Raw genomic sequence first — 112,864 nt, 5'->3', positions numbered from 1 at the left:
CCTGACCGGCAATCAGAGGTGGAAGTCGCCGGCTGCTTCGGGCTGGTATTCCACTTCCAGCAGGGTCAGCTTCAGGGTCTTGCCACCCGGTGCCGGCCAGTCGATGTACTGGCCGACCTGCAAGCCCAGCAAGGCGCTGCCCACCGGAGCCAGGATCGAGATCTTACCCTCGTCGGCATTGGCGTCCTGTGGGTAGACCAGGGTCAGGTGATAGTCCTTGCCGCTGCTTTCCTCACGGCAATGCACCCGCGAGTTCATGGTTACGACACCGGCCGGCACTTCCTCGTGGCTCACCAGCGTTTCGGCACGATCCAACTCGGTTTGCAGTGCAATGACGCCTGGCAGCGAGTCGTCCAGGCTGTCGATCAGGCGCTCCAGACGTTGCACGTCAAGGCGGGTAAGGATGATGGATGGTGCAGTACTCATGATCCTGGCTGACTCCTATTTTTTCTGCACAAAAAAGCAAAACCCCGCCAAATAAGACGGGGTTCTCACCGGCCTCGATCACTACGAGGCGAATCCGGACACTATCACAGCAAACTGAATAAACAAACCGTACGGGTACGAACCTAAAGCTCCCTCGGCGACACGGCCAGTTTGCGTTGCAGCGCCTGGTCGCAGATCACCCGGCGGCGCTGATCATCGGCCGAACGCCACTCGCGAATGTCCTCCACATGGCGGAAACAGCCGCGACAGACCTTGTCTTCATCGAGACGGCAGAGGCTGATGCACGGCGAACTCACCGCCGGGCTGACGTTGCTGTAGAGCGGCTTGGGCGGGCGCGGCGCGGCGGGCTGGGTCACGACCTCAGAGCCCTTCGAACTCAAGCTTGATGTCGGCCTGCTCGAACACGATGCGCTCGAGCATCTCGCCCAGCTGCTCTTCGCTCTTGTCGCACATCCAGCGCTCGCTTTCCTCGTCGTAGTCGAAGTGGAAGCCTCCGGAACGCGCCGCCAGCCACAGTTGGCGCAAAGGTTCCTGGCGACTGAAGATCACCTGGCTGCCATTGTCGAACTTGACGGTCAGCACCCCGGCCGAGCTTTCCAGATCGATGTCCAGGTCGCTCTCATCGAAAATATCCTCCAGTGCCTGCTGGGTGGCGTCCACCAGGTCGTGGAAACGGGCTTCGGTCAAACTCATTGCGGGAACCTCGAAAAGTGTCTAGTCACGCTCAAGCGCCGCAAGATACGGGCGCATCCCGGCGAATGCAAAGGATACCGAACCGCCGCGCAAATGCGACGCGCAATCCGTCGGCAGCGGCGCAAGACCCCGTCTCGGGCCCGGGGCAAAGGCCCGTCGGGCGGGAGTTACGCTGCATAGGCAAGCTGCCGGGTGGCCGGTATACTCGGGCGCAATTTACGCATTCTCAAGGATTTCGCCATGAAGCGCCTGATCTCCGCCCTTGCTGCGCTCGTCGCGGTTGCCTGCCTTGTTACCGCCTGCGGCCAGAAGGGCCCGCTGTATCTGCCTGATGACAGCAAATCCCCCGAAGAGCAGGCCAAGTCGCAGTCGCACAAGCACGACACCTACTGACTAAGGGCCCGCCATGGACGCTTTCAACTACCGCGACGGTGAGCTGTTCGCGGAAGGCGTAGCCCTGTCCGCCATTGCCGAGCGTTTCGGCACGCCGACCTACGTCTATTCCCGCGCCCACATCGAGGCCCAGTATCTGGCTTATGCCGAGGCCCTGGCCGGCATGCCGCACCTGGTCTGCTTTGCGGTGAAGGCCAACTCCAACCTGGCCGTGCTGAATGTCCTGGCGCGCCTGGGCGCCGGTTTCGACATCGTCTCCCGGGGTGAGCTGGAGCGAGTCCTGGCCGCCGGAGGCCAAGCCGAGAAGATCGTCTTCTCCGGCGTCGGCAAGAGCCGCGACGACATGCGCCGCGCCCTGGAAGTGGGCGTGCACTGCTTCAACGTCGAGTCCGCCGAGGAGTTGGAGCGCCTGCAACAAGTGGCCGCCGAGCTGGGCGTTCGCGCACCGGTGTCGCTGCGGGTCAACCCCGATGTCGACGCTGGCACCCACCCGTACATCTCCACCGGGCTCAAGGAAAACAAGTTCGGCATCGACATCGCCACCGCCGAGGATGTGTACATCCGCGCCGCGCAGCTGCCGAACCTGGAAATCGTCGGGGTCGATTGCCATATCGGCTCACAGCTCACCTCGCTGGAACCCTTTATCGACGCCCTCGAGCGCCTGCTGGATCTGGTGGACCGCCTCGCCGAGTGCGGCATCTACCTGCGCCATATCGATCTGGGTGGTGGCCTGGGTGTGCGTTATCGCGATGAAGAGCCGCCGCTGGCCGCCGACTACGTCAAGGCGGTGCGCAAGCGCCTGGAGGGCCGCGACCTGGCCCTGGTGTTCGAGCCGGGCCGCTTCATCGTCGCCAATGCCGGCGTGCTGCTGACTCGGGTCGAGTACCTCAAGCACACCGAACACAAGGATTTCGCTATCGTCGACGGCGCCATGAACGACCTGATCCGCCCGGCGCTGTACCAGGCCTGGATGGATGTCAGCGCCGTGCGCCCACGCGCTGCCGAACCCCGCACCTACGACATCGTCGGGCCGATCTGCGAAACCGGCGACTTCCTCGCCAAGGAACGCACCCTGGCCCTGGCCGAGGGCGACCTGCTGGCGGTGCATTCTGCTGGCGCCTATGGTTTCGTCATGAGTTCCAACTACAACACCCGCGGCCGCGCCGCTGAAGTGCTGGTCGATGCCGACCAGGCCGTGGAAGTGCGTCGTCGCGAGACGGTCGCCGAGTTATTCGCTGGCGAAAGCCTGCTGCCGGAGTAAGACCATGCTGCTGCGTTTTACCAAGATGCACGGCCTGGGCAATGACTTCATGGTTCTCGACCTGGTCAGCCAGCACGCGCACATACAACCCAAGCACGCCAAACAATGGGGTGATCGCAATACCGGGATCGGCTTCGATCAATTGCTGATCGTCGAGGCCCCGAGCAACCCGGACGTGGACTTCCGCTATCGGATCTTCAATTCCGACGGTTCCGAAGTGGAACAGTGCGGCAACGGCGCCCGTTGCTTCGCTCGCTTCGTGCTGGACAAGCGCCTGACCACCAAGCGCCAGATCCGCGTGGAAACCAAGAGCGGCATCATCGAACTGGATGTGCGCAACGACGGTCAGATCAGCGTCAACATGGGTGCTCCGCGCCTGGTGCCGGCAGAGATTCCGTTCCAGGCAGAGGCCCGAGCCGACAGCTACGCGCTGGAGGTCGAAGGCCGCCAGGTGGAGCTGGCCGCAGTGTCCATGGGCAACCCCCACGCCGTGATACGGGTGGATGACATCAACAACGCGCCGGTGCATGAACTGGGGCCGAAGATCGAGCATCACCCGCGCTTTCCGGCGCGGGTAAATGTCGGCTTCCTCCAGGTGCTGGACCGTCAGCGCGCGCAGTTGCGGGTCTGGGAACGTGGCGCCGGGGAAACCCAGGCCTGCGGCACCGGGGCCTGCGCCGCCGCAGTGGCCGCGATCAGCCAGGGGTGGATGGATTCGCCGCTATTGATCGACCTGCCGGGCGGGCGCCTGTCCATCGAATGGGCGGGCCCTGGCCAACCGGTGCTGATGACCGGCCCGGCAGTGCGCGTATACGAAGGACAGGTGCGTCTATAAGTGAGCGAAATCCATGACTGATCAGCCCCAGGCTCCCGACGAAAAGCCCGACCCAGCACCTTCTGCCAACCTGGACGCAGCGGCAGTCGCCGCCTACCTGGAAGCCCATCCGGACTTCTTCGTCGACCGCGACGAGCTGCTCCCGGCCTTGCGCATCCCCCACCAGCGCGGCGACACCGTGTCGCTGGTGGAACGACAGATGAAGATCCTGCGCGAGCGCAACATTGAAATGCGCCATCGGCTGTCCCATCTGATGGACGTGGCCCGAGACAACGACCGGCTGTTCGACAAGACCCGCCGCCTGACGCTCGCGCTGATGGACGCCACCAGCCTGGAAGAGGTGGTGATGAGCGTCGAAGACAGCCTGCGCGAGGATTTCCAGGTGCCCTTCGTCAGCCTGATCCTGTTCAGCGACAACGCCATGCCGGTCGGCCGCTGGGTCTCCGCCGCCGAAGCCCAGGGCGCCATCGGTGGCCTGCTGGCGGAAGGCAAAAGCGTCAGCGGCAGCCTGCGCGAACACGAGCTGGACTTCTTATTCGGCGTGGAACAGCGCAAGCAGATCGGCTCCACCGCGGTGGTGGCCTTGGCACACCAGGGCATGCATGGAGTCCTGGCCATCGCCAGCCGCGATCCGCAGCACTACAAGAGCTCGGTGGGCACCCTGTTCCTCAACTACATCGCCGAAGTCACCGGCCGCGTACTGCCGCGCTTCACCCACTCGCTGCGCTCGGTACGCTGAGCATGCAGGCACAACTGGACGCCTACTGCGTGCACCTGCGCAGTGAGCGCCAGGTGTCGCCCCATACCCTGCAAGCCTATCGGCGCGACCTTGAGAAGGTTGTGGGCTTCTGCGAGAAACAGCAGGTACACAGCTGGAACGACCTGGACATCCAGGCCCTGCGCAGCCTGATCGCCCGCCTGCACCAGCAAGGCCAGTCGTCCCGCAGCCTGGCGCGCCTGCTCTCGGCGGTACGCGGGCTCTATCACTATCTGAACCGTGAAGGGCTGTGCGACCACGACCCGGCCAACGGCCTGGCGCCGCCCAAGGGCGAACGACGCCTGCCCAAGACCCTGGACACCGACCGCACCCTGCAACTGCTGGACGGCGCGGTGGAAGATGACTTCCTGGCCCACCGCGACCAGGCGATTCTCGAACTGTTCTATTCCTGCGGGCTGCGTCTTTCCGAGTTGACCGGCCTCAACCTCGAACAACTGGACCTGGCCGACGGCCTGGTGCAGGTGCTGGGCAAGGGCAGCAAGACCCGGGTGCTGCCGGTGGGCAGGAAGGCCCGGGAAGCCCTGACACTGTGGCTGCCACTACGGGCCCTGAGCAACCCGCCGGACGGTGCCCTATTCGTCAGCCAGAAAGGCCGGCGCCTGGGGCCACGGGCCATCCAGCTGCGGGTCAAGGCCGCCGGCGAACGCGAATTGGGGCAAAACCTGCACCCGCACATGCTGCGCCATTCCTTTGCCAGCCATTTGCTGGAATCCTCCCAGGACCTGCGCGCGGTACAGGAACTGCTGGGACACTCGGACATCAAGACCACGCAGATCTACACCCACCTGGACTTCCAGCACCTGGCGGCGGTCTACGACAGCGCCCATCCACGGGCCAAACGCAATAAAGGCGGTGAGTAATGACCATCAAGCTGATCACCTTCGACCTCGATGACACCCTGTGGGACACCGCGCCGGTGATCGTCAGTGCCGAGGCCACCCTGCGCCAGTGGCTGACGGAACATGCGCCGAACCTGGGCAGCGTACCGGTGGAGCACCTGTGGGCCATCCGCGAGCGGGTGCTGCTCGCACAGCCCAACCTCAAGTACCGGATCAGCGCCCTGCGCCGCCAGGTACTGTTTCATGCCCTGGAAGAAGCCGGCTACCCACATGCCCAGGCCAACCAGCTGGCCGACCAGAGCTTTGAAGTGTTCCTGCATGCCCGTCATCAACTGGATATCTTTCCCGAAGTCCAACCGACCCTGGAGGCCCTGGCCAACCATTTCGACCTGGGGGTGGTGACCAACGGCAACGCTGACGTGCGCCGCCTGGGCCTGGCGGACTACTTCAAGTTCGCCCTGTGCGCCGAAGACATCGGCATCGCCAAGCCTGATGCACGACTCTTCCACGAAGCCCTGCAGCGCGGCGAAGCAACCGCCGATACCGCGGTGCATATTGGCGACCACCCGGGTGACGACATCGCCGGTGCGCAACAGGCAGGGCTGCGCGCCATCTGGTTCAACCCCAGCGGCAAGGCCTGGGAAGCAGAGCGCGCGCCCGATGCGGAAATCCGCAGCCTGCTCGAACTGCCGCGGCTGCTGGCCAGCTGGAAGTAAGCAGCAGGCGGCAGGCTGCCGCAGCTGCAAGCCTCAAGCCTCAAGCCTCAAGCCTCAAGCCTCAAGCCTCAAGCCTCAAGCCTGAAAAGCTTCGAGCTTTTCGCTTGCAGCTTGCAGCTTGCCACTCGCAGCTGCTTTTCTTCTCCCCATGAAAAAGCCCGCAGCGACGGCGGGCTTTTTCAGCAAGCAAGTAGCAAGGCTCAGATAGGCCGGCTGCCGTACTTGTTATCAGGCTTCTTGGGCGGGTCGGCGACCACATTGGCCTCGACTTCCTGCACTTTGCCGCCACGGGCCAGGAATTCCTCCATGGCACGGGCCAGTGCATCACGCTCCTTGTTCTTGGCTTCGACACTCGGCAGCTCGTCTACCGAAACGGCAGCCTTGGCCTTGCCTTTGGCGGTCGGCGCAGGAGCATCACCACCATCGTCCTCGGCCACATCGTCGGCGGCCGCTTCAAGACCTTCTTCGGTTTCTTCTTCGTCACCTACTTCGAGGTCGTCGTTTTCCAGATCATCGTCGCTCATGTTCTACCCCATGACTTGCGAAAAGCAGATTAGTTATAGCCCAGCTGCGCCGACTGTCGAAGGCCGCCGGGGAAAAATCAACGTCCACTGATACTCAGCGGCTTATGCCTTATCACCCTGCAGGGTGGCAAGGACTTTGCGAGCACCGCCATGATCGCGATGCTCGCCCAGATAAACACCTTGCCAGGTGCCTAGGGCCAGGCGCCCTGCCGCTACCGGCAAAGTCAGCTGACAGCCTAGCAAACTGGCCTTGAAGTGCGCCGGCAGGTCATCCGCGCCCTCGTCGTTGTGTTCGTACCCGGGCATGCCTTGAGGCACCAGGGTGTTGAAGAAACGCTCGAAGTCACGCCGGACCGCCGGGTCGGCATTCTCGTTGATGGTCAACGAAGCCGAGGTATGTTGCAGCCACAAATGCAGCAGACCAACCCGACATGCCCTCAACTCGGGCAGGCCGGCAAGCAACTCGTCCGTCACCAGATGAAAGCCCCGGGGCCTGGCCCGCAGGGTAATCAGAGTCTGTTGCCACATACCTATCTCCACGCTTCGGCGCGCATTCTAGCGCGCTCAGGAAAAAAACAAAGCGCCGAATAATCCTGCTTTAGTGTAAGCATTTGCCCTGTGGGAAATCGTTACGGCAAACCCGCCAATGCCTATCAGAAAATCCTTTCAGCCCTCCTCGTTGACAAACGCCGGGCAAAAAAATGCCCGGCCGGAGCCGGGCTTTTCTGTCTGCCGCGATTACAGGTTGTAACCACGCTCGTTGTGTTGCGCCAGGTCGAGGCCCACTGCTTCCTCTTCCTCGGTAGCCCGCAGCCCCATGACCACATCCAGTACCTTGAGGATGATAAAGGTGGCGATCGCGGTGTAGATCACCGTGAAACCCACACCCTTGGCCTGGATCCACACTTGGGCAGCGACGTCGGTCACGGTGCCGAAACCGCCCAGGGAGGGAGCGGCGAAAACACCGGTGAGGATCGCACCGAGAATACCGCCAATACCGTGCACGCCGAAGGCATCCAGGGAGTCGTCATAACCCAGCTTGCGCTTGAGGCTGGTGGCGCAGAAGAAGCACACCACGCCCGCGGCCAGGCCGATGATCAGCGCCCCCATCGGGCCGACGGTGCCGGCGGCCGGAGTGATGGCGACCAGGCCAGCCACCACGCCCGAGGCGATACCCAATGCGCTGGGTTTGCCATGGGTGAGCCACTCGGCAAACATCCAGCCCAGGGCCGCAGCGGCGGTGGCGATCTGAGTCACCAGCATGGCCATGCCGGCAGTGCCGTTGGCGGCTGCGGCGGAGCCGGCGTTGAAGCCGAACCAGCCGACCCACAGCATGGCCGCGCCCATCAGGGTGTAGCCCAGGTTGTGCGGCGCCATTGGCGTGGTGGGGAATCCTTTGCGCTTGCCCAGCACCAGGCAGGCCACCAGGCCGGCGATACCGGCGTTGATGTGGACCACGGTGCCGCCGGCAAAATCCAGCACACCCCAGTCGCCCAGCAGGGAGCCCGGGCCGCTCCAGACCATGTGCGCGATCGGTGCGTAGACCAGGGTGAACCACACGCCCATGAACACCAGCATCGCCGAGAACTTCATCCGCTCGGCAAAGGCACCGACGATCAGCGCCGGAGTGATGATGGCGAAGGTCATCTGGAAGGTGACGAACACCGCCTCAGGGAACAGCGCCGTCGGGCCGGTCAGGCTGGCCGGGGTAATGCCCGCCAGGAAGGCCTTGGAGAAACCGCCCACGAAAGAATTGAGATTGACCACGCCCGCTTCCATACCCGTGGTATCGAACGCCATGCTGTAGCCATAGATGAACCACAAGACAGTGACCAGGCCAGTAATGGCGAAGCACTGCATCATCACCGAAAGAATGTTTTTCGAGCGCACCATGCCGCCGTAGAACAACGCCAGCCCGGGAATGGTCATGAACAGCACCAGGGCGGTGGAGGTCAGCATCCAGGCGGTGTCGCCGGAATTGAGCACGGGCGGGGGCACTGGATCTGCCGCCAAGGCCAGGCCAGGCATTATTAGGGACAGCAGGGCGCCAAGCCCTGCGAATTTACGCAGAGTCATAGTTGTTTTCTCCTGGGGCGTTGGGTTTGGCGGCTTAGATTGCGTCGGTATCGGTTTCGCCGGTACGGATGCGAATAGCCTGTTCCAGATTGACCACGAAGATCTTGCCGTCACCGATCTTGCCGGTGTTGGCGGCCTTGGTTATCGCCTCGATAACCCGGTCAAGATCCTTGTCGTCAATGGCGACATCGATCTTCACCTTGGGCAGGAAGTCGACTACGTACTCCGCACCGCGATACAGCTCGGTGTGGCCCTTCTGCCGGCCGAAGCCTTTGACCTCAGTAACGGTAATGCCCTGCACGCCGATCTCGGACAGCGACTCGCGCACGTCGTCCAACTTGAACGGCTTGATGATGGCAGTGACTAGCTTCATGAAACTCTCTCCCGAATTGGTGGACTTGCCCCAGGAAAACAAACCCGGCTCAAGTCTAAGCGCAGTGCCTGGCTTTGTAACGCATCGTCGACCGTCCTCAACCGGGGCCGACGCCAGCTAACCGCTCCTGACGAAATACTTCCCGCTCCGCCTGCCGCACTGCGTTCGTTACAGCGACTGCATCAGTGCATGGGTCACCAGGGTCTAAGCAGAAAGCTTGCCAGCTCGAGAAAAATCCGTGTTTTCAAGCCCTTGCCCAGGGTCGCCTGGGCAAGCCACAAACCAGCACCGTGGATACGCACAATAACGGTGCGCCACCGCCCGGGCCGATGCGCAAAAAACGTGCACCCCGGGCAGCGCCAAGCCCCTTGGAACATGCGTGATACACTGCCGCCCAATTGCCATTCAGGACACTTCCATGCTCGCGCCCAAAGACCTTCTCGATGCCCTGAGCGGCCACGCCTCGCGTTTGCTCAGCGGCGACTCGCCCCTGCCCCGCAGTGAAATCGAAAGCCAGTTCAAGGCCCTGCTGCAAAGCGGCTTCAGCAAGCTGGACCTGGTCAGCCGGGAAGAATTCGACAGCCAGATGGTGGTCCTGGCCCGCACTCGGGCACGCCTGGAAAGCCTGGAAGCCAAGGTGGCGGAACTGGAAGCCCGACTCAACCCAGCGGCAGAGTGATCTGAATCGCTGATTCGCCGGCCAGCCTGCCCCGCAGGAGCCGGCGAAGGCTAAAGCACCGCGACATATCCTGTGGGTATTCCCCCCCGCCTCCAGCAACAGCCTCACCTATCCTTGCAGCACCGCCGGATGCGGTTCCCGCTGTCTCAAGGAAGAACGCTCCATGTCCCTGGCAATCATCCACAGCCGTGCCCAAGTGGGCGTGCAAGCTCCGGCTGTCAGCGTTGAAGTGCACCTGGCCAACGGCCTGCCGAGCCTGACCCTGGTGGGGCTGCCGGAAGCTGCGGTCAAGGAAAGCAAGGAGCGGGTGCGCAGTGCCATTCTCAATTCGGGGTTCGATTTCCCTGCGCGACGCATCACCCTCAACCTGGCGCCGGCCGACCTGCCCAAGGACGGCGGACGCTTCGACCTGGCGATTGCCCTGGGCATTCTCGCCGCCAGCACGCAGGTGCCAACCCTGGCCCTGGACAACATCGAATGCCTGGGTGAGCTGGCCCTGTCCGGCGCGGTGCGGGCAGTGCGCGGCGTACTGCCGGCGGCCCTGGCCGCTCGGAGTGCCGGGCGCACCCTGCTGGTGCCCCGGGCCAACGCCGAGGAAGCCTGCCTGGCCTCGGGCCTGGTGGTGATCGCCGTGGACCACCTGCTGCAGGCCGTTGCCCACTTCAACGGCCATACCCCGATCGCACCCTTTGTCAGCCAGGGCCTGCAGCATAGCCATCCGCCCTATCCCGACCTGGGTGAAGTGCAGGGCCAGCTGGCCGCCAAGCGAGCCTTGCTGATTGCCGCCGCCGGCGCCCACAACCTGCTGTTTTGCGGCCCGCCAGGCACCGGCAAGACCCTGTTGGCCAGCCGCCTGCCCGGTCTGCTGCCGCCCTTGCAGGAAGACGAAGCCCTGGAGGTGGCAGCCATCCAGTCAGTCAGCAGCCACACCCCCCTGCGGCACTGGCCGCAACGGCCGTTCCGCCAGCCCCATCACTCGGCGTCGGGGGCCGCACTGGTGGGCGGTTGTAAGCTCCATCGATATTTGCGAAATCCATTGATAGCGTGGAATACTCCATCGTTAAATGGGAACAGGCGCCGCTCGAATGGATCACTATCAGGCCAAACCGCTGTTCAACTATCAACACTTCTGGCGGGTAGATGGAACATCGGATCTCGAATGGGATGAAAAAAGTCTAAAAATAGGTTTTGTGTTATCTCGATTGAGAGACGATTACACTGATCCATTTATTGCTAACGCCCGACAGGACATACCCCCAAAGCTTCTCACTCTAAGCCCCTCTTGGATCAATATCCTCACCGTCGGCTCCGTCTGGGACGGAGGTAAACGCATCAGTAAACCTGCGTGGCTCGGTAGATCGCTCGAGATTGATACCAGTCAGGCAGTTAATCAATCGGCAAACCTGAAGGATAAGTGGGCCACAACTGATATTACCGCGACTGATTTATCCTCCCCAAAAGATCGAAAAGGTCATTCCGCAACCTTATATACGATTGTCCCGATCATTGGAGACAAGCAGTTCAAATGGATGGTAATACCTCACTCTGAAATTTTCCGGTATTACTTTGCTATTTCGAAACGAATTACGAAAACAGTTCTAAATGGCGAAACAAGCTCCCTCATAGACTTCTCAAAAACAACAAGCAACGACCCAGTCACAATATTTGAACGCGTAAGCCTGAAAGAGGCAGAGGCTAAGTTTTTTGGCCGAGCCCAAGTCAACAAATTATTCAAAGAAGAAATATTTCAGATCAATAAAAGAATCTCTGTCATCAATGCTTCAAACAGTCTCACTGGCAGTGACTCCGCTTTAGCACTTGAAGCAAATTTCCCATTCAGCGGAAGGACCAATCTGAGCGTCGCAGGTACGCCAATGAAACTGGCGAACGAGCCAGCCATATACGCAATGGAAATCCATCATTGCACCTACCCACTCGGATTTTCCTCTCTGATCGTAGAAAGTTCGGCAAACCAAACGGCTGGGGGAAAACTTGACGAGAAAGGCAAGGGGTATAGATCGTTCAACGTTCCTAGCCATGATCCAGATGATGAGGATGAGGAGCTTGATGATTCACCAGCGGATGCAACATTGCAACGCAGGGAGATCCCTTTAGCCAACGCTACACTCCCTCTGGATACTGAAATCCGGATCGAATACCGTCGTACTTTAGAACATAAAGATAAAATTGCGACCTATGTCTCAGAGGAAATAGATACCAGGGGATTGACGTTAGGAGAAGGAAACTTCCGAGCCTCGTCCAAAAATACAGTTGGAGCAGATGACTTCAAAGAGGAAGCTCCCTCAGCCGCTCGAGAACTAAATGATTTCTTCGAGATGCTCCAAGGCTTCGAGAAAATCGCAAAAGGAAAGCAATGGTCTGTTGCGTCAAGAACAATAAACGGCGCTATCCCGCTAAAACTAAATGACTCGAAAAGAAACACACACGTTATTACTTCGCTCCCTATGCTTGGAAGCAAGAAAAGAACGTGGCACCTAATCACTACCGAAGATAGCGTCAGAACGCGCCAACTAGCTTGCATAGAGGTCAAGGCGACTAGAACACAGCGTTTTTTCTACATACTAGAGATTGAGCTAAAAGATAACGATCCAGGCCAATGCACACTTTTGATTCGCCGCCGTGACTTTAAACAAATTAGCGACGACGACTTCAATAGTCTATTGAAGCTTACGTGCTATAAAAATCGCTGGCCGGACTTCGATTCTGACACTTGGATAAAGTCAAAGCAGCGCGCTCTTGCCAAAACCTTTAAAAAAGATCATGTGTCAAAAAAACTACATCATCCTAAAAACCGAGATTTCTGGTGCGCCAACCTTACAAGTAGTATTTTCAAATGGTTAAAAGTACCGCTGCCAGATAAAGCTAATGAAGCTTAGGACGTTCAGGTCGAGCAACCCGCTAGCATCAGAACAAAAATCTTCATCTGACCACATAGGGTTCTCTCGGATCACGGCAAGCCGGGCTTTGGCCACGGAGCTTCTCAACCACGAGTAACTTCAAGAAGGAACGGTAGATGCCAGCCAGCAAGCCATCGTTATGATTGAACTCAATAGCTGGCGAGTGGCCTGCCAAGCCCCCGGAGATGGCAGTAGTGACGCCATCGTCGAGCTGCCTCCATTGGTGATATCTGGGCGTAACGCGTTAGCGCGGCGAGTACAAAGGCTAGGGAAACAGGCTGGCCTTTTTTGTATCCGCTAGACCTTGGCCTACGCCTAGCCTAAAGCGCGACCTCAGTGATAGCCTGGCCTAGTCATCCCGCTCATCGTCAGTGACCTTGAACGAACACCTGAAGATGGCCCCAGAAAAAATTACGAGAGGCAGAGGCATCACATGTCGATGTTAGAAATGGATAGCGAAGGCGCGACAAAGGAAGACCTGTCCCAAATCGAAGGCTTGCTCCGTAAAATCAGCTGCAAAGAGCTAAAGAGGCGTATTGAGTCATTCAACAAAAACTATAAAACCTTTGGCTCTGATGACATCTACGAGAAAATCAAAGATGTGTTCATGATTCAGGTGGGCTCATTGCGCGCAGGCGCATTTCCAGCCCAAGAAAAAGAATATGACCCGGCGGGTATATTTTACCGGGCAAGAATCTGGCGCAAAGAATTTGAAGACTTGCCGGGATCGGAATTCTGGGCAGCACCTGGCGAAAAGATCGAAGGCTATGGCCGTATCAATCGCCCCGCCCAGGGCCTGCTCTATACATCGGAAGGCCAAATACATACTACATTTGAGGAAATAAGAGCCACTCCGCAGTCTAAAGTTCTTCTGATGGCTTACCAAGCAAAAGAAACATTGAGGGTTGCCACCATGGGTAGCCGGTTTGGTGTCGACCTGTCATCAGATGCAAAAAAGAAGCTCGACCTCATTCGCAAGTTTATCAACCAAAACCTATTGGCTGCCGGTGAGGGTGCATACCTGTTCAGCAGCGAATTCACCAATTCGATCATGAACTCCAGCCCCGACGGCTGGGCCTATCCTTCGACCCTGGTTTCAGGTGGCGAGAATGTGTGCTTCCGTCCAGAGTCTCAGCACAAGCTTGAACTGCTCGAGGTTTTTGCATTCAGTGGAACGGAAAACGGGAAGCTTGCGCCAGTGGGCTTTTTCCTACCCAAGCACGATGGGCACTATGAGTATCAAGCAGATTCCGAAGCCGCGGACGCACGCTTGTGTAATTTTATACTCAAGCACCGGCGCATGACTTCGTCAAATGATCGATCGACCTTGGAGCAGCGGAAGACGGTGAGCACGACAACTAGGTTGATTCCCTAAAAGTCATGGCGTTTTTATTTTGTTCCGGCTCCCATGAGGAGATGGGGGACAATCCGCTGTATTTCACATTTATGCAGATGGGCGCCAGGACTCGATTTTCATAAATTTTGTTAGTTGGTGGGGGCTCGCAATATAGTTTGATACAGAGTCCCCTGTAATTCGTGACCTCTAACAATGAGACCTACCGCTGCAAACGAATCATAGTTTGACACAACCAGCGACGGCTCACTTTAAGCGACCTCATCAATCCTGCAGATCCTCCGCCCCACTTCCAAGTGCCCAGGGCTGATAAGCAGATGGGCCAACACCATCTCGCTGAGACCGTTTGCCACACGCCAGGTTCGCCCCCCGCCGCCGTCCGGTAGCATGATGGTCATTGAAGAGGCTTGTGGGAGTGCCATAGCACTGGCGAACTAGCCGAGGCCCCATCATGACCCGATCAACGCGCACGACGGTCAAATGTCAGGAGACTGGTGATAACTCGGGGATGTGATCGTGGAGTTACCCCCAGACATCAGCCGTGCCGTAGACGACAGGCTCAGCATCGAATTGGTCGAAAGCATGATCGTGCTGAACCCAATCCGTGAGCCTAATTTAGGATAGCCGCTGACTGTGCCTGATCGGATTCAGACAAAGTAGTTTGTGCACGGGCCTCAATCATCTCGATCAACTCAGAGTGTTTGGAAAACTCGCGCTTCAGCCAGTCACTCGGTACGAAATGGTGATCAAGGTGCACAGCAGTGCTCTGTCCATCACTAGATGCGCAGAGCATGACGTTCATCTCAGTCTCATCACCTGCCATCGCCGCCGGCACGAACACTACCCCGCCGTCACTCACGCCGAAGGACCGTCTCCACTCGGGAAAACGCTTTCCATCTGGGTTGGAAACGCAGAACCAGTGAATATTGTTCATTTAGTCACTCTCGAGTTGCAGTAAAGTGGAGTACAGCAGTTCGTCGCCTTCAACCGCATCAAGCACTGCGGCCGGTGCATCCAAGGCTCCTAATATCACATAAAGCCTGGCGTTCAATACCAGCGTCTCCAGCGACCGTTTCGGCCGAATCGAAGGCTTTGTTCATATATGCCTCACCGATGAGGTAACGGGCACCGCAGTCACAGAGAAACGGATGATTGCCGTTGTCGAAACGGTCTTTTACCTCCCAGCCGCGCAGCTGTGGATCGATGGACTTGCCTCACTTGGGACAGAAAGCGGGCTGTCTGTCGGTAAGGTATCCGCAGACTCGGGCCTACATGAAGCTGCTGTCCAAACGAAAGGGCCGGCTGCCAGCGATCTGGCCGCGGCAGCATGTAATAATGCATGCCGGCGCAGTGAGATTCTAGATCACCACTTCCTACGAGCCTCCTGACGACAGCGCCAGTTTGAAAAGGCCCCGCATTGCGGGGCCTTTGCATTTTGGCGTCTAAACCCGCTGGCGCTGGGCTCAAGCGCCTGCCGTCTCGTTTCTCAAAGGCTAGCTATAGTCATCAGGCTGGCACTTGGCCGGCTTGAAGCCCTGGGCTGGGCAAGGAGCAGTTCATGGAAACGATCACGCTGTTGATTTCCTACGTACTGGGGATCGCTGTCGCTTCTGAGCGCATCGTCGAGATGATCAAAGGCGTCTTTCCCATTCTCTGGCAGGCAAAGGATGACTCAAAGCAGGAAGCCTTCAGACGGTCACTGCTGCAGGCGCTGTCCATTGTCATCTCTGTCGGCGTTGCATTCACGGCCACCGCGACACTGCCCAACGAGCTCAAAACACTCGGATGGGTTGAGCGGGCACCAGGGGTAATAGCGCTGGGGCTCATGGCTGCCGGCGGTAGCGGTTTCTGGAATGTGCTTCTCACGCTGATGCAGAACATCAAGGACCTGAAGAAGGGTGAGGTTGAGTCTAAGCGCAAGAACCCTGCTCCAGCACTGGTTTCTGGTGCACCTGCAGGTGCAGTGAAACCCAATTAACTGCCGGCTAACTGGCCGGGAAATAGTGGAGTACGGCCTGCTAACAACACACAGGAAAGTACGGAGACAAGAAAATGGGACTGGGAAGAAACCAGCTTTTTGCACTCCAAGATGGCCTTACCGAACGTTTTGTCTATTCAGCCCTTCGGCTGGATCTTGCCGAGGTAGTCGCCAAGAACAAGGCAACATATGTGGTTGCAGACGTGGTGGTAGTTCGCGGGCGAGTCATTACCGATGGGCACAATATAGATATCAGTTGTCGGGTGCTTCATTTCGAAGATGGTGGAGTGATTTCGACAAATGGGCTTGATGGCGTACCGTCCTTCCAGCCTGGCGTTCGAAAAGAATCAGCTCATGCCGATGGGCAAGACGGTTTGGACGGCGATGCCGGCGGCGTAGGCGCGCGCGCCGGATCTGTGAAGATCGCGGCTGACAGGGTCACAGGGTTCCTGAGAATTACAGCCGTCGGTGGTCAAGGAGGTAGACCTCAGGACGGTGGCCATGGGCGTAAGGGCGCAAAAGGCCCCAGTGGTCGTAAGGCTTTCATTAAAAATGCTGATGAGGCGAATGGCGGAACAGGTTTGACTGGGGGACGAAGCGGCCTACCTGGCCTGCGAGGTGAAGGTGGGGGTGGTGGGCACGTGCTCATCACTACCAGTTTGAAACTTGACTCTTTGCAGTATCAGGTTAGAAACGATGCCGGCGCACCAGGTGATGCGGCTGAAGTCGGAACTCCTGGTGCAGGTGGTGATGGGGGCGATCCCGGCCCTGTATACAAGATCATCCGGGTGCCGGACTTTCCGAGGGTGCAATCAGTTTCTGAGATTCAGCTCCAGGGACAGCAGCCTGTTGATGGGGCCGCCGAGGCTGAACTGGATAACCTCTTGATCGTAGCTGGCGACGTCTTGGCCGCTTCCCCCCTTCGTTTTTCTTATGAAGAAGTTTACTCGCACGATGGCAATCCTGGAACGTTAGGAGCGACGGGGAGTACACGAGACGCGGAAGTCAGTGCACGGCAAGTTGTGGCTCTTGGTGCTGCTGGAAATCTTGAGGTCGATGATCATACGCCAGAAGTATTTGCAACGGCATTCAGCGGAACGGCGTTGGAGCTGATCTCGTGCGCTTTGGAAGACGATTACCGTCAGGCTGGCAATGACCTTACATCTGATTTGAGAGAGCGAATCGCATTCCTTCTCCAAATCTGCGAACGCGACACCAGTCGTGATCCTGTGAAAATGAACATCCTTGCCCGAGCATATTCGATGGCTCGGAAGATTAACCTGGGCCTCGATTTCTATGGTTACAGCCAGGAACGCGCACCACTGATCAGCTTCGACTCGTACGCGAACATGATCACTAAGGATGTGTTGCCCTGCGTTGAAACCATAGAGAAATCATTCCAAGCATATTGGGATGCAGCCTCTGACAAACAGTTGCAGCGGCAGCAGTTAGCAGGAACCCTCGCTAGTGCGGAAGGGAAAGTCCTCGCTTTGCAAATGGCAAACGAGGCTCTGCTGAAGGACACTAGGGACCTTCTCGCAACCATACCTGGGTTGGATTACAAGGTTGCAGCAGCTGAGCACGTTCTGATGGATGCTAGAGATGTTCTGACAGCCGCTATCAACAAGAAGAGTAATGGATGCGACCTCGCTGGCACCCTGACAGCTGTTGGGACGATCGTTGCGGGCGTTTCGTCCGGCGGAGCAGGTTTCATCGCTGCTGCTTCGGCTGGTGCCAAGCTCTACAAAGACTTTACTGACAACAATGATTCGTTGGCGACTCTATGGGACGCCAGGCAACTAATTCAGGATGATCTTACCGAGCTGGCAGGTGCGGCTGGCGATGTTGCTTCGAGTGTCGAGGCTATTCAAAAGGGTATTTCCCAGCTGCAGTCTCCACCGACACGAATTCCCCAGTTCAAGATGGAGCGAGAAGAGTTCGACAAGGTCGCTCGGGACTTTGCTGATATGCCTGAGGCTGCTGCTTACCGAGAGGCAGGATATGACTTCCTAAAGAGTGTGGAGGCCAGGAACCAAGCAATTCTCGACTACAACGGCATGCTGGCCCAACTCGTAGAGCTCCAGGCCCAGGCTGCTACAGGTAAGCGTGCGGCCGCCAGCATTCAGTCGGCGATTTCGGCCAGCGTTGATCCTGCTGAACCACACATTATGAGCGTGATGTCCAGGATCTACCTGGACTCTTTGGCCGTGGCTGCGCACATGGTGCATGCCGAACGCAAAGCATTGGCCTACCTCTTCGGAAAGCCGAGCGCTGCGCCATTATCTGCCCTAAACCTGGCCACAATTAAAGCTGCTCACTTGTTCGCCCACCAAGACTGGCTCAACACCAAGGAGAGCTTCCAGGCTAGGCGGAATCTGACGCGTGAAGTGGAGGTGGATCTGCAGTCGCTGGTCGTGCCTAGTTACTGGGCTGCATTCAAGCGAACCAAGGTCTTGTCCTTCTGCATCAGGCCAGATCAAGGGAAGCTCAAGCACTACTGGAAGGGGCTGCCAGCTTTCAGGATCACCGGTGTAGAGTTGGTGCTGGATGGGGCGCAGTCTGCTGATCCGTCAATCCAGATTCACTGGGTCTTGACCCATGCTGGAACAGAGTTGCTCTACCGGGCCAAGGCGAAGTCGGTTGTGTTCAGCCACCGTGCAGTGCCGATTGGCGGTTTTGTCAGCGTTCGCGGCGACGCTCCACTTGTGGTTCCTGCGTTCACCGACAACGAGTTGTATGCCGGCGTCAGCCCCTTCGCATCCTGGATGCTGGTGCTGGAGGATGATCAGGAGCTGAAGCTTGACCTCAACCAACTCAGCGCCGCAAGACTGAAGCTTTCTGGCTACTTCATCGACGGCTGAGAAAAGCTGGCACTGCCCTCGGTTATCGTATCCTGATCGATCTATCCGAAGGTGAGCTCTTCCAGTGCTGAAACCAGGCTTTCGATTGCGCGTTCGCTGCTTTGAGAGGACGTAATCAGTCTTTCGATGCGGGAGAACAGCGACTGCATTTGTTCGACATCATTTTTGTTTGGGGGAATATCTATGTGCAGAAATGTGCAAATTAACTTGAGATTTTTGCTCACGCGCACCATTTTTCCCTGCTCAAAGCGGGAAAGCTGAGAATGATGAACTCCGCATTTTGACCCAAGAATTTCAAGGGTTAAGCCGTGAGAAATACGCGTTTCACGGATAATTTTTGCGAGTTTGGCGGCGGATGCTGCATTGAGTTTTTCAGTCATATGTGCATAATATTTGCACATTATGCACAGAGAAACTAGCCATGGCGGTCTACGTCGATTCTGAAGATATCCGCTGGAAAGGCCGTGTGTGGTGCCATCTGGTAGCAGATTCACTTGACGAGCTCCACAGCTTTGCGGCTCGATTAGGCCTCCAGCGTAAGTGGTTCCAGAGCAAGAGTTTTTATCCTCATTACGATGTCACGCTCTCGGTTAAGGCGCGGGCTATGCAACTGGGAGCCTTACACGCAGATCGCAGGAAAATCATTGGGTGCTGCAAGCAGATGCGGGCTCAGTTGCAAGCGCAGAGGATGCAACAGCAGTCGCTGTTCGATTCAGGAGGAATAGATGGCACCTATTGCCAGACAGCAGGAGCGACCACTATCGCTGCCGGAATACGCCCTCAAGGCCAGCAACAGCTCCCGCTTCAAGAATGACCCTAAAGCGTTACAGGTTTTACGTTTCGGCTTTTTCGGCGAGGTGGGAGGACTGCTTTCATCGGTGAAGAAGGCCGAGCGAGACCGGCTTGAAGAAACTCAAAGTGAGGTCGCGGCTGAAGAGCTTGGCGATGCACTGTGGTATCTGATCAGGGCCAATTCCATTCTGCAGTTCACTCCGGATGAAATCGGAGAAAGCTGCCTGAAGGTTTTGAGGCAGCGATTCAAAGAGAGCGCGTCTCCAGTTATCGCAACCGTGAACTTCAGGCATATCGATGCTCTGATCAATTCGCGTCGGCAGGAGGAAGGTTCAGCGCTTAGAGGTGGCCAACTCGGTGCTCTGGCTCATGCGGCCGGTATTTTCTGTAATATGCCTGACGCTCAATTACGGGCGGGGCCGACCCCAACACTAAGGGATCACCTTGGTGGTCTGTTGGCGGAATTGGCACTCAGTTGCGCGAGTTTCGATCTACATCTTGAAGATGTCGCGCGATACAACCTTGAAAAGACCAAGAGCCGGTGGCCTGGCGACGAGCGTGAGTTCACTTCTTTCTTCGATCCTGAGTCTGAGTTTCCTCGCTATGAGCGCTTGCCCAGGACACTCAAAATGGACTTCATCGAGCTACCAGGTCGCAACGGGTCATCTGTCGTGCAGCAGCTGAACGGTGTCTTCATCGGTGACCGTTTGACAGATAATAGCAACGAGCCCGACGACTATCGTTTCCACGATGTCTTTCATCTTGCCTATATGGCGTACCTCGGATGGTCGCCGGTCCTGCGTGGTTTGCTCAAGCTCAAGCGAAAATCGAACCCGATCATTGATGAGAATGAGGATGGTGCTCGGGCGATGATTATCGAGGAAGGGATTGCCACCTGGATTTTCAACCATGCCAAGCGCCGAAAATTCTACAAAGGGATCAAAGAGGGGGAGCTTGAGTACGGCCTGCTCAAGCAGATCCATTCCATGGTGGAAGGGTATGAGGTTCACAAATGCCCGTTGTGGCAGTGGGAGCTGGCCATTCTGAAGGGATTCGAGGTGTTTCGAGAGCTTCGTTCCGTGCGGTCAGGATCTGTTGTCGTCGACATGACTAATCACCAGCTGACCTTCCACTCTCTTACCGATAAGAACTGTGTGTAAATGACCCCCACCTCTTTCGTGAAAGCCCTCGCCAGTTTGAGCCTGGAAGATGTATTCAACCCATATGCCGACACGTGCCCAGTGCATGATCGGACAGATGCGGCTTCATACAGGCGTACGAACCTGCGCACATACCTCAGCGCTGCTGAAGATATCGGTGTCGACACCATCTGGATGGGACGAGATCTTGGTTACCGAGGTGGGCGAAGAACCGGCTTGGCGCTGACGGATGAGTTTCACTTAGCGGAGATGGCTAAGGTTTATCCGGGTTGTTCTTCACGACAAGCCACTAGAGGGCCTGTAATCGCTGAGCGTACGGCCGCCGAGATTTGGGGGGTCTTGAAGGTGATCGAGAAGCCGCCTCTACTTTGGAACGTGTTTCCTTTCCATCCGCACGAAACGGGCAACCCCCTGACGAATCGACGCTTCAAAGCCAAGGAACTCGCGCTGGTTAACGATCTCAATAATGCGCTGATTAAATGGCTCAAGGTTCGCAGGATTGTTGCAATCGGCCAGGATGCCGCAAGCTATGCAACCGCTTTTGGAGTCGAGGTCCTAACGGTCCGGCATCCAAGCTACGGTGGCGTGAAAGACTTCCGCAGCGGAATGAAGCAGATCTATAGCATTCCGGAAGACCTTTTGGGAGCTAGATCACTGCAGCCGTCTCTTTTATAAGCGTCTCATCGATCGGGAACGTTTCAAGCAGATTACTTGCCGCACGGATGCCACCCAATCCATCATCGAGCTTGGCGTAGGTGGAAATGCACGTCAGCGTCCCTGTCTCGTATCCCGCCTCCGTTGCGACATATTGCTGCAACTGGGCAAGCCCTATCAGGTTGCCCAATGCCCTCTCAGCGTAGTGGTGCGACCTGTAGATCGCAGTCAGATCAATCTTTCCGTGCATCAGTTTAAAGGTCACATGGCTGAGGCAGGCGGAACCGTAGTACTTGTGCCGATCGATGCTCGGATCATAGGTCGGGAGATCAAATCCGAGGCCGTTTAAGTCATCTGCAAGATCTACGGCCAGATCACAAACGCCTAGCTCATAAGCGGCCACGTACTTATTCAAATATTTGGTACGAATAGCAATCAGTTTTTCGATGATTTTGTCGAGCGGATTAAACGTCGCACCGCTTTCATCCTTGCGTTCGATCATACGCAATGCATAGGTGCCCCAGGTGTTCGGTGCCATGCCGCGCGCCATGATCGACTTGTAGTGCGCATACCAATCTGGACGCCCATAACGCTTATAGATCGTCTGGGGGAAGATTGTCCCAGCAGCCGTCATCACAGTCCGTTTTGCCTTCCGCTGTTGGAGGGCATGACTGACGGCGTTGACTACCTGACGGTCCTCAGTGGTTGCAGCTTGGGGTGAGGTAATTTCCAGGATGATATTGGTGGCATCATGCTTCTTTTGGCTTTCCAGGTAGCGGATGCCAGCCAGCCATGCTTGTACTACTCGCGACCTCTGGAATACTTCCGTCATTTATCAGCTCCGTAGATACATGATGCGTGGGCGGTTAAGTAAGAGTTCGGCACCCATGCGTGTCCATTCACTCCCCATGCAACTCCCCAACTATTGCAGATCAGATAATGCTCCATCCCCGATTGATCGTGACCGTAGCCCACGATCACTACTGCATGTCGGCCAGGGAAGACGTTCGTTTCGAAGACCACCACACCATCGATAGGGCACATGAAAGATTGGGTTGTCGAAACCAGCACCCCTACAGGTCTGCCAAGACCCAGCCATTGCTTGATTTTGTTCAGGTCGAGTGCTGCAAGTGCCAGATCAGGGCCGTGGAGAGGGACGCCGGTGGGAAGTACCGGTAATGGCAGCCCCGGTTCGCTCTGCTGGTATGGGAAGTGGTGATCTTCTGGCAATCCCATTCTGGTAGCCGCAATAGCGATTCGGACATCCAATCCAGCGTTGGGCGTCCATGTAGGACTTTGATGCACGGCAGCCAAATAAGCGTATTCGGGACTGAGCAAGTGGTTTGAGAGGTTACCCTTGATCCCTGCGAGCGAAAAAGCGACGCATGCCCCCCTGTTTCCCTGGTCCCTGGAATTCATCGGTATCGTTACGCGCGGTTGGATCACGATTGACCGGTTCCTTGAAGCAAAGCCTGCTTGGCTACGGAAGAAAGTCCGCTTGCCAAATCCTCGTATTGGGTCTGGATTTCGAAGCTGTTAAGCGGATCCAATGACCGGTCCCATGGTTTGTGCTCGTCGAGCTGAAGCTCTGAACGACCAGTTGGCAGACTCTGAGGCGGTGAGATCAGGTAATCCAAATAGTGCACACCACCTGCAATGAGCGCGTCGGCATCTGCGGCGTTGCCTGGAGGCAGTAATACCGGTTCGATGGTGAAACCTTCCGAGGCTGCCTCTTTCGTGTCCCAGACGTAGCCAGCACCCGAGTGGTCTTTTAGTCGTACCAACATCTGGTCATCAACACGGGGTTCGAGAACAAGATCTCGATCAGCTTCATCGAGTAGCCAGACGTCTCGCTGCGAATTGATCAGTGGTTTGGGGAGCAGTGCTTTCTTGATTGCCGCTGGTTGAATTCGCAGCACCTCTTCAACAAACGAACGGTCACACAGCTTCAGCCTCTGAAGTGACCATGCGGTTGCGGCATAGCTGATTCCTAGCCTCAGGGAAAGCTGATAGAGGTTGAAGGGGTGCGCAAGATCGGCCACCGCCCAACCTTTTCGTTTCATGATTTTCGCGACGGCCCAGCGCGGTGCCACCAAACTGTAGGCGAACCAATCAGCTTCCAGTTCTTTCTGAGCGGCAGTGTTGTTGTAGTCCAGCTGTTCATCTGTTGTGGTGCCGTGATCCAGAACAAAGTGCCCAAGCTCATGTGCGCAAGTCATTTGGATAACGCCTGCTGGACGCTCAGCATTTACCAGAATTCCTGGTTGGCCTTCGCTGATAAATGCACCCCAAAGCTTTTCCAGTGGTCGTAGCATCACGACCACTCCGGCCGTTTGAGCAATCCGAAATGGATCGACGCGCGTGTACCCATCCTCATCGATTCGGCGCTTCGCGCCGGAGTCTCTGACGACTTCAGCGGCGCGTGTAACAACAGATTTGATTTGAGTTGTGGAGAGCATCCCTATCCCCTAATTAGCTTTCGAAGCCCTCAAGAAGTCAGCAAACCGAGCGACTTCATCCACATCCTTCTGAGTCAGGCCTTTGACTGCCCTGGCCAGGAAAGCGAATTGTTCGGGACCGGAGTACGCGGGTTCGCACCCGGTCAGCAAATACTCCACGGACCGATGGTAGATGCTCGACAGGCGTTTCAGCTCTGTCACTTCAACCTTGCGAGTACCGGACTCGATTCCGGTAATGGCTGTGCGGGTAAGTCCAACGAGCTGAGCAATTTCAGCTTGGGAAAGCCCTAGATATTCGCGAGCAGATCGCAGCCGCTCCGCAATTTGGAGACGTTCTTCATCGCTGTCAGTTTCACTCATCTTCCTTCGTTAGGTACGTGAGTACCCCCTCAGTGACTTGCTGAATGAATTGATCGCGCGACTCATAGCCCCCATTGCGAATGACCACCTCTACAGGGATTTTCTTGCCTACGAGCACGTCGATATCGATCATCGCTTCACAAGCGGTTAATGAGTCCATCGGTGCTCCCATGTCATCGATAGACGTAGGATCACTGGTAATGACGATCTCTCGTTCATCCCAGAACGCACCTAACAGATCTTCAATTTTGCTTTGAAGTAAGGTCATTATAGTGTCTGAAAATCGAACAATGGCTGTACATAAATACAACCACAAGGTGTGACTGATAGCAATAGGCCTGCACCAGAACCTAGGCTAGGCCGGCTTTACTGAAGTAAAGGTGAGGATCACAGGCCAGTCGGAATCAGTTGGCTAGCGCGTGGGAAAGGACCCTAACGCGATTCCTGACAACGGACTGATGAGCGCCCCACTCGCCTTGGCCAGGACCATCAATCACTAGTATGGCCTTGTTTGGATCACGGGTCGTACTCATGCCCCCCTTGTTCTGGTACACAGCCGTTGTGCCGGGATCGGATTTCAGTGTCGTGGAAAAAGAGCCTTGCCTAGCTTAGCTGCGGCCCCGACCCCCTCTTGAGCTTCATTCAAAATGTCACGAGAGAAGTAATCCGCGAGCCGTGCGCGGCTCTCGATTTCCTGCCGGATACAAGCTGAATCGATGTTTGGATAATTTGCACGATAGGCAGCGTGGTGAACCAACGCGGCAGCCTGGAAGAGTGCGTCAGAGAGCCTGTGGCCATCCAGCCCCATTGATGCACACGCCTCAAGGATCGCGGCTGCATCACTTTCAACCTGATCTACAAGCCGTTGATCCGGCAATAAAGAATGCGCTCGAAGATGCTCTACATAACGGCGCAGGTTTGGAATCGAGAGGCTGACCGTGTAGTGCCTGCTGTACCAAGGCCCGACGATGTCAATTTCTTCCTGCGTGATGGCCATTTCCTGAAAGTAACCTGCCCAAGCTTCTTGAATCTCCTCATCGATTCGCTCGTCACCGAGGTTGGTTAGGTACTCATTGAGGCGTTTAACTAAACGGAAATAATCGAGTCGAACAGGTGCTTCACGATACTCATCCATAATCAGCTCCGAGATGAAGGATGGGTGAGTTTTGGCCTGCATATAGAGATTGGTCAAGGCAGCCATCAACGACGACATGCAGGCATCGATCTAGGCTGCCAAGCTCAAAAGTCAAGTAGCCGCGAGCCCATTCTACAGCCCTCAGGTTGTGGTGATCACACGCCTCTCCACGCTGCCGTACCACTGAATGCATCGGAGATATGCTATGGATAAATAAGGTATTGTGACATTTTCATCAAAAAACGGAGCGAAGCGCTCTGAAAGGCCCATTTTAACTATGTTCAATAACAGGCGCCGAAAGGAAGCGTTGCTCCTTGTTTACAAGGAGTATAAATAGCGCTGTGTGACATCCTTCGAGAACGAACATGGCTGACAACGCGCTCATCGACCTATTGAAGCAAACTGGCCCCTTGCTGAGCAGTGATTTGTCCAAGCTCCTTGAGACCAAGTACGGCATTAATCCCGAAGCGGCGAGAAAGCGGGTGGAGCGTGGGTGCACTGGTATGACCCGTCTCAACCACATCATCTTTCCCCATCGGGCACGTTTCTGCTATCTCCAAGAGGACTATGGATCTCCGTTTTTTTTCGATAATTTGATGGAGGCCCTGAAGAAAACACGGAGCGCCTATTTTGCGGCACTACAGGCTCTCTCGCTTCGAGACAACGTAATGCCCCGCCGGCATTTTCTTATTGCCTGCGGTGCACCTGTTGCTCAAAAGAAGCACATTTCAGCAGAAACTCTGCTGGAGCGACTGGTGAAAGCGACTCTTGTAAAGGAGGTGATGCTTCCAGGGGGCGAATCCTGTGTGGTGCGATGCGATCACCAGCAGATGCTCGAAGTGACCTCCACGTGGGCAAAGATGAAGGGGCGTCTCATCGCAGAAGAGGTAACCCTGTTGGCGGTGAAGGATTGGGCACGCAACTTAGGAATGGTGAGCTACGACTCCGTTGAAACCCGCGAGGATGAGGGCTCAGAGGCATTACCCAAGGTCGGGACGTTCAATTGGGACCTAGCCGGCCCCTCCTACTTATTTCCCATGCGAGAGTATGTCAACACAACTCTCAAACCAGGCTTCTTTGTTTGCGACCTTGCCCTAAACGGGTGGGTGACCGCTGCCCATCTGGCAGGGTTCATCAACAAATGCGTCACGCTGCGCAGTCTCAGGAAAGTGAGCAAATGCCTTCAGATTTTTGTCGCCGAAAGCTACCACACCGAGGCTTTCGCCCTTCTCAAGGAGCAGGGCATCATTCCGGCGACAACCGAGAGCCTTTTTGGCCGCGATGTGGCATTAGCATTGAAGAATCTTTGTGCGGTCCTGACCGACACAGCGAAGCTCACACAAAACCCTGACGCGCTGGACAAAATTTTCAACGATTTGTCCCGAATCGAAGGCGCAGCTTCGACGCTACGCGGCAGCCTTTTCGAATTCGCGGTAGCCCAGATCGCGCGATCCACCTTTTTGGGATATCCCCAGGAGATGAACCGGATCGTCAAGGACAGTATCGGAGCGGAAGCGGAGATCGACGTGCTGGCCCACCGTCCGAGCCATGAAGTCGTTTTTATCGAATGCAAAGGGATACACCCCATCAGCACTTTGGATGATGCCGAAGTGGAGAAATGGCTTGATAAACGTATCCCCGTGATCAGGGGATTTGTTAAAACGCACTCCGAGTGGGCTAGCATCCGCCAAAGGTTCGAACTGTGGACGAGCGGCAAGCTTTCCGATAACGCGATTGCGATGGTGAACGCTGCACAGGCGAAACACCCAAGATTGGACATCCAGCTGCGTGATGCCGACTACGTGCTTGGCCAGGCTATGAGTAGCAATGATCAAGGACTGCTCAAAACATACCGCCAGCATTTCGTGACGCATCCGATGCAGGAATTTGAAGAAGCCCGTAAACGCGAGCAGCGTAAGGCCGACAAAGCCAAGGCAAGGTTGAAAGCGCCTTCTGTAGAGGCATCGGCCCCAGATTTCTGCGCGATGACAGAGCAACGAGGATGTTGAGCATCATGGAAAGCTTCAAAAAGGACAATCACTACGTACCTCAGACTTACCTGAAGCAGTGGATGAATGATGGTAAGGTCCTCACCTACAGGCTCGTGGTGCCGCATGTAAAATGCGAAATCTGGAAAGCCCTTTCACCTAAGAGCATTGCCAAGCTTGAGCACCTGTACTCTTATTTCTCAGGTTCAAAAGACAGTGATGAGATCGAACGCTGGCTTGATCGTGATTTCGAAGTGCCCGCGTCCGTATCAATTGCGAAAGTGGTTACCGAGTCGCGACTGACCAGCGAGGACTGGAACAATTTGTTCCGCTTTGCCGTAGCGCAGTCGGTCAGGACGCCGGCTGGCCTGCACAGCTTTATGAAGCGTCAAAGTGAAACTCTTGAGGAAGTGTTGTCCGAATCCATGGAGGGATCTGTTGCAAAGATTGATGCAGCTCTGACCTCCGGTGTAGAGCTTGAACCCATCCCGATAGTGGCTCCTTTTGACAAGCTTCCGCTGAAGATCGAGTCTGTAAAAAATGAGGATGGAGAGGAAGGTATCCAAGCTCGAGTACTGAATGGACGGAAGCTCTGGATTTGGCATTTGGAACACGTCCTAAAAAGCACTATCCATCGGATGCCAACTCATCGATGGACTATCCTGCGAGCTCCTGCTGGGGTGACTTGGCCAACCACAGATAATCCGTTCACAAGGCTGGGCATTGGAGAGAACGGCAAATGGAGTCTAGAGGGTGGCTGGGGCGTACGAGGTACACGACTTTTCATGCCGTTAAGCCCTAAGCATCTTCTGTTTGCTTGTGTAGGCTATCGCCCCCCTCAACGCGGCACCACTCTCAGCCTCGAAGAGGCGGCATTTTTCCGGATGATGATTCTGAATGGTGCCAGCCGCTATGTTTATGCAGCCGATACACGTGATATTGAGGCGTACCTGCCCCGCACTGTCTCTCGGGAGCTGTATGAAGAGGAGCAGAAACTCTGGGCGGATTGGCATGAGAGCCAGTCGAGGGAAGAGGCCGAGTATCCCGATCTTGAACGGGTCTGACGGATACCGAAATGGAGTAAATACGAAAAAGCCCGCCATGGGGGCGGGCTGTTAAGCGTCTCCAAGGGGAAGCTGTGTGCCAACTAAGTCTCGGAGCCAGATATCTCAGGATATCAGGGGTTTTCCGTGGCACTAGTGAATGAGCAGGCCTCAACATGCTATAGACCTACCAGTTCCACGGTTCCTCGGTCTGACCGATGAAGGTGGTGCCATGCAGGAAAGTGTTCCTTTCTTGAGTCGTGGTGAGCGGAAACCTGGCGTAGTGCGTGTGTGCTATTTGCTTCAACTGCTCTTTCAACTGTTCCTTCATGCTGTCGTCCTCGAGATTGCGCCCGTCTAGAACCTCATTTGGCATCTTCTCGGTCAGGTCGATGGGCGCCGCGTGAACTGTACCGATCCGCGATCGTAAGTTGACCGAGCAAAGCTCCACCACGAGGCCAGCAATCCCCTTCTTTAACAATTGCTTCAAGACCTTGAGCTTGTCTTTCGACGAGAAATTGTTCGTCTTGATCAGAGTGTTGTAGTACGGCTTGAAGTAGTTGATCAACCCTGCCTCAGCCAAAGACACTACCTCCTTTCTATTCAACCGAACGTTTTGCAAACGATCCATATGGGCCGAATCCTGCTCATCAGAGGCCTGGGCCGCCACATTGAAGTCGCCTCCATTACTGATGATCGTTTTGCCGTGCTCGAATCTATACAGCAACAGCAGAACTTCGCGCTCGGGGAAATGCGTTGAGGTTTCAGCAAGGATCTGTTGCAGCTTATTGTGCGATAGCAGGCGATCCAAAGCATTGCGAGATGTGGTGCGGCCAATTGCCTGACCTACATACAGCACCTCAAGATCGGTGTCGTACGGCGTCAGCAAGCTTTTTGCCGCGGCGACAATCGCGTTCACTGCAATGAACTGCTTACCCGCGGGCGTCATGATGATAAGTGACGTACCGTTAAGAGCCACCGCGACATCTTCGATCGGTATATCTTCAGGGATCGACGCATCGCAGATCTCGTAAACGAAAGGGAGTGCGGTCATACCGTGTTCGCGCAACACCAAAAAATCCCCGGTAATCGTCCGACCGTTCAAGACAAATCCCTCCGGCTTCAAATAAATCCGTGGACGACGAGCGATAAGATAAATGTTGCATGCTGAGAGTGCGTCCTTATGCGTCGGATTGTCCTTGACGCGATAAAGGTCCGCTGGAGTGAGCATGGCCGGAAAGCTGGAGTAGAGGTGGGTAGCTCCCTCCATGGAAAACTGCCGGGTGATGTCGCCAAGGTTGGTCATGCAGTACTCCTTTCATTATGTGATGCTGTCAGTGTTAAAAAATGACTGTTGCCATCCCCTCCAAATGCATCATTTCGATTCGATATTACCCTGGGCAAGCACCATCACTAGCGGTGGGGAAATAAGCAGTACGATCGAAACGGTGGCGGCACTGGTCGGTGACGCGAAGCGAATTGTGGTGTTCACTGGCGCTGGCATCTCCGAAGAAAGCGGTATTCCTACATTCCGCGATCCGCTGACGGGCATCTGGGCTCGCCATGATCCAGCGAAGCTTGAAACTGCGAGCGGATTCCAAGAGGACGCAGCACTGGTCTGGGGATGGTACCTGTGGTGGCGGACTCAGGTCGCGCAAGCTACGCCGAATGCTACGCATCAGGCTTTTGCACAACTGGCCAAGACCCGAGAGGTGACGGTGGTCACCCAAAACATCAATGACCTTCATGAGCGGTCAGGATCAGCGGATGTGATTCATCTGCACGGGAGCCTTGTGTCGCCAAAATGCTTTGCCTGGCATCGAACACCCGCAGCCTTTTCCTTCGAACAGCCAGTCGCTAGTGAGGGTTTGAGGATCGAACCACCGCGTTGTCCCCGTTGTAACGGCAAACTACGTCCGGGTGTGGTTCGGGGAGAATCTGCCGGCCGGTGCCTGGAAACGCGCTGTCCGGGCAGCGAGAGACTGCGATGTTCTGCTGTCGATAGGCACCTCGGGGGTAGTCTTCCCTGCCGCAGAGATTCCAATCATGGCGCTTCACGCCGGCGCGCCCGTCGTGCACATAAACCCAGCACAAGTTGCCCAGCCAAGTACCCGGGAGATGTATCCTGCTGCACGAGAGTACGTGCAAGAGAATAACGCTGAGTTATTTTTTGAGTCTGAATTGAATGAGCCACACCCAGCGCCACTAAACTATCTTGCGATGACGGGTCTGACCACGCGGCCGAATCTCTGCACATACCTACAAGCGAGTGGACCACTTATCGCAATTCAATGCCGAGTATCATGCGAAGGCTATTTTATTCCATGACAGATGCCGCTGCACGCGCGAGCATATGGGACCCTCTCTCGCTGACGGCATATCGGATGGATGATATGGAGAACGACAGGCACTGGTTTGTTCAAGCTCAGACCACCAATGATGGCAGCGGCGATGTCATCGTCGATTTACCCGCTGTCCTGTTGCAGGAGTTGGGCTTGAGAATCGGGGATGATTTGGAAATCACCGTCGCCGGCGATACGATCATCCTGACACCGATGCGCGCTCTTAAGCGTGAATATCCCAAAGGCACCGACGTCTTGCGCGCTCAAGCCGATGAAAGCTATCGAAGCCGCATGAATGTTTTGCTCAATATCCCCATCGACGCAACTGCTCTGCAAATTCACGAAATTATCGATGCCGGATTTGAGGTAAACACTCTTACGGCAATGGGCCATTTAGGGCTCATCGGCCTTGGTACTAAGGACGCAATCGTTCCCCAATCGCTCAGAATGAAGCTGACCAGTGGCGAGCGACTAACCGCCAGTCAAAGTGATCATTTGTTTCGACTGGCACACGCCGTTGCTTTAGCTGAGTCTTTTTTTGGCGACACTGATAAAGCTATGCGCTGGCTGTCCAAACCGAAGTCTCTTTTCGCGGGGAAAAGCCCCATTGAGATGCTCTCGACAACTGTCGGATCCCGTCAGGTAGAGGAGCTTCTTGTCCAAGCAACCGAAGGGATGTCATTCTGATCCTGATTGCCTAATGATTGACAAACACACCATTAACTTAGTTCAGCGCAATGCCCCCCCACATCCCCCAAACAAAAGTCCAAACGTTCCCTCCTTGATTTCGGTTACATCCGTATCCCAAACAGCAACTCGAGACCATTGATGTGCTTCGCCAAACAGGGTTTCACTGATCTTAGATTTTTGAAGATCTATGAAATACGTCAGGACTGACTTTATTTACACAAATCTAGATGAACAAGATGTACTACCGCTGCCACGAAGTGACATTCCCACTAATAACGACACCATCGACTATATCAGCGATGTTTTGAGTGAACCTTGCCATCAATCAGCGTGACCATCATGTAGATGTATAGCTCATTGCCCCAGGTGTAAACGATGACGTTGTCGTTACTGGACACCTCACGCCCTGGAATTTTCACAATGTCCAAAACCTGTTGATACGACATTCCTTTCTTGATTGCGTCGTATTGCTCGTCACTGATGTTCGGGCGCTGCGCTTGAATGGTTTTAAGATCCGGAAAACCTGACACGTAATTTACGCTGTTCCCGTTACCAGAGATCGCAGGGCTATTATTGCCAGTAGTACTCTGTGACGACGCACTCGTCGGCAACAGCCATGCTCCAACTGATGCCAGTGCGCCAACAGCCCCCACGTACAACGCTACTTTTTTCATATTAACCATATGTCACTCTGAATTTGTGCGAAATATCACGCATGATTGGTCTTAAAGCGTTCGACGCGGAACAACGTTTTGCGAGCGAACCGCCCCATTGGGTATCCAATATCAGCAGAACTCGACTGCTCTGTCGCTATAGTCGTTCCCACTCAGCAGGATCATCCGGAAGACCCAGCACAGATGTGTCCACCAGCTCAAATGTGATGGGGTGAAGCACGGAATCGGTCGCGTCATTTACCAAGTCGTCGATGGCATGAGCGATTAACCGTTCCCAGGCAGCCCGATGACTACTCCACTGGATGCTGTGTAAAGGGTCAATGCGACATTACGACGTGAACCTTTTTTCCAACGGTCAAGCCGCATTGGTTCTCCGCTCACATGGGCCTGCTCAACACTGTGTTTATAGCGCGCCTGAACGATTGCTTCAGGATCTTGCTTAATGGCCGCACGAACCAAGTCCCCACGTAACCCCAGAAAGAAAACTCGCCCAGATTCGCCTAGATATAGCTGACCGACGACATCACGTTCTGCCATCCAGATTTTGCTTTTCGCCAAATAGGCGTCCACATAGTTTTCCCCCGTGTAGGGATGTCCTTCAAGTGACTCGATCTCTTTCGAAACTGCTCCCTCCCGCCACAAAGCCGCACGATCGCGTAGCGCTCGAGGAAGCTTCGCATTTGGCGCAAGCATAGCCACGATCGAGGCGACATACTCTAGCCGAATCGCGACTTTGATATCGCTAGGGTTACCCTCCAACTGCTCAGTTGGTGGATCTAGCAACCAGCATTTAGCTTCATTCGTTGGGTCAATAGATACAATCATCCCGTACATCACCGTCGCAGGATGTTTGTAGGCAGCACCTATGTTTGTAATCTTGTCTTTTTTCTTTGAAATATTTCTTGCATGCGCCTTCACGGCGCTTTGATCAACCGTGTTGTCGCGAACAAAACTTCCCTTTGCTTCGATCTGTACGACCGCATTTTGGGCCGTAATACCGACCAATGTCCGTTCAAAATCAAAGGTCGGATGTGCTCGCCTCCCTTTTTGCTCGGGAATCGTTTCCCAGTCTGCAGCCGTCAGTCCAAACAAAGAGCTCGCGACAGAAAGGCTAACAGCCTCCCCCACATTTTCTTGGAGACCGTTGCTACCCGGCCGCCAATTGATCGAGCCGCTCAAATCTAGAACACCGTTCAACCAAGTGCTTGCTGTGTCTAGGTAATTGAGCCGCTCTATGTACGAGGCATAATCTGGACTTACTGAACGGTGGATAAGGAAATAGTTGAGGAAGTCTGACAGAGGAATTGTCCCCTGCTTCTGAAAAGACTCCACTTTGGAGGCGGTACCCAAAGTCTCGTATGCCCCCTTCGCAAGCAGTGATTGGTGGCCGTGGTAATAATCCAGGTTTACCACCAGCGATTGAGATAGCGAGGGAACAGGCATTGCTGTCTTCCATGACATGAATGATGTGAGAATACCACCACTAATAGCATTTTGCCCAAGGTAGAAAAATCAATAACTTAATACTCTGAATGCAGCCCATGCGAAAGTGTTTAACGCGGATCTTTTCTATGGGCGCCGCCATCCGTTCTGAAGTTCAGGGTCGCGGGTAGTACTGTCGCCGTTATCACACTAGCGCGTCATCTTCACCAACCTCTTCGCCCAATCTCGCCGCACACCAAATACCTCGCTCAAGGTTTCCCAGTTCACCTGATAGCCCTGCCTGGTCAGGTAAGCAGCGGCCGCGAGGACTTCCTGCTGATTAGGGGAATAAACTCGTTGATCGAGTCTAGAAACCGCGTCCTCAAGCCAGAACGGAAGCAGATCGGGATACTCACTGATTCGACTACGTGACAAATGCGCAACGTGACAAGCCTCGATAAATCGGTCTGGCCACTCTTGGAGCAGCCAAGCCGCGCGCAGCATTAGGATGAGCCTACGCTCGCTGCGCAGGTACTCAAAATCCTGTCTGGATAGAGATAATGCAGGCGTTCTGAGTTCCCCGCAGAAAAGAGGCTCAAACCTAGGTCCATACTTGCAGTTCAGTAGCCTCAGTATTTCTCTGAGACCGGTGAAAAATGGAATGCTGCATGGTGCATTGATTGGTAGATTTTTCCAGGGAGAGAGCTTTGGATGACCGATCAATGCGGTGAGAAAATTCAGTGAATGGTTGTCCGGCCACTCAGGTTGCCTTGGCTTCACGCCACCCAAATCAAGCGAGCATTGATAGCAGTGCCGAAGATCCTCCACATACGGGAGTTTATGTCTGCCAATACCATGACGATGGAACATCACCAGCGCATGGCACCGAGGACAGTCATCCTCCATCATGCAGTAATGGACGGGGCAAAGAACCGTGGAAGCAATACGCCACAACATGCGGTAGTAGGGAGTTGAATCGTTCTGCAGGCACAAGGGACAGTACTGCATCCCTGCACGTTTGTGGTCTCGATGGTAGACGCCCAACGCCAGTAACCAATTCACGTCACCATGCAGAGGTAGTTCCGAGAAAAAAGTCCCTTCGTAGGAGCTCAGCGTCATGCTCTGAAGCATCGAAAACGGCTGCTGTGTTTGGTGACTGAGCAGTTGGAGCAGTTGATCCGATGGATGTCGGTCAATATCCCGTGTCCAAATGGCCCCCTTGTAGCCAAGCAGACTGTTGAAGAACGTGTGCAAGGGAAAGCCATTTGAGAAGGCCAGCCGCACCAACCAGGACGAAAGGATTTCGTCCTCCGCAGGCTGCGGATGGATAGGCAGCATCTATATCTCCACGGTCAACAACTTCCGCTCAGACGGCGGTACATACCCACACTTATTCAAAACCTCGGCCGTAATTTGCTCCTGACCACAGCGGATCGCATAGGTGCTAGCTGCGTTCAACAGCAGCGACAGTTCGCCAATCGTTCCCTCACACATGGCAGCCAACTTCATCGCCAGCATCGGCTCAACCAGACCGGAGGGATGTTTCAAGGGTAGGACTTTTTCAAACGACGCAAGCAGACGGCTAAATTCCGGCCCAACTTTCCACTTAGGAAGAATTTCAGCCGGGAATCGATTCTGGATCTGAGAATCTATACTGACCGCACTGATAAGCGTGTCGTCACCGACACCAACTATCGATATCTGTAGCTCGTTGGAAAGGTACTTAATAGCGTTCAGAAACTCACGCTGCGCAGGAGCTGTGGCAGCAAGCATGTTGTGCATTTCATCGAGAATAAGAACCTTGAGCTGCACCTTCCTTAATATCTCAGTCGTCCTTGCGCGTTTGTCAGCAACGGTTCCGTGAGGAAGCCGCTTCAGCAATGGATGGAGAATCTCAGTGTACAAACCCGCTTCGGTAGGCTTCGGTGGCGTTTGGATCATAAGCACCGGAGCAATAATGCTTTCACCCCCTGGATTGTCAGAAGGAAGGTGCCGAGCAGCGAAGCGGTTAACCAACCCTGTTTTTCCATTGTTGGTCCGCCCGATCAGCAACATGCTCGGCATTCGGGTAACCCTAGGATGACTGAACAGCCATTCAAGCTTCGTTTCAATTTCCTTAGCGCGAGGATAACCCAACCATCTAGGGGTCCTGAGTTGCTCAATACGCTCCTGGTCGCTCATCTGCCAACATTTTTCGGCAAGAGGCTCTACAAGATGTTCAAAGTCGCTCATGGCATTAACCTATTTCGATCTCATCATAGGGCTCGACGACATCCGAACTAACCGCCACTGGCTCAGATGTCGATGACGGTTCAAGAACGGTGTGCACGCCATCCCATCCTTTCCGTCTTTCGGCCATACGCCGTTTTCGCTTCTCAGAGGCACGAGCCTTCCGCGCCAATCGGGTTTTCTCAATGGCGTTCTTTTCGACTGCACGCATTCGGCGTACACCTTCGAATATCGCGGCTTCGTTTATTTTGGTGCCTGGTGTCTCGAGAATGCGTCGTGTCACCTCTCGCAGCTCCCAGACGCTTATCGGAGGGTGACTTGAGTTGAAGTAGGGGACTGGGTGGTAGATTTGTTCATCAGGGTCAAGAAAGTAAACGACACTGATATCTCGAGGATCCTGAACGAAAATGAATTTTCGTGCCTTTCCATCGTCTCCCTGTTGAACAATTCGGGTGCGTAGGACAGGTGCGTAATAGTGGATCCCATCAATCTTTGCGCCGTGACGCTGAACGGTTCTCAAGAAATATGGCGTAAAATCTAGCCTGAACTTTTCTTCGTTCTCAATCGGCTCAGGTAGCCCCACACCAGGTTGATCCTTCGTACCATGCACGCACTGACTGTAATAGTTAATTGGTGAAATACCACCAAGCCCTTGGTGGGGTTCATTGTGGTAAATGTAAACAACAAAAATTGTAAACCACAGCTCCAGCTCCTTGAGCGTCATACAAGCCCTGCCCTCGGAGTCGTAGTCGAGTTTTTCGAGGGTGTTGGAGAATGTTGTTCCCGGTATCTGGTGGCCTTTGGCCATGAAGGTGCGAAACGCACGTTCGATGTGCGGACCATAGTTCGGCTGCTTTCTCGGCCTGTGCTCCAAGATGATCCCGTATTCATCACATCCACGGGTCAAGGCTCGTCCTTTAAACTCTTTCGCGTTATCAACGTGAATTTTCTGCATCAGACCGTAGATTGGCCATTCCGCTGGAATATCTCGAGCCGCCAGCCAGTAGCTTTTTTGAGCTACCGCATGGGCGATGCAGAGCGCTGCAGAATTCGCTCCAACCGGATCCAAAGAGAAGAAGAATCCGCCGATCATGCGCGTGTGCACGTCAATACTCATGGTGAGGTTTGGACGACCAATAGGAAGACGGTCGATCTCATCGACGATGATCACGTCAACTGGCGTGTGGTCGATTTGCACTACAGAGTTAGGTGCGTCCGTCGCTGGAAAGGAGCCTCTCAAAGGGCGATATTTATTTTTCGCGGACCTGGGTCCCAGCCGTCTTTTATGCCGCTCCTGCTCATCAATGTCCCGAACCCGCTGGTGAATCGTGTTGACATGTGGGGGCACTAACCCGAGCTCTTCACACTCAGTTTTAATGTCCTGATGTAGTTTCTTAACCGTGGGCCGCTCCTCAATCAGGTAAGAATTTTCGATCCATTTATTGATTATGTCTTCAAGCTCCTGATCCAAACGGAGCTGACCTTTGTCCTGCCTCGCCGAACGCAGTAGCGAAGAAACCAGTCCGGTCTCTTCGAATCGCTTAATCCAGCGGTAGATTGTGGATACGCTTCTTCCTGACGATTTGGCAGCCTCTTTAATGTGTTCCAAGCTTTGTCGGCCATTCATCAGAAGCGGTTGAATGAGCTTGTGGCGTTCAACAGCTTCAGTCCAATCACGGTCTTCAGCGAAAATGTGCTTAGCGGTAAGCGTGGAATCACTCACCGGAGAGGCTCTCAGTTCAGCGGCACGGACAATGTGTGTTGACTGATCCCCGGTCATTCGGATCACCGCTTCAAGCAAGCCTTTGAGCTCCAGAACGATGCAGGCTTCGTTTCGACAGTAGGCCAAGCTACCGGGACGGATCGTTTTCATGGCTGGGCCTCTTTCATCGGCCAAATTCGTGAGTTCATGGTCAATTTCAGATCCAGATCACAACCAATCCCGCCGGTGGCAACCATGTGCCAAAGAGCAGGTATCAAAAGGGCTCGGCCCTTGGGATCTGAAGAAAGTGCATGTAAGAGGAAGTCGGGGTCAGCCTCACCCAAATCCCAGAGCACATTGAGGATGTGATCCCTCATCACGGGATCAACCTTTCGAACGATGTAGGGCCATAGGAACTTCACATTCGCAAGGTAAACCGTCCGAATTTCCACCTCGGTGTAAACCCGAAAAACCCAGCCCCTCTCTTTACAGTACGCTTTTGCCGCTCGAAATTTTGGGAGGTAGGTTCTCCATTCTGCACGGAAGTCCTCTCTGAACTTTACTTCATAGAGAATTGACGGCTCAGGGAGATCAGCATGCTGGAACTGGATCAGACCGTCAGGGGTGTACGAGCGAGGTTTACCTTCACCATCACGGTACTGAAGAGTCAAAGGCTGCGGGCTGAACTGCCGTACCCGCCGATCGAAGCGGATGAGCTCCATCATGTCCCGCTCCAAGGACGACTCGTACTTCCCCATCTTGGGAACCGACCCGGTAACACCGCGTGACGTACCGCTGATTTTACGGACTGGCGTTCCGAAGGAGTTCATACTTCTCAAATTCCGATGTATTTTTGGTGTTTTTAGCATTTTCTGATAGATCTTACAGCGGTGGTTCGAAACCCCAGCCTGGGGAAATTACCCTGGCCCATCACGGCGTGCTGTTTCTCGATGAGTTGCCGGAGTTCGACCGCAAGGTTCTGGAGGTACTGCGCGAGCCCATGGAGTCTGGTCAGATCGTCATTTCCCGCGCCCGGGAGCGGGTGCAGTTCCCGGCGCGCTTCCAGCTGGTGGCAGCGATGAACCCCTGCCCCTGCGGTTACCTGGATGAAACCAGCAGTCGTTGCCGCTGCACCCCGGAACAGATCCAGCGCTATCGCAACAAGCTGTCCGGCCCCTTGCTGGACCGCATCGACCTGCACCTGAGCGTGACCCGCGAGGCCACCGCGCTGAATCCCGAACCACAGCCCGGGGCCGACAGCGCCAGCGTTGCCGCCCAGGTGGCACTGGCCCGGGAGCGACAACTGCAACGCCAGGGCTGTGCCAATGCGCTACTGGATCTGCCCGGCCTGCGCCGCCATTGCCAGCTGTCCAGCGCCGACGAGCACTGGCTGGAAGCCGCCTGCGAACGCCTGGACCTGTCGCTTCGTGCCGCCCACCGCCTGCTCAAGGTGGCCCGCACCCTGGCCGACCTGCAAGCGCTGGACACCATCAACCGCGAGCACCTGGCCGAAGCACTGCACTATCGGCCCGGTAGCGGTTGACGCCTCACTCCTTGCTCAAATCCACCAACGGAGTCGGCCGCACTTCGGTCTGACGCCCAGCTTGAATCTGTCCGACGCGGTTCAAGGCTTTATCCACAGCGGCCTTGTCTGCCAGCAGGCTGTAGCGGATCTGGAACTGCCGCTGCTCCTTGGCGCCTATGCTCGGCACCAGACTCAGCGGGCGCTGATAACGCCGGTTGTAGGAAAAACTGGTGCCCGGTTCCAGACCGGTCACATAACCCTGGCCCTGGGTGTCGGTGTTCTTCCACAGCGAGAACACCGGCAGCTGCCGGGTATTGAAGCCCAGTGACACACCGAGGCTGCCAGCCTGGTTGTGCAGCACCGCCAGGGTCTCGCCCTGAGCGTCGGCATAGGGCACCAGGTTGTAGACGGTTTCGTCATAGTCACGGGTTGGCCCGCGGTAGGTTTGCCAGTCAGCCAAATCGGCCTTGGCCTTGTCATTGAATGGCGACACCTGCTGCACCGGCGCGGCGAACTTCGCCCCCTGCTCGAGGAACGGCGTGCTGAAGTTGCTGTGGTACAGCGCCTGGTATTCCTTTGCATAGTCGCCGTTGTTGGTCAGGCGATCGTCGAGGGTGAAGCTGCTGCTGCCGGGCTCGGTGACCAGTTCAGTGGCGACGCTGAAATCGACCTTCTTGAAGGCCTGCTCCTTGAGCTCGCCACGCAGGCGAATGGCGTAGGGCGGGGTTTCGTCGATATGCAGGGTGACCTTGCTGGCGGGAATGTTCGCCGCACGGCCGTGCAGGGTCAGCAGTTCGCCGTTGTCCATGCCCGGGTGCCCGACCCATTCGTAGCCGCAGCGGGTCACCAGCTCATTGAAACCTTCCAGCCAGCCCAGGCCACCCCGGCCGTTGAGCTCGATAAAGGCCGGGTTGACCACTTCCTTGACCGGCGAATCCCAGCCCAGGCGCACATCGCCCACCGAGGCCTGCAACACATTCATGCCACGGGTCGGCACCACCGAGAGCTTCATCAGGCCATTGTCGATATCGACGATGGTCACCCCTTCCTGACGCCCGCCATGCAAGGTGCGCAGGGTCACGGAGAAGGGTCGCTCGCTCTTCACCCCCAACTGTTCGCTGGTCAGGTGCAGGGGCTGGACGGCTCGGTCGGTGTCGAGCAAGACATAGTCCCAGGCCATGGCGTGAGAAGTGGCGGTCAACGCGCCTAGGGTCAGCAGCAGTTTGAGCGGGGTCATGGCGGGGTACCTTTTTGGAATTGTGGGATTTTTATAGCGCTGATGAAACGTTTCAGCAAGCAAGAAGAAGCTGATCCCAGGACAAACTCCGCAAAGCACCGGGCCTGCTCTCAGTCCGCAAAGCCCAGCAGCAGGCCCGCCACTTCCATCACTTCCTGCAACGCTGCCTGGGCCGACTCGGGAGAAGCCCGCAGCAGCAGGTCGTCGGCGTAACCCATGGTCTGGGCGAACAACTGCCGGGCCGCGCGCTCGGGACTGGCGCAGCGGAACACCCCCGCCCGGACCCCATCGGCAATGATCGCCGCCAGCATCCCCCGCCACTCGCCATTGATCCGCAGGTAAGCCTCGGCCAGCTCAGGGTCGTGCATGGCTTCGTCCCAGGCATCGAGCCACAGCGCCCAGCCGGCTTCGGCGGAATCGGGCAGGCAGTCACGGAGAAAGCCTTGCAAGGCGTCCATTGGCGCCGTACCGCGCAGGGGCTCGCCCACCTCCTCCAGTTGTTGATTGGCGAAACGCACGAAGGCTTCGCGGCGCAGCTCCTTCCAGTCGCTGAAGTAGTGATAGACGTGACTGCGGGACAGGCCCGCGTGCTCGGCCAGGTCACGGGTGGAAACCTCGGCGAAACCCTTGCTGCGGAATAATTCCAGGGCGGCCTGGATGATCTGGTCTTTGCGGTCGCTACGGGACATGGGCAATCGAACCTCTTGGCGCCTGGATGGACGGCGCTTGCATTTTGAGCGGTCGCTCAAAGATAATTGAGCAGTCGCTCAATATTAACCTTATCCCCCCTTGTGGTGCACTTATGTCCGCCGTCACCCCACGCATCGCCGTGGACCCAACCCAGAAAATCGGCCAGCAAAGCGCCGGCCAGACCCTCAAGGCCATCGCCCGGGCCTACCCGGGCAAGCTATTTTTCACCCTGTCCCTGGTAGCCCTGGAAAACGCCCTGTTGTTGGCCTATCCATTGTTCGCCGGGTTCGCCGTGGACTCGATCCTGCGCGGCGACACTGCCCATGCGCTGGTCTACGCACTGGTGGTGCTGGGTTTCTGGGTGGTGGGTGCGGCGCGGCGTGCGGTGGACACCCGCACCTTCACCCGTATCTACGCCGACCTTGCGGTGCCGGTGATCCTCAATCAGCGCCTGCAACAGCAGGACACCTCCACCGCCGCGGCGCGGGTGGTGTTGGCCCGGGAGTTCGTCGACTTCTTCGAAAAGCACGTGCCCACCATCGCCACGGCCCTGGTGTCGATCGTTGGCGCGGCGGTGATGTTGCTGGTGATCGAACCCTGGATCGGCCTCGCCTGCCTGGGCGCACTGCTGCTATGCGTGACCCTGCTGCCACGCTTTGCCCGGCGCAACCAGCAACTGCACGAGCGCCTGAATGATCGACTGGAAAGGGAGATCGGCCTGGTGGCCAAGGTCGGCGCTGTCTCGCTGCAGCGTCACTATCGCCTGCTGTCGCGGTTGCGCATCTGGCTTTCGGACCGGGAAGCGGCGGCCTATCTGTTTCTGGGGGCCATTGCCGCGCTGCTGTTCGTCATCACCATCAGCCAACTGGCGCTGTCGCCCGAGGTCAAGGCCGGCCATGTGTATGCGGTGATGACCTACCTGTGGACCTTCGTCAGCAGCGTCGACGAAGCGCCGACCATGGTCGACCAGCTCGCGCGCCTGCGGGATATCGGCAAGCGCGTGGACCCGGGGCTGGGTGAGCCAACCGAGCCCCGCTGAGCCTTAGATCGGCAGGATGCGAAAGCCGCCGTCACTTTGAGCCGCAGGGCAATAGCGCCAGCGTCAGCGGAAGCGGTCGACCTCCTGGCGCAGGTCGGCGGCCAGGGCTTCCAGTTCGCGGGCAGTGAGGGCCAGGTTGGACACCACTTCACGCTGCTCGCTGTTGGCCTGGGCGATGCTTTGCAGGTTGCTGCTGAGCACCGTGGCGGTGCTGCTCTGCTCCTGGGTCGCGGTAGTGATGGCGGCGAATTGCTCGCCAGCGCTGCGACTCTGCTCGTCGATCAGGGCCAGGGCCGAGGCCACATTGGCGTTGCGCGACAGGCCTTCCTGCATCAAGCGGTTGCCCTGCTCCATGGTCTCGATGGCGTTGCCGGTTTCCTGCTGGATGCTGTTGATCATCTGCGAGATCTCGTCGGTGGCCTCACGGGTGCGCGACGCCAGGTTGCGCACCTCGTCGGCCACCACGGCAAAGCCGCGCCCCTGCTCACCGGCCCGGGCTGCCTCGATGGCGGCGTTGAGGGCCAGCAGGTTGGTCTGGTCGGCGATCGCGGTGATCACCCCGACAATCCCGCCGATTTCCTGGGAGCGCTGGCCCAGGGTATTGATCACCGTGGCCGTGCTGCCCAGTGCCCCGGCAATCTGCTCCAGGGACGACGACGCCTGCTCCATGGACTCGCGACCGATATGGGTCTGCTGGGCATTTTCCTGGGCCAGGCGCTGGGTGCTGCCCATGTTGTCGGCGATGTTCAGCGAGGTGGCACTGAACTCTTCCACCGCCCCGGCCATGCTGGTGATCTCGCCGGACTGTTGCTCCATGCCCTCATAAGCACCGCTGGACAAGCCCGACAGAGCCTGGGCCCGGCTGTTGACCTCGGCAGCGGAACGGCGGATGTGCTCGACCATGGTCGACAGGGCTTCGCCCATCTGGTTGAAACTGCGGGCCAGCTGGCCAATCTCATCGTGGCTGGCCACATTCAGCCGCGCGCTCAGGTCGCCGCCGCCCAGGGCCTGGGCCTGGCGCACCAGGTCACCCAACGGCGCCAGCTTGCTGCGCAGCAGCCAGACCGTAGCGCCCACCGCCAGCAGCATCGCCAGCAGGCTGCCGATCACCAGGCGGATGCCGACGCTCCAGGTCACGGCGCGAATCTCGGCCTTGGGCATGCTCGCCACCACCGACCAGGGGCCGCCCTCGAAGGGCACCGCCAGACTGTAGAAGTCTTCACCGCGATCACTCCAGAAGCGGCCCTTGCCAGGCTCCCGGACTGCAGCGGCCAAGCGTTCCTTGGCCTGATCCAGGTCCTGCACCCCGGCCGGCGGCACCAGCCACTTGCCCTGCTCATCCAGCAAGGCCAGGGAACCGCTGTGGCCGATGCGGAAACGCTTGAGATTGTCGAACTGGGCGTTCTGCGCATCGGTGTAGTCGAAACCGACGAACAGCACCGCAATCACCTTGCCGCTGCGATCCAGCACCGGGGTGTACTGGGTCATGTACAGCCGTTCGAACAGCAGCGCGCGGCCGACATAACCCTGCCCGGCCATGAGTTTCTGGTAAGCCGGATGGGCATGATCGAGCAAAGTGCCGATGGCCCGGCTGCCATCCTGCTTGCTCAGGGAGGTGCTGACCCGAATGAAATCATCGCCACTGCGCACGAACAGGGTCGCGACCCCGGCCGTCATCTGCTTGAACTCGTCCACTTCCTCGAAGTTGTTGTTGAGCACCACCGTGCCCAGGTGCAGGCCTGGGGTCTGCACCCCGGCCACGCTCACCGGCTGTTCCGGATGCAGGCTCAGGCCACTGCTGAAACGGTTTTCGAACAGGCCGCTGAGGCGCTGGGTGCTCTCGCGCAGGCTGCCGTGAAAGGTGCTGAGCTGGTCGGCGAGCAAGCGTGCTTCGCTGGCCAGGTGCTCTTCGCGGGTATCGAGGTTCGCCGAGTCCAGTGAACGCAGGGCGAACAGGGTGCTGCCACTGATCACCAGGGCGAGTACCAGGGCAAGGGCAAGCCCTAGCTGGGAGGCTATCCGGGCACGGGGTTGGGACATGATGGCTCCTGGCCGAGAAGGCGGATCATCCTGATCAAGCTGCACGCTCGGCGACAATTTTTCTGTGTATTTTTAGAGAGTTAGGACCTTCCTGAACGCTGGTTCCATACCACAGGATTCGGCGGCATCCAGGAATACTTGAGCGATCTACAAGGATATCTTCCCGGCCTTGTTCCCCCGAGCGCTGCAACGTTTCAGCCGAGGCGCTCTACCTCGGGCAATTGCATGGCGCGGACCTCGCCCTGGAGAAAATCGCTGAGGCGTCGCAACCGCTCGCCGCCGGGCCGGGTCCTGGGCCAGACCAGGTAGTAGTCCAGGCCGCTGGCCACCGCCGTCGGCCAGGGCAGGCTCAAGCGACCCTGGGCCACATCTTCGGCCACCATCAGCAGATCGCCCATGGACACCCCATAACCCCGGGCTGCCGCGATCATCCCCAGCTCCAGGGTGTCGAACACCTGGCCGCCCTTGAGCGAAACCTGCTCCGCCAGCCCCATATGTTCCAGCCAACTGCGCCAGTCGCGACGGTCCGGGGTTGGGTGCAACAGCTCGGTGGCGGCCAGCCGCGCCACATCCCAGGGCTGGTCATTGAGCAGGTTCGGCGCCCCCACCGGTATCAGCAGCTCGGGAAACAGCAGGCTGGCTTCCCAGTCCGGCGGGAAATGACCGTTGCTCAGCAGCACCGCGCAATCGAAGGGTTCCTGGTTGAAGTCCACCGAGTCCACATCCATCCAGGCACTGGTGAGCTGCACCTCGTTGCCCGGCTGCAAATGGCGAAAGCGGCTCAGGCGCGCCAGCAGCCAGCGCATGGTCAGAGTCGAGGGCGCTTTCATGCGCAGAATGCCGTCTTCGGCCAGCAAGGTGTTGCAGGCCCGCTCCAGGGCGCCGAAGCCTTCGCGAATGCCCGGCAACAGCAAGCGCGCGGCCTCGGTCAGTTGCAGGTTGCGCCCGCTGCGCTGGAACAGGCGGCAGGAGAAATGTTCTTCCAGGGTGCGGATATGCCGGCTGACCGCGCTCTGGGTAATGGACAGCTCTTCACCGGCACGGGTGAACGAACTGTGTCGGGCGGCGGCTTCAAAGGCGCGCAAGGCATACAGGGGAGGCAAACGGCGAGACATGGAGGTGCTCCGACAACGGCATCGCGCCACGCTACCAGAAAGCGCTTCACATGAGTTTTTATCATGCCAGCAAGTATTTTTATCTCTTTGTGCTATGCAGCAGAAGCGCCGAGAATCAGCACTTTCCCCCCCTTCGCCATAACCGAGCCTGATGACCATGCAGCATCCAGCACGTACCGAACTCTGGGCCATCCTGCGGCTGGCAGGGCCGCTGATCGCCTCGCAGCTGGCCCATATGCTGATGGTCCTGACCGACACCCTGATGATGGCCCGCCTCAGCCCCGAGGCCCTGGCCGGCGGTGGCCTGGGGGCCGCCAGCTATACCTTCGTGTCGATCTTCTGCATCGGCGTGATTGCCGCGGTGGGCACCCTGGTGGCGATCCGCCACGGCGCCGGCGATAGCGAAGGCGCCGCCCGCCTGACCCAGGCCGGCCTGTGGCTGGCCTGGCTGATGGCCCTGGCGGCCGGGCTGCTGCTGTGGAACCTCAAGCCGCTGCTGCTGTTCTTCGGCCAGACCCCGAACAACGTCCAGGCCGCCGGCCAGTTCCTGCTGATCCTGCCATTCGCCCTGCCCGGCTACCTGAGCTTCATGGCCCTGCGCGGTTTCACCAGCGCCATCGGCCGGGCGACCCCGGTGATGGTCATCAGCCTGGCCGGCACAGTGGCCAACTTCCTGCTCAACTACGCCTTGATCACCGGCATGTTCGGCCTGCCCAAGCTTGGGCTGGTGGGCATCGGCCTGGTCACCGCCATAGTCGCCAACTGCATGGCCCTGGCCCTGGCCTGGCATATCAAGCGTCACCCGGCCTACGCCGCCTATCCATTGCGCCAGGGCCTGTCCCGCTTGAACAGCCGCTACCTGCGGGAACTGTGGCGCCTGGGCCTGCCCATTGGCGGTACCTACGCGGTGGAAGTCGGGCTGTTCGCCTTCGCCGCGCTGTGCATGGGCACCATGGGCAGCACCCAGTTGGCGGCGCACCAGATCGCCCTGCAGATCGTTTCGGTGGCCTTCATGATCCCGGCGGGCATCTCCTACGCCATCACCATGCGCATCGGCCAGCATTACGGCGCCGGCCAACTGCTCGATGCCCGCCTGGCCGGGCGCGTGGGCATCGCCTTCGGTGCGGTGGCCATGCTCGGCTTCGCGATGATTTTCTGGCTGTTGCCCCATCAGTTGATCGGGCTGCTCGTCGACCACAACGATCCGGCCTTCGCCGAGGTGATCCGCCTGGCGGTGAGCCTGCTGGCGGTGGCGGCCTGGTTCGAGCTGTTCGACGGCACCCAGACCATCGCCATGGGCGCGATTCGCGGTCTCAAGGACGCCAAGACCACCTTCCTCGTGGGCCTGGGTTGCTATTGGCTGATTGGTGCGCCTGCAGCGTGGCTGATGGCCTTCACCCTGGGCTGGGGGCCGACCGGCGTCTGGTGGGGCTTGGCCCTGGGCCTGGCCTGTGCGGCCATCAGCCTGACCCTGGCGTTCGAATGGCGCATGCAGCGGATGATCCGTCGCGAACCGACGGAATCGGCGCTGAACCTACAGGCCAGCCAGGTGGAATAAGGTGCGGGCTGAGCGCCGCCGTCCATGGCGCTTGCAGCGGTGCGCTGCCTACAGCGCCCCTTCCTGGCGCACCTGCTGGCTGCTGCCAAAGGTCAGGTAATCCATCAGTTCCGCCAGGGGCAGCGGCTTGCTGATCAAGTAACCCTGGACCTGGTCGCAGCCAAAGCCCCGCAGCAATGCCAACTGCTCTGCGGTTTCCACGCCTTCGGCCACCACATCCAAATTGAGGTTGTGCGCCAGGTTGATCATGGCGTGCACCAGCTTGCGGTTTTCCTCGCGCTGCTCCATGCCGCCGACAAAGCTCTTGTCGACCTTGAGCAAGGTGATCGGCAGGCTGTTGAGGTGGACGAAGGAGGAGAAGCCGGTGCCGAAGTCATCCAGGGAAAACCGTACCCCCAGGCGCCCCAGGGCATCCATGGTCTGCTTCACCAGGTCGCTGCGGCGCATCACTGCAGTTTCCGTCAGCTCGAATTCCAGCCACTGGGCCTCGACGCCGCGCTCGGCAATCAGCCGGCTCAGGGTCGAGAGCAGCTGGCTGTCCTGGAACTGGCGGAACGACAAGTTGACCGCCATGTGCAGCGCTGGCAGCCCGCGCTCACGCAGGGCCTGCATATCCCGCAGGGCCCGGGAAATCACCCAGTAGCCCAGGGGCACGATCAGCCCGCTCTGTTCGGCCAGGGGCACGAATTCGCTGGGCGGCAACAGCCCGCGCTCGCCGTGGCGCCAGCGCACCAGGGCCTCGAGGCCGACGATCTTGCCATCGTGTAGGTTCAGCCGGGGCTGGTAATGCAGCTCCAGTTCGTCGCGGCGCAGGGCCCGGCGCAGTTCGCTTTCCAGGTCGGCCAGGCTGCGGGCGTTGCGGTTGATCCGCTCGTTGAAGATATGAAAGGTACAGCCCTGGGTGCTCTTGGCCTGCTGCATGGCGATATGCGCATGCCACATCAGCGGGTCGGCGCCGGCATTGGCCCGGGCGTGGGCGATCCCCAGGCTGCAGCCGATCAGCAGGCTCTCGCCGTCGATCCAGTAGGGCTCGGCCATGACTTCGGTAATGCGCTCGGCCATCCACTCGGCACGCTGCGGGGCGCGGCGGGTATCGATCAGCAGGGCGAACTCGTCGCTGCCCAGGCGCGCCAGCTGATCGCCGGCCTCCAGCTGGCTCTTGAGCCGCGAGACCACCTGCAGGATCAGCCGGTCGCCGGCCTGGTGGCCGAGGGAGTCGTTGGCGTGACGGAAGTTGTCCAGGTCCAGGTGACCGAGGGCCAGGCCGCGCCCGTCGTTTTCCGCCAGGCGCGCGGCCAGCAGGGTCTGGAAGCCCTGGCGGTTGGCGATGCCGGTCAGGGGGTCCTGCTCGGCCAGGCGTTGCAGGGTGTTTTCCAGCACCCCGCGCTCACGCACATGGCGCAGGCAACGGCGCAGGGCATCGGTGTTCAGGCAGGAGGCTACCAACCAGTCACTGACCCCCACCGGCGCCACCGCCGGCTCCTGGTCCAGCAGCAGCACGGTGGGCAGGCTGCAACGCCCGGGGGCGGGTTGCAAAGGAGCAACGGTCAACAGCACCGCATTGCGGTCGTCTTCGAACAAACGGCTGACCGACTCCCAATTGGGCGCACTGATCAATACCACCGAGTCTCCCAATGGAGCGACACACTCGCGCAACAACGCTGTCCATACCGGCTCCTGGGCCAGTAGCAGCACACGCAAGGGTTCGACAGGCTTGGACAAGCTAGCTCCCTAGACTCTGCAAAAAAGTTGACGGCGGGCATTATGGCGCGCAAACAGACAATGACAATTGATATTGATTATCATGCGCAATTTCTTGTACCGCTCTAACTCGAACATTAGCCGCATATTCAGCGCGCATCCTGAGGGAAAGTATCAAAACCGGCAAATTTAGATAGCGTTGTACGTCACAAGTCGGAGAAAGCCGCAGAATCCCTCCAGCCTGTTAAAATGCCCGCCCTTTTCGCAACCTGTCCCTTTTTGACCTCATGTCCCGACTCAATCCCCGGCAGCAAGAAGCCGTGAACTATGTCGGCGGCCCGCTATTGGTGCTCGCCGGTGCAGGCTCCGGCAAGACCAGCGTAATCACCCGCAAGATCGCGCACCTGATCCAGAATTGCGGCATCCGCGCCCAATACATCGTCGCCATGACCTTCACCAACAAGGCCGCGCGGGAGATGAAGGAGCGGGTCGGTACCCTGCTGCGCAGTGGCGAGGGTCGCGGCCTGACCGTATCGACCTTCCACAACCTGGGCCTGAACATCATCCGCAAGGAGCATGAGCGGCTGGGCTACAAGCCGGGCTTCTCGATCTTCGACGAGACCGACGTCAAGTCGCTGATGACCGACATCATGCAAAAGGAATATTCCGGGGAAGACGGCGTCGACGAGATCAAGAACATGATCGGCGCCTGGAAGAACGACCTGATCCTGCCCGCCCAGGCCCTGGAAAACGCGCGCAACCCCAAGGAACAGACCGCGGCCATCGTCTACACCCACTACCAGCGCACGCTCAAGGCGTTCAACGCAGTGGACTTCGACGACCTGATCCTGCTGCCGGTGAAGCTGTTCGAAGAACACGCCGACATCCTGGAAAAGTGGCAGAACAAGGTGCGCTACCTGCTGGTGGACGAATACCAGGACACCAACGCCAGCCAGTACCTGCTGGTGAAGATGCTGATCGGCAAGCGCAACCAGTTCACCGTGGTGGGCGACGACGACCAGTCGATCTACGCCTGGCGCGGCGCGCGCCCGGAAAACCTGATGCTGCTCAAGGACGACTACCCGTCGTTGAAAGTGGTGATGCTGGAGCAGAACTACCGCTCCACCAGCCGTATCCTGCGCTGCGCCAACGTGCTGATCTCCAACAACCCCCACGAGTTCGAGAAACAGCTGTGGAGCGAGATGGGCCATGGCGACGAGATCCGCGTGATCCGCTGCAAGAACGAGGACGCCGAGGCCGAGCGAGTGGCCATGGAGATCCTCACCCTGCACCTGCGCACCAACCGGCCCTACAGCGATTTCGCCATTCTTTACCGGGGCAACTACCAGGCCAAGCTGATCGAACTCAAGCTGCAGCACCACCAGGTGCCGTATCGCCTGTCTGGTGGTAACAGCTTCTTCGGACGCCAGGAAGTCAAGGATCTGATGGCCTACTTCCGCCTGATCGTGAACCCCGACGATGACAACGCCTTCCTTCGAGTGATCAACGTACCGCGCCGGGAAATCGGCTCCACCACCCTGGAAAAGCTCGGCAACTACGCCACCGGGCGCAAGATCTCGATGTACGCCGCCACCGAGGAAATCGGCCTGGGCGAGCATCTGGACAGCCGCTTCACCGATCGCCTGGCGCGCTTCAAGCGCTTCATGGACCGAGTTCGCGAGCAATGCGCCGGGGAAGACCCGATTGCCGCCCTGCGCAGCATGGTCATGGACATCGACTACGAGAACTGGCTGCGCACCAACAGCTCCAGCGACAAGGCCGCAGACTACCGGATGGGCAACGTCTGGTTCCTGATCGAGGCCTTGAAGAACACCCTGGAAAAAGACGAAGACGGCGAAATGACCGTCGAGGACGCCATCGGCAAGCTGGTCCTGCGGGACATGCTGGAACGCCAGCAGGAAGAGGAAGACGGCGCCGAAGGCGTGCAGATGATGACCTTGCATGCCTCCAAGGGGCTGGAGTTTCCCTACGTGTTCATCATGGGCATGGAAGAGGAAATCCTCCCGCACCGCTCCAGTATCGAAGCCGATACCATCGAGGAAGAACGACGCCTGGCCTACGTGGGCATTACCCGCGCGCGCCAGACCCTGGCCTTCACCTTTGCCGCCAAACGCAAGCAGTACGGTGAGATCATCGACTGCGCGCCCAGCCGCTTCCTCGATGAGCTGCCCCCGGACGATCTGGCCTGGGAAGGCAACGACGACACCCCGACCGAAGTGAAGGCCGTTCGCGGCAATAGCGCTTTGGCGGATATACGCGCGATGTTAAAGCGTTAAAATCGACTATTTTTCAACAGACCCTTGGCCCCAAAGCGGCCATTAGAGGAAGCTCCGTGGAAGCACTGCACAAGAAAATTCGCGAAGAAGGCATCGTGCTTTCCGATCAAGTACTGAAAGTCGACGCCTTTCTGAACCATCAGATCGATCCGCAGTTGATGAAGTTGATCGGCGACGAATTCGCCACGCTGTTCAAGGACTCGGGCATCACCAAGATCGTCACCATCGAGGCTTCCGGTATCGCTCCGGCGATCATGACCGGCCTGAACCTGGGTGTCCCGGTGATTTTCGCGCGCAAGCACCAGTCCCTGACCCTGACCGAGAACCTGCTCTCGGCCACCGTGTACTCCTTCACCAAGCAGGTGGAAAGCACCGTGGCCATCTCGCCGCGGCACCTGACCAGCAGCGACCGCGTGCTGATCATCGATGACTTCCTGGCCAACGGTAAGGCATCCCAGGCGCTGATCTCGATCATCAAGCAGGCCGGCGCCACCGTGGCCGGCCTGGGCATCGTGATCGAGAAGTCCTTCCAGGGCGGCCGTGCCGAACTGGACGCCCAGGGCTACCGCGTGGAATCCCTGGCCCGGGTGAAATCCCTGGCGGGTGGCGTGGTCACCTTCATCGAATAACCCCGCGCGCCCTTCTAAGCGCCTGCTTATGTAGGCGCTGGCTTGTGTAGGAGCTGGCTTGCCAGCGAAGCTTCGCCAGCAAGCCGGCGCCTACGACAAGCTGGGCGCAGTGGCTTGCAACCCAGCCAGCAAAAGCCGCTGGTACAGGTCCTCGCGCAGGCCTTCGGGTTGCTCCAGCCCCATGCGCTGCAGGTGCGCAGGGAACGCCTCGGGCGACGGCGCATCGAGTGCCGCCTTGCCCAGTTCAAGGATTTCGCTGAGCTTGAACTTGCTCTTCAGCCAGTTCAGCGCCCGCAGCAGATCGCGCTCTTCAGCACTGAAATCACTGCCCAGCGGATACTCCGGAAACAGCTGGGGATGACGGGCGTGGACGGCCTCCAGATGCTGCGGGCTGTTGTTGGCAAAGCGCGGATCCAGGCGAAAATCCTTCGGCAGTTTTCCGGCCTTCTGCGCCTGCTCCAGCAACCCCGGCTGAAAGCGCGAGTCGCTGATATTCAGCAGCGCCTCGATCACCTTGGCATCGCTCTGGCCCCGCAGATCGGCAATCCCGTACTCGGTGACGACAATGTCCCGCAGGTGCCGCGGGATGGTGCAATGGCCATATTCCCAGACGATATTGGAACTCACCTCGCCGCCGGATTCGCGCCAGCTGCGCAGGATCAGCACCGAGCGCGCACCTTCCAGCGCATGACCCTGGGCGACAAAGTTGTACTGCCCGCCCACACCGCTCAGTACCCGGCCATCCTGCAGCTGATCGGATACCGCTGCGCCCATCAGGGTCATGGTGAAAGCGCTGTTGATAAACCGCGCATCGCGGCGTTGCAGGCGCTTGAGGGCTTCGTCGCCATACAGCTCGTTGATGTAGCTGATGGCGCTCATGTTGAACTGCGCCAGCTTGCTCCTGGGCAGCTCCCGCAGGCGCTGGTAGAAGCTCTGCGGACCGAGGAAGAAACCGCCGTGAATCGAGATACCGCCAGCAGCACTCGGGTCTAGGGTGCCGGCATTGGCTTGCTCTTGCAGCTCCAGGGTCGGGTAGACCTTGCGCCGCACGATGCCGGCATCGGCCAGGGCCAGCAGGCCGTTGACAAACATCTCGCTGCAGCCGTAAAGGCCCTGGGCAAAGGGCTCGAGCCCGCCTTCGCGATCGATCAACGACTGCCATTGGTTCACCTGCAGGTCCGCCAGCAAGGCGCGATAAGCCTGGTTATCCGCCTGCCGCGCCAGCAAGGCTGCAGTCAGCGCATCGCCCATGGAGCCGATGCCGATCTGCAGGGTGCCGCCGTCACGCACCAGGGTGCTGGCGTGCAGGCCGATGCAATGGTCCTGGATGCCGACCGGCATGTTCGGGGTGGAAAACAGGGTGCTGCGCTCGTCTTCGTCGATCAGCAGGTCGAACTGCCCGCGGTCGATCTCGGCATCCCCCGGCATATAGGGCAGGTCGCTGTGCACCTGGCCGAGCATCAGGATGGTCTCCCCCGCTGCTCGGCGCTTGGCGATCATTGGCAGCAGGTCGAGGGTGATGTCGGGGTTGCAGCTCAGGCTCAGGCGTTCGGGGTATTGCTCGTCCCGCGCCAGCAGTTGCGCCACCAGGTTGAGGCCGGCGGCGTTGATGTCCCGGGCGGCATGACTGTAGTTGCTGCTGACGTAGTCCTGCTGTGCCGAAGCACTGTGCAGCAGGCTGCCGGGCTGCATGAAGAACTGCTCGACACGGATATTCGCCGGCAGCTTGTCGCGGTGCAGATCGGCGAGGAAATCCAGCTCGGGATAGTCGGCGAATACCCGTTCGACGAAGGGTTCGAGAAAGCGCTTGTGCAAACCATCGCCCAAGGCCGGACGGCCCAGGCTCAGGGCGGTATAGATGGTCAGCTGGCGTTCGGGCAATTGGGCAATGCGCCGGTACAGGGCGTTGGCAAAGCGGTTGGGCTTGCCCAGCCCCAGGGGCATGCCCAGGTGAATGTGTTGTGGCAAACGGGCGAGCACTTCATCCACTGCATGCTCGATGGAACAGGATTGCGACATCTGACCCTCCGGGAACCGTCCATGAATTGAGGTTGGACCGAGCTTGCCGGGAGTTTGCTGCATTGAACAGTGCGGGGCCTTGATTACAGGCACAAAAAAACCGCTCGTAAGCGGCTTTTTCGCTGAAGATTGCCGCTTATTTCAAGCCGGACATCTTCTGGATCGCGCCTTTGAGCTCATCATCGGAGCAATCAGCGCAAGTGCCTTTAGGCGGCATGGCGTTGATACCGGTGATGGCCTTGGCCAGGATGCCGTCGAGGCCGCCCTGGTGATCGGCACGCTCTTTCCAGGCCGCGGTGTCACCGATTTTCGGTGCGCCCAACAGGCCAGTGCCATGGCAAGCGTTGCAGTGCTTGGCGATCACATCGTCCGGAGACTTCGCGCCACCGCCACCACCCGCAGAGGCGGCCACTTCCATACCCTTGCACTCTTGCCCCTGAACACAGACCTGGCCGACCGGCTCAAGGCGCTTGGCAATATCGTCATTAGTCGCAGCTTGAGCGCTGACTGCCCAAAGGGCCAATACGGTTGCTGGTGCGGCCAGCATTTTCATAATTAGGTTCACGCGTACACCCTCAATGGTGGCTAGTCACGCCTGCGGCCACGGTTTCGCAGGCGGGCGAAAGTATAACGGTTAGCCCGTCACACTGAAACAACCCCAAAGTCGAAGGGGTCTTATTCGCGGCGAAATGTCGCGGGGCTCTCTGTGCAAGCCTTGCAGGACGCCTCTTGGTCTAGAAGTTCGCCGGGGTGGCTGCGCTGATTAGTCGCGCCGGAACATCGAACGGATTACGGAAACGATGCGGCTTCGTACTCTCAAAGTAGTAGCTGTCGCCGGCTTCGAGAACAAAAGTCTCCAGCCCTACCACCAGTTCCAGGCGACCCTCGAGCAGAATTCCGGTTTCCTCGCCGTCGTGGGTGAGCATCTCTTCACCGGTGTCGGCGCCCGGCGGGTAGATCTCGTTGAGAAAGGCAATGGCTCGGCTCGGACGGGCCCGGCCCACCAGTTTCATGGTCACCGCACCATCGGAGATATCGATCAGTTCGTGAGCCTTGTACACGATCTGGGAAGGGGTTTCCTGAAGGACTTCCTCGGAAAAGAACTCCACCATGGACATGGGAATGCCGCCCAGCACCTTGCGCAACGAGCTGATCGAAGGGCTGACGCTGTTCTTTTCGATCATCGAAATGGTGCTGTTGGTGACGCCCGCGCGCTTGGCGAGCTCACGCTGGGAAAGACCTTTCAGTTTACGGATGGATTGCAGTCGTTCACCGACGTCCAATGCGGCAGCCTCCTAGGCGGGAATCAGGCGTTGTTTTAATGAGCGTTATCATGGCGACAGCGTTCAGTATTTACAACACTTGGCCCCGTTTCCTACAAGAGCAAGCGACTTTCGGTACAGCCCGCGTAATCTCAGCCCTGGCTGTACACCAGGGGCACCCGGCGCAGGTTGCAGAACAGCTGATAAGGGATGGTGTCGGCGGCCAGGGCCACCTCGCTGGCCAGGATGTTCTTGCCCCACAGCTCGACAGTGGAACCCAGGCCGGCCTCGGGGACGTCGGTCAGGTCGACGCACAGCATGTCCATCGACACCCGCCCCAGCAGACGGCTGCGTTGACCGGCCACCAGCACCGGGGTGCCGGTGGGTGCATGCCGCGGATAGCCGTCGGCGTAACCCATGGCCACCACGCCGATGCGCATCGGCTTGTCGGTGATGAACTTGGCGCCATAGCCCACCGGCTCGCCGGCCGGCAGTTCACGCACGCAGATCACCTTGGATTCCAGGGTCATCACCGGCTGCAAGCGATCGGCCACCGCGTTGTGCTCTTCGAACGGCGTCGAGCCGTAGAGCATAATCCCCGGGCGCACCCAGTCGCTGGGCACGCTCGGCCAACCCATCACCGCCGGGGAATTGCGCAGGCTGATCTCAGCCCCCAGACCCTGGCGAGCCGCTTCGAAAACCGCGACCTGTTCGCTGCTGCGTGGGCAGTCCAGCTCGTCGGCACGGGCAAAGTGGCTCATCAGCACGATCTTCTCGACCTTGCCGCTGGCCTGCAGGCGCTGATAGGCCGCCTGGTAATCCTTGGGGTGCAAGCCAACCCGGTGCATACCCGAATCCAGCTTGAGCCAGACCGTCAGCGGCTTGGCTACCGGCGTCTGTTCAATGGCTTCCAGCTGCCACAGCGAATGCACCACGCACCAGAAATCATGCTCGACGATCAGCGCCAGCTCGGACGCCTCGAAAAACCCCTCCAGCAGCAGTATCGGCGCACGGATACCCGCGGCACGCAGCTCCAGGGCTTCTTCGATGCAGGCCACGGCAAAACCGTCGGCCTCGCCTTCCAGGGCTTGGGCGCACCGCACCGCGCCATGGCCGTAGGCATCGGCTTTGATCACCGCCAGGGCGCGAACCCCCGAAACTTCACGGGCCAGTTGATAGTTGTGACGCAGGGCGGATAGGTCGATCAGGGCACGGGCAGGACGCATGGCGGCAGACTTCTAGGCGGTCATTGGGGGAATAAAAAACCGGCGCCGGAAGGTGGCGAGCCACCACCGGCACCGGGAGAGGGATCTTGCGTTTAAGGCAGAGCGGCCACGACCGACAGCTCAACCAGGATTTCCGGTTCGCAAAGCTTGGCTTCGACAGTGGCCCGGGCCGGTGCCACGCCTTTTGGCAGCCACTGGTCCCAGACACTGTTCATGCCGGCGAAATGGGCATCGATGTCCTTCAGGTAGATGGTCACCGACAGCAGGCGGTTCTTGTCGGTGCCGGCCAAGTCCAGCAGGCGCTCGATATTGGCCAGGGTTTCCCGGGTCTGCTGCTCGATGCCCGCTTGCATGTCGTCACCGACTTGCCCGGACAGGTACACCGTACCGCCGTGAACCACGATCTGACTCATGCGCTCATTGGTGAGCTGGCGCTGGATTGACATGCTTAGCGGCCTCCTGAGGGTTGCCATAACGGGAAATATCCAGACCTTCGGCGCTGATCTGCGGCTTTTTCTTGGCCATCAGATCTGCCAGCAGGCGACCGGAACCGCAAGCCATGGTCCAGCCGAGGGTGCCGTGGCCGGTGTTCAGGAACAGGTTGCGGAACGGCGTGGCACCGACGATCGGCGTGCCATCCGGGGTGGTGGGACGCAGCCCGGTCCAGAAACTGGCCTGGGACAGGTCGCCGCCCTGAGGATAGAGATCGTTGACGATCATCTCCAGCGTTTCGCGCCGACGCGGGTTCAGCGACAGGTCGAAACCGGCGATCTCGGCCATGCCACCCACACGGATGCGGTTGTCGAAACGGGTGATGGCAACCTTGTAGGTCTCGTCGAGGATGGTCGAGGTCGGGGCCATTTCCGGGTTGGTGATCGGCACGGTCAGCGAGTAGCCCTTGAGCGGGTACACCGGTGCCTTGATACCCAGCGGCTTGAGCAGTTGCGGCGAGTAGCTGCCCAGGGCCAGCACGTAGCGGTCGGCGGTTTCCAGCTTGCCGTCGATCCACACGCCATTGATCCGGTCGCCGGCAAAATCCAGGCGCTGGATGTCCTGTTCGAAACGGAACTCCACCCCCAGCTTGACCGCCATTTCGGCAAGACGAGTGGTGAATATCTGGCAGTCGCCGGTCTGGTCGTTGGGCAGGCGCAGGGCGCCAGCGAGGATGTCAGTGACATTGGCCAGGGCCGGCTCGACCCGGGCGATGCCGGCGCGGTCGAGCACTTCGAACGGCACGCCGGACTCCTTGAGCACGGCGATGTCCTTGGCCGCGCCATCCAGTTGCGCCTGGGTGCGGAACAGCTGGGTGGTGCCCAGGCTGCGGCCTTCGTAGGCGATGCCGGTTTCCGCCCGCAGTTCGTCGAGGCAGTCGCGGCTGTACTCGGACAGACGCACCATGCGCTCCTTGTTCACCGCATAGCGGCTGGCGGTGCAGTTGCGCAGCATCTGCGCCATCCACAGGTACTGGTCGATATCGGCGGTGGCCTTGATCGCCAGCGGCGCGTGGCGTTGCAGCAGCCACTTGATGGCCTTGAGCGGCACGCCCGGGGCAGCCCAGGGCGAGGCATAGCCAGGCGATACCTGGCCGGCGTTGGCGAAACTGGTTTCCATGGCAGCAGCCGGCTGGCGGTCCACCACTGTCACTTCAAACCCGGCTCGAGCCAGGTAATAGGCACTGGTGGTTCCGATAACGCCACTGCCCAAGACCAGAACGCGCATTTTCATATCCTCATCGCGGCTTGACCGCTGACGTTTGTTATTCAGAGCAAAGATGCGCGCAGTGTAAGAAACATTGAGCAGTGATTTTCACTGTATAACCACCTATATTTGGCGAGAATTCTCGGCAATATCGCTTTTCACGGAGGGGCATCCCCTATGCGCACCAATCATCAGACCCGTCGCGCCCTAGACAAGATAGATCGCAATATCCTGCGCATATTGCAGGCCGATGGGCGCATTTCCTTCACCGAGCTGGGGGAAAGGGTCGGCCTCTCCACCACCCCCTGCACCGAGCGGGTACGGCGCCTGGAGCGCGAGGGGATCATCATGGGCTACAACGCCCGGCTCAATCCGCAGCACCTGAAGGGCAGCCTGCTGGTATTCGTCGAGATCAGCCTGGACTACAAGTCCGGCGATACCTTCGAGGAGTTCCGCCGCGCGGTGCTCAAGCTGCCCCATGTACTGGAATGCCACCTGGTGTCCGGCGACTTCGACTACCTGGTCAAGGCGCGGATCTCGGAGATGGCCTCCTACCGCAAGCTGCTGGGGGACATCCTGCTCAAGCTGCCCCATGTGCGCGAGTCCAAGAGCTACATCGTCATGGAAGAGGTGAAGGAGAGCCTGAGCCTGCCGATTCCAGATTGAGAGAGGGTGGCGGCCTCTGAGGCGCTTTCGCTGGCAAGCCAGCTCCTACGAGCCGGCGGTGTTGGGTGGATGCGGGGCCTAGACCAGCACCTGGCGGGTGCTGGCCATGTAGGCATGGATCTGCTTTTCGACCCGAGGGTGGATCATTTCCACCGGGCGCCGGCCATTGGGGCACGGCAGGCTCGGCGTGGTACCGAACAGGCGACAGATCAGCGGACGCTCGTCATACACCGTGCAGCCGTTGGGGCCCAGGTGCACACAGTTGAGCTCATCCATGGCGGCGTCCTGCTCAGCCGCGGTCTTGCGCGGCAGGCGCGACATTTCCTCCGGCGAGGTGGTCACCGGGCCGCAGCAGTCGTGGCAGCCAGGCACGCACTCGAAAGAGGGAATCTGCTGACGCAAGTTGCGGACTATCTGGCGGTTACAGCTCATGAAAAGAACACCGAAGCATGAATAGCCGTGGATTCTGCCTTAAATGCCCCCAGACAGACAGGATCGGCCGCCCTGCGGTTGCCGTGCCGGAAAGCCCCGGCTTATGCTCCGCGCATTTTCACCGCCACTATCGCCAGGATGCATTCCATGCCCGCCAGCCTTCAGCACGCCGCCTCCTACTACGCCGCCAGCAGCCTGCCGCAACCTGACTACCCGACCCTGGAAGGCGAGCTGACGGCGGATGTGTGCGTGGTCGGTGGTGGCTTTTCCGGGCTCAACACCGCGCTGGAGCTGGCCGAGCGCGGTTTCAGCGTGATCCTTCTGGAGGCCCGCAAGGTCGGCTGGGGCGCTAGCGGGCGCAATGGCGGACAACTGATTCGCGGCGTCGGCCATGGCCTGGAACAGTTCACCAAGGTGATCGGCAGTGACGGCGTGCGCCAGATGAAGCTGATGGGCCTGGAGGCGGTGGAGATCGTCCGCCAGCGCATCGAGCGCTGGCAGATCCCCTGTGACCTGACCTGGGGCTACTGCGACCTGGCCAACAAGCCGGCGGACCTGGAAGGCTTCGCCGCAGACGCCGAAGAGCTGCGCAGCCTGGGCTACCGCCATCCGACCCGGCTGCTGCAGGCCGACGAAATGCACAGCGTGGTGGGTTCCAAGCGCTACGTCGGCGGCCTGATCGACATGGGCTCGGGCCACTTGCATCCGCTCAACCTGGCCCTGGGCGAAGCCATGGCAGCGCAACAGATGGGTGTGCAATTGTTCGAACACTCGATGGTGACCCGCATCGACTATGGCCCCGAGGTACAGGTCCACTGCGCCCGCGGCAGGGTTCGCGCCAAGACCCTGGTGCTGGGCTGCAACGCCTATCTCAATGACCTCAACCCCGAATTGGGGGGCAAGGTGCTGCCCGCCGGCAGCTATATCATCGCCACCGAGCCCTTGAGCCAGGACCTGGCCGCGCAACTGCTGCCACAGAACATGGCGGTCTGCGACCAGCGCGTGGCCCTGGACTACTACCGCCTTTCGGCCGACCGACGCCTGCTGTTCGGCGGCGCCTGCCACTACTCCGGCCGCGACCCCAAGGACATCGGCGCCTACATGCGACCGAAGATGTTGGAAGTGTTCCCGCAACTGGCGGGGGTGAAGATCGACTATCAATGGGGCGGCATGATCGGTATCGGCGCCAACCGCCTGCCACAGATCGGCCGACTCAAGGACCAGCCCAACGTCTACTACGCCCAGGCCTACTCGGGCCACGGGGTGAATGCCACGCACCTGGCGGGCAAGCTGTTGGGCGAAGCCATCAGCGGCCAGCAGGGCGGCGGCTTCGACCTGTTCGCCAAGGTGCCGCACATCACCTTCCCCGGCGGCCAGCACCTGCGCTCGCCGCTGCTGGCCCTGGGCATGCTCTGGCACCGGTTGAAGGAACTGCTCTGAGCTCTGGCCGCCACTGCCGCGCCCGCAAGGCCACGGCAACGGCGACCAGAGTCAGCCTCTACAGCCGCCAGAACGGCTTGAGGCCTTCGGCCAGTGCCTCCTCGTGGCTCAGGCCGACATCCCGCAACTGCTCGCCGGTCAAGCTCAGCAATGCCTTGCGGGTGCTCAGTCGATGCCAGTACAGGCCCCAGCGACTCAAGCCGGGCGGCGTGCAACGCGGCAAGTTCGCCGCCACCGCCCGCTCCTGCCCTGCCTCCAGCTCCTGACCGCGTAACGACAGACGCACATCGCTCAAGCCGTTCATCTCCACTGCTCCTGTTTGCCTTGGGTTGCCCTGTGCAAACATGATGCGTGGCGAGCGAAAAGCATTACAGACTCAATACAGCGGTATTAAATCCATACAGATTTGCCAAAAATGCCGCTGAATCCTGTATTTTTGCCCCATCTGTACTGCTCCCTATGATCGCCATCTCGAGGCAACGCCATGACCCTCTATGTGAACCTCGCCGAACTTTTGGGCACACGCATCGAACAGGGCTTCTATCGCCCGGGCGATCGCTTGCCTTCGGTGCGCGCCCTGAGTGTCGAGCACGGGGTCAGCCTGAGCACCGTGCAGCAGGCCTATCGCCTGCTGGAAGACCATGGCCTGGCGATGCCCAAGCCCAAGTCCGGGTATTTCGTCCCGCCCAGCCGCGAGCTGCCGGCCCTGCCAGCGGTGGGGCGCCCGGCCCAGCGGCCGGTGGAGATTTCCCAGTGGGACCAGGTGCTGGAGCTGATTCGTGCGGTGCCGCGCAAGGATGTGGTGCAACTGGGCCGCGGCATGCCGGACATCACCACGCCCACCCTGAAACCCTTGCTGCGGGCCCTGGCCCGACTCAGCCGGCGCCAGGACATGCCCGGCCTGTATTACGACAACATCTACGGCGTGCTCGAACTGCGCGAACAGGTGGCGCGGCTGATGCTGGATTCCGGCTGCCAGCTGGGGGCCAATGACCTGGTGATCACCACCGGCTGCCACGAAGCGCTGTCCACCAGCATTCGCGCCATCTGCGAGCCCGGCGATATAGTCGCGGTGGACTCGCCGAGCTTTCACGGCGCCATGCAAACCCTCAAGGGCCTGGGCATGAAGGCCCTGGAAATCCCTACCGACCCGCTCAGCGGAATCAGCCTGGAAGCCCTGGAACTGGCCCTGGAGCAATGGCCGATCAAGGCCATACAGTTGACTCCCAACTGCAACAACCCCCTGGGCTACATCATGCCGGAGCCGCGCAAGCGGGCCCTGCTGACCCTGGCCCAGCGCTTCGACGTGGCGATCATCGAGGACGATGTGTATGGCGAGCTGGCCTACACCTACCCACGGCCGCGCACCATCAAGTCCTTCGACGACGACGGCCGGGTACTGCTCTGCAGCTCCTTCTCCAAGACCCTGGCCCCGGGCCTGCGCATCGGCTGGGTGGCGCCCGGCCGCTACCTGGAACGGGTGCTGCACATGAAGTACATCAGCACCGGTTCCACCGCCCCGCAGCCCCAGGTGGCCATCGCCGAATTCCTCAAGGGCGGCCATTTCGAACCCCATCTGCGCAAGATGCGCATGCAATACCAGCGCAATCGCGACCTGATGCTCGACTGGGTCAGCCGCTACTTTCCCGTGGGCACTCGCGCCAGCCGCCCTCAAGGCAGCTTTATGCTGTGGATCGAATTGCCCGAAGGCTTCGACGCCCTGAAACTCAACCGCGTGCTGCTGGACCAGGGCGTGCAGATTGCCGTGGGCAGCATCTTTTCCGCCTCGGGCAAGTACCGCAATTGCCTGCGGATGAACTACGCTGCCAAGCCAACCGCACAGGTCGAAGATGCGGTGCGCAAGGTAGGCGCCGCCGCCAGCAAGCTGCTCAGCGAAAGCCTGGATTGAAGCAGCGCCCAACCAACGGCCCTGCCCTGACGTGAGATGACCTGACTTGAGCCCGATACAGCGGTTGATCTGGCTGGCGCTCCTGGGTTTCGGCCTGGGCGGCTGCGCCAGCCAGGAAGTGCCCTACCAACCCAGCCAGGTGCTGGCCGCCAAAAACTCGAGCTTCGCCCAATCGATCCGTGCCCAGGCCGCGCCTCACCAGGGGCGCTCCGGTTTTCGCCTGCTGCCCCACAGCACCGAAGCCTTCATGGCCCGCGCCGAGCTGATCCGCAACGCCCAGAGCAGCCTCGACCTGCAGTACTACATCGTCCACGACGGCATCAGCACCCGGATGCTGGTGGACGAGCTGCTCAAGGCCGCCGACCGCGGGGTGCGGGTGCGCATTCTGCTGGATGACACCACCAGCGACGGTCTGGACCAGATCATCGCCACCCTGGCCGCCCACCCGCAGATCCAGATCCGCCTGTTCAACCCCCTGCACCTGGGCCGCAGCACCCTGCCGACCCGAACCCTGGGCCGCCTGTTCAACCTCTCGCAGCAGCATCGGCGCATGCACAACAAGCTGTGGCTGGCGGACAACAGCGTGGCCATAGTCGGCGGGCGCAATCTGGGCGACGAGTACTTCGGCGCCCAGCAGGATCTGAACTTCACCGATATCGACATGCTCAGCGTCGGGCCGGTGGCCGAACAACTGGGCCACAGCTTCGACCAGTACTGGAACAGCGCCCTGAGCCGGCCCATCGCTGAATTCCTGACCCCGATGCCCACGGCCAAGGCCCTGGCCAACACCCGCCAGCGCCTGGAGGATTCACTGCAAGACAGCCGCCGGCAGAACCAGGCGCTGTATCGCCGGCTGATGACCTACCAGGCCCAGCCGCGCATGGATCTCTGGCGCAAGGAGCTGATCTGGGCCTGGAACCAGGCCCTGTGGGACGCGCCGGCCAAGGTCCTGGCCAAGGGCGATCCCGATCCACACCTGCTGCTGACCACCCAGCTGGCGCCAGAGCTCCAGGGGGTGAGCAAGGAACTGATCATGATCTCGGCGTACTTCGTTCCGGGCCAGCCGGGGCTGGTGTACCTGACCGGCCGCGCCGATGCCGGGGTGGCGGTGAGCCTTTTGACCAACTCCCTGGAAGCCACCGACGTGCCGGTGGTACATGGCGGCTACGCACCCTATCGCAAGGCCCTGCTGGAACATGGGGTGCAGCTCTACGAGTTGCGCCGCCAGCCCGGGGAGCGCGGTGGCGGCAGCGGCCCGCGCCTGTTTCACGCCGGCTCGTCCAAGGGTTCCGACTCCAGCCTGCACAGCAAGGCGATGATCTTCGACCGGCAGAAGAGCTTTATCGGTTCGTTCAATTTCGACCCGCGCTCGGTGCTGTGGAACACCGAGGTCGGGGTGCTGGTGGACAGCCCGGAGCTGGCCGAGCATGTCCGCGCCCTGGCCTTGCTGGGCATGGCGCCGGCCCTGAGCTATCAGGTCCGGCTGGAGGGCGGCAAACTGCTCTGGGTCACCGAGGACCAGGGCCGGGAACATGTCCTGACCCATGAACCCGGTAGCTGGTGGCGCCGCTTCAATGCCTGGCTGAGCACCCGGGTCGGCCTGGAGCGCATGCTCTGAACCACTACAGCGGCTGGGCCTGGGGATTGCCGAAGGCGCCCTGGCGCAGCAGCAGGATCAACAGGCCCAAGGCGCCCGCGGCCACCAGCAGCAACATCGCGTGGCCACTGACCCACTGGCTGCCAGCCCCGGCCACCAACGGCCCGATCAGGCAACCAATGCCCCAGAGTTGCGCCACATGGGCGTTGGCCCGCACCAGGGCGTCATCGCGATAACGCTCGCCAATCAGAATCAGCGACAAGGTGAACAAGCCACCGGCACTGGCGCCGAACAGGACCCACAGCGGCCAGATCAACGGGCTTTCCAACAGCAGCGGAATGGCCAGGCTGGAGCCCAGCAGGATCACCGCACAGCCGGTGAACAGGGCACGCCGGGACAGGCGATCGGCCAAGGCGCCAATGGGCAGCTGCAACAATGCATCGCCCACCACCACGGTGCTGACCATGGCCAGGGCCACGTCCTCGGTGAACCCCTGGCTCAGGCAGTAGACCGGCAACAGGGTAAGAATCAGCGCCTCGAAGGTGGCGAACAGCGCTACCGCCCAGCCAATCGCCGGCAGCGCCTGGCAGAAGCGCCAGAGGTCCACCAGGGTTACGCTGCAGGACTCGGTGGCCGGCGCACCGCTGCGCCCCAGCAGCAACAGCGGCGCCACCGTCAGCAACCCCACCGAGGCCCAGAAAGCGTAATCCCGCTCGGTTCCCAGCACCCCCAGCAGCAGCGGACCGGCCAGCTGGCTCAAGGCATAACCGCTGCCGTACAGCGCCACCAGCCGCCCACGCCACTGCTCCACCACCAGCTGGTTGATCCAGCTCTCGCCGAGAATGAAGATGATGGTCAGCACCACCCCCAGGATCAGCCGCAGCACCAGCCACAACGGGTAGTTGGGCAGCAGCGCCAGCAAGCCGATGGAGATCGCCCCGCCCCACAGGCACAAGCGCATCAGCCTGGCGGTGCCGAAACGAGCCGCCAGACGACTGGACAGCTTGGCCCCCAGCAATACGCCAATGGCCGGCATCGCCGCCACCACGCCAATCGCAAAAGGCCCGTAACCCCAGCTTTCCAGGCGCAAGGACACCAACGGCATGGTCATGCCCAGGGCCAGGCCAACGCTCAAGACAGCGGATAAAACGGCGAAATAGGTCGCCCAGCGCATTTCCACACTCCTGTGGATCATTGTTGTGTAGGGCCCAGACAACACAGCCGGACTCCCCTTGCGGAAAGTCCGGCTGCGTTGCCTGCGGGAGCCGGCTCTTCGGTGCTGGCACCGCTAACGGCGCCAACACCTCAAAGCCTGGGGCTCAGAGCTTGATCCAGGTTGCTTTCAGCTCGGTGTACTTGTCGAACGCGTGCAGCGACTTGTCGCGACCATTGCCCGACTGCTTGAAGCCACCGAACGGCGCGGTCATGTCACCACCGTCGTACTGGTTGACCCAGACGCTACCGGCACGCAGGGCCCGGGCAGTCTGGTGGGCCTTGGAGATGTTCGCGGTCCATACCGCAGCCGCCAGGCCGTAAGGGGTGTCGTTGGCGATCTGGATCGCTTCTTCGACGCTGTCGAAGGCGATCACCGACAGCACCGGGCCGAAGATCTCTTCCTGGGCGATCTTCATCGCATTGCTGACACCGTCGAAAATCGTCGGCTCAACGTAGGTGCCGCCACTTTCCTCCAGGGTGCGCTTGCCGCCGGCCACCAGCTTGGCGCCATCGGCATGCCCGGCCTCGATGTAGGACAGCACGGTGTTCATCTGCTGGGTGTCCACCAGGGCGCCGACGTTGGTGGCCGGGTCCAGCGGGTTGCCCGGTTTCCAGTCCTTGAGGGCCTCGATCACCAGCGGCAGGAATTTATCCTTGATGGAACGCTCCACCAGCAGGCGCGAGCCGGCGGTGCAGACTTCGCCCTGGTTGAAGGCGATGGCGCCAGCGGCAGATTCAGCGGCGGCCTGCAGGTCCGGGGCATCGGCGAACACGATGTTCGGGCTCTTGCCGCCCGCTTCCAGCCACACGCGCTTCATATTGGACTCGCCGGAGTACACCAGCAGTTGCTTGGCGATCTTGGTCGAACCGGTGAACACCAGGGTGTCCACGTCCATATGCAGGGCCAGGGCCTTGCCCACGGTGTGGCCGTAGCCGGGCAGCACGTTGAATACACCGGCCGGAATCCCGGCTTCCACGGCCAGGGCAGCGATGCGGATCGCGGTCAGCGGGGATTTTTCCGAAGGCTTGAGGATCACCGAGTTACCGGTGGACAGCGCCGGGCCGAGTTTCCAGCAGGCCATCATTAGCGGGAAGTTCCACGGCACGATGGCCGCGACCACACCCACCGGCTCACGGGTGACCAGGCCCAGCTGGTCGTGGGGAGTGGCGGCGACTTCGTCGTAGATCTTGTCGATGGCCTCGCCGCTCCAGCTCAGGGCCTGGGCCGCGCCGGGAACGTCGATGTCCAGGGAGTCGCTGATGGGCTTGCCCATGTCCAGGGTTTCCAGCAGCGCCAGTTCCTCGGCGTGCTGCTTGAGCAGGCCGGCAAAACGGATCATCACCGACTTGCGCTTGGCCGGTGCCAGGCGCGACCAGGCACCGGAATTGAAGGTGGCGCGGGCATTTTCCACGGCGCGCTGGGCGTCGGCGGCATCACAGCTGGCAACCTTGGCCAGGAAGCGGCCGTCTACCGGGCTGATGCACTCGAAGGTGTCATTGGAAACAGCGGCGGTGTACTCACCGTTGATATAGGCGCGACCTTCGATTTTCAGGTCGCGGGCACGTTGTTCCCAATCGGCACGAGTCAGGGTGGTCATACGAGTGTCCTCCTCTTATTGGCATACGAGCGCCTGCGAACAACGCCGGCACCCTCGAAGAATTCTGCCCGGCCATCCTGCTTTCGGCCAAAGGCACCCGCCACCCTAAACCAGCGACACCTGTACTTTCAATATATTTGACAAAGCACCAGCTAACGCCATTGCTATGTGCATTTTAATAAACATAGACTTTGGCCTTCATAGCCGCTCGCGCCGCAATCACGGGGGAATACAAGAATGAGCATCCACAACGTCGTCGACTTCAGCCAGGCCAACACCGAGGGCGAACGCTACCGCCCCGCCCCGGAGAAAATCCTCAAGGGCGATCCTGAACAGGCGGTGTTCAATCACTACGGCAGCCCCTGCGGCCAGCTCAATGCCGGGATCTGGGAAGGCGCCGTGGGCCAGTGGACGGTGAACTTCACCGAGCATGAATACTGCGAGATCCTTCAGGGCGTGTCGGTGCTGCGCGACCATGAAGGCAATGCCAAGACCCTGCGGGCCGGCGACCGTTTCGTCATCCCCGCCGGCTTCAAGGGCACCTGGGAAGTGCTGGAGCCCTGCCGCAAGGTCTATGTGGCCTTCGAACAGAAAGCCTGAATTCCAGGCACAAAAAAACCCGCTTGAAGGCGGGTTTTTTTGTCAGAAGAAAAATCAATTACTTGATTTTGCCTTCCTTGTAGATCACGTGCTTGCGAACAACCGGATCATATTTCTTGATCTCGATTTTGTCCGGAGTAGTGCGCTTGTTCTTGTCGGTAGTGTAGAAGTGACCAGTACCGGCGCTCGAGATCAAACGAATCAATTCACGCATGATTAGCTCCCTTAAACCTTGCCGCCATCGCGACGAATTTCGGCCAGAACGGCATCGATGCCGCGCTTGTCGATGATACGCATGCCTTTGGCAGATACGCGCAGACGCACGAAACGTTTCTCGGACTCAACCCAGAAGCGGTGATGCTGCAGGTTCGGCAGGAAACGACGACGGGTTTTGTTGTTTGCGTGGGAAATGTTATTCCCAGTCACCGGACCCTTACCGGTAACTTGACAGACTCTAGACATGCCTCAGCCCTCTAAAACCACATGCCCAACCCGGCATGGGTTGGCCGCTTAATCTCTCAGTCGTTGGCGCCAGGCGCCGCGTTTCTTCAGGGTCTTACCGGCTACACCTACAAGCGAAGGAACCGGGCCCCTAGAAAAGAGCGCTGCTTTATACCAGAAAGACCCCATAGCAACAACAACCGCTGTGCCATGGATGACGAAAAGTCGTGATTTTCTTGCGCCGAACGCCTGCGGCAAAGGCTATCGCAGAATTCTACCGCTCGTCGCAGGATATATTTGCCCCGCCACCGCAGGAACAAAGCTGCCGCCAACAGCCGAGCAATCGGCAGTGAATCGCTCTCGCAACCCGAGTTTTACAGCCGGATGCAAAAGGGATAGTCATTTTCCAAAGAGATCACTAGGGTAAGGCCTTTCCAGACTGCACCTGCAGATGGGCTTTGGATCTGCACAAGGAACCCGACCATGCGCCTCGCCGCCCTCCCGCTCCTGCTCGCCCCTGTTCTTCTGAGCCCGCTGGCCCAGGCCGCCGCCCTGAGCGTCTGCACCGAAGCCAGCCCAGAAGGCTTCGATGTGGTGCAGTACAACTCGCTGACCACCACCAACGCCTCGGCGGACGTGCTGATGAACCGCCTGATGGACTTCGACGCCAGCAGCGGCAAGGTGGTGCCCAGCCTGGCCGACAGTTGGGAAGTCTCCGCCGATGGCTTGACCTATGTGTTCAAGCTGCACCCGAAGGTCAAGTTCCATCGCACCGACTATTTCTCCCCCAGCCGCGAGTTGAGCGCCGAGGACGTCAAGTTCAGCTTCGAGCGCATGCTCGATCCGGCCCAGCCGTGGCACAAGATCGCCCAGAGCGGCTTTCCCCATGCCCAGTCCCTGCAACTGCCCAGCCTGATCAAGAAGATCGATGCCCTCGACCCACTGACCGTGCGCTTCACCCTGGATCATGCCGACTCGACCTTCCTCGCCACCCTGAGCATGGGCTTCGCCTCGATCTATTCCGCCGAGTACGCCGACCAGTTGCTCAAGGCCGGCACTCCGGAGAAGCTCAACAGCCAGCCGATCGGCAGCGGCCCGTTCATCTTCGGCCGCTTCCAGAAGGACGCGGCGATCCGCTACAAGGCCAACCGCGACTACTTTGCCGGCAAGCCGGCAGTGGACTCGCTGATCTTCGCCATCACCCCGGACGCCAACGTGCGCCTGCAGAAACTGCGGCGCAACGAGTGCCAGATCGCCTTGTCGCCCAAGCCCCTGGACGTCCAGGCCGCCAGTGAAGACCCGAACCTGAAGATCGAGCAGACTGCGGCCTTTATGACCGCTTTCGTCGCCATCAACAGCCAGCACCCCCCCCTGGACAAGCCGGAAGTACGCCAGGCGATCAACCTGGCGTTCGACAAGTCGAACTACCTCAAGGCCGTGTTCGAAGGCACCGCCGAGGCCGCCAACGGCCCTTACCCGCCCAATACCTGGAGCTACGCCAAGGACCTGCCCGGCTATGCCCACGACCCGGAAAAGGCGCGCCAGTTGCTGGCCAAGGTCGGGCTGAAGAAGGGTTTCGAAACCACCATCTGGACCCGCCCTTCCGGCAGCCTGCTCAACCCCAACCCAAGCCTGGGCGCGCAACTGCTGCAGGCAGACCTGGCCCAGGTGGGCATCCAGGCGGAAATCCGCGTGATCGAATGGGGCGAGCTGATTCGCCGGGCCAAGGCCGGCGAGCACGACCTGCTGTTCATGGGCTGGGCCGGCGACAACGGCGACCCGGATAACTTCCTCTCGCCACAGTTCACCTGCGCCGCGGTCAAGTCCGGGACCAACTTCGCCCGTTACTGCGAGCAAAACCTGGACAAGCTGATCACCGCCGGCAAGACCACCAGCGAGCAAGGGGTGCGCAGCAAGCTGTATCAACAGGCCCAGACCCAGATCCAGCAGCAGGCGCTGTGGCTGCCCCTGGCCCACCCAACCGCCTTCGCCCTGACCCGCAAGCAAGTCGAGGGTTATCAGGTGAGCCCCTTCGGTCGCCAGGACTATTCCAAGGTCAGCCTGAAATAGGGCGGTAGCGAGCACCAGGCTTGCCGGGGGCTCAGATCCAGCCGAACTCGGCCATCGACAGCGGATCGCCCTCGCCGACGATGAAGTGATCCAGCACCCGCACATCGATCAGGTCCAGCGCCTCCTGCAGGCGCCGGGTCAGCACCCGATCGGCAGGGCTCGGCTCGCAGATGCCCGATGGATGGTTGTGGCAGAGAATCACCGCCGCCGCGTTATGGGCCAGCACCCGCTTGAGCACCTGCCGCGGGTAGACCATGGTGCTGTCGATCGAACCGTGAAACAGCACCTCAAAGGCCAGTACCCGATGCCGGGTGTCGAGAAACAGGCAGCCGAACACCTCATGGGGCTCATGGCGCAACATCGACTTCAGGTAATCACGCACCACCAGCGGGCTCTCCAGCGCCGACTGCCGGTGGAGTTTCTGTGCCAGGTGGCGGCGGGCCATTTCCAGCACCGCCTGCAGCAGGGCGTACTTGGCCGGCCCCAGCCCCAGTTGCCGGGTGAAGGTCGCCTGGTCGGCCTCCAGCAGCCCGCGCAGGCTGCCAAAACACTGCAACAGGTGCCGCGCCAGATCCACCGCGCTCTTGCCGGCCACCCCGGTGCGCAGGAAGATCGCCAGCAGTTCGGCATCGGAAAGGCTGACCGCGCCCTGCTCCAGAAGCCGTTCCCGCGGGCGCTCCGCCGCGGGCCAGTCACGAATGCTCATCACTCCTCCCTGTGCATGGCGCCGCTGTTCCACAGCGGGCGCTGTGCTATCTTTAGGCCCCTCTTTTTTGCGTGGTATTTCTCCTGGGGAGGGGGCATGCCACGCAGCACTCACTGAACGGAAAGACAGGCCTATGCAGCGGCTGTATCGGAAACGCATCGTGCTCGGCGTCGGCGGCGGCATTGCTGCCTACAAGAGCGCGGAGCTGGTTCGCCGACTCCTCGACCAGGGCGCGGAAGTTCGCGTGGTCATGACTCGGGGTGGCAGCGAGTTCATCACCCCGCTGACCATGCAGGCTCTCTCCGGGCACCCGGTCCATCTCGACCTGCTGGACCCGGCGGCCGAAGCCGCCATGGGCCACATCGAGCTGGCCAAATGGGCCGACCTGGTGCTGATCGCCCCGGCCACCGCCGACCTGATCGCGCGCCTGGCCCAGGGCATTGCCGATGACCTGCTGACCACCCTGGTGCTGGCCACCGACGCCACTGTCGCCATCGCCCCGGCCATGAACCAGGCCATGTGGCGCGACCCGGCCACCCAAGCCAATACCCAACTGCTGCAAAGCCGCGGCCTGAAGGTCTTCGGCCCTGCCTCCGGGAGCCAGGCCTGTGGCGACGTCGGCCTGGGCCGGATGCTGGAAGCCAACGACCTGGCGCACTGCGCTGCCGAGTGTTTCCAGCACCTGGCACTGACCGGCAAGCACTTGCTGATTACCGCGGGGCCGACCCAGGAAAACATCGATCCGGTGCGCTACATCACCAACCATAGCTCAGGAAAAATGGGCTTCGCCCTGGCCGAGGCTGCCGTGGAGGCCGGTGCCCGGGTGACCCTGATCACCGGCCCCGTACACCTGCCAACCCCCGACAGAGTCACGCGGATCGACGTGGTCAGCGCTCGCGACATGCTCGCGGCCTGTGAATCCGCGATGCCCTGTGACGTTTTCATCGCCTCTGCGGCGGTCGCGGACTACCGCCCTGAAGTAGTCGCCCCACAGAAATTAAAGAAAGACCCTACGAAAGGTGACGGCCTGCTACTACAGATGGTGCGCAACCCAGACATCCTGGCCACCATCGCCAGCCGTCCGGATCGTCCTTTCAGTGTCGGTTTCGCCGCAGAAACCGAAAACTTGCTCGACTACGCTGCACGCAAATTGAAGGACAAGAACCTCGACCTGATCGTCGCCAACGACGTGGCCAACCCGAGCATTGGCTTCAACAGCGAGGAAAACGCCTGCAGCGTGATTGACCGGGAGTTGCACGCAACTCTCTTCGCCCAGACCAGCAAGGGCAAGATTGCCCGCCAACTGATCTCTTTTATCGCCGAACGGCTGAACCAGGTTTAACTTTCATGCACGCTCTACAAGCCAAGATCCTCGACCCACGCATCGGCAATGAATTCCCTCTGCCGCAGTACGCCACGCCAGGCTCTGCCGGCCTCGACCTGCGCGCCATGCTCAAGGAAGACACCGTACTGGAGCCGGGCCAGACCTTGCTGATCCCTACCGGCTTGTCGGTCTATATCGGCGATCCGGGCCTGGCAGCGCTGATCCTGCCGCGCTCCGGCCTGGGGCATAAGCACGGCATCGTACTGGGCAACCTGGTGGGGCTGATCGATTCGGACTACCAGGGCGAACTGATGGTGTCCTGCTGGAACCGCGGCCAGACCGCTTTCAATATCGCCGTTGGCGAGCGCATCGCCCAACTGGTGCTGGTGCCCGTGGTCCAGGCGCACTTCGAGGTGGTCGAGGCCTTTGACGAAAGCCAGCGCGGCGCAGGCGGTTTCGGTCACTCCGGCAGCCACTGATGGCACTTCTTCGAGCCGGGCACCTTGCCCGGCTCAAGCGTTGCAACAGGGCAACGAGGGACAAAAAGGCGCCCGCAGTTGTATCTCGCTTCGAAGCCGGAAACCGGGCACTTGGCTGCCGAAAGGCCGGCAAAAGCCCGCCGGATGGCACTTTCACAGTACGAACTCTATGCTGAAAACGCCGTCATACCCTTCAGTTTGAGCCTGCCGACCTGTCAACTCTCGGCCGTACTGCCCCCTTTCAGATGGAGCACCCTCAGTGATGAGCAATGCAGCTAAAGTCGCCCCGAAATTTCCCGACAGCATCTTCCGCGCCTACGACATTCGCGGCGTGGTGCCGGAAACCCTGACCGCCGAAACCGCCTACTGGATCGGCCGCGCCATCGGCGCCCAGAGCCTGGCCCAGGACGAACCCAATGTATCCGTGGGTCGCGACGGCCGCTTGTCCGGGCCGGAGCTGGTGGAACAACTGATCCAGGGCCTGTACGACAGCGGTTGCCATGTCAGCGATGTCGGCCTGGTGCCGACTCCGGCCCTGTACTACGCCGCCAACGTGCTGGCGGGCAAGTCCGGGGTGATGCTCACCGGCAGCCACAACCCGTCGAATTACAACGGTTTCAAGATCGTCATCGCCGGCGATACCCTGGCCAACGAACAGATCCAGGCCCTGCACCAGCGCCTCAAAGACAACAACCTGAGCAGCGCCAAGGGCAGCATCACCCAGGTCGATATCCTGCCGCGCTATGCCGATGAAATCACCCGGGACGTAAAACTGGCCCGACGCCTGAAAGTCGTGGTGGACTGCGGCAACGGCGCCGCCGGGGTTATCGCGCCACAACTGCTGGAAGCCTTGAACTGTGAAGTGATCCCGCTGTTCTGCGAAGTGGATGGCAACTTCCCCAACCACCACCCGGACCCGGGCAAACCCGAGAACCTCGAGGACTTGATCGCCAAGGTAAAGGAAACCGGGGCCGACCTGGGGCTGGCCTTCGACGGTGACGGCGACCGCGTCGGCGTGGTGACCAACACTGGCAGTATTGTCTTCCCCGACCGTCTGCTGATGCTGTTCGCCAAGGATGTGGTGGCGCGCAACCCTGGCGCGGAGATCATCTTCGACGTCAAATGCACCCGCCGCCTGATACCGCTGATCAAGGAATATGGTGGTCGCCCGCTAATGTGGAAGACCGGTCACTCGTTGATCAAAAAGAAAATGAAACAGACCGGCTCCCTGTTGGCCGGCGAAATGAGTGGCCACGTGTTCTTCAAGGAACGCTGGTTCGGTTTCGACGACGGCATCTACAGCGCCGCACGGCTGCTGGAGATTCTCAGCAAGGAAAAATCCACCGCGCAAGAGCTGTTCGCCACCTTCCCGGACGATATTTCCACGCCGGAAATCAATATCCATGTGACCGAAGAGAGCAAATTCAGCATCATTGATGCCTTGCACGACGCACAGTGGGGCGCAGGCGCCGAACTGACCACCATTGACGGCGTGCGAGTCGACTATGCCAAGGGCTGGGGCCTGGTTCGCGCCTCCAACACCACCCCTGTGCTGGTGCTGCGCTTCGAGGCCGATGACCAAGCCGAACTGCAGCGAATCAAGGACGTATTCCACGTCCAGCTGAAACGTGTTGCACCTGATCTCCAACTACCGTTTTGAACGCTTGAAACACCGGAGCCCTGAATGACCATCGAACGCGATGCCGCCGCCAATACCGCCAAGGTCCTATCCGAAGCGCTGCCTTACATTCGCCGCTATGTCGGCAAGACCCTGGTGATCAAGTACGGCGGCAACGCTATGGAGAGCGAAGAGCTGAAGACCGGCTTCGCCCGCGACATCGTGTTGATGAAGGCTGTCGGGATCAACCCGGTGGTGGTGCACGGCGGCGGCCCGCAGATCGGTGACTTGCTCAAGCGCCTGTCGATCGAAAGCCACTTCGTCGATGGCATGCGCGTTACCGACGCACAGACCATGGACGTGGTGGAGATGGTGCTCGGTGGCCAGGTGAACAAGGACATCGTCAACCTGATCAACCGTCACGGCGGCAGCGCCATCGGCCTGACCGGTAAGGACGCCGAGCTGATCCGTGCGAAGAAGCTCACCGTGACTCGACAGACACCGGAAATGACCACCCCGGAAATCATCGATATCGGCCATGTGGGCGAAGTGGTCGGGATCAATACCGACCTGCTCAACCTGCTGGTCAAGGGTGACTTCATCCCGGTGATCGCGCCGATTGGCGTGGGTGAGAACGGTGAGTCGTACAACATCAACGCCGATCTGGTGGCGGGCAAGGTGGCCGAAGCACTGAAGGCCGAGAAACTGATGCTGCTGACCAATATCGCCGGCCTGATGGACAAGTCGGGCAAGGTGCTGACCGGCCTGAGCACCCAGCAGGTGGATGAGCTGATCGCCGACGGCACTATCTATGGCGGCATGCTGCCGAAGATCCGCTGCGCCCTGGAAGCGGTACAGGGCGGGGTCGGCAGTTCGCTGATCATCGACGGTCGCGTGCCGAACGCGATCCTGCTGGAAATCTTCACCGACACCGGTGTGGGTACGCTGATCAGCAATCGCAAGCGTCCGTAAGCCGAAGCGCAAACAAAAAGACCCCGCTCAGCCTGACTGAGCGGGGTCTTTTTTGGCCATGAAGAAGCGATCAGACGCCGAACTGGGCGCGATAGGCTTCCACGGCTGGCAGGTGCTGCTTGAGCTGCGGATCGTCAGCCAGGAACTCCAGTACCTGGTTCAGCGACACGATGCTGATGACCGGGATGCCGAAATCACGCTCGACTTCCTGAATGGCCGACAGCTCGCCGTTGCCACGCTCCTGACGGTTCAGGGCGATCAGCACACCGGCGGCCTTGGCGCCGTCCTGGGAAGCGATGATCTGCATCACTTCACGGATCGCGGTGCCAGCGGTGATCACGTCGTCGATGATCAGCACTTCACCGGTCAGCGGCGCGCCGACCAGACTGCCGCCTTCGCCGTGGGCCTTGGCTTCCTTGCGGTTGAAGCACCATGGCAAATCACGGTCATGGTGCTCGGCCAGCGCCACGGCAGTGGTTGCCGCCAGCGGGATGCCTTTGTAGGCCGGGCCGAACAGCACATCGAACGCAATACCGCTTTCAGCGATGGCTGCGGCGTAGAAACGCCCCAGCTGCGCCAGCGCGGAACCCGAGTTAAAAAGGCCGGCATTGAAGAAGTAAGGACTGGTGCGCCCGGACTTCAGGGTGAACTCACCGAAGCGCAAAACCCCGCGATCGATGGCAAAACGAATGAAATCGCGCTGATACGCCTGCATGAAAAAACCCCAGATACCACGGATTTAGCTAATTAAGTAGAGCTCGGGTATCATACACGCACGTGATTTTTGGGGCCATTTATGCGGATCATCAGTGTGAACGTCAATGGTATTCAGGCTGCAGTGGAGCGTGGTTTGCTCAGTTGGCTGCAGGCACAGAATGCCGACGTCATCTGCCTGCAGGACACCCGCGCCTCTGCCTTTGAACTGGACGACCCAGCCTTCCAACTGGACGGCTACTTCCTTTATGCCTGCGATGCCGAAGTCCCTGCCCAAGGCGGTGTGGCTTTGTATTCGCGGTTGCAGCCGAAGGCGGTCATCAGCGGCCTCGGCTTCGAGACAGCCGATCGTTACGGGCGCTACCTGCAAGCCGATTTCGACAAGGTCAGCATCGCGACCTTGCTGCTTCCATCAGGGCAGAATGGCGATGAAGACTTGAACCAGAAGTTCAAGCTAATGGACGACTTCGCCCGTTATCTGGACAAGCAGCGGCGCAAACGTCGCGAGTACATTTATTGTGGCTCGTTGTATGTGGCGCAGCAGAAGCTGGATATCAAGAACTGGCGCGACAGCCAGCAATCTCCGGGCTTCCTGGCGCCTGAACGCGCCTGGATGGACGAGATCATCGGCAATATGGGTTATGTCGATGCCCTGCGCGAAGTCAGCCGCGAAGGCGACCAGTACAGCTGGTGGCCGGACAACGAACAGGCGGAGATGCTCAATCTGGGCTGGCGTTTCGACTACCAGCTGCTGACCCCCGGCCTGCGCCGTTTTGTCCGCAGTGCGCGCCTGCCACGGCAGCCGCGCTTCTCGCAGCACGCGCCGCTGATCGTCGACTATGACTGGACGCTGACCATCTAAGGGTCCTTTCACAGGCACAAAAAAACCGACAGCGCTGTCGGTTTTTTTGTGCTCGCTCGCCTACTTGATCAGGCGCCAGGTGAAGGGGTAGCGATAAGCGACTCCTTCCCCGGCCTTGACCCCGCCAATGATGGTCAGCACCAGGGCGCCGATCACCAGTGGGCCGATCAGGACAAAGCCGATCAGCACCAGCATCAACAGGAAGCACACCGCCGAAGCGATGGCGACCGTCAGTTGGAAGTTCAAGGCTTCCTTGCCCTGGGCGTCGATAAAGGGGTCGCTATCGCGCTTCATCTGCCAGAGGATCAGCGGCCCGATCAGCGTGCCGAAAGGCACCCAGATCCCCAGCAGGGCAGACAGGTGACAGAACATCGCCCATTGCCGAATCTCATGGCTCGGCGTAGGCAGTGGCAGTTGCTCATCACTCATGCTGCTCTCCTTGCTGAAGACCAGTACCTATCAGTCGGCGAGTGCCGCCTGCTGCAGTTGGAAGATTTCATTCATGCCCTGCTGGGCCAAGGCCAGCATGGCATTCAGCTCGGCCGGCTGGAATGGTGCGCCTTCGGCGGTGCCCTGCACTTCGATGAAACCGCCAGTACTGGTCATCACCACGTTGAGGTCGGTTTCGGCCGCCGAGTCTTCCGGGTAGTCCAGGTCCAGCACCGGCTCGCCCTGATACATGCCCACGGAAACCGCGGCAATCATCTGCTTGAGCGGATCGCCGCCCTTCAGGCCACCACGCTTCTTGATCACTTTCAAGGCGTCGACCAGGGCCACCATGGCACCGGTGATGGAAGCGGTGCGAGTGCCACCATCGGCCTGGATCACGTCGCAATCGACATACAGGGTGATATCGCCCAGCTTGGACATGTCCAGCGCAGCACGCAGGGAGCGGCCAATCAGGCGCTGGATTTCCAGGGTACGGCCGCCTTGCTTGCCACGGCTGGCCTCACGCTGGTTACGCTCTCCGGTGGAGCGCGGCAGCATGCCGTATTCGGCGGTCAACCAACCCTGGCCCTGGCCCTTGAGGAAACGCGGCACGCCGTTCTCGACGCTGACGGTGCAGATCACCTTGGTATCACCGAACTCGACCAGTACAGATCCCTCGGCGTGTTTGGTGTAGTTGCGGGTGATGCGGATCGAGCGGAGCTGATCGGCAGCGCGACCACTTGGACGTTTCATAGGGGAACACCTGTACTTGGACGGAAAACTGCGGAGCATTATAGAGCCCGCAATCGCGCCAGGGCACGCCAAAAAAGGCCAAAGGCGCATTTACCACCAAGAACGCTCTCGTTGCGACGACCTGCAGGACAATGTCACCGCCAGGGTTTGGGGGCGCCTGCCGCACTGCGCTACAATCCTGCGCCTTCGCCGCCTGTCGGCTTCAATTCATCACTATCAGCCCCGCTCGCCCCAAACCGGGTAGGCGCCGGCAGAATCGGAGGACCTCCATGGTGCACAGCATGACCGCCTTCGCCCGGGTCGAACGGGCCGGCACTCAGGGCACCCTGAGCTGGGAGTTACGCTCGGTCAACAGCCGCTACCTGGAGCCGCACCTGCGCCTGCCGGAGGCTTTCCGCGACCTCGAAGGCGCCGTGCGCGAAGCCTTGCGCCAGGGCCTGTCGCGGGGCAAGGTCGAATGCACCCTGCGCTTCACCGAAGAAACCGCCGGCAAGCCGCTGCAGGTCGACCGCGAGCGCGCGGCGCAACTGGTAGCCGCCGCAGAATCGGTCGCCAGCCTGATCAAGCAGCCGGCGGCGCTCAACCCCCTGGAAGTCCTGGCCTGGCCTGGCGTACTGGTGGCCGACGCCAGCGACCCGCAAGCCTTGAACAGCGACGCTCTGACCCTGTTCAACCAGGGGCTGAAGGAGCTGAAGAATGGTCGCGAACGTGAAGGCGCCGAGCTGGCGCGCCTGATCAACGAACGCCTGTCCTCCATAGAGGAAGACGTAGCGACCCTGCGCGAGCTGGTGCCACAGATGCTGGCGACCCAGCGCCAGAAGATCCTCGACCGCTTCGCCGACATGCAGGCCGAGCTGGACCCGACCCGCCTCGAGCAGGAAATGCTCCTGCTGGCGCAGAAGAGCGACGTCGCCGAAGAGCTCGACCGCCTGAGCACCCACATCATCGAAGTTCGCCGCGTGCTCAAGTCCGGCGGCGCTGCCGGCCGGCGCCTGGACTTCCTGATGCAGGAGCTCAATCGCGAAGCCAATACACTGGGCTCCAAGGCCTTCGACCCACGCAGCACCCAGGCTGCGGTCAACCTCAAGGTGTTGATCGAGCAGATGCGCGAACAAGTGCAGAACATTGAGTAAGGCAACAGACATGAACCACAGCACCGGCACCCTGTACATCATTTCCGCCCCGTCGGGCGCGGGCAAGAGCAGCCTGGTCAAGGCCCTGACCGACGCCAACCCGGAAATCCGCGTATCGATCTCCCACACCACCCGCGCCATGCGCCCGGGGGAAGTCGATGGCGTGAACTATCACTTCGTCGAACGCAGCGAGTTCGTGAAGATGATCGAGCACGGCGATTTCCTCGAGCGCGCCGAAGTCTTCGGCAACCTCTACGGCACCTCGCAAAGCCACCTGCAGCAAACCCTGGACGAAGGCCATGACCTGATCCTGGAAATCGACTGGCAAGGCGCCGAGCAGGTGCGCAAGCTGATGCCCCAGGCTCGCTCGATCTTCATCCTGCCGCCGTCCACCCAGGCCCTGCACCAGCGCCTGACCAACCGCGGCCAGGACAGCGACGAGATCATCGCCGGCCGCATGCGTGAAGCCGTCAGCGAAATGAGCCACTACGTCGACTACGACTACCTGATCATCAACGACGACTTCGCCCACGCCCTGGAAGACCTGAAGGCGATTTTCCGCTCCAGCCAGCTGCAGCAGAAACGCCAGCAGCAGCGCTTCGGCAAATTGCTGGCCGAACTGCTGGGCTGAAAAACAGCACTTCCCAAAACCGCTGCAAGCGCTTTACATTGGCACTTGCAGCGCGTTGAAGAGCTTGGTCAAAAAATCAGCGCTTCCCTAAACGCTGGTGATTTTTTAAACTGTTGAGTCCGCTCGCCCATCCGGGCACCGCGCATACTGCATTTGCTACGAGGAAGACCATGGCCCGCGTAACCGTTGAAGACTGTCTAGAACACGTGGATAACCGCTTTGAGCTGGTCATGCTCTCTACCAAGCGTGCCCGTCAACTGGCAACCGGCGGCAAAGAGCCGAAAGTGGCGTGGGAAAACGACAAGCCTACCGTTGTCGCCCTGCGCGAAATCGCTGAAGGCCTGATCGACTACGCAGCCATCGCCGAAGCCGAAATCGTTGAAGACGAACCGCTGTTCGCTGCTTTCGAGGACGAGTCCAACGAGGCTGTCTGAGCCTATGCCTGGTCGACGTAGCACGGCGCGGGATCACAGCCTACGGCAGGAGACATCATGCCGAGCATAGACGCCCTCGCCGATCGCTTATCGACCTATCTCGGCACGGACCAGGTCAATCTGGTCCGCCGAGCGTATTTCTACGCCGAACAAGCCCATGACGGTCAGCGCCGTCGCAGCGGCGAGGCGTACGTCACGCACCCACTCGCGGTAGCGAACATTCTTGCCGACATGCACATGGACCATCAGAGCCTGATGGCCGCGATGCTGCATGACGTGATCGAAGACACCGGCATCGCCAAGGAAGCGCTCAGCGCGCAATTCGGCGAAACCGTGGCCGAACTGGTGGACGGGGTCAGCAAACTGACCCAGATGAACTTCGAGACCAAGGCCGAAGCCCAAGCGGAAAACTTCCAGAAAATGGCCATGGCCATGGCACGCGACATCCGCGTGATCCTGGTCAAGCTGGCCGACCGCCTGCACAACATGCGCACCCTGGAAGTGCTGTCCGGCGAGAAACGCCGGCGCATCGCCAAGGAAACCCTGGAAATCTATGCCCCCATCGCCAACCGCCTGGGCATGCACACGGTACGCATCGAGTTCGAAGACCTGGGCTTCAAGGCAATGCACCCGATGCGTTCCGCGCGGATCTACCAGGCGGTCAAGCGCGCCCGGGGCAACCGCAAGGAAATCGTCAACAAGATCGAGGAATCCCTCAGCCACTGCCTGGCCATCGACGGCATCCAGGGCGAGGTCAGCGGTCGCCAGAAGCACCTCTACGGCATCTACAAGAAGATGCGCGGCAAGCGCCGGGCCTTCAACGAAATCATGGACGTCTATGCCTTCCGCATCGTCGTCGACAAGGTAGACACCTGCTACCGCGTGCTCGGCGCTGTACACAATCTGTACAAGCCACTGCCAGGGCGCTTCAAAGACTACATCGCCATTCCCAAGGCCAACGGCTACCAGTCGCTGCATACCACGCTGTTCGGCATGCACGGGGTTCCGATCGAGATCCAGATCCGCACCCGGGAAATGGAAGAGATGGCCAACAACGGCATCGCCGCCCACTGGCTGTACAAATCCAGTGGCGACGAGCAGCCCAAGGGCACCCACGCCCGCGCCCGCCAGTGGGTCAAGGGCGTGCTGGAAATGCAGCAACGGGCCGGCAACTCCCTGGAATTCATCGAGAGCGTGAAGATCGACCTATTCCCGGACGAGGTCTACGTCTTCACCCCGAAAGGCCGGATCATGGAGCTGCCCAAAGGCTCCACCGCCGTGGATTTCGCCTACGCGGTGCACACCGATGTGGGCAACAGCTGCATCGCCTGCCGCATCAACCGCCGCCTGGCACCACTCTCCGAACCCCTGCAAAGCGGCTCCACGGTGGAAATCGTCAGCGCCCCGGGGGCACGACCGAACCCGGCCTGGCTCAATTTCGTGGTAACCGGCAAGGCCCGCACCCATATCCGCCACGCCCTCAAGCTGCAACGCCGCTCCGAATCCATCAGCCTCGGCGAACGCCTGCTGAACAAGGTGCTCAATGGTTTCGACAGCGCCCTGGAGAAGATCCCGGCCGAGCGCATTCAGGCGATCCTCCAGGAATATCGCCTGGAACTGATCGAAGACCTGCTGGAAGACATCGGCCTGGGCAACCGCATGGCCTACGTCGTGGCCCGGCGCCTGCTGGGCGAGGGCGAACAGCTGCCAAGCCCGGAAGGCCCGCTGGCGATACGCGGCACCGAAGGCCTGGTACTGAGCTACGCCAAATGCTGCACACCGATCCCCGGCGACCCGATCGTCGGCCACCTGTCCGCCGGCAAGGGGATGGTGGTGCACCTGGAAAACTGCCGCAATATCAGCGAAATCCGCCACAACCCGGAAAAATGCATCCAGCTGTCCTGGGCCAAGGATGTCACCGGCGAATTCAACGTCGAGCTGCGGGTCGAGCTGGAACACCAACGCGGCCTGATCGCGCTGCTGGCCAGCAGCGTCAACGCCGCCGACGGCAACATCGAGAAAATCAGCATGGATGAACGCGATGGTCGCATCAGCGTGGTCCAACTGGTGGTCAGCGTGCACGACCGCGTGCACCTGGCCCGCGTGATCAAGAAACTGCGCGCCCTGACCGGGGTCATCCGCATCACCCGCATGCGTGCGTAGCCCGTCCATTACAAGGAGTCATTCATGACCAAGACCGTTATCACCAGCGACAAGGCCCCCGCCGCCATCGGCACCTACTCCCAGGCGATCAAGGCCGGCAACACCGTCTACATGTCGGGCCAGATCCCCCTCGACCCCAAGACCATGGAGCTGGTGGAAGGCTTCGAAGCCCAGACCGTACAGGTGTTCGAAAACCTCAAGTCGGTTGCCGAAGCCGCAGGCGGTTCGTTCAAGGACATCGTCAAGCTGAACATCTTCCTCACCGACCTGAGCCACTTCGCCAAGGTCAACGAGATCATGGGCAAGTACTTCCAGCAGCCTTACCCAGCCCGCGCCGCCATCGGCGTGGCCGCCCTGCCCAAGGGCGCACAGGTTGAAATGGATGCCATCCTGGTCATCGAGTGACACCCACGGCGCAGCCTCAGGGTTGCGCCGTTTTTGTTCTGAAAGGATTTCGTCATGCGCAAAGCGCTAGCTGTTTCGCTGCTCGCCGTATTGCTCGGCGGTTGTGCCAGCGACCCCGCCAAACATGATGTCGGCGGCATCTGGATCAATCAGGTAGCGATCGACGCAGCCTCCAAGGGCGGCCCCTTGCGTGAAGCCCTCCAGGCCTATGGTCCGAACCTGGAATGGGAACTCAATACCAAGGCCGGCCAGGCCCGCTACACCAATGGTTTCGAAACCGTCGAAGGCAAGCTGCTGGGCGATGGCTCCGGCACCACCAAGGTCGAGTTCTATGGCAGTGCCGCCACCGACCTCAAGCGTAATGGCAAACAATTGCTGCAAGTGGCCAACGACAACGAACCCGAACAAGTATTCGACCGTCCCAAGGACCCGGCCCCGGAAGGTGCGCCGCTGGGCGCCAACTTCGAACGGGCACTGTACTCGGCTTACCTGGGCGGCAAATGGAAGATCGTCAACGGCCCAGGCCTGGGCAACGACGTGGAATTCCAGGCCGACGGCGCGGTCCAGGGCCTGCCCGGAGCCGATCGCTACGCTCTGTGCTTGGCGGGCGATTGCGCCTCCATGAGTGGCGGCAACGACAGCATCTGGCTGCAACTCAATGGCCAGGGCAACTCCTGGATCTTCGTGCGCAAGGACCAGCAACTGGAGATCTTCCAGGCGCTGAACACCGCACAGTCCGACGAAGTGCCCTCACTGGCTCCGGGCAACCAGCAGTGGTTGCTGCAAAAGCAGTAAGCCTGCGGTAGCCGCTACGTTCGGTAGCGGCTACCGCGCCGGCTCCTTCAGCCCTGCCCTTGAAGGATTGCCGCGTAGCCCTCGCGATAACTCGGGTAGCGCGGCTCCCAGCCCAATGCCTTGGCCCGCCCATTACTGCAACGCTTGCTGCCGGTACGGCGAACGCTGGCATCCTCCGCCCACTCGGTCACCCCCAGGTAATCACGCAGCCAACCCACCACCTCCGCCAGCGGCGCCGGTGCGTCATCCACCCCTATGTAGCAATCGTCGAGCATGGCGCCGCCAAGGTCCGCCTTGAGCAGGAAGGCCAGCAGCCCCGCGGCATCATCCGCATGAATGCGATTGCCATACAGCGGCGGTTCCACTGCCACGCGATAGCCCCGCCGCACCTGAGTCAGCAGCCATTCACGCCCCGGGCCGTAGATGCCGGTCAGGCGAACGCGGCTGGCAGCCATTCCGCTGTCCAGGGCTACCTGCTCCGCCTCCAGCATCAAGCGCCCGGAATAGGCGCTGGGCTGGGCTGCAGAGGTTTCGTCGACCCATTCACCATCCTGCTGCTCGTAGACACTGCTACTGGAGACGAATAGCAGGCGCTTGGGCTGCTGCCCACGCTGCTTGAGCCAGCCCAGCACATGCTGCAAACCCTCGACATAGGCGGCGCGATAGCCGGCCTCGTGATGCTCGGTGGCGGCCGCGCAGTACACCAGGTAGTCCGGCGCCGCCTCGGGCCAATCCGCCGGGCACTGAGGGCTGAACAGGTCGCCGGCAATGCCGATCACCCCCTGGGGCAGGCGCGACACGCTGCGCCGCAGGCCGTAGACCCGCCATTGCTCGGCCAGCAGTTGAGTTGCCAGGCGACTACCAACGTCACCACAGCCGGCAATCAGAACAGTCGGGGAAGACATCAGAAAACTCCTATCAGAAAGGCCAAGACTAGCCTTGGCGCTGGACGAACGGCTAGCAATCGAGGAAAAAAAGATACTCTATTACTTCTGTTAACAAGAATTACTTGCAATAATGCCCACCCATTTTGTTCTCGGCCCTGCGAGGCCTAGAAGGACATTCAACCCTTTTCTCCTCTCAGGTCCGGCCAGCATGACAAGCAATTCTCTCTCCGCCTCGTCAATCAAACGCCCAAGCCCGCTGCGCGCCATCAGCGCGGTTGCAGCGTTGCTGTGCAGCCTGCTGCTGGCTCCGACCGCAGCCTTCGCCGACCAGCACGCCGCCAGCGCAACCGCCCCTGCAGCCACCGCTCCGACCACCGAGCACAGCGCCACTGAACTCGCCGCACCGGCAGCCGCCCCTGTGGCTGGCGAGCCGGCTCCGGCCGAAGGCCAGCCGGTACTGGGCGAAGACGCTCCCGAAGTGCTCGAAGCCGACAACAGCCTGGGCATGGCCCACGACCTGTCGCCCTGGGGCATGTACCAGAACGCCGACATTATCGTGAAACTGGTGATGATCGGCCTGGCCATCGCCTCGCTCATCACCTGGACCATCTGGATCGCCAAGGGTCTTGAGCTGATCGGCGCCAAGCGCCGCCTGCGCAGCGAAATCGCCGCACTGAAAAAGGCCACCACCCTCAAGGAAGCCAGCGCCACCGCCGGCAAGGAAGGCACCCTCGCCCACCTGCTGGTGCACGACGCCCTGGAAGAAATGCGCCTGTCGGTCAACAGCCGCGAGAAAGAAGGCATCAAGGAGCGCGTCAGCTTCCGCCTCGAGCGCCTGGTAGCCGCCTGTGGTCGTAACATGAGCAGCGGCACCGGGGTGCTGGCCACCATCGGCTCCACCGCACCCTTCGTCGGCTTGTTCGGCACCGTATGGGGCATCATGAACAGCTTCATCGGCATCGCCAAAACCCAGACCACCAACCTCGCCGTGGTTGCTCCCGGTATTGCCGAAGCCCTGCTGGCCACCGCACTGGGCCTGGTTGCTGCAATCCCCGCGGTAGTGATCTACAACGTCTTCGCCCGCTCCATCACCGGCTACAAGGCCCAGGTTACCGACGCCTCGGCAGAGGTCCTGTTGCTGGTCAGCCGCGACCTGGACCACCAGCCGGTCGAGCGCTCCGCACAACCGCACATGGTGAAAGTGGGGTAATCAGCCATGGGCTTGCATTTGAAGGAAGGCGCAGGCGACGACCTGGCCGAAAACCACGAAATCAACGTCACGCCATTTATCGACGTGATGCTGGTGCTCTTGATCATCTTCATGGTGGCCGCCCCCCTGGCCACCGTGGACATCAAGGTCGACCTGCCCGCCACCAGCGCCAAGCCGGCGCCGCGGCCGGAGAAACCGGTGTTCCTCAGCGTCAAGGCCGATCAGCGGCTGTTCCTCGGCGAAGAAGAAATCAAGACCGAAACCCTGGGCCCGGCGCTGGACGCCAAGACCCAGGGTAAAAAGGACACCACCATCTTCTTCCAGGCCGACAAAGGCGTGGACTACGGCGACCTGATGAGTGTGATGGACGCCCTGCGCGCGGCCGGCTACCTGAAAGTCGGCCTGGTCGGACTTGAGACGGCAGCCAAGAAATGATCACGACGCGCCACAGACTGACGCGTTACAGCGGGAGCCTGGCGGTGGTGCTGGCGGTGCATGCGCTGGCAATCATGCTGACGCTGAACTGGTCCAAGCCGCAGCCGATGCCCATTCCGCCACAAGCCATGGTGGTTGAATTGGCACCGGCCCCGCTACCGCCGCCGCCGGCACCACCGAAAGTGGTCACCCCGCCGCAGCCTCCGGCCCCGGTGGAGGAACTACCGCTGCCGAAACTTGCGGAAGCGCCAAAGCCCACTATTTCGGTGCCCAAGCCGGCCAAGCAAAAACCCAAGCCGCAGCCGCCCAAGCCCGTGGTCAAGCCCGAGCCGCCCAAGGAAAAGCCTTCCGAGGAAAAGCCCAGCGACGCCCCGGTAACGCCGACGCAGTCCACTCAGCCAGCACCCGCTACCGCAGGCCCGTCACCGGCCCAGGCGGCCGCCAAGGCCAACTGGCAGGGTGAGCTGCAAGCCCACCTGGCCAAGTACAAGCGCTATCCGGGCGAGGCCCAGCGACGCGGCAAGGAAGGCACCAACTCCTTGCGCTTCGTGGTCGATGCCGAAGGCAAGGTGCTGTCCTACGAACTGGTAGGACGCTCCGGCAACGCCGATCTGGACCGGGCTACCCTGGACATGATCCGCCGCGCCCAGCCGCTGCCCAAGCCGCCTGCCGACATGCTGCACAACGGCAGCGTGGAGATCACCGCGCCCTTCAACTACGAAATCGACCGCAGTCGAGGTCGGCGCTGAGCCAACGCGAAGGGCACCTGCAAAGGTGCCCTTCGCGTTTCTGGCAACCTGTGGCAAGCATTGGCAGGTGTCGCCTTGCACCCTCTGTCTGATAACGTGCGTCTATCGATTGCGCCCGTTATGCTTGGCCGCAACCTCATGGACGCCCGCTATGACCCTTACAGAATTACGCTACATCGTTACCCTCGCCCAAGAGCAGCATTTCGGCCACGCGGCCGAGCGCTGCCACGTCAGCCAGCCCACCCTCTCGGTCGGCGTGAAGAAGCTTGAAGACGAACTCGGTGTACTGATTTTCGAGCGCAGCAAAAGCGCGGTGCGTCTCACGCCAGTGGGCGAAACCATTGTCGCCCAGGCGCAGAAGGTCCTGGAGCAGGCCCAGGGCATCCGCGAACTGGCCCAGGCCGGCAAGAACCAGCTGACCGCGCCCCTCAAGGTCGGTGCCATCTATACCGTCGGCCCTTACCTGTTCCCCCACCTGATTCCACAGCTGCACCGGGTCGCCCCGCAGATGCCGCTGTATATCGAAGAGAACTTCACCCACGTGCTGCGGGACAAACTGCGCAACGGTGAACTGGACGCGGTGATCATCGCCCTGCCGTTCAACGAGGCCGACGTCCTCACCCTGCCGCTGTACGACGAACCCTTCTACGTGCTGATGCCCAGCGACCACCCCTGGACCAAGAAGGAGACCATTGACGCCAGCTTGCTCAACGACAAGAGCCTGTTGCTGCTGGGCGAAGGCCACTGCTTCCGCGACCAGGTGCTGGAAGCCTGCCCGACCCTGACCAAGGGCAACGACGGCGCCAAGCACACCACCGTGGAATCCAGCTCCCTGGAAACCATCCGCCACATGGTTGCCTCGGGCCTGGGCGTATCGATCCTGCCGCTGTCGGCGGTGGACAGCCATCACTACGCCCCCGGGGTGATCGAAGTCCGCCCGCTGACCCCGCCCACGCCTTTCCGCACCGTGGCCATCGCCTGGCGCGCGAGCTTCCCGCGGCCCAAGGCCATCGAGATCCTCGCCGACTCGATCCGCCTGTGCTCGGTGGCCAAGCCACCTGTCGCGAACTAAGCGATCGCGATGACTGAGCTGTCGAAAGTGCCGGTCACGGCACTCAAGGGTGTCGGTGAAGCCATGGCCGAAAAGCTGGCCAAGGTCGGCCTGGAGAATCTCCAGGACGTACTTTTCCACTTGCCCCTGCGCTATCAGGATCGCACCCGCGTAGTGCCGATCGGCGCCCTGCGCCCCGGCCAGGATGCGGTGGTCGAAGGCACCGTCAGCGGCGCCGATGTGGTCATGGGCAAGCGCCGCAGCCTGCTGGTGCGCCTGCAGGATGGCACCGGTGGCCTGAGCCTGCGCTTCTACCACTTCAGCAACGCACAGAAGGACGGCCTCAAGCGTGGCACCCGGGTACGCTGCTACGGCGAAGCCCGCCCCGGGGCCTCGGGGCTGGAGATCTACCACCCGGAATACCGCGCCATCAGCGGCGACGAACCGCCGCCGGTGGACCAGACCCTGACGCCGATCTACCCCCTCACCGAAGGCCTGACCCAGCAGCGCCTGCGCATGCTCTGCCAGCAGAGCCTGGCCCTGCTCGGCCCGCGCAGCCTGCCCGACTGGCTGCCGCTGGAGCTGGCCCGGGACTACCAGTTGGCGCCGCTGGACGACGCCATCCGCTACCTGCATCACCCACCGGCGGACGCCGATGTCGATGAACTGGCCCTGGGGCACCACTGGGCCCAGCACCGCCTGGCCTTCGAGGAACTCCTGACCCACCAGCTGTCCCAGCAGCGGCTGCGCGACAGCCTGCGCTCCCAGCGCGCCCCGGTGCTGCCGCTGGCCACGAAGCTGCCGGCCAAGTACCTGAAGAACCTGGGCTTCGCCCCCACCGGCGCGCAACAGCGGGTCGGCAATGAAATCGCCTACGACCTGAGCCAGCCCGAACCCATGCTGCGCCTGATCCAGGGCGATGTCGGCGCCGGCAAGACCGTGGTCGCCGCCCTCGCCGCCCTGCAAGCCCTGGAAGCCGGCTACCAGGTGGCGCTGATGGCGCCCACCGAGATCCTCGCCGAGCAGCACTTCATCACCTTCAAGCGCTGGCTCGAGCCCCTGGGCCTGGACGTCGCCTGGCTCGCCGGCAAGCTCAAGGGCAAGGCCCGCAGCGCGGCCCTGGAACAGATCGCCGGTGGCGCGCCCATGGTGGTGGGCACCCACGCCCTGTTCCAGGACGAAGTGCAGTTCAAGAACCTGGCCCTGGTGATCATCGACGAGCAGCACCGTTTCGGCGTCCAGCAACGCCTGGCCCTGCGCCAGAAAGGCGTCGGCGGCCGGCTCTGCCCGCATCAATTGATCATGACCGCCACGCCTATTCCGCGGACCCTGGCCATGAGTGCCTACGCCGACCTCGACACCTCGATCCTCGACGAACTGCCTCCCGGCCGCACCCCGGTGAACACCGTGCTGGTCACCGACAGCCGGCGCATCGAGGTGATCGAGCGGGTCCGCGCCGCCTGTGCTGAAGGGCGCCAGGCCTACTGGGTCTGCACCCTGATCGAAGAATCCGAGGAGCTCACCTGCCAGGCTGCCGAGACCACCTTCGAAGACCTCTCCAGCGCCCTGGGCGAACTGCGGGTGGGCCTGATCCACGGGCGGATGAAAGCCCCGGAAAAAGCCGCAGTGATGGCCGAGTTCAAGGCCGGCCAGCTGCAGTTGCTGGTGGCCACCACGGTGATCGAAGTGGGGGTCGACGTGCCCAACGCCAGCCTGATGATTATCGAGAACCCGGAGCGCCTGGGCCTGGCGCAACTGCACCAGCTGCGCGGCCGAGTCGGGCGCGGCAGTGCTGCCAGCCATTGCGTGCTGCTCTACCACCCGCCGCTGTCACAGATCGGTCGTCAGCGCCTGGGCATCATGCGCGAAACCAACGACGGCTTCGTCATCGCCGAAAAGGACCTGGAACTGCGTGGCCCCGGGGAAATGCTCGGCACCCGCCAGACCGGCCTGCTGCAATTCAAGGTCGCCGACCTGATGCGCGATGCCGACCTGCTGCCGGCGGTGCGCGACGCCGCCCAGGCCTTGCTGGAACGCTGGCCGGATCACGTCAGCCCTTTGCTGGAACGCTGGTTGCGCCACGGCCAGCAATACGGTCAAGTGTGAACCAACCCTCAGTTAGTGGACCATTGGCATAACCAAGCTGGTTATACTCGTCAAATTGTAGAAAACGGATACCAGACCATGACCGAAGTCGCCCTCGCCACTGAGACCCCGCACGCTCCGTCTGTTATCCGGTTGCTGCTCGGCAAGCTGGCCATCAGCTACAACGAAGTGCTCGACCAGCCAGGCCTGCCGGCTGCGCGCAAGGTCCAGGCAGTATTGCTGGACGACGCCGTCGGCGCGCTGATGGTGCTGTTCCCGCAGAGCCAGCTACTGGACCTCAACCGCCTCGCCGAACTCACCGGCCGCCGCCTCACCGCGGTGTCCAGCGAACGCCTGGAGCGCATGCTCGGCAAGCACAGCCTGAGCCTGCTGCCCGGCCTGCCGGCACTCACCAGCTCACCCTGCCTGTACGAAGAAAGCCTGCTCAAGGAACCCAGCCTGCTGATCTATTCGGGTGAGCCCGGGGTGCTCCTGGAAATCACCAACGAAGCCTTCAAGAGCATGCTCAGCAAGGCCAGCGCCGGCAACTTCGGCGAGCCGGTGAGCCACATCCATCCCAATCTCGATCGCCCGGATGATGACCGCGAGGAAATCTCCCAGGCCATGCAAGCCTTCACCGCGCGGCGTATCCAGCAACGCCTGGAAGCCACCATCGAGATCCCGCCGCTGGCGGAAACCGCGCAGAAAATCATCAAGTTGCGGGTCGACCCCAACGCCACCATCGACGACATCACCGGTGTGGTGGAAACCGACCCTGCCCTGGCCGCCCAGGTGGTCAGCTGGGCCGCTTCGCCCTACTACGCCTCGCCGGGCAAGATTCGTTCGGTGGAAGACGCCATCGTGCGCGTGCTGGGTTTCGACCTGGTGATCAACCTGGCCCTGGGCCTGGCCCTGGGCAAGACCCTGAGCCTGCCCAAGGACCAGCCACAACACGCCACGCCCTACTGGCAACAGTCGATCTACACCGCCGCGGTCATCGAAGGCCTGACCCGTGCCATGCCTCGGGCCCAGCGCCCGGAAGCCGGCCTGACCTACCTCGCCGGCCTGCTGCACAACTTCGGCTACCTGCTGCTGGCCCACGTCTTCCCGCCGCACTTCTCGCTGATCTGCCGGCACCTGGAGGTCAACCCGCACCTGTGCCACAGCTTTGTGGAACAGCACCTGCTGGGCATCAGCCGCGAGCAGATCGGTTCCTGGCTGATGCGCTACTGGGACATGCCGGACGAGCTGTGCACCGCCCTGCGCTTCCAGCACGACCCGAATTACGACGGTGCCTACGCCGAGTACCCGAACCTGGTATGCCTGGCGGTGCGCCTGCTGCGCAGCCGCGGCATCGGCTCCGGGCCCCACGAGGAAATTCCCGACGCCCTGCTCGACCGCCTGGGCCTGGATCGGCAGAAAGCCGATGACGTGGTGAACAAGGTACTGGAAGCCGAAGTGCTGCTACGGGAACTGGCCTCGCAGTTCAGCCAGGCCTGATCCCTGCCCGACCAGCCGGCTCCCCCGGGAGCTGGCCTGCCAGCGTCAAGCCTTGGGCTTGGCCTTCTTCGGTTTCAGGTACTTGGTCAGGCCCTGGAACCAGATCACCAGAGCCGGATTGCCCTTGATCTGGATCGACTTGTCCTGAATACCTGTCATGAATGCCAACTGCTTGTTCTTCGCCTGCAGGGTGGCGAAGCCGTAGGCGGCATCCTTGAAGGCAATGGCGAACGCCGGCTCGGGATAGAAGCCCGAACGGCTGGTGACACGCTGGTCCTTGACGAAGAAATGTCGAGCAACCTTGCCATCGAGAGTCTGTAGCTGGAACACCAGCTCCTTGTCCCCCAACTGTTGCTGAAAAGCAGGATTGTTGCGGCTGGCTTTGCCCATCAACAGGCCAAGCGCCCAGAGAAGAAAACGAAATTTCATGCACCGCGCCTCAGTGGAATTATTGGATGGCTGGCGCAGTTTAACCGCTCACGGCGAGAGCGCCAGTCGATCTGCGTGTTCACTCGAAGATCGACTGGCGTTCAATGCTTATCGCGACATCTTGTCAGACAATCGCCCAATCAGACGTTAGGGCAAGGCACCGGTGCCCAGTCACCCAGGTCCGGGCTCTTGCACATGCTGTTGACCTGGGTCTGGCCAGTGCTCGCCACCTGATTGCTCTCGGCCTGCTTGGTCTTGGCCTGCTGCATCGACTTCTCGGTGTTCACCGCTTCCTGAGGCACGGTAGGCAGCTTCGGCGGCTTCACTTTCTGCGGCTGCTTTTTCTTGCCGCCGCCGATGGTGGTCACGGGAGTGGTGTCGGCGGTGGCAACTTTCACCACGTCGGTACGCTGCACGCCCACCTGCTGCAGATCCTGCTCGTAGGCCTGGTTGTACTTGTTCAGGTCTTCGCTGGCACGGCCGTTCACCGCGGTGATCAGGTCGTTGGACTCTTTCAGGCCGGCAACGATTTCCGCCAGGCGCTTGCGCCCTTCCATATCATTGATGCTGTTGGCCTTGCGGGCGCTGATCAGGCTGTCGAAGGCGCGCTGGTAGCAGGTCTGCGAAGCCCGGGCATAGGCCGTGCTGCGGTCGATGTCGGCCACGCTCTTGTTGACATCGGTAGCGTAGGAAGCGATGCGCTGGTTGTCATCGGCGATCTGCTTCTGGCGCTCGGTGTAGTAACCGGCGGCACCACCCGCCAGGGCACCACCGGCGGCGCCAATGGCAGCGTTGCGGCCGCGATTGTCGCCGCTGCCGGTCAGGGCGCCGAGCAAGGCACCGCCCGCAGCACCCAGGGCAGCCCCGGTGACCACCGATTTGGTCATGTCCGAATCGGTGGAGCGCAGGTGCTGCACCGGTTCGTAGCAACTCGGGTAGTACTCGACCTTGGTGGTGGAAGCTACCTTGGATACCGGAGAGGTCGCGCAACCGGTCAATACGGTGCTGAACCCGGCGGCAATCAACAGCAGGTGGCGCTTGGACGTTGAAGCAAGTGGGTTGCGGGAAAATAGCATGTTGGTGATCTCGATTAAGTTTGACCCTCTCGGTACGACACAACGTCGCCCGAGTTCCTCCAGGCTCGACAGACAGCGGCCGATCATGACTTCTGAGCGGTCGATGCGAGCAGTTCCTTCAAAATCGTCGCCGGATCGGCTCGCCGTTGCTGGCGATAATCCCCGACATGGCGGACGAATAACGTAGCGCGCGTTACCAGGCTCTTACCGAGCACCGGCTTGCGATTGAGCTCTTCCTTGACCCGTTGAAACTGCGCCTGGATCACCGCGTCGGTGTAACGGGTGCCCGTGGCCAGGTTGTCGATATAGATCGCCAGCGCCCCGTCCAGCGCACTGCGGCCGTTGTCGATGGCTTCGGCGAACAGCTTGGTGCTGGGCTCGTCCTTGGCATCGATGGCCTGCTGCTGGCTCTTCTTCAGGTTGGTCAGGCGAATGTTGTAGTTGTTGATGGTCTCGGCCACCAGCGCGGCGGACTGGATCAGGTTGCCGGCCGCCTCCTCGCGCTGCTGGGCAATCAGCGCGACATTGCGCTTGAGCTCCTCGTTGACCAGCCCCAGCTCCGCCTGCAGACGCGGATCGACGCTGGCGGCAATGATGCTGTCCAAGCGCTTGGTGGGGTCCTGGGCGTCGTCGATGGCATCGGTCAGCGAGGCCAGGCGACCTTCCTTCTGCCATTGGGCGAACAGTTCCTTGTAACGTGAGCGCGGTGCCGACAGGGCACCGATGGCCACCCGGAAACCCGTGGTCTCGTTGCTCTGTTCGGTGCCGTCGGCGCCGAACAGCGGGTACTCGCGACGCATGCCGGTAAACAGCGTGCCCTCGCCTTCCAGGTAGTTGCCGCCCTTGACCACGAAGCCGCCATAGGTGCCCTGACGGCGGCCGGCGCGCACCAGCTGGAAGGATTCCTGGACCATCTCGGCGGCGTTGCCGATCACATCGAACATGCCAATGGGGTTGGGCAGCTTGGTGCCGATGGGCATCAGTCGCGCCGCCTGGCCAGTGCCACCGGCCACCTGGTTGAACACTGCCCAGTCCGCCAGCGGCCCGTCGCCTTCACTGCCTTCCACGCGCCGCGGGAACAGCCGGCCCTCCAGCTCCTGGCGGCTGACCGCCTGGCCACCGCGGGCGGCGTACTCCCATTCCACCTCGGTGGGCAGGCGTACAAAACCCAGGCCGCCATCTTCCGAGGAACTACCACGCCCGCTGACCGGCAGCAGGTCGCGGTGATTCTTCATCAGCCAGGCGCTGTACACCGCAGCGAAACGCTCGGCCTCGAAGCGCGACAGCTTGACCTTGGGCAAGCGCCCCTGCAGGCCATCCGGCGCCTCGCAGGCCGGGGCCGGCTCGCCGCTGGCCAGAGACTGGGCCTGCGCCATCACCTGGGCGTACTGGCGTGCAGTGACCTCGTACTTGCCGATGAAATACAGCATCGGCTTGAGCGGCACCCCGGCGCCGGTCTTCGGCAGCGCCGGGCCAATGGTCTTGCTCCAGGTGCCGGAGAGGTCCTTGAGGGTGAACTGGCCGTTGATGTAGTCGCGGCGATAACCGGAAATGAACGACTGCTGATAACCGCTCTCGCCCTCGCTGAAGGGGTAGCCGAGGTTCACCTCGCGGTCGTCCAGGGTGCCCTGGGCCAGCACGTAGACATAGCGGAACACCATCTCGCCGTCACACGGCAGCGGCAGGCTGACGTCGTCCGCCAAGGGCTTGGGGTTATCCATCTTGTTGCCGGCCTCATCGGCCCACGCGGCACCGGCCAGGCCCATGGCCAACACCAGGCTGATCAACTTAAACATCACGAATTCCTTCACAGGCTTCAATGCGCGACACCCGCCAGCCCCCCAGCGCTGCGGCCAGGGTGCTGACGCCGAGCGTCGCCAACAGGGCCAGCCCGAAATGGGCCGGCAGCAGGTGGCTGGCGTATTCGCCCGGCACCTGCATGAACAAATGATTCAACCCGGCCTGGGCCAGGCCATACAGCGCGCCACTGAGCAGCGCGGCAAAACCGGCGCTGTACAGCGCCTGGGCCACCACGAACAACAGCAGCGCGCCGGTGGAAAACCCCAGCAGGCGCAGCACCGACAGTTCCCGGCGCTTGCGCTCCACCGCCGCCAGGGCACCGGCAAAAATGGCCGCGAACGCCCCCGCCAGGGCCAGCCCGGCAATCACCCAGAACACGATGGACAGGTTGCGGCTCAAGGACTGCACCTGGGCGATGGTCTGGGCCTGGGTCGACACCAGCAGGCCGCGCTCGGCGAAATACCGGCGCAATGGTTCGACGTCGTCGAGGCTGCGGGCATACAGGCGAAACGCCGGGTAGACCCGCTGCGCCGAAGCGCCCTGGGCCTCGCCGAGCCAGCCCAGGGCCGCCACGGCGCGACCGTCGCGGTAGTCCTCGGCGGCCTCCAGCAGTGTCAGCGGGGCGAACAGCGCGTCCCGGGCGAAAGCTTCCAGAGGCAGAATGCCCTGCACCTGCAGCCGGGTCCGCTGCACCTCGCTGCGGCCCGCCACCTGGCGGCCAAAGCTGGCCTGCAACCAGTCCCCAGGCTGCACCCCAAGCTTCTCGGCGGCGGTGCGGCTGAGCAGCACCCCGCTGAGGCCCTGCGGTGCCGGCAAAGGCCCGAGCAAGGGGTCCGAGGCGGCGGTAGGGAGCATTTCCACGGTCAGGCCTGCCTCTCCCGTGCCTCGGGACAAATCGGCCGTGGCGGCGATCTGCCGAGTCCTCGGCAAGGCAAAGGCGACCTCCGCCCGCTGCCCCAGCTCGGCGACGAACTGGGCACTGAAGCGCCCACCGCCCAGGGGAATGATCTCGCGCACCGCCGGGTCTTTTTCCAGGCGTTCGGTAAGGCTGCTGACCAGGCCGAACTTGAGCCCGAACAGCACCAGCAACGGCGCGATCACCGCCACCAGGGCCAGCACCGAACAGGCCGACAACCAGGTATCGGCGCGATAGTCCTGCCAGGCCAGCACGGCGGTCAGCGAGGCACGCATCAGCAGGCCTCCCCGAGAATCGCCGTGACCCCGCCATCGGCGTCGCGGCGACAAGCAATGCGCCGCACCTGCAAACCATTGGCCCGGGCCAGGGGTTCGTCATGGGTGGCGATCACCGAGCACACCCGCTGGTCCCGAGCCTGCTGTACCAGCAGTTGCATGACCCGCTGGGCGTTCAAGGGGTCCAGGGCCGCGGTCGGCTCGTCCGCCAGCAGCACTTGCGGGCCGTGGGCCAAAGCCCGGGCGCAACTGACCCGCTGGCGCTGGCCCACCGACAGCGCGGCGGGTTTCTTGTGCAACTGGTCGGCAATTTCCAGGCGCTCGGCCAGGCGCCGGGGAATGCCCTCGTCCGCCAGCCCCAGCAACTGCCGGGGCAGGCCGATATTCCCGCGCACATCGAGAAAGCCCAGCAAGCCGCCGGTCTGCAACACATACCCCAGGTGCCGGCTGCGCAATTCGGCCAGGGCGCTGTGCCCCGCCGTGCGCCAGATCCCGGCAATGTCGATGGGCTGCCTGGCCGGGGTGAACTCGAAGCGCACCGCCGAATCCGGGGCCAGCACCAGCGCCAGCAGGTCGAGCAAGGTGCTCTTGCCGCAACCGCTGGGGCCAACCACTGCCAACTGATCGCCCGCGCGCAGTTGCAGCCTGGGAATTTCCAGGCTGTAGCGCTGGCGACCCTCGCCGCGGCTCTTGCGCACCTGCGTCAGATCGAGCATCACGGCAAGGTCGACAACGGTACGCGGTACAGGGCGTCACCCGGCTCGGCATCGCCGAAGCGCACCCAGTTGGCCAGGTCGTTGTGGAAGGTTTCGTAGAGACGGATCTTCGAATCCAGCTCGTCGATAAAATCTTCCTGCTCGGCCACGCTCAGGGACAGCCACAGGTCCTGGGTCATGTTCAGCGACTTGCTGCGGTACGGCAGCCCTTCCAGGTATTCCCCCAGCACGCCGCCGTCGGCCAGGTTGCTGCCCTTGCGCAGGGCCGAAGGGTCGCGGCTCATGTAGGCACTGGCGCTGGCGATCTCCTGGAAGAAATCCTTGGGCGAGGTCTGGGTCTTGCGCGCCGCGTCGACAATCAGTTTCAGCGACTGCTGCAAGTCGTTGAGTTGCAGCTTGGTGAGCATCACACACACCTGGAACGCCGGCAGCGCCGGGTTGGTCAGGTCGCGGTCGGCGGTCCAGGCGCTGACCAGCTGTGGCGCCTGGCTGGCGGCCTTGCGCCCGAGGAAATCCATGTGCATGGCATAGCCGATGGCCGCCGACTTCTGCGCGATGCTCGGCGCCGCCGCCAGCAGCGGAACCTCCTGGTTCTGGTTGCTGCGCACCTGGTGCACCAGGTCGGCGAACACCGTGCCGATCTCGTCGACCCGCTCGCCGAACTTGCCCACATCGCCACCGGGCACCGGAATGTACAGGTCGCCGATCTTCGGGTTGGCGTCGGCGGTCAGCACCCGGTACTGGGTTTCCGCCTGGGCATGATTCTTCTTGCCGGCGTCGGTGCGCAGGTGCAGGGCATAGATCTTGATCTGCTTGCCCAGGGCCGCCTGGCGCACCTCGGCCTCGTTCATCTGGGTGCGGCTGTAGGGGTCGTTCTTGCGCAGTGCCCCGGCATCGCTGACCAGCAGGATCAAGCGCCCGCCGTAGCCTTTCCAGTCCATGCCTTCCACGGCCTGCATGACCCCGGCAAAGGCGTCCTCGTTGAACGAATGGCTGGAAACGTTGGTGGCCTTGACCTGGCCCACCAGCTCGGCGAAGCGTTGCGGGTCGCGGCCCTGGTCCAGGGTCACCAGGGTCTTGGTCACGTACTCGAGCCCCGGGGTCTTGCTGGTGTTGTTGCGAAAACCCACCAGGCCAAAGCTGACACTGTCCAGTTCACCCCGCGCGGCGAGCTTGCCCTGCAGTTCGTTAACCACAGTGCGCACCCGGTCGATATAGGGCTGCATCGACACCGAGGTGTCCACCACCAGCACCACCGCCGTGCGGAAGGCATCGCCCCCCGCCTGGACGGCACTCACCGGCAGGCTCTGGCCCTGGCTGTCGCTGATGCTTTGCGGGCTGTTGCCCGGGTCGATGGAGGCCACATTGAGCAACTGCACCGACTGGCCGTTGTCGTCGAAGCTCTCCTTGGAATCGAAGATCGGCAGCAAGTAGAACTGGTCCTGGGGCACCGCGCTGGCATTGGGCTCCAGGGCCAGTACCTGCTGTTCATCCTGGGGGTTCTTCTGCGCCTTGAGCAGCACATTCTTCGCCGCGGCAGGGTCCGCCAGCAGGCGTTCCAACTCACTGGCCTGGCGCACGAACATCACCGGCGCGCGGCCGGAACGTTCGGTGAACTTGAGCACCAGGCTCTGCTTCCAGTCGCTGACCTGCTCGGCCGGCAACCAGCCGACGCTGCGGCCATCGCTGGCGGCGCCCAGGCGCAGCCAGGAGCGACCGTCGAGGTTCTTGCGCTGGTACACATAGAGCACCGAGAACGCTGGCACCGCAGCGCCCGGGGCCGCCCCCGGCTCACTGGAGAAACTCGCCCCCGGCTTGCTCAGCACGCGCTGGTAGAGGGTCTTCTTGCCCGGCATCAACAGCGGCCGCTGGCCACCATCCACATCCGCCGCCAGCGCCTGGTTCACCGGCGGCGCCACCACCGCTGCCGTGGTATTGGCCGTTGTGCTGCCGCTGTTCGCCGCCGTCTTGGGCGGGGCCGCGGGGCTATCGCCGGACAGCCACCAGTAGGCGCCGCCAGCCACGGCCAGGGCCACCGCCACGGCAACCCCGGCCAGGGCCAGCACCGGGCCACGGCGCTGGCCGGAATGTGCGCTGTCCGCAGGCGGCAGGTTGGACGAACGCGGCGGTACCGGTGGTGGCTGAGGCGGTTGTTGTGATGGTTGTTGTGACGGTTGTCGAGGCGTTTCCTGACGCGGCGCCTGCTGCGGAATCTCGATGGACACCGGGGTCAGCCCGGCCAGATCCTGGGGCGCAGGCTGAGGCATGGCCTGAGGCTGGGCCAGAGGCGGCAGCGGCAAGGGCTGGATCAGCGTCGCCTCGACATCGGCCGCAGCGGCGGCCGGCAGGCTGTCCAGGGCCGCGAGCAAGGCCGCCGCATCCGGATAGCGTTCCGCCGGGTCCTTGGCCAGCAGCTTGCGCAGGATGTGCTGGTAGCGCCCGTGGTGCAGCGGCAGCTCCGGCAACGGCTCGGTGAGGTGGGCCAGGGCCGTGGACAGGGCATCGGTACCGTTGTACGGCAACTCGCCCACGAGGATTTCATACAGCACCACGCCCAGGGCATAGAGGTCGGCGCGGCCGTCGATGTCCTGGCCGCGGGCCTGCTCGGGGCTCATGTAGCTGGGGGTGCCCACGGCGAAACCGGCCTGGGTGAACTGGGTACGGTCATCCAGGGACTTGGCGATGCCGAAGTCCGAAAGCACCGCCGTGCCGTCGGCGCGAAACAGGATGTTGGCCGGCTTCACATCGCGGTGCACCAGCCCCTGGGCATGGGCATAACCCAGGGCCGAGGCGATCTGGCGAATATAGGTCAGGCCCTGCTCCGGGGTCAGGCCGGCGGCGATGCGCTCTTTCAGCGTGCCGTTGGGCAAGTACTCCATGGCCATGTAGTACAGCTCGCCGACATTGCCGATGTCGTGGATGGTCACGGTGTGCGGGTGCGACAGCCGCGCCAGGGTCTTGCCCTCGCGCAGGAAGCGCTCGCAGAAACTCGGGTCGGCGGCCAGGGCCGCGGCCATCACCTTGAGCGCCACCTTGCGCTCCAGAGAGCGCTGGGTGGCCAGGTACACACTGGCCATGGCGCCTTCGCCAATCTCGCCCTGAATGTCAAAGCCGGGAATCAGAATGTCCATGGTCAGTGTCCTGCGGCCTTGATCACGATAGCGGTGATATTGTCCGGCGCGCCCCGGGTCAGGCCCAGGTGGATCAGGCTGCGCACCACATCGTTGGGCTCGCTGTGGCTCAACACGTCACGCAACTCGTAGTCCTCGGCGGTCTTGTTCAAACCGTCACTGCACAACAGGAAGGTGTCGCCGGCCTGAATCTCGAGATCGACCTGGGACAGCTGCAACTGCGCCTCGACGCCAATCGCCCGGGTAACGATATTGGCCCGCGGATGCACCCGCGCCTCGGCCTCGCTGAGCAGGCCGCTGTCCTGCAAATCCTGGACGTAGCTGTGATCCCGGGAAATGCTTTCCAGCTGTTCGTCGCGCAGCCGGTACAGGCGGCTGTCACCGGCCCACAGGCACACGCCCTGAGTGCCGCGCACCGCCAGCAGCACCACGGTGCTGCCCATCATGGTCACCCCACGGTTGGCGGTTTCCTCGCGGACCGCGGCATTCACCGCCGCCAGGCCGTGGCGCAGCGCGGCCACGTAATGCTCCAGGCTCGTGGAGGCTGCAACCGCCCGCAGGCTGTCGACGATCAGGTTGCTGACATAGTCCCCGGCGGCGTGCCCGCCCATGCCGTCGGCCACCAGCCAGAGGCCGTTCTCCGGGGCTTCGAGCCAGGCGTCTTCATTGATTTTGCGTACCATGCCGACATGGCTGTAGCTGGCGGACTGGTAGCACAGTTGTGGCGCTGAATCCATTTAGACGGCACCCTCTGGCCCGAGCAAAAATTGCGCAAATTCACTGGCTGGCGGCAGGCCCTGGCAGCGCAACAGCATTGGGCTGATGTACTGCGAACCGCGCCCCCACCAGGCACTCGATCCCTCGCAGGCCTGAGTGGCGAGTACCGCCCCCCGGACCTGTGGATCGCTGACATAAAAGCGTTGCAAGCCCGCGTAATGACTGCTTTCGACCCGGTTTGCCGGGCTGGGCGCGCCCAGGGCCAGCAAGCCCTGTTCCAGGGCCTCGAAGCTGGCGCCCTCTTCCAGGGTCGCCAGCAGCAGCTCTTCCACCTGTTCGAACCACTGCTCCGGGCCGCTGAGCAGCGACGCCAGGTCGGCCTCGGGCTCCAGCAGGGCCGCCACGGTCAGGGGGAAATAGCGCCCAACCCGATCGATGCTCGGCATCACCACCCCCACTGCCGCCTGGGGTCCGCACACCCCGGGCGCCAGGGCGAAGCGCCACAGCGGGCTGATCAGGTAGGCATTCAGCCACTGCTCGCCCAGGGCGTTCTGGCTGGCCAGCAGACCCGCCGCCAGCCAGCTGTCCCAGGGGCCGATAAAACTCTGCGGCAGGCCACGGCTGATAAAGTCGCCGCGGCTGGCCAGCTTGCCGTACAGGCCGGGCGCAGTCATAACCGCTCCGGCAGGCTGAAGCCGCTGAGCACCCGGCTCTTGAACGGGTTGAAGGCACTGTTGGCCCGCAGCTCGTAAGAGATGCTGGCGCCGTCCACCCGCAGCCGCAGGTTGAAGCGTTCCGGCGAATTGGTGGCGGTCAGGTCCGATTGCTCCAGCAGGCGGAACCAGGCCCAAGGGCCGTCCAGGGTGATCCCGGAACGCCCAGTGGCCGACGGCGGCATGACCGACAGGCGCACCACGCCGATGCTCCCCGGGTTCGGCCACTGCATGGCCACCGGCCGGCTCGGACCGTGGTCGTAGCTCAGTTGCTGGCCGTCCAGGTCGAGCAGGAACTGGCTGATGCTGGCGTCCATGGCCACCGGCTTGAGCTCGAAGCGCACCGCCGGCTGGGTGCCGCCGGAACGGAAAAAGGCATCGCGGATGTTCGACGCACGCTGGAAGGTCTGCAGCACCCCAGGTGAAATGCCCAGTTTCTGCGCCGCGCCCGGCTGCCAGCTCCAGGTCGGCGTCGAGGTGTTGACGTAAGGCTGCAGGTACTTGCGGAAGTAGTTGTCCATCACCCCGCCGGTGCCGAAGAACTGGCCGAAGTCATCCAGGGTGGCGTCCCGGGAGCTGCCCGGCGACATCGGATAACGCCCGCTCAGGGACTGGCGATAGACGTTCACCACCTCGCTGACCCAGGCCGCGTTCAGTTGATTGCGCACCCCGCCCATCATGGTGTTGGTGGTGGAGCCCACCACCGACTTGACCAGCCCCTGGACCACCGCCGGCTGGCGCTCGGCGGTCAGGCTGACCCGCGCCGCGGCAGCGCTGGCCTGGTTCTTGGCCTCGCCCAGCAGCGCATCGCCGCTGGCGCCGACCATGGCACTGACCTGCACATACAGGGCGTTCATGTCCGCCAGCAGGCCGTCGATGGCCGCCGGCTCGCCCTCGCCCTTGCTCACCAGGCTGTTGAGCTCGGCGAAATGCGCGCTCACCGGATCTTCCGCCAGCACCGTGGTGCCCGGGTTGGCCGCCTGCTCCTGGCCCAACAGGGACCCCAGGCGCTGCTTGAGCTGATCGACACCGCCCTCGGCCTTCTGGCCCTGGGCTGCCAACAGGCGTTCTTCCTGCTGCAGGTCGGTTTCCTTGGCCACCGCCACCAGCAGTTTCTTCAGCGGCGAAGTGGGCCCGGAAAGAATCCGCAGCACATCGGCGGCCTGGGCCACGCTGGTGATGGGCACGAAGTCGATGTCCGCCAGCAGCGCGTCCCACTGGCGCAGGTAGTCCTGGAAGTACAGGCGACGCACATCGGCTGCCAGGCTGGCGACATTCTGCTGCTCGGCCTGGTCGCGCCCCAGCACCCACTGCTCTTCCGCCAGGGTGCCAGCCTGGTTGAGGCTGGCCAGGAGGAAGCCCTCGCGATAGCCCTTGACCGTGAACAGCCCGCTCAGGGGTTCGCTCAAGGGCTTGCCGCTCTTGCGGGTGAACACCAGCGCCGCATCGCGGCCACCGGCTTCGCTGAGGCGGAAGTCCGGTACTCCGGCCGGCAGCTTGGCGCGCTTGACCCGGTCATACACCCGCTGGGCCACCGGCAGCTGTTGCAGCTGGCGCCGCAGGTCATCGATCAGGCGCTGGTCCAGCCGCGCATTGGGCGGATGCTTCTCGAACAGCGACTGCAAGTGCCCCACCAGGGCCTGGCGCTGCTCGGCCGGCAGGTCCCGGGCCAGGGTGCGCTCCCAGTCCAGGGTGATCCAGGCCTTGATGAAATCCGCATCGTAGTGCTCAGCGTCCGCCAGCATCAGGTAGGCCTTGAGCCCCTCGTAGAGGAAGTCCGAGTTGCCGCCGCTGTGCAGCTGCTCCTCGATGCGGGTCATCAGCCGCGGGGCGAACACCGCCACCAGCAGCTTGCGATAGACGCTGGCGGATTCGGCTTCCAGCATGTCGCCCTGATACAGGCCCAGGCCTTCGGCCCAGCCCGGGGCATCGCCGGCCAGGTTGCGGGTGGCATTGAGCAGCGGCAGCACCGCCAGCACGTCGCGCTGGGCCGGGCTGAGGTTCTGCACGTCCTGGCGCACCGGCGCCACGCGCTGGTCGACCTGGGCGATATAGGCCTGGTTGGCCCGGTAGCTGACAATCCACAAGGTACCGACCACCAGCACCAGGGCCACCGTGGCCGCCAGGGCGCCACGGGCGATCCATTTGCGCCGCCGCTCGACCTTGGGGTTGACCCCCACCAGCCCGCGCTCGGCAAAGGCCACGGCGCTGAACAGCTTCTCGATAAAGTAGCTGCGGCCGGTGCCGGTCTGTCGCGCCAGGTGCTGGCGGTCCAGGTTCATGCTCTGGGCCATGGCACCGATCAGGCGGTCGATGGGGCTGCCTTCCTGGGTGCCACTGGTGAAATACACCCCGCGCAGCAGCGCCCGTTCTTCAAAGGCATTGGGCTTGAACACGCCGTCGAGGAAGCTCTGCAACGACTCCTTGAGCGCCGCGAACTGCTGCGGGAAGCCGTAGATCAAGTCGCGCCGCGCCGGGTCGCGTTCCTGCTGCAGGCGCTCCACCAGACGCTCGTTGAGCCGCTGCTCCAGGGCCGCCAGCTCTTCCGGCAGGTGGGCCAGCGGGCTGTCGCTGCTCTTGCCGTCGTCCAGGGCGAAGGTCATGCCCCACACCTGGGCCCGCTCTTCCTTGCTCAGGGAGTCGAAGAACTCCATGAAGCCCGGCACCAGGTCCAGCTTGGTGAGCATCAGGTAGATGGGGAAACGCACCCCCAACTGGGTGTACAACTCCTGGATGCGCAAGCGGATCGCCGCCGCATGGGCCGCGCGTTCCGCTTCGCTGCCCAGCAACAGGTCGGACAGGCTGATAGCCACGAAGGCGCCATCGATGGGCCGGCGCGAACGCTGGGTTTTCAGCAGGTCGAGGAAACCCAGCCAGGCCGCCTTGTCCACCCGTGCATGGCTGTCCTGGGTGGTGTAGCGCCCGGCGGTGTCCAGCAGCACGGCCTGGTCGGTGAACCACCAGTCGCAGTTGCGGGTGCCGCCAACGCCGCGCACGGCCCCGGCGCCCAACTGCGCCGCCAGGGGGAAATGCAGGCCGGAATTGACCAGTGCGGTGGTCTTGCCGGAGCCCGGCGGACCAATGATCACGTACCAGGGCAGCTCGTACAGGTTGCGTCGCTCGTCACCGCCAAGCTTGGCCTTCTTCAGCAGCACCAGGGCTTCGTCCATGCGCTGGCGCAGGGCCGCCAGTTCTTCGGCGGTGGCCAGGCTGTCCGGGTCTGGCGGGGTGTCCGCGGCCAGGCTCTGCAACACCTTGGCCGCATGCCGGCGGGCCTGGATGATGCGCCACACTCGGTAGCCGATCCACAGCGCGAAGATGACAATGATCAGCGCCCAGCGCCGCCCTTCCGGTACCAGGAACTCCAGCAGCGGGCCAATGAACCAGATGATCAGGCTCAGGGCGATCAGCCCCAGCAGCGGGATCACCCAGCGAGTCACAAAACCGAAAAACGCCTTCACTCGACCCCCTCCGCCAATACGCTGATTTCTACCCGACGATTACGCGCCCGCCCTTCGGCAGTGGCATTGGTGGCCAGCGGCTCGGTGTCGCTGCGGCCTTCGGCGCTGAAGCGCTCCGGCTGGCCGGTCTTGGCCGCGAGAATCTGCAGCACCGACTCGGCGCGGGCCTGGGACAGCTTCCAGTTGGACGGGAAGCGCAAGGTGGCGATCGGCCGGTTGTCGCTGTGGCCGGTGATCCGCACCTGGCCCTTGACCTTGCGCACGGCGTCGGCGATGCGCAGCATCAGCGGCTGGTAGTCGTCGAGGATGCTGGCGCTGGCCGAGGCGAACAGCTCGTCGCCACGGATAGTCACCACCGAACGGTCGACGGCGTCTTCCACCGCCACCCGCCCGGCCTTGATGTCGTCGGCGAGGAAGCCCGCCAGGCGCGGACGCTCGACGATCTTCGGCTGGATCACCGGGCGATCCAGGGTCTGCACCGGGATCTCGCCCAGGGCATGGATATTCTTGAACACCGGCTCGGCGTCCGCCGCCAGCTTCAACCGCAGGCCGAACAGCAGCGCCAGCAGCAGCGCCACGCCGATGGCAATGCCGACCCAGGGCGGCATGAACTGCGCCAAGCGATCCCGGGCCACGGTGACCCCGCGCCAGCGCGGCGAGAGCTCGCGCTCATGCTCACCCCGGGCGCTGCGGATGGCTGCCGCGGTGCGCTCGCGCAGGGCTTCGAGCTGGCTGCGGCCGTCGATCATCACCCGGTAGCGGCCTTCAAAACCCAGGCACATGCACAGGTACAGAAGCTCCAGCAGGTACAGGCGTTCACGGGGGCTCTGCAGGCAGTGCTCCAGCAGTTGGAAGACCTTCTCGCCGCCCCAGGCCTCGTTGTGCACGGTGATCAGCAGGCTCTGCTTGCCCCAGTCGCTGGTGCTGCCCCAGGGGGTGCTGAGCACCGCTTCGTCCAGGGCGGTGCACAGCGCATAGCGCGCCAGCAGTACATCGTTGCGTGGCACCCCGGCCGCTTCCGCGCGCTCTTCGAACTGACGCAGGTAGGCCAACAGTTGCGCCCGCAGGCTGGCCGGCGCCGGATGCGCCAGGGTGCTGCGCAGCCGGGTGAGCAAGGCCAGCAAGGGCCCGGCGGCGCTTTCCAGGGGGTTCAGGCCCCGGGCCTGGCCGGCCGGCAGCGGCGCCGCGGGCATCGCCAGCGACGGTGCCGGCGCAGCAGCCGGGCGCCCGGGCTCGGGAGCGCGGCCGCCGGGGCGCGGCATAAACTGGGTACGGTCGTTGGCCGGGGACGGCTGCCCTGCCGAATCGTCGAAAGGATGCATCGCGACTTATCCTCGAATGGCCCAGAAGGCCAGGTTCAAGCCCGGGAATTCACCCGCGACGTGGAAGGCGAAGCCACCGGAATGGGCCAGCTGCTTCCAGTGTTCGCTGCCGCGGTCGAGCTCGTAGTAGGTGGAGCCGGCGTGATACGGCAGCTGGCGTGGCGCCACCGGCAACGGCAGCAGGCCGATGCCCGGCAGTTGCAGGTTGACCAGGTCGCGGATGTGTTCCACCGAACCCACCTTGCTCTGCTGCGAGAAGCGCCCGCGCAGGGTCTCGCCCGGTACATCGGCGCGCACCACCAGGATGAAGCTGGCGTTTTCCAGCAGGGTGCGGTCGGCCAGCATGGCCACGTGCACGCCATAGGCTTTCTCGACGATGGGAATCGGCGTGGCCTTGCTGTCGATCAGCATCGATAGCGCCTCGCGCAGGGCCTGCATCACCGGGGCGAAGCTCAGGGCCAGTTCGTCGTGCTGGTACTGCGGGAACTCCGCCGGGCGCCGGGCGCTGGTGGAGAAAGTGGAGAACTCCCCGGCCAGGCTCACCAGCTCGCTGTACAGGCGCTCGGGGTGCAGCGGGCTGAGCTGGTTCAGGTGGCCGACCAGGGGCTGGGCGCGGTTCACCAGTTGCAGCAGCATGAAGTCGGCGATTTCCGAGGCACCACCGGCACCGGATGCCACCACCCGCCCGCCCAGGGCCTCGCCACGCTGGTGCAGCAGGCCCAGCAGCTCACTGCGAAAAGCGCTCAGCGGCTTGGAGGCGGCCACGTCCAGCAGCGGTGGGATGTAGCTGTCATCCAGCACCAGGGCGCGGTCGGCACGCTTTTCCTTGATCCGCACCACGCCGATGGCGGCGTAGTCGCTGATGCCGTCGGCGGCGGTGAGCAGGCGCAGGGCCCGGGAACCCACGGCCACCGGCGCCCGGTTCTCGAACGGCGCATTGTCGTCACGCACTTCGCGCACCTGGCTCAGGTAACGAGCGCCGCCCAGCGCCTCGCCTTCGTCCACGGTGTCGCGAGCACCGGCGCGCTTGAGCGGCAGCGCCAGGTACACCAGGCCATCGCGCAGGTTGTCGTCAATATTCAGCGGGCTCGGCGCCACGTCGTCATGGGGAATATTGAACGGCGTGCCGTCGGGCAGCAGGCCACGGGCGCTGACGATGGCCAGCTTGCCCTGGGCCAGCAAGCCCTGATCGATACGCAGCTCGGAGAAACCCCAGGCCCCCGCCGACAGCGGCCGGCTGCGGGCGTCGATAAGGTTTTCCAGGTAACGGTCATGCTGCTGGAAGTGCTGGGTTCCAATGAACATGCCTTCCGACCAGACCACGCGATTGTTCCAGGACATGGTTGCTCCGATTGCCTATTGGGCAGGGCTGGATGGGGGGGCCACGAGCTCGGCGCTGATCGCGCGCACGTCGAGGACGATCTGATACGAGTTGTTCAGGCGCTGTGCGGTGTCGACCCCGACCTTCCACAGGGCCTGATCCACTTCCCGATAGCCCACCAGCAAGCCGACCTGGCGGGTGGCCGGGTCCAGGGTGCGCTTGAGGGTGAACTGGTCGCCGGGCTTGACCAGCACTTCGTCCTGGTCGATCAGGTCCGGGCCCAGGGTGGCCGGGGCGCGCTCCGCCAGGGCGAAGTAGTCGGCACGCATGAAGCTCGCCGGGTTCTTCAGTTCGAAGATCCGTACCCGCACCGGGCTGCTCTGGCCATCAGGGCCAGGGTTGAGCCCGCGCACGGCCTGGAAGTGCAGCTCCACCGTGGTGGCAGCCGGTGCTTCCTTGGCCGCCTCGGCCGGCGTTGGGGTGTCCTTGGCACAAGCCGCCAGTACCAGCACGGCGACCAATGTCAGCAATCGTTGAATCATCCTGCGTCCTCAATGACGTATCAGCTGTCCGTGTATCCGTGTGTTCAGGTGTCTCAGTGCACTCAGGAACGGCGCAGCCGATGGGTGTGCTCTTCGTAGGCCCGGCTGAATTCGCGACCGAACAGGTCCTGGAAATCGTCCTGGGCTTCCTGGGAAATCTGCCGGTAGAGGGCGGTGAACTGCTGCCAGTTCTGCGCCTGGCGCGAACCGCCGAACAAGCCGCCCAGGCCACCGGGCCGGGCCATGCGCGCTTCCAGCTCGCTGGGCTCGAAACGCCCCAGCAGGTGCTTGATGGCCGCTTCCACCCCGGCCATCACCGCCAGTTGGTGGGCCCGCAGGTCGTCGAAGCTTTCTTGCACCGCCTGGTCCGGGGCCATGAACGCCTGGTTGCTGTGGCGCAACAGCAGGAGCATGGCCTCGTCGACATTGGGGGCGAATTTCAGCGGGTTGTTCTCCACCGGGCGAATCATCGTCTGCTGCATGCGGAACTCGCCCTTGAGGCTGCTGCGGGCACGCAACACATCGATCAGGCCCTCGACCATCAGACGATAGCTGCGGCCCAGGCTTTCCATCTGCGCCTGGGCCTGCTGTGGGTCGATGCGCAACTGCGCAAGGCCGGCCCCACGCAGAAAGGCCTGCAGCAGATCCACCGAGGGCGCGGCTTCGGCTGCCGGCACCTCGGCAACCGGTGTCGCGGCGACGGCGGCAACCGGTGTGACCGGAGCGACAGGAGCAACGGGAGCAACGGGAGCAACGGGATCGACCGTGACCGGCGGTTGCGGTTGCGGTTGCGGTTGCGGTTGCGGTGTTTCTGCAATAAAGGGGAACGCGTCGGCAAGCGGCAGCGGCGCCACGACCGGGGCGCTGTCGACGGGCGGCGCGGCAAAGACCGGCGCCGGGCTGGCCGGGGTGTCGGCGAACAGGTCCCAGTCTGCTGGAATCAGCCCCGCGCCCTGGGCCGCTGGCGGCGGTGTTGGCGTTGGCGCTACGGGCTGGGGCACGGCAGTCGGGGTTGGCGGACGGAAATCGTGCTGTTCAGCCGGCACGTGGTCCGGCTGGGTGGCCGGAGGCGTCGCGCTCGGGGTGAGGAAATCGAACAGATCGGGAAAGGTGTCCTGGGCCGACGCCCCCTGGAAATGCGCCACCGGCGCCATGGCAATCGGCTCGATGGGCGCCGGTGCCGCCTGGCGCCCCATCAAGGCTTCGAAACTGTTGGAACTGTCCCCGGAAAAGGCCTCGATCTGCCCGCGATTCAGACTGAAATCGATTCGCGCACTGATTTCATAATCGCCAATGCGAATAACCTCGCCATCTTCCAGTGGCTCGCTGCTACCCCGACGCATGCGAATACCGGCACGGACTAACTCCACACCATTAGTACTGTTATCGGTCAAATAATAACGGCCATCCTTGTATTGGATGACGCAATGTCGCGCGGAAACTAAGCGCTCGGGATCAGGAAGTACCCAGTCATTATCGGAATTGCGGCCAATTGCCATCATTCCCTGATCCATTAGTTTCTCAGGGCATTGGCCAGGGGTGATCTTGTGATAACTAGTGATAGTCAAACACAGCGACATTGCGCCTCCTTGCTGTACTTCCGCGTGCGAACCGGCGTCGGGGAAAAAGTTCCGTAAAAATTGAAAAACCCGAAAAAAATCCTTTAAACAGCACCGTTCACAGCATGATCGCTCAACTTAATCCATACAGATGACAAAAACCCTTTCGTTCCGCCGCAATCTGACTTGTCGGTCAAGGAACTAATAAGGCGACATAACACTGTCACGCGGGACGAATAGCTTACCTTGACAAGGCACAACTACTACACCAAAAATGCACAACTTCTTGAACACGGATGATGGCTCACTAATATCAATGAGTCCATGTTTACCAAGAAATGTGCGCGAGTTCACAAACAACTAGTGCATTAACTGCCTGACTGTCCTGCAGGCCGATAGGGAGATCGAATCAGGTGGATGTATCGATGTTGCTCGCCGCTATTTCAGCAACTTCGCCCTGTGGCGAAGACCTGGAATATGACGCGGATTTCTTGCACTTGGAGCGGGCCGCACAGGGCCAGCCCGAGCGCAGCATGGGCGACTCGATCCTCCCGGCCGAGCCGCCGGAATGGCGCAGCATCCAGCAGCAGAGCCTGGACTTGCTGGGCCGCAGCAAAGACCTGCGCATCACCCACTACCTGCTGCAGAGCACCCTGGCCCTCGAAGGCCTGCCGGGCCTGGCCACCAGCCTCGAACTGATCGACGGCCTGCTCCGTGACTACTGGGCAGAGCTGCACCCGCGCCTGGACGCCGACGACGACAACGATCCCACGGTGCGTATCAACGCCCTGGCCGGCCTGGCCGCGGACAGCACCATCGGCCTGCTGCGCGAAGCCATCCTCACCCGCTCCCGGACCTTTGGCCCGGTGAGCGTGCGCGCGGCCCTGAACGCCGCCGGCCTGCAGCATTTTTCCGGCGAGAGCCTGGGCTCCGACCACTTGGCCGGCGCCCTGCAGGACAGCGACGCCGAGCACCTGGAAGCCATACGCAGTGCCCTGAGCCGCGCCCGCGCGGCGGCCGAGAGCATCGAGAAACAGGTCAGCGAACAAGTGGGTTCCGCCAGCGGCGTCGATCTTGGCGCCCTCAAGCAACCCCTGCGCCTGGCGCTGCAGGTACTGGGCCAGCACGCCCCGCAAGCCGAAGGCAGCGCAAGCCCGGCCGAGGAAGCCGCCGAAGCACCCGCACAGCAAGCCTCGAGCGCCTCAACGGCGCCGGCCCAGCCGCGGGTTTCCGGCGAGATCAACAGCCGCGACGACGTGCTGCGCAGCCTCGACCGGCTGCTGGCCTACTACAGCCGCCACGAGCCTTCGAGCCCGCTGCCGGTATTGCTCAACCGGGCCAAGAACCTGGTCAACGCCGACTTCGCGGCCATAGTGCGCAACCTGATCCCAGACGGCATGTCCCAATTTGAAAACCTGCGCGGCCCCGAATCCGACTAATCGCGGAACGACCGAACAGCATCGTCAACGGCAATCACCGACCGACGCCAACACCGTCGCAGCAGCGACCAGGAGCACAACGTGGCGAAGCAAAGTTCTCAGAAATTCATCGCGCGCAACCGCGCGCCCCGGGTGCAGATCGAATACGACGTCGAACTCTACGGCGCCGAGAAAAAGGTCCAGCTGCCCTTCGTCATGGGCGTGATGGCCGACCTGGCCGGCAAGCCTGCCGAACCCCTGGCGCCGGTGGCCGACCGCAAGTTCCTGGAAGTCGATGTCGACAACTTCGACTCGCGCCTCAAGGCCATGCAGCCGCGGGTAGCCTTCCACGTGCCCAACGAGCTGACCGGCGAAGGCAACCTGAGCCTGGACATCACCTTCGAGAGCATGGACGACTTCAGCCCCGCCGCCGTGGCGCGCAAGGTCGACTCGCTGAACCAGTTGCTGGAGGCCCGCACCCAGCTGGCCAACCTGCTGACCTACATGGACGGCAAGACCGGCGCTGAAGAAATCATCATGAAAGCCATCAAGGACCCGGCGTTGCTCCAGGCTCTGGCAAGTGCGCCAAAACCTGTGGACTCCGAGCCGAACGCGTAAATCAGGACCAACGACCATGAGCGAATTGATGCGTGACAACCAGGCGCAACCCGGCGCCACCGAGCAAGCCAGCGAGTTCGCCTCGCTGCTGCTGCAGGAATTCAAACCCAAGACCGAGCGCGCTCGCGAAGCGGTGGAAACCGCGGTCCGCACCCTGGCCGAGCAAGCCCTGGCGCAGACCGACCTGGTGTCCAACGACGCCATCAAGTCGATCGAGTCGATCATCGCCGCCATCGACGCCAAGCTCACTGCCCAGGTCAACCAGGTGATCCATCACCCGGAATTCCAGCAGCTGGAAAGCGCCTGGCGCGGCCTGCACTACCTGGTGAACAACACCGAGACCGACGAACAGCTGAAGATTCGCGTGCTCAACATTTCCAAGCCGGAGCTGCACAAGACCCTGAAGAAATTCAAGGGCACGGCCTGGGACCAGAGCCCGATGTTCAAGAAGATGTACGAAGAAGAATACGGCCAGTTCGGCGGCGAGCCTTACGGCTGCCTGGTGGGCGACTACTACTTCGACCAGTCGCCACCGGACGTGGAACTGTTGGGCGAGCTGTCCAAGGTCTGCGCGGCGATGCACGCACCGTTCATCTCGGCGGCCTCGCCGACCGTGATGGGCATGGGCTCGTGGCAGGAGTTGTCGAACCCCCGCGACCTGACCAAGATCTTCACCACCCCGGAATACGCCGGCTGGCGCTCCCTGCGTGAATCGGAAGACTCGCGCTACATCGGCCTGACCATGCCGCGCTTCCTCGCGCGCCTGCCGTACGGCGCCAAGACCGACCCGGTGGAAGCCTTCGCCTTCGAAGAGAACACCGACGGCGCCGACAGCTCCAAGTACACCTGGGCCAACGCCGCCTACGCCATGGCGGTGAACATCAACCGCTCGTTCAAGCATTTCGGCTGGTGCTCGCGGATTCGCGGCGTGGAGTCCGGCGGCGAGGTGGAAAACCTCCCGGCCCACACCTTCCCCACCGACGACGGTGGCGTGGACATGAAGTGCCCGACCGAAATCGCCATCTCCGACCGCCGTGAAGCGGAACTGGCGAAGAACGGCTTCATGCCGCTGCTGCACAAGAAGAACACCGACTTCGCTGCCTTCATCGGCGCCCAGTCGCTGCAGAAGCCGGCCGAGTACGACGACCCGGACGCCACCGCCAACGCCAACCTGGCGGCGCGCCTGCCGTACCTGTTCGCCACCTGCCGCTTCGCGCACTACCTCAAGTGCATCGTGCGCGACAAGATCGGCTCCTTCAAAGAGAAGGACGAGATGCAGCGCTGGTTGCAGGACTGGATCCTCAACTACGTCGACGGCGACCCGGCGCACTCCACCGAAACCACCAAGGCCCAGCACCCGCTGGCGGCGGCGGAAGTGGTAGTGGAGGAAGTCGAAGGCAACCCCGGCTACTACAACTCAAAGTTCTTCCTGCGCCCGCACTACCAGCTCGAAGGGCTGACCGTGTCGCTGCGCCTGGTATCCAAGCTGCCGTCCGCCAAGGGCGTCTAACCCATGTAGGAGCCGCAGCCTTCGTCGGCCAGCCGGCTCCTGCAGGTTCATATACGAAACATCGTGGCAAGTGCCACACAGGGAGAAAACATGGCTGTTGATATTTTCATCAAGATCGGTGACATCAAGGGCGAGTCCATGGACAAAGCCCACAAGGACGAAATCGACGTGCTGAACTGGAGCTGGGGCATGTCCCAGTCCGGCAACATGCACGTCGGCGGTGGCGGCGGCGCGGGCAAGGTGAACATCCAGGACCTGTCGCTGACCAAGTACGTCGACAAGGCGTCGCCGAACCTGATGATGCATTGCTCCAGCGGCAAGCACATCGACAAGGTGCGCCTGACCGTGCGCAAGGCCGGCGGCGAAAGCCAGGTCGAGTACATGATCATCGACCTGGAAGAAGTGCTGATCACCTCGCTGAGCACCGGCGGTTCGGGCAGCGATGACCGCCTGACCGAAAACATCACCCTGAACTTCGCCCAGGTGATGGTCGAGTACCAGCCGCAGAAAGCCGACGGCACCAAGGACGGCGGCCCGATCAAGTACGGCTGGAATATCCGTTCCAACACCAAGCGCTGATCCGCTGCGGTCGCGGTCGCGGCCCCGGGCCGCCGGCGCCCCGCCCC

General features: G+C 61.1%; 106 protein-coding genes and 3 pseudogenes (1 of these 109 cut by a window edge). 52 read left to right on the top strand and 57 right to left on the bottom strand.

What is annotated here, in order from left to right; all coding sequences use genetic code 11:
- Positions 1-5 carry the 3' end of a class I adenylate cyclase gene (locus J4P02_RS03740; RefSeq protein WP_426187900.1) on the top strand. Its footprint begins 2,842 nt before the window's first position, so the window shows 5 of its 2,847 coding nt (coding positions 2,843-2,847); the start codon falls outside the window, past its left edge; the stop codon is at positions 3-5.
- 7 nt (positions 6-12) lie between these two features.
- Here J4P02_RS03740 and rnk read toward each other — a convergent pair whose 3' ends face one another.
- From rnk to cyaY, 3 genes are all read right to left on the bottom strand, one after another.
- On the bottom strand, positions 13-426 hold the full coding sequence (gene rnk, locus J4P02_RS03735; RefSeq protein ID WP_426187898.1) for a nucleoside diphosphate kinase regulator: 414 nt from the start codon (positions 424-426) through the stop codon (positions 13-15).
- A 143-nt stretch (positions 427-569) separates the two neighbouring features.
- Positions 570-803: a DUF1289 domain-containing protein gene (locus J4P02_RS03730; protein ID WP_426187896.1), complete on the bottom strand. Its 234-nt coding sequence runs from the start codon at positions 801-803 to the stop codon at positions 570-572.
- Between the two features lie 4 nt (positions 804-807).
- Positions 808-1,140, bottom strand: a complete 333-nt coding sequence (gene cyaY, locus J4P02_RS03725; protein ID WP_068575937.1) for an iron donor protein CyaY — start codon at positions 1,138-1,140, stop codon at positions 808-810.
- 240 nt (positions 1,141-1,380) lie between these two features.
- On the opposite strand from cyaY, the gene lptM reads away from it, so the two are divergent.
- The 6 genes from lptM to J4P02_RS03695 are packed head-to-tail and all read left to right on the top strand — an operon-like array spanning position 1,381 to position 5,962.
- Complete coding sequence (gene lptM, locus J4P02_RS03720; protein WP_426187894.1) at positions 1,381-1,533, top strand: LPS translocon maturation chaperone LptM; 153 nt, start codon at positions 1,381-1,383, stop codon at positions 1,531-1,533.
- Between the two features lie 13 nt (positions 1,534-1,546).
- A complete protein-coding gene (gene lysA / locus J4P02_RS03715; protein ID WP_426187892.1) occupies positions 1,547-2,794 on the top strand; it encodes a diaminopimelate decarboxylase in 1,248 nt (415 codons plus the stop codon).
- A gap of 4 nt (positions 2,795-2,798) precedes the next feature.
- Positions 2,799-3,629 carry a diaminopimelate epimerase gene (gene dapF / locus J4P02_RS03710; RefSeq protein WP_426187890.1) on the top strand — a complete coding sequence of 277 codons (831 nt, stop codon included), beginning with the start codon at positions 2,799-2,801 and terminating at the stop codon, positions 3,627-3,629.
- Between the two features lie 13 nt (positions 3,630-3,642).
- Positions 3,643-4,368, top strand: coding sequence for a DUF484 family protein (locus J4P02_RS03705; protein WP_426187888.1), 726 nt, complete (start codon positions 3,643-3,645; stop codon positions 4,366-4,368).
- Between the two features lie 2 nt (positions 4,369-4,370).
- A complete protein-coding gene (gene xerC / locus J4P02_RS03700; RefSeq protein WP_426187886.1) occupies positions 4,371-5,267 on the top strand; it encodes a tyrosine recombinase XerC in 897 nt (298 codons plus the stop codon).
- Positions 5,267-5,962, top strand: coding sequence for an HAD family hydrolase (locus tag J4P02_RS03695; RefSeq protein WP_426187884.1), 696 nt, complete (start codon positions 5,267-5,269; stop codon positions 5,960-5,962). The genes xerC and J4P02_RS03695 overlap by 1 nt, the downstream gene beginning before the upstream one ends.
- Before the next feature lie 200 nt (positions 5,963-6,162).
- Here the strand turns inward: J4P02_RS03695 and sutA are convergent, their stop codons facing one another.
- The 4 genes from sutA to glnK form a co-directional block, all read right to left on the bottom strand.
- Positions 6,163-6,486, bottom strand: a complete 324-nt coding sequence (gene sutA / locus J4P02_RS03690) for a transcriptional regulator SutA (RefSeq protein WP_426187882.1) — start codon at positions 6,484-6,486, stop codon at positions 6,163-6,165.
- 102 nt (positions 6,487-6,588) lie between these two features.
- Positions 6,589-7,014, bottom strand: coding sequence for a secondary thiamine-phosphate synthase enzyme YjbQ (locus J4P02_RS03685; protein WP_426187880.1), 426 nt, complete (start codon positions 7,012-7,014; stop codon positions 6,589-6,591).
- Between the two features lie 210 nt (positions 7,015-7,224).
- Complete coding sequence (locus J4P02_RS03680) at positions 7,225-8,562, bottom strand: ammonium transporter (RefSeq protein WP_426187878.1); 1,338 nt, start codon at positions 8,560-8,562, stop codon at positions 7,225-7,227.
- Between the two features lie 34 nt (positions 8,563-8,596).
- On the bottom strand, positions 8,597-8,935 hold the full coding sequence (glnK, locus tag J4P02_RS03675; protein WP_002555808.1) for a P-II family nitrogen regulator: 339 nt from the start codon (positions 8,933-8,935) through the stop codon (positions 8,597-8,599).
- 418 nt (positions 8,936-9,353) lie between these two features.
- On the opposite strand from glnK, the gene J4P02_RS03670 reads away from it, so the two are divergent.
- The 4 genes and pseudogenes from J4P02_RS03670 (at position 9,354) to J4P02_RS03655 (ending at position 13,907) form a co-directional block, all read left to right on the top strand.
- Positions 9,354-9,614 carry an accessory factor UbiK family protein gene (locus tag J4P02_RS03670; protein WP_426187876.1) on the top strand — a complete coding sequence of 87 codons (261 nt, stop codon included), beginning with the start codon at positions 9,354-9,356 and terminating at the stop codon, positions 9,612-9,614.
- Positions 9,615-9,777: 163 nt separating this feature from the next.
- Positions 9,778-10,620, top strand: a pseudogene (locus J4P02_RS03665) (YifB family Mg chelatase-like AAA ATPase); the annotation flags it as partial.
- Positions 10,621-10,699: 79 nt separating this feature from the next.
- Positions 10,700-12,511, top strand: coding sequence for a hypothetical protein (locus J4P02_RS03660; RefSeq protein ID WP_426187874.1), 1,812 nt, complete (start codon positions 10,700-10,702; stop codon positions 12,509-12,511).
- A 454-nt stretch (positions 12,512-12,965) separates the two neighbouring features.
- Positions 12,966-13,907: an RES domain-containing protein gene (locus J4P02_RS03655; protein ID WP_426187872.1), complete on the top strand. Its 942-nt coding sequence runs from the start codon at positions 12,966-12,968 to the stop codon at positions 13,905-13,907.
- Positions 13,908-14,496: 589 nt separating this feature from the next.
- Here J4P02_RS03655 and J4P02_RS03650 read toward each other — a convergent pair.
- On the bottom strand, positions 14,497-14,820 hold the full coding sequence (locus J4P02_RS03650) for a hypothetical protein (RefSeq protein ID WP_426187870.1): 324 nt from the start codon (positions 14,818-14,820) through the stop codon (positions 14,497-14,499).
- Between the two features lie 624 nt (positions 14,821-15,444).
- Between J4P02_RS03650 and J4P02_RS03645 the strand changes: the two genes are divergently transcribed.
- The gene (locus J4P02_RS03645; RefSeq protein ID WP_426187868.1) at positions 15,445-15,864 is read left to right on the top strand and encodes a hypothetical protein; all 420 of its coding nucleotides are present in this window, start codon (positions 15,445-15,447) and stop codon (positions 15,862-15,864) included.
- A 74-nt stretch (positions 15,865-15,938) separates the two neighbouring features.
- Positions 15,939-18,725 carry a hypothetical protein gene (locus tag J4P02_RS03640; protein ID WP_426187866.1) on the top strand — a complete coding sequence of 929 codons (2,787 nt, stop codon included), beginning with the start codon at positions 15,939-15,941 and terminating at the stop codon, positions 18,723-18,725.
- Positions 18,726-18,766: 41 nt separating this feature from the next.
- On the opposite strand, the gene J4P02_RS03635 is transcribed toward J4P02_RS03640, so the two are convergent.
- The gene (locus J4P02_RS03635) at positions 18,767-19,219 is read right to left on the bottom strand and encodes a helix-turn-helix domain-containing protein (protein WP_426188625.1); all 453 of its coding nucleotides are present in this window, start codon (positions 19,217-19,219) and stop codon (positions 18,767-18,769) included.
- Here J4P02_RS03635 and J4P02_RS03630 point away from each other — a divergent pair.
- The 3 genes from J4P02_RS03630 to J4P02_RS03620 are packed head-to-tail and all read left to right on the top strand — an operon-like array spanning position 19,147 to position 21,352.
- Positions 19,147-19,539, top strand: coding sequence for a DUF4031 domain-containing protein (locus J4P02_RS03630; RefSeq protein WP_080748231.1), 393 nt, complete (start codon positions 19,147-19,149; stop codon positions 19,537-19,539). The two genes, J4P02_RS03635 and J4P02_RS03630, sit on opposite strands and share 73 nt — an antisense overlap.
- Positions 19,451-20,677: a nucleoside triphosphate pyrophosphohydrolase family protein gene (locus tag J4P02_RS03625; protein ID WP_426187864.1), complete on the top strand. Its 1,227-nt coding sequence runs from the start codon at positions 19,451-19,453 to the stop codon at positions 20,675-20,677. Before J4P02_RS03630 ends, J4P02_RS03625 begins: the two co-directional genes overlap by 89 nt.
- Entirely contained in the window at positions 20,678-21,352 is a 675-nt protein-coding gene (locus tag J4P02_RS03620) for a uracil-DNA glycosylase (protein ID WP_426187862.1), read from the top strand. It begins immediately after the preceding gene.
- Here J4P02_RS03620 and J4P02_RS03615 read toward each other — a convergent pair.
- The 6 genes from J4P02_RS03615 to J4P02_RS03590 form a co-directional block, all read right to left on the bottom strand.
- Positions 21,324-22,163, bottom strand: coding sequence for a hypothetical protein (locus tag J4P02_RS03615; RefSeq protein ID WP_426187860.1), 840 nt, complete (start codon positions 22,161-22,163; stop codon positions 21,324-21,326). The two genes, J4P02_RS03620 and J4P02_RS03615, sit on opposite strands and share 29 nt — an antisense overlap.
- On the bottom strand, positions 22,160-22,777 hold the full coding sequence (locus J4P02_RS03610) for a C1 family peptidase (RefSeq protein ID WP_426187858.1): 618 nt from the start codon (positions 22,775-22,777) through the stop codon (positions 22,160-22,162). The genes J4P02_RS03615 and J4P02_RS03610 overlap by 4 nt, the downstream gene beginning before the upstream one ends.
- Positions 22,774-23,790 (bottom strand): ImmA/IrrE family metallo-endopeptidase, encoded by a 1,017-nt coding sequence (locus J4P02_RS03605; RefSeq protein WP_426187856.1) that lies wholly within the window; start codon positions 23,788-23,790, stop codon positions 22,774-22,776. Before J4P02_RS03605 ends, J4P02_RS03610 begins: the two co-directional genes overlap by 4 nt.
- 9 nt (positions 23,791-23,799) lie before the next feature.
- Positions 23,800-24,150, bottom strand: coding sequence for a helix-turn-helix domain-containing protein (locus tag J4P02_RS03600; protein WP_426187854.1), 351 nt, complete (start codon positions 24,148-24,150; stop codon positions 23,800-23,802).
- A complete protein-coding gene (locus tag J4P02_RS03595) occupies positions 24,143-24,418 on the bottom strand; it encodes a hypothetical protein (protein ID WP_426187852.1) in 276 nt (91 codons plus the stop codon). Before J4P02_RS03595 ends, J4P02_RS03600 begins: the two co-directional genes overlap by 8 nt.
- A gap of 309 nt (positions 24,419-24,727) precedes the next feature.
- On the bottom strand, positions 24,728-25,363 hold the full coding sequence (locus tag J4P02_RS03590) for a hypothetical protein (RefSeq protein ID WP_426187850.1): 636 nt from the start codon (positions 25,361-25,363) through the stop codon (positions 24,728-24,730).
- A gap of 287 nt (positions 25,364-25,650) precedes the next feature.
- Between J4P02_RS03590 and J4P02_RS03585 the strand changes: the two genes are divergently transcribed.
- Both J4P02_RS03585 and J4P02_RS03580 read left to right on the top strand, forming a co-directional pair.
- Positions 25,651-27,294: a hypothetical protein gene (locus J4P02_RS03585; protein WP_426187848.1), complete on the top strand. Its 1,644-nt coding sequence runs from the start codon at positions 25,651-25,653 to the stop codon at positions 27,292-27,294.
- A 5-nt stretch (positions 27,295-27,299) separates the two neighbouring features.
- Positions 27,300-28,337 carry a DUF4238 domain-containing protein gene (locus tag J4P02_RS03580; RefSeq protein ID WP_426187846.1) on the top strand — a complete coding sequence of 346 codons (1,038 nt, stop codon included), beginning with the start codon at positions 27,300-27,302 and terminating at the stop codon, positions 28,335-28,337.
- 166 nt (positions 28,338-28,503) lie between these two features.
- Here the strand turns inward: J4P02_RS03580 and J4P02_RS03575 are convergent, their stop codons facing one another.
- Complete coding sequence (locus J4P02_RS03575; RefSeq protein ID WP_426187844.1) at positions 28,504-29,622, bottom strand: hypothetical protein; 1,119 nt, start codon at positions 29,620-29,622, stop codon at positions 28,504-28,506.
- Between J4P02_RS03575 and J4P02_RS03570 the strand changes: the two are divergent.
- Positions 29,585-30,644 (top strand): annotated as a pseudogene (locus J4P02_RS03570) (SIR2 family NAD-dependent protein deacylase). The gene J4P02_RS03575 and the pseudogene J4P02_RS03570 sit on opposite strands and share 38 nt — an antisense overlap.
- A 56-nt stretch (positions 30,645-30,700) precedes the next feature.
- A complete protein-coding gene (locus J4P02_RS03565; protein WP_426187842.1) occupies positions 30,701-31,345 on the top strand; it encodes an antitoxin Xre/MbcA/ParS toxin-binding domain-containing protein in 645 nt (214 codons plus the stop codon).
- 296 nt (positions 31,346-31,641) lie between these two features.
- Here J4P02_RS03565 and J4P02_RS03560 read toward each other — a convergent pair whose 3' ends face one another.
- The 6 genes from J4P02_RS03560 to J4P02_RS03535 form a co-directional block, all read right to left on the bottom strand.
- On the bottom strand, positions 31,642-32,031 hold the full coding sequence (locus J4P02_RS03560) for a hypothetical protein (protein WP_426187840.1): 390 nt from the start codon (positions 32,029-32,031) through the stop codon (positions 31,642-31,644).
- 255 nt (positions 32,032-32,286) lie between these two features.
- Complete coding sequence (locus tag J4P02_RS03555) at positions 32,287-33,465, bottom strand: hypothetical protein (protein WP_426187838.1); 1,179 nt, start codon at positions 33,463-33,465, stop codon at positions 32,287-32,289.
- 189 nt (positions 33,466-33,654) lie between these two features.
- Positions 33,655-34,782, bottom strand: coding sequence for a TniQ family protein (locus J4P02_RS03550; protein WP_426187836.1), 1,128 nt, complete (start codon positions 34,780-34,782; stop codon positions 33,655-33,657).
- The gene (locus J4P02_RS03545) at positions 34,783-35,676 is read right to left on the bottom strand and encodes a TniB family NTP-binding protein (protein WP_426187834.1); all 894 of its coding nucleotides are present in this window, start codon (positions 35,674-35,676) and stop codon (positions 34,783-34,785) included.
- A 4-nt stretch (positions 35,677-35,680) separates the two neighbouring features.
- Positions 35,681-37,546, bottom strand: a complete 1,866-nt coding sequence (locus J4P02_RS03540) for a helix-turn-helix domain-containing protein (protein WP_426187833.1) — start codon at positions 37,544-37,546, stop codon at positions 35,681-35,683.
- Positions 37,543-38,100 (bottom strand): TnsA endonuclease N-terminal domain-containing protein, encoded by a 558-nt coding sequence (locus J4P02_RS03535; protein ID WP_426187831.1) that lies wholly within the window; start codon positions 38,098-38,100, stop codon positions 37,543-37,545. Before J4P02_RS03535 ends, J4P02_RS03540 begins: the two co-directional genes overlap by 4 nt.
- A gap of 83 nt (positions 38,101-38,183) precedes the next feature.
- On the opposite strand from J4P02_RS03535, the gene J4P02_RS03530 reads away from it, so the two are divergent.
- The gene (locus tag J4P02_RS03530) at positions 38,184-38,918 is read left to right on the top strand and encodes an ATP-binding protein (protein ID WP_426188613.1); all 735 of its coding nucleotides are present in this window, start codon (positions 38,184-38,186) and stop codon (positions 38,916-38,918) included.
- Between the two features lie 4 nt (positions 38,919-38,922).
- On the opposite strand, the gene J4P02_RS03525 is transcribed toward J4P02_RS03530, so the two are convergent.
- Positions 38,923-40,137, bottom strand: a complete 1,215-nt coding sequence (locus J4P02_RS03525; protein ID WP_426187829.1) for an aldose 1-epimerase family protein — start codon at positions 40,135-40,137, stop codon at positions 38,923-38,925.
- Positions 40,138-40,247: 110 nt separating this feature from the next.
- Complete coding sequence (locus J4P02_RS03520) at positions 40,248-40,826, bottom strand: TetR/AcrR family transcriptional regulator (protein WP_426187827.1); 579 nt, start codon at positions 40,824-40,826, stop codon at positions 40,248-40,250.
- A 113-nt stretch (positions 40,827-40,939) separates the two neighbouring features.
- Here J4P02_RS03520 and J4P02_RS03515 point away from each other — a divergent pair, with 113 nt between their 5' ends.
- Positions 40,940-41,866 carry an ABC transporter six-transmembrane domain-containing protein gene (locus tag J4P02_RS03515; protein WP_426187825.1) on the top strand — a complete coding sequence of 309 codons (927 nt, stop codon included), beginning with the start codon at positions 40,940-40,942 and terminating at the stop codon, positions 41,864-41,866.
- A gap of 63 nt (positions 41,867-41,929) precedes the next feature.
- On the opposite strand, the gene J4P02_RS03510 is transcribed toward J4P02_RS03515, so the two are convergent.
- Positions 41,930-43,906, bottom strand: a complete 1,977-nt coding sequence (locus J4P02_RS03510) for a methyl-accepting chemotaxis protein (RefSeq protein ID WP_426187823.1) — start codon at positions 43,904-43,906, stop codon at positions 41,930-41,932.
- 194 nt (positions 43,907-44,100) lie between these two features.
- Complete coding sequence (locus tag J4P02_RS03505; RefSeq protein ID WP_426187821.1) at positions 44,101-45,021, bottom strand: LysR substrate-binding domain-containing protein; 921 nt, start codon at positions 45,019-45,021, stop codon at positions 44,101-44,103.
- A gap of 157 nt (positions 45,022-45,178) precedes the next feature.
- Here J4P02_RS03505 and J4P02_RS03500 point away from each other — a divergent pair, with 157 nt between their 5' ends.
- A complete protein-coding gene (locus J4P02_RS03500) occupies positions 45,179-46,579 on the top strand; it encodes a NorM family multidrug efflux MATE transporter (protein WP_426187819.1) in 1,401 nt (466 codons plus the stop codon).
- Positions 46,580-46,627: 48 nt separating this feature from the next.
- Here J4P02_RS03500 and J4P02_RS03495 read toward each other — a convergent pair whose 3' ends face one another.
- On the bottom strand, positions 46,628-48,301 hold the full coding sequence (locus J4P02_RS03495) for a putative bifunctional diguanylate cyclase/phosphodiesterase (RefSeq protein WP_426187817.1): 1,674 nt from the start codon (positions 48,299-48,301) through the stop codon (positions 46,628-46,630).
- A 266-nt stretch (positions 48,302-48,567) separates the two neighbouring features.
- Here J4P02_RS03495 and rep point away from each other — a divergent pair, with 266 nt between their 5' ends.
- Both rep and J4P02_RS03485 read left to right on the top strand, forming a co-directional pair.
- Positions 48,568-50,577 carry a DNA helicase Rep gene (rep, locus tag J4P02_RS03490; protein ID WP_426187815.1) on the top strand — a complete coding sequence of 670 codons (2,010 nt, stop codon included), beginning with the start codon at positions 48,568-48,570 and terminating at the stop codon, positions 50,575-50,577.
- Positions 50,578-50,633: 56 nt separating this feature from the next.
- Positions 50,634-51,206 (top strand): xanthine phosphoribosyltransferase, encoded by a 573-nt coding sequence (locus J4P02_RS03485; protein ID WP_016968070.1) that lies wholly within the window; start codon positions 50,634-50,636, stop codon positions 51,204-51,206.
- Positions 51,207-51,296: 90 nt separating this feature from the next.
- Here J4P02_RS03485 and J4P02_RS03480 read toward each other — a convergent pair whose 3' ends face one another.
- From J4P02_RS03480 to dadA, 6 genes are all read right to left on the bottom strand, one after another.
- Positions 51,297-53,225: an acetyl-CoA hydrolase/transferase C-terminal domain-containing protein gene (locus J4P02_RS03480; protein WP_426187813.1), complete on the bottom strand. Its 1,929-nt coding sequence runs from the start codon at positions 53,223-53,225 to the stop codon at positions 51,297-51,299.
- 136 nt (positions 53,226-53,361) lie between these two features.
- The gene (locus J4P02_RS03475) at positions 53,362-53,778 is read right to left on the bottom strand and encodes a c-type cytochrome (RefSeq protein WP_011064205.1); all 417 of its coding nucleotides are present in this window, start codon (positions 53,776-53,778) and stop codon (positions 53,362-53,364) included.
- Between the two features lie 181 nt (positions 53,779-53,959).
- Complete coding sequence (locus J4P02_RS03470) at positions 53,960-54,508, bottom strand: cupin domain-containing protein (protein WP_426187811.1); 549 nt, start codon at positions 54,506-54,508, stop codon at positions 53,960-53,962.
- A gap of 131 nt (positions 54,509-54,639) precedes the next feature.
- Positions 54,640-55,713 carry an alanine racemase gene (gene alr / locus J4P02_RS03465; RefSeq protein WP_426187809.1) on the bottom strand — a complete coding sequence of 358 codons (1,074 nt, stop codon included), beginning with the start codon at positions 55,711-55,713 and terminating at the stop codon, positions 54,640-54,642.
- A 92-nt stretch (positions 55,714-55,805) separates the two neighbouring features.
- The gene (locus J4P02_RS03460; RefSeq protein ID WP_426187807.1) at positions 55,806-56,159 is read right to left on the bottom strand and encodes a RidA family protein; all 354 of its coding nucleotides are present in this window, start codon (positions 56,157-56,159) and stop codon (positions 55,806-55,808) included.
- A complete protein-coding gene (gene dadA, locus J4P02_RS03455) occupies positions 56,131-57,432 on the bottom strand; it encodes a D-amino acid dehydrogenase (protein ID WP_426187806.1) in 1,302 nt (433 codons plus the stop codon). Before dadA ends, J4P02_RS03460 begins: the two co-directional genes overlap by 29 nt.
- 156 nt (positions 57,433-57,588) lie before the next feature.
- On the opposite strand from dadA, the gene J4P02_RS03450 reads away from it, so the two are divergent.
- The gene (locus J4P02_RS03450; RefSeq protein WP_011064210.1) at positions 57,589-58,077 is read left to right on the top strand and encodes an Lrp/AsnC ligand binding domain-containing protein; all 489 of its coding nucleotides are present in this window, start codon (positions 57,589-57,591) and stop codon (positions 58,075-58,077) included.
- A gap of 78 nt (positions 58,078-58,155) precedes the next feature.
- Here the strand turns inward: J4P02_RS03450 and J4P02_RS03445 are convergent, their stop codons facing one another.
- Positions 58,156-58,509: a YkgJ family cysteine cluster protein gene (locus J4P02_RS03445; RefSeq protein WP_426187805.1), complete on the bottom strand. Its 354-nt coding sequence runs from the start codon at positions 58,507-58,509 to the stop codon at positions 58,156-58,158.
- Between the two features lie 147 nt (positions 58,510-58,656).
- Here J4P02_RS03445 and J4P02_RS03440 point away from each other — a divergent pair, with 147 nt between their 5' ends.
- Positions 58,657-59,949: an NAD(P)/FAD-dependent oxidoreductase gene (locus J4P02_RS03440; RefSeq protein ID WP_426187804.1), complete on the top strand. Its 1,293-nt coding sequence runs from the start codon at positions 58,657-58,659 to the stop codon at positions 59,947-59,949.
- Between the two features lie 58 nt (positions 59,950-60,007).
- Here J4P02_RS03440 and J4P02_RS03435 read toward each other — a convergent pair whose 3' ends face one another.
- Positions 60,008-60,253 carry a DUF1127 domain-containing protein gene (locus J4P02_RS03435; protein WP_426187803.1) on the bottom strand — a complete coding sequence of 82 codons (246 nt, stop codon included), beginning with the start codon at positions 60,251-60,253 and terminating at the stop codon, positions 60,008-60,010.
- Between the two features lie 180 nt (positions 60,254-60,433).
- Here J4P02_RS03435 and J4P02_RS03430 point away from each other — a divergent pair, with 180 nt between their 5' ends.
- Both J4P02_RS03430 and J4P02_RS03425 read left to right on the top strand, forming a co-directional pair.
- The gene (locus J4P02_RS03430; RefSeq protein ID WP_426187802.1) at positions 60,434-61,858 is read left to right on the top strand and encodes a PLP-dependent aminotransferase family protein; all 1,425 of its coding nucleotides are present in this window, start codon (positions 60,434-60,436) and stop codon (positions 61,856-61,858) included.
- 46 nt (positions 61,859-61,904) lie between these two features.
- On the top strand, positions 61,905-63,476 hold the full coding sequence (locus J4P02_RS03425; protein WP_426187801.1) for a phospholipase D family protein: 1,572 nt from the start codon (positions 61,905-61,907) through the stop codon (positions 63,474-63,476).
- A gap of 4 nt (positions 63,477-63,480) precedes the next feature.
- Here J4P02_RS03425 and J4P02_RS03420 read toward each other — a convergent pair whose 3' ends face one another.
- Together J4P02_RS03420 and J4P02_RS03415 are read right to left on the bottom strand one after the other, a co-directional pair.
- Complete coding sequence (locus J4P02_RS03420; RefSeq protein ID WP_426187800.1) at positions 63,481-64,629, bottom strand: MFS transporter; 1,149 nt, start codon at positions 64,627-64,629, stop codon at positions 63,481-63,483.
- Between the two features lie 145 nt (positions 64,630-64,774).
- Positions 64,775-66,268 (bottom strand): aldehyde dehydrogenase, encoded by a 1,494-nt coding sequence (locus J4P02_RS03415; RefSeq protein WP_426187799.1) that lies wholly within the window; start codon positions 66,266-66,268, stop codon positions 64,775-64,777.
- 237 nt (positions 66,269-66,505) lie between these two features.
- Between J4P02_RS03415 and J4P02_RS03410 the strand changes: the two genes are divergently transcribed.
- A complete protein-coding gene (locus J4P02_RS03410; RefSeq protein ID WP_426187798.1) occupies positions 66,506-66,868 on the top strand; it encodes a cupin domain-containing protein in 363 nt (120 codons plus the stop codon).
- 58 nt (positions 66,869-66,926) lie between these two features.
- Here J4P02_RS03410 and rpmG read toward each other — a convergent pair whose 3' ends face one another.
- Entirely contained in the window at positions 66,927-67,082 is a 156-nt protein-coding gene (gene rpmG / locus J4P02_RS03405) for a 50S ribosomal protein L33 (protein ID WP_003177274.1), read from the bottom strand.
- Positions 67,083-67,093: 11 nt separating this feature from the next.
- Entirely contained in the window at positions 67,094-67,330 is a 237-nt protein-coding gene (gene rpmB, locus J4P02_RS03400; RefSeq protein ID WP_185696891.1) for a 50S ribosomal protein L28, read from the bottom strand.
- A 462-nt stretch (positions 67,331-67,792) separates the two neighbouring features.
- On the opposite strand from rpmB, the gene J4P02_RS03395 reads away from it, so the two are divergent.
- Positions 67,793-69,379: an ABC transporter substrate-binding protein gene (locus J4P02_RS03395; RefSeq protein ID WP_426187797.1), complete on the top strand. Its 1,587-nt coding sequence runs from the start codon at positions 67,793-67,795 to the stop codon at positions 69,377-69,379.
- A gap of 31 nt (positions 69,380-69,410) precedes the next feature.
- Here J4P02_RS03395 and radC read toward each other — a convergent pair whose 3' ends face one another.
- Positions 69,411-70,085, bottom strand: coding sequence for a RadC family protein (gene radC / locus J4P02_RS03390; RefSeq protein ID WP_426187796.1), 675 nt, complete (start codon positions 70,083-70,085; stop codon positions 69,411-69,413).
- 133 nt (positions 70,086-70,218) lie between these two features.
- Between radC and coaBC the strand changes: the two genes are divergently transcribed.
- From coaBC to argB, 4 genes and pseudogenes are all read left to right on the top strand, one after another.
- On the top strand, positions 70,219-71,427 hold the full coding sequence (gene coaBC / locus J4P02_RS03385; RefSeq protein WP_426187795.1) for a bifunctional phosphopantothenoylcysteine decarboxylase/phosphopantothenate--cysteine ligase CoaBC: 1,209 nt from the start codon (positions 70,219-70,221) through the stop codon (positions 71,425-71,427).
- 5 nt (positions 71,428-71,432) lie between these two features.
- Positions 71,433-71,888 carry a dUTP diphosphatase gene (gene dut / locus J4P02_RS03380; protein ID WP_025130826.1) on the top strand — a complete coding sequence of 152 codons (456 nt, stop codon included), beginning with the start codon at positions 71,433-71,435 and terminating at the stop codon, positions 71,886-71,888.
- A 259-nt stretch (positions 71,889-72,147) separates the two neighbouring features.
- Positions 72,148-73,548 (top strand): annotated as a pseudogene (locus J4P02_RS03375) (phosphomannomutase/phosphoglucomutase); the annotation flags it as partial.
- Between the two features lie 24 nt (positions 73,549-73,572).
- Positions 73,573-74,478, top strand: a complete 906-nt coding sequence (gene argB / locus J4P02_RS03370; RefSeq protein WP_426187794.1) for an acetylglutamate kinase — start codon at positions 73,573-73,575, stop codon at positions 74,476-74,478.
- Positions 74,479-74,548: 70 nt separating this feature from the next.
- Here argB and pyrE read toward each other — a convergent pair whose 3' ends face one another.
- Positions 74,549-75,193 carry an orotate phosphoribosyltransferase gene (gene pyrE / locus J4P02_RS03365; RefSeq protein WP_426187793.1) on the bottom strand — a complete coding sequence of 215 codons (645 nt, stop codon included), beginning with the start codon at positions 75,191-75,193 and terminating at the stop codon, positions 74,549-74,551.
- Positions 75,194-75,274: 81 nt separating this feature from the next.
- Between pyrE and J4P02_RS03360 the strand changes: the two genes are divergently transcribed.
- Positions 75,275-76,054: an exodeoxyribonuclease III gene (locus J4P02_RS03360; protein ID WP_011064227.1), complete on the top strand. Its 780-nt coding sequence runs from the start codon at positions 75,275-75,277 to the stop codon at positions 76,052-76,054.
- Positions 76,055-76,114: 60 nt separating this feature from the next.
- Here the strand turns inward: J4P02_RS03360 and J4P02_RS03355 are convergent, their stop codons facing one another.
- A complete protein-coding gene (locus J4P02_RS03355; protein ID WP_426187791.1) occupies positions 76,115-76,483 on the bottom strand; it encodes a DUF4870 domain-containing protein in 369 nt (122 codons plus the stop codon).
- 30 nt (positions 76,484-76,513) lie between these two features.
- Positions 76,514-77,236 (bottom strand): ribonuclease PH, encoded by a 723-nt coding sequence (gene rph / locus J4P02_RS03350; protein ID WP_426187789.1) that lies wholly within the window; start codon positions 77,234-77,236, stop codon positions 76,514-76,516.
- Between the two features lie 269 nt (positions 77,237-77,505).
- Here rph and J4P02_RS03345 point away from each other — a divergent pair, with 269 nt between their 5' ends.
- The 6 genes from J4P02_RS03345 to J4P02_RS03320 all read left to right on the top strand — a co-directional run bounded on the left by J4P02_RS03345 (position 77,506) and on the right by J4P02_RS03320 (position 82,797).
- Positions 77,506-78,369, top strand: a complete 864-nt coding sequence (locus J4P02_RS03345) for a YicC/YloC family endoribonuclease (RefSeq protein ID WP_426187787.1) — start codon at positions 77,506-77,508, stop codon at positions 78,367-78,369.
- A gap of 10 nt (positions 78,370-78,379) precedes the next feature.
- Complete coding sequence (gene gmk / locus J4P02_RS03340; protein WP_426187785.1) at positions 78,380-79,000, top strand: guanylate kinase; 621 nt, start codon at positions 78,380-78,382, stop codon at positions 78,998-79,000.
- A gap of 170 nt (positions 79,001-79,170) precedes the next feature.
- Positions 79,171-79,434, top strand: coding sequence for a DNA-directed RNA polymerase subunit omega (gene rpoZ / locus J4P02_RS03335; RefSeq protein ID WP_007921129.1), 264 nt, complete (start codon positions 79,171-79,173; stop codon positions 79,432-79,434).
- 57 nt (positions 79,435-79,491) lie between these two features.
- A complete protein-coding gene (gene spoT / locus J4P02_RS03330; protein WP_426187782.1) occupies positions 79,492-81,597 on the top strand; it encodes a bifunctional GTP diphosphokinase/guanosine-3',5'-bis pyrophosphate 3'-pyrophosphohydrolase in 2,106 nt (701 codons plus the stop codon).
- A 24-nt stretch (positions 81,598-81,621) separates the two neighbouring features.
- On the top strand, positions 81,622-82,002 hold the full coding sequence (locus J4P02_RS03325) for a RidA family protein (RefSeq protein WP_007921133.1): 381 nt from the start codon (positions 81,622-81,624) through the stop codon (positions 82,000-82,002).
- Between the two features lie 54 nt (positions 82,003-82,056).
- The gene (locus tag J4P02_RS03320; protein WP_426187780.1) at positions 82,057-82,797 is read left to right on the top strand and encodes a hypothetical protein; all 741 of its coding nucleotides are present in this window, start codon (positions 82,057-82,059) and stop codon (positions 82,795-82,797) included.
- Positions 82,798-82,844: 47 nt separating this feature from the next.
- On the opposite strand, the gene J4P02_RS03315 is transcribed toward J4P02_RS03320, so the two are convergent.
- A complete protein-coding gene (locus J4P02_RS03315; protein WP_426187778.1) occupies positions 82,845-83,702 on the bottom strand; it encodes an SDR family oxidoreductase in 858 nt (285 codons plus the stop codon).
- 190 nt (positions 83,703-83,892) lie between these two features.
- Between J4P02_RS03315 and exbB the strand changes: the two genes are divergently transcribed.
- The 6 genes from exbB (at position 83,893) to J4P02_RS03285 (ending at position 90,714) form a co-directional block, all read left to right on the top strand.
- Positions 83,893-84,894 carry a tonB-system energizer ExbB gene (gene exbB, locus J4P02_RS03310; protein ID WP_426187776.1) on the top strand — a complete coding sequence of 334 codons (1,002 nt, stop codon included), beginning with the start codon at positions 83,893-83,895 and terminating at the stop codon, positions 84,892-84,894.
- Positions 84,895-84,900: 6 nt separating this feature from the next.
- Complete coding sequence (gene exbD / locus J4P02_RS03305) at positions 84,901-85,329, top strand: TonB system transport protein ExbD (RefSeq protein ID WP_426187774.1); 429 nt, start codon at positions 84,901-84,903, stop codon at positions 85,327-85,329.
- A complete protein-coding gene (locus J4P02_RS03300) occupies positions 85,326-86,078 on the top strand; it encodes an energy transducer TonB (protein WP_426187772.1) in 753 nt (250 codons plus the stop codon). Before exbD ends, J4P02_RS03300 begins: the two co-directional genes overlap by 4 nt.
- A 151-nt stretch (positions 86,079-86,229) precedes the next feature.
- Positions 86,230-87,150, top strand: a complete 921-nt coding sequence (locus tag J4P02_RS03295) for a LysR substrate-binding domain-containing protein (protein WP_426187770.1) — start codon at positions 86,230-86,232, stop codon at positions 87,148-87,150.
- 9 nt (positions 87,151-87,159) lie between these two features.
- Positions 87,160-89,235 carry an ATP-dependent DNA helicase RecG gene (gene recG, locus J4P02_RS03290; RefSeq protein WP_426187768.1) on the top strand — a complete coding sequence of 692 codons (2,076 nt, stop codon included), beginning with the start codon at positions 87,160-87,162 and terminating at the stop codon, positions 89,233-89,235.
- Positions 89,236-89,313: 78 nt separating this feature from the next.
- Complete coding sequence (locus J4P02_RS03285; RefSeq protein ID WP_426187766.1) at positions 89,314-90,714, top strand: aminoacyl-tRNA deacylase and HDOD domain-containing protein; 1,401 nt, start codon at positions 89,314-89,316, stop codon at positions 90,712-90,714.
- 45 nt (positions 90,715-90,759) lie between these two features.
- Here the strand turns inward: J4P02_RS03285 and J4P02_RS03280 are convergent, their stop codons facing one another.
- From J4P02_RS03280 to tagH, 13 genes are all read right to left on the bottom strand, one after another.
- The gene (locus J4P02_RS03280; RefSeq protein ID WP_426187764.1) at positions 90,760-91,143 is read right to left on the bottom strand and encodes a helicase; all 384 of its coding nucleotides are present in this window, start codon (positions 91,141-91,143) and stop codon (positions 90,760-90,762) included.
- Positions 91,144-91,283: 140 nt separating this feature from the next.
- Positions 91,284-92,219, bottom strand: coding sequence for a type VI secretion system-associated lipoprotein TagQ (gene tagQ / locus J4P02_RS03275; RefSeq protein WP_426187762.1), 936 nt, complete (start codon positions 92,217-92,219; stop codon positions 91,284-91,286).
- Between the two features lie 83 nt (positions 92,220-92,302).
- The gene (locus tag J4P02_RS03270; protein ID WP_426187760.1) at positions 92,303-94,015 is read right to left on the bottom strand and encodes a formylglycine-generating enzyme family protein; all 1,713 of its coding nucleotides are present in this window, start codon (positions 94,013-94,015) and stop codon (positions 92,303-92,305) included.
- A complete protein-coding gene (locus tag J4P02_RS03265; protein WP_426187758.1) occupies positions 94,008-95,210 on the bottom strand; it encodes an ABC transporter permease in 1,203 nt (400 codons plus the stop codon). Before J4P02_RS03265 ends, J4P02_RS03270 begins: the two co-directional genes overlap by 8 nt.
- Positions 95,210-95,926 carry an ABC transporter ATP-binding protein gene (locus J4P02_RS03260; RefSeq protein ID WP_426187756.1) on the bottom strand — a complete coding sequence of 239 codons (717 nt, stop codon included), beginning with the start codon at positions 95,924-95,926 and terminating at the stop codon, positions 95,210-95,212. The genes J4P02_RS03265 and J4P02_RS03260 overlap by 1 nt, the downstream gene beginning before the upstream one ends.
- Positions 95,926-99,057, bottom strand: a complete 3,132-nt coding sequence (locus tag J4P02_RS03255) for a serine/threonine-protein kinase (protein WP_426187754.1) — start codon at positions 99,055-99,057, stop codon at positions 95,926-95,928. The genes J4P02_RS03260 and J4P02_RS03255 overlap by 1 nt, the downstream gene beginning before the upstream one ends.
- 2 nt (positions 99,058-99,059) lie before the next feature.
- Positions 99,060-99,794 carry a PP2C family protein-serine/threonine phosphatase gene (locus J4P02_RS03250; protein WP_426187752.1) on the bottom strand — a complete coding sequence of 245 codons (735 nt, stop codon included), beginning with the start codon at positions 99,792-99,794 and terminating at the stop codon, positions 99,060-99,062.
- Complete coding sequence (tagF, locus tag J4P02_RS03245) at positions 99,795-100,448, bottom strand: type VI secretion system-associated protein TagF (protein WP_426187750.1); 654 nt, start codon at positions 100,446-100,448, stop codon at positions 99,795-99,797.
- Positions 100,445-103,948 (bottom strand): type VI secretion system membrane subunit TssM, encoded by a 3,504-nt coding sequence (gene tssM / locus J4P02_RS03240; protein WP_426187748.1) that lies wholly within the window; start codon positions 103,946-103,948, stop codon positions 100,445-100,447. The genes tagF and tssM overlap by 4 nt, the downstream gene beginning before the upstream one ends.
- The gene (locus J4P02_RS03235; protein WP_426187746.1) at positions 103,945-105,270 is read right to left on the bottom strand and encodes a DotU family type VI secretion system protein; all 1,326 of its coding nucleotides are present in this window, start codon (positions 105,268-105,270) and stop codon (positions 103,945-103,947) included. Before J4P02_RS03235 ends, tssM begins: the two co-directional genes overlap by 4 nt.
- A 6-nt stretch (positions 105,271-105,276) precedes the next feature.
- A complete protein-coding gene (gene tssK / locus J4P02_RS03230) occupies positions 105,277-106,611 on the bottom strand; it encodes a type VI secretion system baseplate subunit TssK (protein ID WP_426187744.1) in 1,335 nt (444 codons plus the stop codon).
- A 15-nt stretch (positions 106,612-106,626) separates the two neighbouring features.
- A complete protein-coding gene (gene tssJ / locus J4P02_RS03225; protein WP_426187742.1) occupies positions 106,627-107,133 on the bottom strand; it encodes a type VI secretion system lipoprotein TssJ in 507 nt (168 codons plus the stop codon).
- A 62-nt stretch (positions 107,134-107,195) separates the two neighbouring features.
- Positions 107,196-108,713 carry a type VI secretion system-associated FHA domain protein TagH gene (gene tagH, locus J4P02_RS03220; RefSeq protein WP_426187740.1) on the bottom strand — a complete coding sequence of 506 codons (1,518 nt, stop codon included), beginning with the start codon at positions 108,711-108,713 and terminating at the stop codon, positions 107,196-107,198.
- Between the two features lie 392 nt (positions 108,714-109,105).
- Between tagH and tssA the strand changes: the two genes are divergently transcribed.
- The 4 genes from tssA (at position 109,106) to J4P02_RS03200 (ending at position 112,817) form a co-directional block, all read left to right on the top strand.
- The gene (gene tssA / locus J4P02_RS03215) at positions 109,106-110,131 is read left to right on the top strand and encodes a type VI secretion system protein TssA (protein ID WP_426187738.1); all 1,026 of its coding nucleotides are present in this window, start codon (positions 109,106-109,108) and stop codon (positions 110,129-110,131) included.
- Positions 110,132-110,212: 81 nt separating this feature from the next.
- The gene (tssB, locus tag J4P02_RS03210) at positions 110,213-110,728 is read left to right on the top strand and encodes a type VI secretion system contractile sheath small subunit (protein WP_426187736.1); all 516 of its coding nucleotides are present in this window, start codon (positions 110,213-110,215) and stop codon (positions 110,726-110,728) included.
- Between the two features lie 16 nt (positions 110,729-110,744).
- Positions 110,745-112,238 carry a type VI secretion system contractile sheath large subunit gene (gene tssC / locus J4P02_RS03205; protein ID WP_426187734.1) on the top strand — a complete coding sequence of 498 codons (1,494 nt, stop codon included), beginning with the start codon at positions 110,745-110,747 and terminating at the stop codon, positions 112,236-112,238.
- Between the two features lie 90 nt (positions 112,239-112,328).
- Positions 112,329-112,817, top strand: coding sequence for an Hcp family type VI secretion system effector (locus J4P02_RS03200; protein WP_011064257.1), 489 nt, complete (start codon positions 112,329-112,331; stop codon positions 112,815-112,817).
- The last annotated feature ends 47 nt before the right edge of the window (positions 112,818-112,864 follow it).

Origin of the sequence: Pseudomonas sp. NFXW11 (assembly GCF_049887815.1) — a bacterium.
Lineage (GTDB): Bacteria > Pseudomonadota > Gammaproteobacteria > Pseudomonadales > Pseudomonadaceae > Aquipseudomonas.
The sequence above is the reverse complement of the archived record's forward strand: the minus strand, read 5'-3'. Positions and strand labels throughout refer to the sequence as shown.

Excerpts from the sequence above, each read along its gene's own strand:
- J4P02_RS03645 (WP_426187868.1), top strand. The coding sequence starts at position 15,445 with ATGGAAACGATCACGCTGTTGATTTCCTACGTACTGGGGATCGCTGTC.
- tssK (WP_426187744.1), bottom strand. The coding sequence starts at position 106,611 with ATGTCCTGGAACAATCGCGTGGTCTGGTCGGAAGGCATGTTCATTGGA.
- J4P02_RS03660 (WP_426187874.1), top strand. The coding sequence starts at position 10,700 with ATGGATCACTATCAGGCCAAACCGCTGTTCAACTATCAACACTTCTGG.
- J4P02_RS03620 (WP_426187862.1), top strand. The coding sequence starts at position 20,678 with ATGACCCCCACCTCTTTCGTGAAAGCCCTCGCCAGTTTGAGCCTGGAA.
- J4P02_RS03625 (WP_426187864.1), top strand. The coding sequence starts at position 19,451 with ATGGCACCTATTGCCAGACAGCAGGAGCGACCACTATCGCTGCCGGAA.
- J4P02_RS03515 (WP_426187825.1), top strand. The coding sequence starts at position 40,940 with ATGTCCGCCGTCACCCCACGCATCGCCGTGGACCCAACCCAGAAAATC.
- J4P02_RS03260 (WP_426187756.1), bottom strand. The coding sequence starts at position 95,926 with ATGCTCGATCTGACGCAGGTGCGCAAGAGCCGCGGCGAGGGTCGCCAG.
- J4P02_RS03580 (WP_426187846.1), top strand. The coding sequence starts at position 27,300 with ATGGAAAGCTTCAAAAAGGACAATCACTACGTACCTCAGACTTACCTG.
- lysA (WP_426187892.1), top strand. The coding sequence starts at position 1,547 with ATGGACGCTTTCAACTACCGCGACGGTGAGCTGTTCGCGGAAGGCGTA.
- J4P02_RS03585 (WP_426187848.1), top strand. The coding sequence starts at position 25,651 with ATGGCTGACAACGCGCTCATCGACCTATTGAAGCAAACTGGCCCCTTG.
- tagH (WP_426187740.1), bottom strand. The coding sequence starts at position 108,713 with ATGTCGCTGTGTTTGACTATCACTAGTTATCACAAGATCACCCCTGGC.
- J4P02_RS03640 (WP_426187866.1), top strand. The coding sequence starts at position 15,939 with ATGGGACTGGGAAGAAACCAGCTTTTTGCACTCCAAGATGGCCTTACC.
- J4P02_RS03655 (WP_426187872.1), top strand. The coding sequence starts at position 12,966 with ATGTCGATGTTAGAAATGGATAGCGAAGGCGCGACAAAGGAAGACCTG.
- pyrE (WP_426187793.1), bottom strand. The coding sequence starts at position 75,193 with ATGCAGGCGTATCAGCGCGATTTCATTCGTTTTGCCATCGATCGCGGG.
- lptM (WP_426187894.1), top strand. The coding sequence starts at position 1,381 with ATGAAGCGCCTGATCTCCGCCCTTGCTGCGCTCGTCGCGGTTGCCTGC.
- J4P02_RS03685 (WP_426187880.1), bottom strand. The coding sequence starts at position 7,014 with ATGTGGCAACAGACTCTGATTACCCTGCGGGCCAGGCCCCGGGGCTTT.
- tagQ (WP_426187762.1), bottom strand. The coding sequence starts at position 92,219 with ATGCTATTTTCCCGCAACCCACTTGCTTCAACGTCCAAGCGCCACCTG.
- recG (WP_426187768.1), top strand. The coding sequence starts at position 87,160 with ATGACTGAGCTGTCGAAAGTGCCGGTCACGGCACTCAAGGGTGTCGGT.
- J4P02_RS03360 (WP_011064227.1), top strand. The coding sequence starts at position 75,275 with ATGCGGATCATCAGTGTGAACGTCAATGGTATTCAGGCTGCAGTGGAG.
- J4P02_RS03395 (WP_426187797.1), top strand. The coding sequence starts at position 67,793 with ATGCGCCTCGCCGCCCTCCCGCTCCTGCTCGCCCCTGTTCTTCTGAGC.
- J4P02_RS03415 (WP_426187799.1), bottom strand. The coding sequence starts at position 66,268 with ATGACCACCCTGACTCGTGCCGATTGGGAACAACGTGCCCGCGACCTG.
- J4P02_RS03550 (WP_426187836.1), bottom strand. The coding sequence starts at position 34,782 with ATGCTGCCTATCCATCCGCAGCCTGCGGAGGACGAAATCCTTTCGTCC.
- J4P02_RS03270 (WP_426187760.1), bottom strand. The coding sequence starts at position 94,015 with ATGTTTAAGTTGATCAGCCTGGTGTTGGCCATGGGCCTGGCCGGTGCC.
- J4P02_RS03445 (WP_426187805.1), bottom strand. The coding sequence starts at position 58,509 with ATGAGCTGTAACCGCCAGATAGTCCGCAACTTGCGTCAGCAGATTCCC.
- tagF (WP_426187750.1), bottom strand. The coding sequence starts at position 100,448 with ATGACTGCGCCCGGCCTGTACGGCAAGCTGGCCAGCCGCGGCGACTTT.
- J4P02_RS03500 (WP_426187819.1), top strand. The coding sequence starts at position 45,179 with ATGCAGCATCCAGCACGTACCGAACTCTGGGCCATCCTGCGGCTGGCA.
- J4P02_RS03650 (WP_426187870.1), bottom strand. The coding sequence starts at position 14,820 with ATGAACAATATTCACTGGTTCTGCGTTTCCAACCCAGATGGAAAGCGT.
- J4P02_RS03555 (WP_426187838.1), bottom strand. The coding sequence starts at position 33,465 with ATGCCTGTTCCCTCGCTATCTCAATCGCTGGTGGTAAACCTGGATTAT.
- J4P02_RS03510 (WP_426187823.1), bottom strand. The coding sequence starts at position 43,906 with ATGTCCCAACCCCGTGCCCGGATAGCCTCCCAGCTAGGGCTTGCCCTT.
- rep (WP_426187815.1), top strand. The coding sequence starts at position 48,568 with ATGTCCCGACTCAATCCCCGGCAGCAAGAAGCCGTGAACTATGTCGGC.
- J4P02_RS03460 (WP_426187807.1), bottom strand. The coding sequence starts at position 56,159 with ATGTCAATCCAGCGCCAGCTCACCAATGAGCGCATGAGTCAGATCGTG.
- rpoZ (WP_007921129.1), top strand. The coding sequence starts at position 79,171 with ATGGCCCGCGTAACCGTTGAAGACTGTCTAGAACACGTGGATAACCGC.
- J4P02_RS03285 (WP_426187766.1), top strand. The coding sequence starts at position 89,314 with ATGACCGAAGTCGCCCTCGCCACTGAGACCCCGCACGCTCCGTCTGTT.
- rnk (WP_426187898.1), bottom strand. The coding sequence starts at position 426 with ATGAGTACTGCACCATCCATCATCCTTACCCGCCTTGACGTGCAACGT.
- J4P02_RS03480 (WP_426187813.1), bottom strand. The coding sequence starts at position 53,225 with ATGTCGCAATCCTGTTCCATCGAGCATGCAGTGGATGAAGTGCTCGCC.
- J4P02_RS03605 (WP_426187856.1), bottom strand. The coding sequence starts at position 23,790 with ATGCTCTCCACAACTCAAATCAAATCTGTTGTTACACGCGCCGCTGAA.
- coaBC (WP_426187795.1), top strand. The coding sequence starts at position 70,219 with ATGCAGCGGCTGTATCGGAAACGCATCGTGCTCGGCGTCGGCGGCGGC.
- exbB (WP_426187776.1), top strand. The coding sequence starts at position 83,893 with ATGACAAGCAATTCTCTCTCCGCCTCGTCAATCAAACGCCCAAGCCCG.
- J4P02_RS03590 (WP_426187850.1), bottom strand. The coding sequence starts at position 25,363 with ATGTCGTCGTTGATGGCTGCCTTGACCAATCTCTATATGCAGGCCAAA.
- glnK (WP_002555808.1), bottom strand. The coding sequence starts at position 8,935 with ATGAAGCTAGTCACTGCCATCATCAAGCCGTTCAAGTTGGACGACGTG.
- J4P02_RS03450 (WP_011064210.1), top strand. The coding sequence starts at position 57,589 with ATGCGCACCAATCATCAGACCCGTCGCGCCCTAGACAAGATAGATCGC.
- J4P02_RS03235 (WP_426187746.1), bottom strand. The coding sequence starts at position 105,270 with ATGCATCCTTTCGACGATTCGGCAGGGCAGCCGTCCCCGGCCAACGAC.
- J4P02_RS03560 (WP_426187840.1), bottom strand. The coding sequence starts at position 32,031 with ATGGTTAATATGAAAAAAGTAGCGTTGTACGTGGGGGCTGTTGGCGCA.
- J4P02_RS03680 (WP_426187878.1), bottom strand. The coding sequence starts at position 8,562 with ATGACTCTGCGTAAATTCGCAGGGCTTGGCGCCCTGCTGTCCCTAATA.
- J4P02_RS03630 (WP_080748231.1), top strand. The coding sequence starts at position 19,147 with ATGGCGGTCTACGTCGATTCTGAAGATATCCGCTGGAAAGGCCGTGTG.
- J4P02_RS03315 (WP_426187778.1), bottom strand. The coding sequence starts at position 83,702 with ATGTCTTCCCCGACTGTTCTGATTGCCGGCTGTGGTGACGTTGGTAGT.
- J4P02_RS03705 (WP_426187888.1), top strand. The coding sequence starts at position 3,643 with ATGACTGATCAGCCCCAGGCTCCCGACGAAAAGCCCGACCCAGCACCT.
- J4P02_RS03295 (WP_426187770.1), top strand. The coding sequence starts at position 86,230 with ATGACCCTTACAGAATTACGCTACATCGTTACCCTCGCCCAAGAGCAG.
- J4P02_RS03410 (WP_426187798.1), top strand. The coding sequence starts at position 66,506 with ATGAGCATCCACAACGTCGTCGACTTCAGCCAGGCCAACACCGAGGGC.
- J4P02_RS03300 (WP_426187772.1), top strand. The coding sequence starts at position 85,326 with ATGATCACGACGCGCCACAGACTGACGCGTTACAGCGGGAGCCTGGCG.
- radC (WP_426187796.1), bottom strand. The coding sequence starts at position 70,085 with ATGAGCATTCGTGACTGGCCCGCGGCGGAGCGCCCGCGGGAACGGCTT.
- J4P02_RS03440 (WP_426187804.1), top strand. The coding sequence starts at position 58,657 with ATGCCCGCCAGCCTTCAGCACGCCGCCTCCTACTACGCCGCCAGCAGC.
- dadA (WP_426187806.1), bottom strand. The coding sequence starts at position 57,432 with ATGCGCGTTCTGGTCTTGGGCAGTGGCGTTATCGGAACCACCAGTGCC.
- J4P02_RS03265 (WP_426187758.1), bottom strand. The coding sequence starts at position 95,210 with ATGCGTGCCTCGCTGACCGCCGTGCTGGCCTGGCAGGACTATCGCGCC.
- cyaY (WP_068575937.1), bottom strand. The coding sequence starts at position 1,140 with ATGAGTTTGACCGAAGCCCGTTTCCACGACCTGGTGGACGCCACCCAG.
- J4P02_RS03345 (WP_426187787.1), top strand. The coding sequence starts at position 77,506 with ATGGTGCACAGCATGACCGCCTTCGCCCGGGTCGAACGGGCCGGCACT.
- J4P02_RS03525 (WP_426187829.1), bottom strand. The coding sequence starts at position 40,137 with ATGACCCCGCTCAAACTGCTGCTGACCCTAGGCGCGTTGACCGCCACT.
- J4P02_RS03255 (WP_426187754.1), bottom strand. The coding sequence starts at position 99,057 with ATGGACATTCTGATTCCCGGCTTTGACATTCAGGGCGAGATTGGCGAA.
- J4P02_RS03475 (WP_011064205.1), bottom strand. The coding sequence starts at position 53,778 with ATGAAAATGCTGGCCGCACCAGCAACCGTATTGGCCCTTTGGGCAGTC.
- argB (WP_426187794.1), top strand. The coding sequence starts at position 73,573 with ATGACCATCGAACGCGATGCCGCCGCCAATACCGCCAAGGTCCTATCC.
- exbD (WP_426187774.1), top strand. The coding sequence starts at position 84,901 with ATGGGCTTGCATTTGAAGGAAGGCGCAGGCGACGACCTGGCCGAAAAC.
- J4P02_RS03545 (WP_426187834.1), bottom strand. The coding sequence starts at position 35,676 with ATGAGCGACTTTGAACATCTTGTAGAGCCTCTTGCCGAAAAATGTTGG.
- J4P02_RS03325 (WP_007921133.1), top strand. The coding sequence starts at position 81,622 with ATGACCAAGACCGTTATCACCAGCGACAAGGCCCCCGCCGCCATCGGC.
- J4P02_RS03540 (WP_426187833.1), bottom strand. The coding sequence starts at position 37,546 with ATGAAAACGATCCGTCCCGGTAGCTTGGCCTACTGTCGAAACGAAGCC.
- tssC (WP_426187734.1), top strand. The coding sequence starts at position 110,745 with ATGAGCGAATTGATGCGTGACAACCAGGCGCAACCCGGCGCCACCGAG.
- tssJ (WP_426187742.1), bottom strand. The coding sequence starts at position 107,133 with ATGATTCAACGATTGCTGACATTGGTCGCCGTGCTGGTACTGGCGGCT.
- J4P02_RS03670 (WP_426187876.1), top strand. The coding sequence starts at position 9,354 with ATGCTCGCGCCCAAAGACCTTCTCGATGCCCTGAGCGGCCACGCCTCG.
- J4P02_RS03280 (WP_426187764.1), bottom strand. The coding sequence starts at position 91,143 with ATGAAATTTCGTTTTCTTCTCTGGGCGCTTGGCCTGTTGATGGGCAAA.
- J4P02_RS03695 (WP_426187884.1), top strand. The coding sequence starts at position 5,267 with ATGACCATCAAGCTGATCACCTTCGACCTCGATGACACCCTGTGGGAC.
- J4P02_RS03535 (WP_426187831.1), bottom strand. The coding sequence starts at position 38,100 with ATGATGGAGCTCATCCGCTTCGATCGGCGGGTACGGCAGTTCAGCCCG.
- J4P02_RS03565 (WP_426187842.1), top strand. The coding sequence starts at position 30,701 with ATGGATGATATGGAGAACGACAGGCACTGGTTTGTTCAAGCTCAGACC.
- sutA (WP_426187882.1), bottom strand. The coding sequence starts at position 6,486 with ATGAGCGACGATGATCTGGAAAACGACGACCTCGAAGTAGGTGACGAA.
- spoT (WP_426187782.1), top strand. The coding sequence starts at position 79,492 with ATGCCGAGCATAGACGCCCTCGCCGATCGCTTATCGACCTATCTCGGC.
- J4P02_RS03520 (WP_426187827.1), bottom strand. The coding sequence starts at position 40,826 with ATGTCCCGTAGCGACCGCAAAGACCAGATCATCCAGGCCGCCCTGGAA.
- xerC (WP_426187886.1), top strand. The coding sequence starts at position 4,371 with ATGCAGGCACAACTGGACGCCTACTGCGTGCACCTGCGCAGTGAGCGC.
- rph (WP_426187789.1), bottom strand. The coding sequence starts at position 77,236 with ATGAAACGTCCAAGTGGTCGCGCTGCCGATCAGCTCCGCTCGATCCGC.
- J4P02_RS03430 (WP_426187802.1), top strand. The coding sequence starts at position 60,434 with ATGACCCTCTATGTGAACCTCGCCGAACTTTTGGGCACACGCATCGAA.
- J4P02_RS03250 (WP_426187752.1), bottom strand. The coding sequence starts at position 99,794 with ATGGATTCAGCGCCACAACTGTGCTACCAGTCCGCCAGCTACAGCCAT.
- J4P02_RS03200 (WP_011064257.1), top strand. The coding sequence starts at position 112,329 with ATGGCTGTTGATATTTTCATCAAGATCGGTGACATCAAGGGCGAGTCC.
- J4P02_RS03595 (WP_426187852.1), bottom strand. The coding sequence starts at position 24,418 with ATGACCTTACTTCAAAGCAAAATTGAAGATCTGTTAGGTGCGTTCTGG.
- dut (WP_025130826.1), top strand. The coding sequence starts at position 71,433 with ATGCACGCTCTACAAGCCAAGATCCTCGACCCACGCATCGGCAATGAA.
- J4P02_RS03575 (WP_426187844.1), bottom strand. The coding sequence starts at position 29,622 with ATGACCAACCTTGGCGACATCACCCGGCAGTTTTCCATGGAGGGAGCT.
- J4P02_RS03435 (WP_426187803.1), bottom strand. The coding sequence starts at position 60,253 with ATGAACGGCTTGAGCGATGTGCGTCTGTCGTTACGCGGTCAGGAGCTG.
- gmk (WP_426187785.1), top strand. The coding sequence starts at position 78,380 with ATGAACCACAGCACCGGCACCCTGTACATCATTTCCGCCCCGTCGGGC.
- dapF (WP_426187890.1), top strand. The coding sequence starts at position 2,799 with ATGCTGCTGCGTTTTACCAAGATGCACGGCCTGGGCAATGACTTCATG.
- J4P02_RS03615 (WP_426187860.1), bottom strand. The coding sequence starts at position 22,163 with ATGACGGAAGTATTCCAGAGGTCGCGAGTAGTACAAGCATGGCTGGCT.
- J4P02_RS03320 (WP_426187780.1), top strand. The coding sequence starts at position 82,057 with ATGCGCAAAGCGCTAGCTGTTTCGCTGCTCGCCGTATTGCTCGGCGGT.
- alr (WP_426187809.1), bottom strand. The coding sequence starts at position 55,713 with ATGCGTCCTGCCCGTGCCCTGATCGACCTATCCGCCCTGCGTCACAAC.
- J4P02_RS03355 (WP_426187791.1), bottom strand. The coding sequence starts at position 76,483 with ATGAGTGATGAGCAACTGCCACTGCCTACGCCGAGCCATGAGATTCGG.
- J4P02_RS03600 (WP_426187854.1), bottom strand. The coding sequence starts at position 24,150 with ATGAGTGAAACTGACAGCGATGAAGAACGTCTCCAAATTGCGGAGCGG.
- J4P02_RS03420 (WP_426187800.1), bottom strand. The coding sequence starts at position 64,629 with ATGCGCTGGGCGACCTATTTCGCCGTTTTATCCGCTGTCTTGAGCGTT.
- J4P02_RS03505 (WP_426187821.1), bottom strand. The coding sequence starts at position 45,021 with ATGTCTCGCCGTTTGCCTCCCCTGTATGCCTTGCGCGCCTTTGAAGCC.
- rpmG (WP_003177274.1), bottom strand. The coding sequence starts at position 67,082 with ATGCGTGAATTGATTCGTTTGATCTCGAGCGCCGGTACTGGTCACTTC.
- rpmB (WP_185696891.1), bottom strand. The coding sequence starts at position 67,330 with ATGTCTAGAGTCTGTCAAGTTACCGGTAAGGGTCCGGTGACTGGGAAT.